We start from the raw sequence: 114,941 nt of genomic DNA, 5'->3' as shown, positions 1-114,941 counted from the left end.
GCAGCATGGATTTGAACAGAGAAACGCTCAATATGAGCAGTGGCAGCACCAGCATGCTCAGCAACAGCACACGCCCTTCCAGCCGCTTGCACATACGAAACACGCCAGCACATCCGGCCAGCGCCACCAGCATGCCTAGCAGCGGCACCGCGGTATGCATCAGGTCGAACTTGACCACGGCTAGCATACGCATCAGGTAGACACTACCCGCTACCACCCACATGTGCTGCCAGCTCAGCTGTGGAATCCAGTCGAACTTCTGCAGCATGTGTCCGTCGCTGAAAGCGAAGATCGCCACATAGAACGGCACGATGCACCCAACGATGGCGATGGTGCTCCACAGCCAGTTACGGCAAAACGCGATACGTGTTTCCGAAGATGGCGCAAGACTGCGCCAGATCAACCACAAGGAAAGATTAGATGCGATCAACCACGGCACGGCATCACCAAGCACGTCCAGTGCCGCAATCGTGCCGAACGCATAGCCCCCCCACCCCATCCTCTCGGCATCCACACGGCGCAGATCAATAGCCGCATGCTGCGGATGTTGCGCAAGCCGCAGCAAACCCCACAACGCCACCGTGATCAACAAGGTCACCAGCGTATACGAACGCGCCTCCTGCCCGTATTGCACTTGCAAAGGTGACAACGCCATCAGTAACCCGGCAACGACGCCCGCATAGCGACTGCCAATGCGGGACGCAATGACGTACACCATGCCTACTGACATCGCGCCAAACAGTGCAGAAGGAACACGCACCCAGGCATGGCCCGCGCCAAAGAAGTAAGACAGCAGCCGCAATAGCAGGAAGTAGGTAGGCATGTGCCGATTGGTAAAACTGTCGGCAAACAGCCCGCTCAAGTCCAGATGAATGCGCTGCAACGTAAAGACCTCGTCAAGCCACAGCGACTGATGATCAATGCGGAACAGACGTGCCGCCAGGCTTAGTGCCACGATGGCCAGCAACCAGAATCTGTCGGCGTTTGCGGTGGACGCAGCACGGCTATCGAGTGCATGACGGCGATATAAAGCATCCGTACGTATCGCAGAAGTAATGAGGTCGTTCATGCGGCTATCCGCGGTCGAACCTGGCAGAGGACAAGCAATGTAACGTGCACCCTATACATCGGTTGTCTCGTGTATATGACAGTTTGGTACACATTCAGCCGAAAAAGCTTGCGGGTGTGACTTGCGGCATAGATTCAACGTGAAATCGTGCAGCCCATTGCACGCCTAATTTGTCTTTACATACTCGCAACGATTCGTAAGGCTTGCGCGAAACCTACGCGATCAAATCTTCACTCTGCCGCGCAGCACTTCCCAATACATCACCCAATCGCCCATCAAGCTGTACAAGGGATGCTGAAACGTAGCCGGCTTGTTCTTCTCGAATGCGAAGTGGCCGATCCATGCAAACCCATAGCCGACTACGGGCACCAACCACAGCCAAGCCAGCCGTCCAGAACCCAAGGCATACACCACCATCAACAACACCAGCGAGCTGCCGATGAAATGCAGTCGACGGCAACGGCGATCCCGGTGCTCGTTGAGGTAGTACGGATAGAAATCACGGAAGCTGGCGAACGCGGACATGGCGGACTCCACAGCGCTTTACGGCGATCAGCGTAATCCCGGCACGCCGCACATGCACGCTGCAGGACGTCATACCGGTAGCGGAATGAACTCTTCCTCATCGCCGAATACTTTGGCAAACCGCTGGGCTGCCCAGTCCGCCTTGGCCTGCTCGATACGCTCGAGCGAACTGGAAACGAAGTTCCACCACAGATGCCGTTCGCCATCGAGCGGTGCCCCGCCAAACAGCATCAGTCGACTGGCGGTCTTTGCCTGGACCGAGGGTGCGGATGCACCTGCCTGCACAGCCATCTGGGCGGATTGCAGGGTGAGGCCACCCCAGCTGACCTCGCCGTCGACCACGTGCACACCACGTTCCAGATGCTCATCCGGCAACCGTACTTGTGCGCCAGCATCCAGCCGGGCTTCGATAAAGAACATCGGTGCAAACACTTTCACCGGCGATGCACTGCCATAAGCCGTACCGGCGATCAGCACCAGCTCCGCGCCAGATTGGCGAATGCGTGGCAGGCTTTCGGCTTCGTGATGATGAAATTCCGGCTCCACTTCTTCGTGGGCACGCGGCAAGGCCACCCATACCTGGATACCGTGCATGCGCTGTCCGCTGCGGCGCGCCTCCGGTGGCGTGCGCTCCGAATGAACAATGCCACGCCCTGCGGTCATCCAATTCACGGCGCCAGGCGTGATGTCTGCCACGCTGCCAACGCTATCGCGATGGCGGATGCTGCCTTCGAACAGCCAGGTGACGGTAGCCAGGCCGATATGCGGATGTGGGCGTACATCCAAACCTTTGCCGGGCGCGAAATCTGCCGGCCCCATGTGGTCGTAGAACACGAACGGACCAACGTGGCGTGCGGCAAGCACCGGCAGCATGCGCCGCACGACGAAGCCGTCGCCGAGATCATGCAAGCGGCTTTTGTCGATCAAGGTCGGAAGAGTCTGCACGTTAAAACTCCGGTTACCAGGCGCGTTGATATTGCTCCGGCGGCGTGATGGTTGCACCCAGTTCCTGCGCGGCGCGGCGTGGGAAATACGGATCGCGCAGGCTGGCGCGTGCGATCAGCACCAGATCTGCAGCACCGCCGGCAATGATGCCATCTGCCTGCGCAGGCTCGGTGATCAGGCCCACCGCACCGGTAGCAATGCCTGTTTCCTGCCGAATGCGTGCGGCAAACGGAACCTGATAACCGGGACCGACCGGAATCTTGACGTGCGGCACCAGGCCCCCGCTGGAGACGTCGATCAAGTCCACGCCGAGGCCAGAAAGTTGACCTGCCAGTCGCACACTCTCGTCGATGGTCCAGCCGTTGTCGGCCCAGTCGGTGGCCGAAATGCGCAACCAGAGCGGCAGATTATCCGGCCAGACTTCACGCACTGCGGTAATGACTTCACGCACGAGACGCGTACGGTTTTCGAAGCTGCCACCGTATTCGTCGTTGCGATGGTTGCTCAACGGCGACATAAATTGATGCAGCAGGTAGCCATGTGCACCATGCAGCTCGACCAGCTTGAAGCCGGCTTCTTTCGCACGCACCGCAGCCGCACGGAAATCGGCTACAACTTGGCGAATCCCATCCATATCCAGCGCCTGCGGCACGTGCCAATCCGTGTCGAACGCAATCGCCGAAGGCGCCACGGTCTGCCATGCACCCTGGTCTGCCGGCAGCGATCCGCCGCCCTCCCAAGGACGCCAGACACTCGCCTTGCGACCAGCGTGCGCCAATTGCACGCCTGGAACCGCACCGTGCTCGGCCAGGAAGGCAACGATGGGGCGCCAAGCTTCAACCTGTGCGTCGTTCCAGATACCGGTGTCATGCGCAGAAATGCGCCCCTCTGGCGAGACCGCGGTGGCCTCCGTGATCACCGCACCGGCGCCACCCACGGCGCGACTGCCCAGGTGCACCATGTGCCATGCATTCGGCACGCCATCCAGCGCCGAGTATTCGCACATCGGCGATACCACGATGCGGTTGCGCAAGGTCTGGCTTCGCTGGGTATAAGGTTCGAACAGCTTCATCGCGGCACCGTCATGGCAAACAAAGTTCGTTACATGGCGGCGATCGAAGGCTGATCAAGTGCGGGCATCGACGTCCATCCATGCCACCCATTGCGCAACGAGACTTTCGGGCACCTTCATCCAGCTGAAGTGATCCGCTCGTTGCCCTGCAAGCTGGTCGGGTTCGATGATTCCCGTGCGTTTGGATGCCTGAGGCATCTTGCCGAGCAGCCATGCCAGCGAACGCGATGGTGCAAGCCAGTCATCGCGCAACTGCAACGCCCATACCGGTATCTGCAGTGCCGCCAGTTGTTGCTCAAAATCTACGGCCATGCCATGTGCGGCATAGCGTCCGGTGCGCCCGCTGCGCGACCAATCCGCTATAACGCCACGCGCTTCGTTACCGCCAAAACCGATCTTGCGTCCCGGTAGATAACCCAACAGTTTCGACAATGGCGCAGCCAACCCAAGCGCGGCGAAAATCAAAGGTGCATACGAAAACGTGCGCCAATAAGGCGATCCGCTCGCCGCCAGCAACATGCCGGCTACATCCTGGCGATGCAGGCTGGCATAAAGGCACGCCAGCTGTCCGCCGAGGCTATGCCCGCCCATCCAAAGCTTGGCATTCGGCCAACGTGTTCTTGCTTCGCGCACGCCGGCATTGAAATCGACTTCAAGCAATTCGCGATAACCCCAATCATGGTGCCGGTTTGCCCGTCGATTGCTGGAGCCGATACCACGCCACTCATGCAAGGCGACCGCTATGCCGCGAGCAGCAAACGCTTCTGCCAACGGTAAATAATGCTTTGCCGGCACACCCATCGCCGGCAACCAATAGACCGATTGCTCCGCAGGCTCTGCAGGTAGTACGCAAATCAATTCACTGCGCGCGCCATCCGCCGCGGCAACCGGCACGGTGATGGTCGATACAGTGCGGACGGAAGTCGATTCCAGGGACGCTGGCATCGGCACAGCTTACCTGTTAGCTGGCCATGCAAAAACAAGAAGGCCGGCCCCCGGGCCGGCCCTCAAATCACGACTTCAAGAATTTACGCCTTGCTCACTTCATCCGCCTGCAATCCCTTTTGCCCCTGCACGACTTTGAACTCGACCTTTTCGCCTTCCTTGAGGCTTTTGAAGCCATCGCCTTTGATAGCGCGAAAATGCACGAAAACGTCCGGGCCATTATCACGGCTGATAAAGCCAAAACCCTTGGCATCGTTGAACCATTTCACTTTGCCTATTTCACGTTGTTCCGACATAACTCACTCCATTGCGAGCACCGACTTTTTTTAAAGACCAGACGACCCACCCGAGCCGACGGCTTACTGTGAATGCTTCAGATCGGGTGGAGGCATGCGGACCAATCGCCGCCTTGCGAACGCGCCTTACCAAGCAACCGCAGTAAATACAGGATAATCACTCCTGTGAAAGCAAGTGTGATGAGAAATTCACGCGAAAATCGCTTAAAAAACGAAAAAGCCGGGCTTTTGGCCCGGCTTTTTCACGGCTTATTAATTGCTGGTTTCAGACCGCTGAAACCTCCTCCGCCTGGAGACCTTTAGGCCCCTGCTTGACGAGGAACGTGACCTTCTGGCCTTCCTTGAGCGATCGAAAACCATTGCCCTGGATTGACTTGAAGTGCACGAACAGGTCACCGCCCTTGTCGCTGCTGATGAACCCGTATCCCTTGGCGTCGTTAAACCACTTGACTGTGCCCGTTGCACGTTCTTCCGACATGACTAACCCCATCCGTTTCTAGCGCTAACCAATGAGAACCGCAGCCCACCCGAGCGGCGGCCACTGGGCATGCCGATAACCTTTCGTGCGCCCGGTGCAAAAACCTTTTGCGAACACGCATTTGTCGGCCAGCCAGCCGCCACAGGATAGTGATTTCCGTGAATCGATATGTGATGGAAAATTCACGCGCTGAATCACATTCGATAATCGCAGTTATATCGCGGAAATAAAAAAAACCGGGCATTACGCCCGGTTTTTTTAAATCGATCTAGCTCGATTTCTTTTAGGCAATTAGGCCGGAATCACTTCGTCGGCCTGCAGGCCCTTCTGGCCCTGCACTACCTTGAAGGTGACCTTCTGGCCTTCCTGCAGGCTCTTGAAGCCATTGCCCTGGATCGCGCGAAAGTGCACGAAAACATCCGGGCCATTGTCGCGGCTGATGAAGCCGAAACCCTTGGCATCGTTGAACCATTTGACGGTACCGGTCTGACGATCAGACATGTTGCTCACTCCAAAACTCAAGTTTTCAAAAAAGACTCGACCGCCTGATTTAGTGCGGTCTACTTACTGGTGTGCAAAGGAAAACCCAAGGGGTGAGCGATGAGGCGGATCTTAAATCAGCTGCACCGGGTCACGTGACTCTGGTGACCTAAGGCAAACTCAGTGCGCGCATCATACCTGTAATTCTCGCCACAAGCTAATGCGTGTTCAGCACGCATCCGTCAGGCGAAGTTGTATGCTTGATCATTCGATATGTGATGACTTTGTGATGACGCTCCTGAAACAGCGTAGTGCGGTGGCTTTCTGCCGTCTTCTCGACATCGGCGTCCTGGTTGCGCTCGGCGTGCTGCTGAGTGGTTGCGGCCAGGGGGTACGTAAGCCACAACCCATTGTTCCTCCACAAAAAATCACACTCACCGGCATTCCCGCCTGCGATAGCTACCTGAACAGCTATCTCACCTGTCATCGCGCTGCCGGTACCTATCCTGTGGATAGCCTGCAAACCCATTACCAGACGATGCACGATACGTTGCTGCAGGAAGCCAGCGACCCTGGCGTGCGCCCCTACCTGGCCAATCGCTGCATGGGCCTTGCCCAACAGTTGCAGGAAAGCTTGCAGGGGCGATCCTGCACGGCTCCAAACACCACATCTCGCTGAACACCTACTTTTCAACGGCGCCAATGCGCACGCAGCGCCGGCGCCAATGACGCCGGCCGGCATCGCCCAAGTCGAACCTCCGGAGTGCCGTGCCACGCCGCCATAGCGGCGATTGCTTCAGCCACTTCCGCAACCATGCGATCCGTCGGCGCAATACCCTCTTCAAGAAACAGCGCCTTGATCTCGAACTGGCCTTCGGCGCGATGTGCCTTGGCATCCAGACGCCCGATCAACCTTCCGCGATGCAGGATCGGCAGCACGTAGTAACCGTAGCGCCGCTTGGCCGCCGGCACGTAACACTCGATGGTGTAGTCGAAATCGAACATGGCGCGCACGCGCGCCCGATCCCACACCAGCGGATCGAACGGCGATAGCAAGGCGGTTTGCGTGGCACGCAGGCGTCCTGCATAAGCGCTATCGAGCAAGGCTGCGTGATCACGATGCACATAGGCAGCGCTACCCCAGCCGGCCACCTGCACACTCAGCAAATCACCTGCTGCAAGCAACGGCGCAAGCTCCCGATCATCCACGGCGGGCTTGAGCCGGAAGTAATCAGCGATCCATCGCGCCTGCGTGATACCTAGCGCACGCACGCTGTCGAGAATGAAATGCTGGCGCAACTCAGTGGTGGAACGGCTCAGCAACGCGCCATCAAAAGGCGGATCAAGCTTGGCAAGCACACGTTCGGCCAGATCGTAGACGCGCTGGAAGCGCTCGCGGCGCGTCACCATCAACTCGCCCGAGGCGAACCATGCTTCAAGCCAGCGCTTCTCTGGTTTCCATTCCCACCAGCCCGACGCAGCTCGTTCGGCACGCTCGAAATCAGAAGCACGCACCGCTCCGGTTGTGCGCACGCGTTCGAGCAAGGCATGCATTTCCTGAAGATTAGCATCGCGCGCACGCGCCGCGTGCTTATCCGCCCAATGGTTGCTTTGTGCCTGCGCGCGCCATGCGCGATGCGAACCGATATCGGCCGCGGTGACGAAGCAGGCTTCGTGCGCCCAGCATTCGGCGATGCGTCCGTTTTCCAATGCCTCTTCCAGCCAAGCCTGCGGATAGTCGCCAAGGCGCGCATAGAGCACCAGATAAGGACTGCGTGCGACGACGTGGATACTGTCGATCTGCAATAACCGCATGCGCTGGATCGCAGCAATCACATCCTCGCGCCGCGCACGACGTTTAGGTGCTTGCAGCAATCCTTGTGCAGCCAACTGCAAAGCACGCGCCTGGGAAAGGGTTAGAGCTTTCCTGTCCACTAAAAGTTCGCTCAATGACGGCCTGCCTTCACTGAATGGAGACATCACTATTCTGCTGGGATTTACACCGATATTGCTAACTTGCACATCAAGCTTGGCGGGTCGGTGACACATAACGCCAACCGGCTATCAGCACCGGCTCGCGCAAGCATTGCAAGGAGCTAACTCATGAAAGCCCGTATCCCCACCTTCATCGCCATCTTCAGCACCGGCCTGCTTGTTGCAGGTATCGCATCGGCGCAAACGCAAAGCCAGCCAATGCAGCAACCCGCTACAACCTCCCCAACCCAAAGCACTAGCAACGTGAGCGTCAATAACGCAGGGACCAATGCCGGCAGCAGCGGCGCGAACAGCGCCACGTATAACACGGCTAAAGGCCAGGTCACCGTCAACTCCACGATGGGCTCGACACCCTCTACGACCTCTCCGCCGTCGTTCGAACAACTGGCCAATGGCAAAAAATACATCAGCAAAGCAGACGCCAATGCGTATCCACCGTTGGCCAATGACTTCGAATATGCGGCTCATAACGGCAACCAAGTCAGCAAGGCGCAATACGAGCGCTGGGTGAAAGATCTGAACTGACCAAACCACACGCTTTTTGTCATGTACGCCGGCCGTCGTGAGATGGCCGGCGTTTTTATTGGCATACGCATATCGCTAGACTTGTCGGAACCGCGCCCGGAGTGGCGTCTTGGGGAGCTACCATGACATCTTGGTCCGGCTTTCTGCTGATAGGCCTGAGCGCCAGCCTGACGGCACTGCCGCTACATGCGCAAAATATCGATCCCGCCGACCTCAAAGCATGCACCGGCATCGAAAGCGATGCACAACGGCTTGCCTGCTACGACCACGCGGCAGGACGCAGCCAGATGCCTGCGGCGCAAAAGCGCGTCGGGCAACCACCCACTCCCGAATCCAAAGTGTTCCACGCCGAAAACGAAGCGACTACGGTGTCTCAAAACGCCACTGCGCCGCTGTCACTGCTGGACAGCCGCTGGGAGCTTTCACCGCAAAGCAAGCTGGGTACTTTCAACCTGCGCGGCTACAAGCCGATCTACGTGCTGCCGGTGTTCGCCACCACTCATCAGAACAACCTTCCCTACAGCCCGAATCCGGTCAACGCTGTACAGACACCACTGGGCATGCAAAACGTCGAAGGCAAGTTCCAGCTAAGCCTGAAAACCAAAATCTGGCAAGGCGTGTTCGGCGATACCGGCGACTTGTGGTTGGGCTACACGCAGGATTCCTACTGGCAGGTCTACAACGCCAAACTCTCGCGCCCGTTCCGCGAAACCGACTATGAGCCGGAGGCAATGCTGGTGTTCAACACCGACTACCACGTATTCGGCTGGAACGGCCGGTTGCTGGGAATCGGTCTCGATCATCAATCCAACGGACAATCTGATCCCGAATCGCGCAGCTGGAATCGGGTGATGGGGCAAATTGGCTTCGAGCGCGTGGATTGGACCATTGTGTTCCGTCCCTGGTGGCGCATTCCGGAACCTGCCAAGGACGACAACAATCCGGATATCAGCAACTACATGGGCCGCGCCGACATGCAGATCATCCACGAATGGAATGGCCAGGAGTTCAGCCTGCTGCTGCGCGACTCGCTACGCGGCGGTAGCCAGCAACACGGTGCAGGACGCCTGACGTGGAGTTTCCCGCTGGCTGGCAATCTGCGCGGCTACGTGGAGCTGTTCAAGGGCTATGGCGAGAACATTCTCGACTACAACCACAATGCCACCTATCTGGGCGTGGGCATTTCGCTGCTCGATTGGTATTGAAGCTTGCGCGTGGTGCAACGTTCAGCGCCACCACGCCGCCTTGGTTCCAGTGAGTATCTTCAGCATCTGACCGCGTGTGAATGACCACCGGCCGAGTGGGCCGAAACCCAGATCCCGCCACGTGGCCAGCGCGTTGCGTTCCGATTGGAACCATGGCGTCAACCATCGGCTAAGGCGCTGATAGACCGATAGGTGCGCACGCCGATTTCGTGCATACGCCTGCAAGGCTTCATCCAGACCGGAACTCGCTGCGAGCGCCAGCGCCAAGGCTTCGGCATCGAGCATGGCCATGTTTACGCCCTGGCCAAGCTGTGGACTCATCGCGTGTGCCGCATCACCTATAAACACGACGCGGCCTTGCACTGGCGCGTGCATCACGACATCGCGATAGCGTGCACGATTGAGCTGTTGCGGCGAATCGATGCCCTCAAGCAGCGCCGACGCTTCAGGCCAGATCGCTGCGATGCGTTCGCGCATACGCTCGAAGCCTTGTTCGTCGAATGCTTCGACTTGATCGCCTGGCAGGCTGAAGTAGAAGGTAAGCCAGCGCCCGGAATGATCCACGCGCCGGCCCACGGGCAACAATCCAATCATCTCCCGCGTGCCCGCATAGCGCTGCCGCAATTCATTGGGATGCAGCCAGTTGTCTCCCGGCACCAGACACCACAATGCTCCCCACGGATACATGGTTTCACGCTGCACCAGGTTGGGTACGCAGCCGCGCAGACGCGAGTGGGCGCCATCAGCGATGACGATCAGATCGAACGGGCCGTAAGACTTGCCTTCGGCATCAAGCAGACCATGCTCGTCCGTGGCAATCTGCTTGATGCAGACGCCAGTTCGAACAGCGTGCGCATCCGGATACGCGTCGCGCAACACGCTGAAAAGGCTGCCGCGCGTCATGCCGACGCCAAAGCTATCCGCAGCATGATCGGCGTAGCGCATATCCATCACCGTACGGCCACGATGATTGCAGCCGTGCAGACGTTCGATGCGCTGTCCTTGTTCGAGCGCCGCTTCGTGCAACCCCAAGCGGGCAAGTACGCCCAAACCGGTCGGCTGCAGCAGGAATCCGGCGCCGACGGGTCTCAGCACCGGAGCCTGCTCAAACACCGTCAGCGCATGGCCTTGCGCATGCAGCATGATCGCTGCCGCCTGACCGGCGGTGCCGTAACCGACAATGGCAATGCGCAAGCGTCCTTGCATGGTTGGCGTCCCCCGGCGCCGAATTCCTTAAGCGTCAAACATGCGCTGCGTTAGTGATGATGCCCGCCCGCACCATGCACGTGCCCGTGCGCAAGCTCTTCTTCACTCGCCGCGCGTACGTCGGTCACCTGGATGTCGAAATGCAGGGTCTGGCCAGCAAGCGGATGGTTGCCGTCGATATGCACCGTCTCGCCGTCGACCTGCGTGACGGTGACGTGGACCACGCCCTGCGGGCCGTTAGCCTGGAACTGCATGCCGGGCTGGATATCGTCCACGCCCTGGAAAGCTTCACGCGGCACGGCCTGTACCAATTCCGCGTGATGGACGCCGTAGCCTTCGGCAGGCGCTACGTCAACTTTGAACTGATCGCCCGCCACGCGGCCGGCCATCGCCTTTTCCAGGCCCGGCACGATCTGGCCGGTGCCATGCAGGTAGGTGAGCGGCTCGCGGCCCTCGGAGCTGTCGAGCACCTGGCCGTTGTCGTCGGTGAGGGTGTAGTGGAAAGAAGCTACGGCGTTTTCGGCAATCTGCATGACGGTCTCGCTGTGATCTAAGAATGAGCGCCGACCTTCGCCGACGGGGAACGTGCAAGCGTATCACTTGGCACTAGTGGCCCGCCCTAGGCATGCCACAATGCCCGTCAGCTACCCGCGAATTCCCCATGACGACACTGCTTGAAGCCTGGCGCCATCGCCCGACGCACCGGCAGGTGTGGGCGTTGGCCACGCCGATGATCCTGTCCAATCTCACCGTGCCCCTGGTGTCATTGGTGGACAGTACCGTGGCCGGCCATCTGCCGCATACACAGGATCTGGGCGCCGTCACGGTGGGCAGCGCCGTTTATGCATTGCCGGTATGGAGCCTGGGTTTCCTGCGCATGGGTACCACCGGTTTCGCCGCCCAGGCCAAGGGTGCGGACGATGCTTCGGCATTACGCACTGTACAAGCACAGGCCTTGTTGCTTGCCGCCATGTTGGGCGTGCTGGTGGGCCTGCTGATGGTGCCGCTGTTGCCGTGGCTGGTCGCACAGATGCATTCGACGCCACTGATGACCGGCCGCGCCATGGATTACCTGCATCTGCGCCTGCTAGGCCTGCCTGCGGCGCTGCTCAACTACTCGCTCGCTGGCTGGTTTATCGGTGCACAACGCGCGCGCACCACGCTTAGCCTGTTGCTGGTGACGAACCTGGTCAATATCGCGCTCAACCTGCTGTTTGTGCCGGGATTCGGCTGGGGCGTGCCAGGCATTGCGCTCGCTTCGGTGACGGGCGAATGGTGTGGTGCCTTGTATGGCATATGGCAGGCGCGCCGTGTCTTGCGTGGGTTCGACGGACACGTGGATTGGCAAGCCATGCGCGAATGGCGGCATTGGTTGCCGCTGCTACGCGTGAATCGTGACATTTTCCTGCGGACGATCGCGCTGGAAGGCGTGTTCTTCAGCCTTTCGCTACTCGGCGCAAGGATTGGCGATGCCACCGTTGCTGCCAATGCGTTGTTGCTCAATGGCCTGATGCTGACTGCGTTTGGACTGGACGGGCTGGCTAATGCAGTCGAAGCGCTATGCGGCCACGCCATCGGTGCCCGCGACCCGCATGCACTACGCCGCGCCCTGGTGGTGGCGGGTGGATGGTCGTTAATCGGCAGCATCGGCTTTGCGCTGTTCTTCGGCAGTGCAGGGCATCTGTTCGTGAACCTGCAAACCAACCTGCCAGACGTGCGCGATGCCGCCTACCAGTGCCTGCCATGGCTGACGGCACTGCCAGTAGTGGGGGTATGGAGCTATCTGCTCGACGGCCTGTTCATCGGCGCGACACGGGCGCGGGAAATGCGAGACGGCATGTTGGTTTCCGTATTGTTTTTCATCCTGCTCGCGTGGCTCACGCGCAGCCTGGGCAATGAAGGGTTGTGGCTGACGTTTATTGCCTTCATGGCCATGCGTGCCCTGTGTCTAGGTTGGCTGGGTTTGCGCTTGCGCCGACAGCGCGCGTGGATTGCGTGAGCTATCGTGCACGCTGCCGCTTGAGCAATACTTGGCCCCATGAAACTCTCGCGATATCTGTTGCGGATCGGCGCGGCATGCATGCTGCTGGGCGCCATGGCCGGCGCACACGCCTACGCTGATTCGCCCATCGCCGCGACGACGACGCGCGAGCAACTCGCCTCCGCCATCGACGAGCAGATCGGGCAACCGCGCTTCGATGCTGCCAGCTGGGGCATTGCCGTGGTATCGCTCGATTCCGGACGCACGCTATATGCGCACGATGCGGATCGCCTGCTGCAGCCCGCTTCCGCGGCCAAGCTCTACACCGCCGCAGTGGTGTTGGACACGATAGGCACCGGCTATCGCATTCCTACGCAATTGCTCGCCACGCGCCAGGTCGTACAGGGCCGGTTGGAAGGCCCGTTGATCTTGCGCGGCATGGGCGATCCCACACTCGACACACCCGGCACCAACATGGATTGGGCCGATCAGCTCGCCGAGCAGTTGGCAGCCAGCGGCGTGCATGACGTGCAAGGTGATCTGATTGCGGATGACAGCTATTTCCAGGGGCCGCAGACAGGCTCCGGCTGGGAAGCGCGCGATCTGCAAAGCTGGTTCGCGGTACCCGCTTCCGCACTCAGTGTGCGGGAAAACGTGGCCGATCTCACCGTGGCGCCAGCGAAAGCGCCAGGCTATCCCGCTTCGCTGATGCTTGATCCGCCCGGCGCCATCACACGCATGGTGAACAACCTGGCGACCGGCGCACGCGATACACGTAGCGACGTCAATCTCTATCGCGCACCGGGCGACGCCACCTTGTATGCCTTCGGTACCATCGCCGCGCATGCGGAACCGCAAACATACAAGCTCGCCATCGCCGATCCGGCCTGGTATGCCGGCACACGCTTGCGCGAAGCGCTGGAACGGCATGGCGTGCGCATCCACGGCAACTTGCGCGTACGGCATTGGCCGGAACAGGACGCTACCGATATCAACAAGGCCGTGGTGCTCGCAGAAGTGCTGTCACCGCCGATGATGGAGATTCTCGATCGCGGCTTGAAGCGTTCGCAGAACCTCTATCTGCAGAACCTGCTGCAAATTGCTGGGGTGAAAGCACATGCCAATGCCGAACAATCAGGCGACCCGCCTTCGGGTTTTCTGAGCAGTGACGCCTGGGGCATCCGCACGCTCAAAGCACTGCTGGATCGCATCGGCATCGCGCCCGGCATGGCCCAGATCGAAGATGGCGCAGGCCTGTCGCGGCAGGATCTGTCCACGGCCAATGCAATGGTGCATCTGCTGACGTATCTCGCCAGCCAGCCCTATGGCGACCAGCTACGCAATGCCCTGCCCTCCGCGGGTGTGGATGGCACGCTCGAATGGCGCATGCGCAATACGGCAGCGGCGGACAACGTGCATGCCAAGACTGGCAGCATGAACAATGTGCGCTGCCTGGTGGGTTACGTGACGACCGAAGCGGGTGAGCATTTGGCGTTTGCGATCATGCTCAACAATTTTGTGCGCGGCGGGGATGAGCCGAGTCCGAGCCGGAATCTCGATGCGATTGTGGAGTTATTGGCGGAGTTTCGGGGCAAGAGCTAGATCTCGCCCCAAACCAGCCCCCGCTCCATCCGGGCAGAGGGGCAAAGTGCTCAACGCTTCGCCAAATCCTTCTCGATTTTCTCCGGCGCATCATTCGGCGCGTAACGTTTCACCACCTCTCCCTGCGCATCCACCAGGAATTTGGTGAAGTTCCACTTGATCGACTCGCTACCCAGCAAGCCCTTGGCTTCTTTCTTCAACCACTGATACAGCGGATGCGTGCCCTCGCCGTTCACGTCGATCTTGGCGAACATGGGAAACGTTACATCGTAGGTGGTGGAGCAGAATTGCTTGATCTCCGCCTCGTCGCCCGGCTCCTGATGGCCGAACTGGTCGCAGGGGAAGCCGAGCACGGCCACACCCTGGTCGCGGTGCTTGCGCCACAGTTCCTCCAGCCCCTTGTATTGCGGAGTAAAGCCGCACTTGGAGGCCACGTTGACGATCAGCAAGGTCTTGCCGCGCCAGTCGCCCAGCGAGCGCTCGTTGCCGTCGATGTCGCGCGCGCTGAAGTCGTATACGGTGGTCATGTCATCGCTCCGGTCATATCGATTACGTAGGTTGGGTTAGCGTAAGCGTAACCCAACAATGCCTCGCGCTTGACAAGAACTGTTGGGTTACGCTGCGCTAACCCAACCTACCCACTGCCACGGCCCAGGTGGCATAGAATGCCCGCTTTCGACCATCCACCCAGGCCCACCGTGATCCGCTTCATCGATGTCCACAAATCCTACCGTGTCGACGGCAAGGACATTCCGGCGCTGGAGCCTTTCAGTCTGGAGATTATGGACGGTGAGGTGTTCGGCATCATCGGCCATTCCGGCGCCGGCAAATCCACGCTGATCCGCTTGATCAACTTGCTGGAGCGGCCCAGCGGCGGACGCATCCTGATCGGCGACACCGAGATCACCGCGTTGCCCGACGAAGCCCTGCGCGTTGCCAGGCAGCGCATTGGCATGATCTTCCAGCACTTCAACCTGCTTTCGTCGCAGACAGTGACGGAGAATATCGCCTTCCCGATGCGCCTGGCCGGCAACAAGGACGCCAAGACCATCAGTGCGCGAGTGGATGAGTTATTGCAACGCGTCGGCCTGACTGCGCACGCGAACAAATATCCCTCACAGTTATCCGGTGGACAGAAGCAGCGCGTCGGCATTGCGCGTGCCTTGGCCAATCATCCATCGATTCTGCTGTGCGACGAAGCGACCAGCGCGCTCGATCCGCAAACGACGGCATCCGTGCTCGATCTGCTGGCCGAGATCAACCGCGAATTGAAATTGACCATCGTGCTGATCACACACGAGATGGACGTAGTACGTCGTGTGTGCGATCGCGTAGCTGTCTTGGATGCAGGGCGTATCGTGGAGCATGGCGCCGTCGCGGATGTATTCCTGCATCCGCAACACGCCACCACGCGCCGCTTCGTCAGCGAAGCTCTGCCGGAAGAAACAGCCGGTGAGCACGCCATCTACGAACACGTCCCTGGCCGCATCATGCGTCTTTCCTTCCGTGGCGAAGCGACCTGGTCGCCGACGCTCGGACGCGTCACCCGCGAAACGGGCGTGGACTTCAACATCCTGGCCGGTCGCATCGACCGCATCAAGGATCTGCCCTATGGCCAACTCACCCTCGCCATGCAGGGTGACAACGTGGATGCCGCCCTGCGCGCGCTACGCGAAGCAGGCATCCATGTGGAGGAACTTGCCCGATGATCACCAGCCAACTTCCCCTGCTGCACACGTTGTTTCCCAATATCGATGACTGGGGTGAGATGGGCCAGGCGTGTATCGACACGCTGCTGATGCTGGGCGGCTCGCTGGTGCTCACCGTGATTATCGGCCTGCCATTGGGCGTGTTGCTGTTCCTCACCGGCAAAGGACAGCTTCACGCCATGCCCAAGCTCTATGGCGTGCTCGCGCTGGTAGTGAACGTGCTGCGTTCGGTGCCTTTCATCATTTTGATGATCGTGCTGATGCCGCTCACTTACGTACTGGTGGGCACCAAGCTCGGCATTCGTGGCGCGATTCCGCCGCTGGTGATCGGCGCAGCGCCCTTCTTCGCACGCCTGGTGGAAACATCGTTGCGCGAAGTCGAGCAAGGCGTGATCGAAGCCTCGCAAGCGATGGGGGCGACCACCTGGCAGATCGTGCGCCATGTGCTGCTACCGGAGGCACGTGCCAGCCTGTGGGCAGGTGTGACGGTGACTGCCGTCGCGCTGGTCGGTTACACCGCCATGGGCGGCGCGATCGGCTCCGGTGGCCTGGGCGACTTGGCTTATCGCTACGGCTATCTCAGCTACAAGTCCGATTACATGGTGGTGACGGTGTTGCTGCTGATCGTACTGGTTCAAATACTACAGATGTTGGGCGATCGCATCGTAGCGCACTATAGCCGGCGGTAATTCCGCACTTTTTTGCATCCATCCGTATGGACGGCTATTCTGGCGCATCGCACAAGGATAGCCCCATGAAAAAACTCCTTTTCCTGGCTGCCGCCGCCCTGCTGGTTGCCGGTTGCTCATCTTCAGGCTCCGGCGGTTCCGACGGCCAAACGCTGACCGTGGCCGCCACCGCCGTGCCGCATGCGGAAATCCTCAAAGAAGTGAAACCCATTCTGGCGAAGGAAGGCGTGAACCTGGATATCAAGGTGTTTGCCGACTACGTGCAGCCCAATCTGCAAGTGGCGGAAAAAAGCATCGATGTAAACTATTTCCAGACCAAGCCCTACCTGGACGCCTTCAATCGCGAGCGCGGCACCAACCTGGTGATCATCACCGGCGTGCACATCGAACCGTTCGGCGCGTACTCGCACAAGCTCAAGTCGATCGACCAGTTGCCCGACGGCGCCACCGTGGCGATTCCGAACGACCCCAGCAACAACAGCCGTGCGTTGCTGCTGCTCGCCAAACACGGCCTGATCACGCTGAAAGATCCGAACAACGAGCTGGCCACCACCAAGGACATCACAGCCAACCCGAAGAACCTGAAGTTCAAGGAATTGGAAGCCGCGATGCTGCCGCGCACGCTGGACGAGGTGGACCTGGCGCTGATCAACACCAACTATGCGCTGGCTGCCGGCCTGAACCCGACCAAGGATGCGCTGCTGATCGAGGACAAGAATTCACCCTATGTGAATTACCTGGTTGGACGCCCCGACAACAAGGACGATCCGCGCGTGCAGAAGCTGGCGCAGGCGTTGACCAGTCCGGAAGTGAAGGCGTTTATCGAGCAGAAGTATCACGGCGCAGTATTGCCGGCGTTCTGAAGATCCGCACTTTCTTTGCAAAATCACATGGCCGCCATTCCCGCTTGGGCGGCAATGGCGGCCACAGGTTTTAGATCAAGCAGCAGATTCCGCCTCGACCAGTACCGGAATATCAAACACCTGCCGCAGATAAGCGATGTACGCCTCGTCATCGCACATATTCTTGCCCGGCGAATCGCTGAGTTTCGCCACCGGCTGCCCGTTGCAGCGAACCATCTTGATCACGATGTTGAGCGGCGTGGGCCCCACATCGTTGGTGAGGTTCGTACCTACGCCAAATGCAAGCTGGCAGCGCCCATGGAAATGCTTGAACAGCTCCATCACCTTGGGAATGCTCAAGCTGTCACTGAACACCAGGATCTTGCTGCGCGGATCGACACGATTGGCCTGATAGTGCGCCAGCACGCGCTCGCCCCAGGCGAAGGGATCGCCCGAATCGTGGCGGGTGCCGTCGAACAGCTTGCAAAAATACATATCGAAATCGCGCAGGAAGGCGGTGAGCCCGTAGACGTCCGATAGTGCGATACCGAGGTCGCCGCGGTATTCCTTGGCCCAGGCTTCCAGTGCGGCCACCTGCGAATCGCGCAAGCGCGGACCCAGCGCCTGGTGCGCCTGCAGGTACTCATGAGCCAGCGTACCGAGGGGGCGCAGGCCGAGCTGGCGAGCCAGCCACACATTGCTGGTGCCGGCCAGTTGCGAACCCAGTCCGTCGTGCAGCGTTTCCGCCACTTCCCGATGCCACTCCCGCGAGAAGCGCCGACGCGTGCCGTAGTCGGCGATGCGGCACTCTTGGTACCCTGGGGTATCACGCAACAGCGCGATCTTTTCTTTCAGGCGATGACGCCCTTCCGCCAGGTCAAGGCTAGGTTGCGTGTTGCGGAAATACACTTCGTTAACGATTGCCAGCAACGGCACTTCAAAAAGAATCGTATGCAGCCACGGACCGCAAATGTGGATCTCGATCTCACCGTTGTTCAACGGTGACGGCGTGATCTCCACGTACTTCGCATTGAGCTGGAACAGGCCAAGGAAGTCGATGAAATCACTCTTGATGAAGCGCCAGCTACGCAGGTAGTCAAGCTCTTGCTCGGTAAAGCGCAAGCTGCATAGCGCATGCAGTTCCTCGCGGATCTCATCGATGTACGGCACCAGGTTGACGCCCGGATTGCGGCACTTGAAGCGGTACTCCACCTGCGCAGCAGGATACTGATGCAGCACCACCTGCATCATGGAAAATTTATAAAGATCGGTATCGAGCAGGGAGCTGACGATCATGGAACAGCCATGTCGGGGGAAGAGAAGCAGCACGCGCGTCGCGCGGCATCCACTCATTATCCTGCCGAAGCCCTTGCCGTGAATAGTCGGCGTAGAGGCCAGTGCGATGACAGAAAAGATAAAACCCCGGCAGCCAGGGGAATAACGGCCGGGGTTTGTTAGGTCGCGTTCCGGGGGGAGGGTAAACTTGGAACCGACCCCTGGATGCTGCGATGGACTGCTGCATCCTCTTGTCGCCTCACGGCGATTCGTAGACTTAGTGTGTCCAGTGTGGATGAAGTTCAAGGCCCCAATCGGATCGGTTCAGCTTTCCGATAATTAACCGGCAGCCTGTCGATGGTTTCATCTGCACCGTTTCCCAAGTGCTTGTCACTAAATACTTATCCGCAAAAGGCCAAAGCATGAGCATGCTGTATCGCTGTCTTGCCCTGTTGATGCTGTGCTACGCCCTGCCGCTGCACGCGGCCGAACTGCACATTGATGTAAGCCCCAACGCCCATGTTTGGACGACTGAGCAATTATTGCGCAGCGCCGATGCACAGAGCGTGACGATTCAAGATGATGTCGCGTTCCATCGCACGATGACCTATCGCGCCGTGCCACTGCGCGCTTTGCTACCGAAGCTTGCGCGCGGCGATCGTTTAAAATTCGTTGCGAACGATGGCTTCTCGGTCGACATTGCAGCGGATGCCCTGCTCAACCGATCGGACGCACAGGCGTGGCTGGCCGTGGAGGACCCTCAGCACCCATGGCCGCCGTTGCCGGGCAACAAGGGCGACGCAGGGCCCTTCTACGTGGTGTGGACCAAACCTGCCGCCGCCGGGATCAGTAGCGAACAATGGCCGTACCAGCTGGCGCGCATCCAACGCGTGGAAGACACAGCCACACGCTTCCCAGCCACAGTGCCCGCAGCTTCCGTGCCCACCGATAGCCCTGTGCGGCGAGGCTACACCGTGTTCCAGCGCACCTGCTTTGCCTGCCACACGCTCAATGGCCAGGGCGATGCGCGCATGGGGCCGGATCTCAATATTCCGCACAGCCCGACCGAATACTTGAGCACGGACATGCTGCGCGCATTCATCCGCAATCCGCAGTCGCTGCGGCGCTGGCCGGAAGGCAGGATGACCGGCTTTCCCACACAGCAATCGCTATCGGATGCGGATTTGGATGCGGTGATCAGCTACTTGAAGTACATGGCGCAACACAAGGCGGAGAAGTAGCCCGCGGAGTATTTGAATCATGGAACTGTTCGACCAACCTCCCCAGCCGGTGAACGGCATTCGCGTCGGCGTCGGCGGCTGGACCTTTGCGCCGTGGCGCGACAACTTCTATCCCAAAGGCCTGGTGCAGCGGCGTGAGCTGGAGTACGCCAGCCGCAAGCTCACGGCGATCGAAATCAATGGCACCTACTACGGCACGCAGAAGCCCGCGACGTATGCCAAGTGGGCCGCGGAAACGCCGGATGGTTTCGTCTTCTCGGCCAAAGCACCGATGCGCATCATGCAGTCGCGCAATCTGGGAAAAACCGGGCCGCAGATTGAGGACTTCCTGGGCGGCATCGCCTCGCTGGGCGATCGGCTCGGCCCGATCGTTTGGCAGTTCGACGCCGGCCAGCGTTTACAGCGCGATAGCTTCGCCGAATTCCTCGACTTGTTGCCGAAGCAGGTCGAAGCACATGCGCTGCGTCACGTGCTGGACGTACGCGACCGGGAATTCGTCAATGCCGATTACCTCGCACTGGTGCGCAAGCACGGTATGGCGACGGTGTTCACTGATTCGCCCGACTATCCATCCTTTGCCGATGTGACGGCGGATTTCGTCTACGCACGGCTTATGCGTTCACGTAACCATGTGGCGACGGGCTACGGCAGCGAGGAACTCGATGATTGGGCGAAACGTGCGCATATGTGGGCGGATGGAGAACAACCGGCGGAGCTCCCTTACCTCGGCACAGAACGTGCACCAAAACGCAAGCGCGATGTCTTTGTTTTCTTCATCAGCGCCGCGAAGGAGCGCAACCCGGATGCAGCTATGGCGCTGATCGAACGACTGCAGGCGACGTCATGCTAATTTTTGCTGGTGTCCGACAAGGCTCGCAACGTCTTCTCGCGCTCAGCATCAGATTCTTTTGCGAGTTCACGGACGCGCTTGAAGAACGGTGGCCATTGTTCGCCAACCTGCTTGAACAGTACTGCAAACGCCGGCTTCCACTGATCGTACAAACCAAACGGCAGCAAGGTGGCGTTATTGATCGGCTTCGCCACCCACTTATCGTAGCGGTGATCGTTCGGCCAGTTTTTATCGCGCCATGCTGCGTAACGTGCACGGAAGGATTCAATCTCCCGCTGCTTGTTTTCCGCCATGGCCTGTTCGTCCACGCCGCTCGCATAGAGTTTTTTCAGGCGATCACGCAGATCCAGCACCAGCCCGGTGAACGCATCATCCATCACCTGGCCATGGTCGTCGCCAACGGGCTCACCGCGCGCGCGGTGCCACTCACGCAGGCCCTCATCTTCCACGAACATGGCGTAGCTTTCGTTGAAAGCCGTATCGCCTTTCAGGTAAATCTTCTGATGCGCCAGTTCGTGAAAAATCGTGCCGACCAGTTCGTCGTCATCCCAGCGCATCATGCTGCTGAGGATGGGATCGGAAAACCACCCCAGTGTCGAATAGGCCGATACACCACCGATATAGACATCGTCGCCTTTCGCACGCAAACGCTCGGCGCTCGCCCGCGCCTTCTGCTCGTCAAACCAGCCGCGATAAGCCACGCAGCCGGCGATGGGAAAACACTGCGGCACTGCCTCCACTGAAAAGCGTGGCGTCGCGAAGACATTCCAAACCACGTACGGGCGATGCAATGGCACGTAATAGGTGTAGCTGCGATTGCGTGGCAGATCGAGCTGGTCAGAGGCGAATTGCCGTGCCTGCTGGGAAAGTTTCAGCCGTGCCGCCAGTTTGGGGTCGGTGGCAGGATCGGCAATCACCTTGCTTACGGAGCGACGCTTGAGCAACAAGGCGCTCTCGCCATGCGTGACGTGCGCGTAGTAGCGAAGATCAGCACAAGCACCCAATGCGGCGACCACCATGATGCAAAGGAACCATTGCGTGGCGGATAAAAAAATGCGGGGACGAATCATCCCCGCATTCTGACAAAAGATGAGAGCTCAATGCCCGTGACCGCTCCAACCGCCACCGTGGCCACCGGACCAATGGCCACCGCCATGCCCCCCGGACCAACGGCCACCTCCATGGCCATAGTAATGGCCTCGGCCGTAATACCCGCCGCGATAGCAGCAACCGTAGTAACCCCAGCCACCGTAATACCCGTATGGGTAGCCGTAATAACCGTAGGGATAGCCATATGGGTAATCGTAGACAACGGAAGGACCGGTTCCATAGTAAGCGGCGCCTGCGTAGCCGTTACCTTGGACGTAGCTATAGCCTGGTGCCACATAGCAGCCGGAAAGCAGGCTGATCAGGCCTACCAGCACGGCACCGGCAAGCACGCGTTTGACTGAGATGTTCATGGTGGGGACTCCATGCGCTCTACGTTTGCAGCCTAGTCCTGCGGCGATAAATGCGCCCTGAGCAGAGCCAGTTGGCAATCCAAAATCGATAACAAGCCTGGTTTGCTTGCGCCATCCCGGCGCCGGGCCGGGATTCAGGTCTTGCCACCTTTGGCCTGATCGCCACGAGCGTGCGAGAGATGATGCAACGGCCCGCCGCCTGATGAGCCACCGTCATGTTGTGCATGGCCGTTGACGGAGCCTGAACTCGACTTGGACCCAGGCCAACTTGGGCCTTGTTTGACGCGTTCCTGCTTCGCCTGCAACAGCGCCTGGATATGCGCAACAGCCTCTTCGGGGCTGATATGCGGGGGCTCGGTGGCAGGTGGTGTGGCGGGTGCCGATTGTTCCACGATGGGTTTGGCGGATGCGGCCTTGCGCACGGGTTTGGTCTTTGCAGCGGGCACCTTGGCCGTCGCTGCCTTTGGCTTGGCGGGCGCAGACGATGCCGTACCTTTCTTGACCGTTTTCTTGGCAGCGGTTTTCTTGACTGCCGCTTTCGTTGCCGGCTTGGGCGCTGCCTTCTTCACCGTTTTCTTGATGGCAGGCTTTTTTACAACCTTCTTGCTGGCAGCTGCCGATTTGCCGACGGTCTTTTTCCTGGCCGGATCCTTACCCTGGCTTGCCTTACGGGCCGCGGACTTCTTCGCGGCAGACTTGCGCGTCGTTGCCATGCGTACGTACTCCAACGGTGGGCGGTGACCCCATCATCGCGAAGTGCGTGCGCTCGGCAAGTGCCAGTCGTTGGCCGATTACATGCCGGGCCGCGATAAGGCCGCCAGAAAATGGAGCAGTACCGGCGGATTCGCCAATACCGTAAACACGACGCCGTAAGCCGCTCCCCATAGATGTGCGCTGTGGTTGATGTTGTCTCGCCCGCGCTGATCCATGTAGATGGAATAGCCCACGTACAACACGGCATAGATGATGGCCGGCACGGGTACAACCAATACCCAGATACGCGTCCATGGTGCGTACAAAATGAAGCCGAACAACACAGCGGATACAGCGCCGGATGCTCCCAGGCTGTGGTAATTCGTATTGCGGCGGTTCTTCAGGTAAGTGGGCAGGATCGACACGATCAGTCCGCCCAGATAGAACAGCGCGAAGCCGAACATCCCCAAGGTGGCGTTGTAGACGGGCTCCATCTGCTTGCCGAAAAAGAACAGCGTGATCATGTTGAACAACAAGTGCATGGGGTCGGCATGCAGCAAGCCGTAGGTAACCAGCCGGTAGTACTCGCGTTTGCGCTCGATGGCGGGCGGCCACAGGATCAGATCATCCACCAGGCGCCGATTGTTGAAGGCCATGAAGGAGACGATGCAGGTGGCGGCAAGGATGATGAGTAGCGTAGTCGGCATATGACGAATTGGACGAACTTCGGAATCCGCCCATCTTGACGTTCACGCGACAACTTGTCGACGGTTAGAATGCACGGTCATTCTTGCTTCGCGTTTTTCCTAGCCGTATGAACCCCATTCGCTATATGCACCTGGACGTCTTCGCCGCCAGTCCCGGCGGCGGCAATCACCTAGGTGTGGTCACCGATGCCCGCGGATGGACTGATGCCGACATGCAGCGCTACGCACGCTGGACCGACCTGGTGGAAACCACCTTCCTGCTGCCCCCCAGCGATCCCAAGGCCAGCTACCGCGTGCGCATCTTCACGCCGGAGAAGGAGATTGCCTTTGCCGGCCATCCCAGTGTCGGCAGCGCGCACGCCGTACTCGAATGCGATCTGGCCCAGCCGCAAGACGGCGTTCTGTGGCAGGAATGCGGTGCCGGCGTGCTGCCGATTCGCGTGGAAAGCAACGGCCCGCAACGCGTGCTGATGCTGCAATCGCCTGAAGCACGCGTAGTGAAAACCGGCCTGCACGCACACCCGCTGCTGTCTGCCACGCTCGACAGCATTGGACTCGGCAAACTACCGCCTGCGCTGGTAGACGGTGGGCGTCGCTGGTGGCTGGCCGAGTGCGTAGACGAAGCCAGCCTGCGCGCGTGGACGCCCGACCACAGCGCCATCGGCGCGCTTGCTGTCGCCAGTGGCAGCATGGGCTTGTGCGCGTTTGCACGCAGCAGCCATCCGGACTACCAGTTGGTGGTGCGTGCTTTTCCGTCCGGTGTCGGCATTGTTGAAGATCCCGCTTCCGGCGCGGCCAATGGATTGATCGCCGCCTATATCGCGCACGCTGAACCGCATGGACCGTTGGCGCGTGGCTATGCCGTCAGCCAGGGGCGCGAGATGGGACACGATGCGCTGCTGATTGCGCATATCGTGGATGGCACGATCTGGATCGGCGGACGCACGAATACCGTCATCGACGGCACCTTGCATTGGAGCCCGTAGGTTGGGGTGCAAACCCCAACATGGGTGTCAACCTGCATGGCATGTGTTTGGGTTTGCACCCCAACCTACGATGTCACCGGGTAACGGTAAGTCGCGCAATCATTTCTTGCGACCATCCAGATTGGCTCGACGCTCGGCAACGCGCGCCAGCGCGGCGAGATCCATTCCCTCGGCACCGTTGGCCAACGCCTCGATCAAGCTTTCGCGCAACACACTCGCCAGCGGCATCGGCACCTTCTCCGCCTGCGCGGCATCCTGCGCCAGCATCACGTCCTTCAAGCCCAGCGGCAGCGCAAAGCCCGGTGGCGTAAAGCGCTCCTCCGCCATCGCTTTGCCATAAATCTGATACACCGGCGATGCGAACAAGGTGCTGGTCATCAGCTCGATGAAATCGGAAGCACTCACACCGTAGGCGCGCGCAAGTACCGATGCTTCGGCCAAGCTTTCAATCGCCGATACGATCATGAAATTGCCTGCCAGCTTCACGGCGTTGGCGCGCTCGGGCTGCTCACCCATCGGCCACAATCTGGCTGCCATGGTTTCAAGCAAAGGTTTCACCTTTTCGATGGCGGTGTGTGCACCGGCCACCAGCATGTTGAGCTTGCCTGCGGCAGCCACATCCGGACGGCCAAACACCGGTGCGGAAACATAGGCCAGGCCGCGCTTGGCATGTTCTTCGGCCAGTTGCCTGGCGAGCGCGACGGAAATGGTGGCGTGATTGACGTGCACCATACCGGGATCCATGGCATCCATCAGACCGCCATCCAGAAACACCTCACGCGTCGCCTGATCATTCGCCAGCATGCTGTGCAGCACTTCACCCTGCGCCGCGCGATCCGGCGTACTCACTGCTTTGGCACCTAGTAGCGACTCCAGTTTCTGCGCCGCCGCCGCCGAGCGGTTCCACACCGTCACATGATGGCCGGCCGCCACCAGGTTGCTGGCCATGGCATTGCCCATCGCACCGAGTCCGATAAAGCCGACTTTCATAAAGCATCTCCTGTCACAGGCACTTAAGTGGAGCATGGCCGATGTTCAACGAAAGCGAAGCCTCAGACAGCCTCGCCGGCTGCATGGCCCGACGCCCACGCCCATTGGAAGTTGTAGCCGCCCAGCCAGCCGGTAACGTCGACGACTTCGCCGATGAAATACAGGCCCTGCACGCGCTTGGACTGCATGGTGGTGGAAGAAAGCTCATCCGTATCCACGCCGCCCAGTGTAACTTCCGCCGTGCGATAACCCTCCGTGCCACTGGCCACGATTGGCCAATCATGCAATCGCGCGCCAGTATCGTGCAGTTCCGCATCACGGTACTGGCGCATCGGTTTGCTGCCGAGCCACAGCTCGCACAAACGTTGCGCCAACCGCCGCGGCAGCAAATCGCCTAGCACGTTGCGCAGTTCTGCCGCCGGCCGCGCTGCGCGCTGGGCAAGCAGCCAATCGCCGATGTCCTGCTCCGGCGACAGATCGATCCGCAGCTCCTCACCCGGTTCCCAGTAGGAGGAAATTTGCAGCACGGAAGGCCCGCTGATGCCGCGATGTGTGAACAACAAGCCGGCGCGAAAACTTCGCTTCCCCACCCGTATTTCGGCCACCGGCAACGCCACACCGGCAAGCTCCTGGTAATGCTCGCTATGCTTGCCGCTCAAGGTCAGCGGCACCAGGCCTGCGCGCGTCGACAGCACGTTATGGCCGAACTGTCGTGCCAACTCATAGCCGAACCCGGTCGCCCCCATGCTGGGGATCGACAGACCGCCTGTGGCGACCACCAGCGAATCGGCATGCACTCCGCCGTTCGCTGTAACAACCGCAAAACCTTCCTCCGTCTTTCGAACTCTTTCTACCGCGCAACTGGTTTCAATGCGCACGCCTGCCGCCGCGCATTCGTCCAGCAACATGCGCACGATCAGCTTGGAGGATTCATCGCAAAACAACTGCCCCAGCTCTTTCTCGTGATAGGCAATGCGATGCTTTTCCACCATCGCAACGAAATCCCATTGCGTATAGCGCGCCAGCGCTGATTTGCAGAAATGCGGATTGCCCGACAGGTATTGCGCCGGCGTCACGCCCAGATTGGTGAAGTTGCAGCGTCCGCCACCGGACATCAGGATCTTCTTGCCGGGCTTGTTGGCATGATCGAGCAGCAGCACGCGTCGCCCGCGCTGCCCTGCGGTGATCGCGCACATCAAGCCAGCGGCACCGGCGCCGATCACCAGAACATCCACTTTCACGCGATCACCGCCATGCTCATACGTTTGCCCATTATCCAATAAACTTGGCGCCTACCCCGCTAAGGACCACCATCATGCCTTCCTTCGACGTCATCTCCGAGGTCGACAAGCACGAACTGACCAATGCGGTCGACCAGGCCAATCGCGAGCTCTCCAACCGCTTCGACTTCAAAGGTACCGATGCGAAGTTCGAGCTGGACAAGTCCGTCATCACGCAAAGTGCGCCTAGCGACTTCCAATTGCAGCAGATGCTGGACATCCTGCGCGGCCGCCTGGCCGCGCGAAAGATCGATCTGCGCGCACTCGACATTGCCGATCCGGAAGTGAACCTGGCTGGTGCGAAGCAGAAAATCACCGTGAAACAAGGCATTGAGCAGCCGATCGCCAAGAAACTGATCGCCACGCTGAAGGAAGCCAAGCTGAAGGTGGAGGCGCAGATCAACGGCGACAAATTGCGCGTGAGCGGCAAGAAGAAAGACGACTTGCAGCTGGCGATGGCGGTGTTGCGCAAGGCGGATGTGGAACTGCCGTTGCAGTTCGATAATTTCCGCGATTGAGGTGTAGGTTGCCTTGAAAGGCATCATCACCTCATGGCCGTCATTCCCGCGAAAGCGGGAATCCATTTTCAAGAACGCATCAGAGCAAGTGGATTTCCGCTTTCGCGGAAATGACGGCCGTTCGAGTTACGCCAAACCAGCGGCAATATTCACGCTAATGGCAATAATGAACACATTGAAGAAAAACGCCACCACACTATGCAGCAACGCGGTGCGGCGCAGCGTATGGCTGGTGATCTGCACATCGGACACCTGAAAGCACATGCCGATCACGAAGGCGAAATACACGAAATCCCAGTAATCGGGTTGTTTCGTACCGGGAAACTCCAACCCTTCATGCGGCTTGCCGAAATCGCCGTAATACCCATGCGCGTAATGCAACGCATACATGGTGTTCATGAATAACCACGACAGCACAATGCTGAGTGCGGCCATGCCCATGGCTTGCGCGCCACCATTCTTGGCCGCATGCAGCTCGGTGGACAAGGCCACCATGACCACCACGGATAGCGTCACCGCGACCCATAACGCGGTACGCCGTCCGGTGTCCTGACATTGCGCATGCCTTGCCATGTGCTCGGCGGTTGCCCGATGAAACATGCGCGCCACCATCGATAGATAAAGCAGTGCACCGGCATCGAAGCCGAGCAGCAACGCGGAAGCCGGCTTCGCCCCGCCAACCAGCAACGCACTGCAAACCGCCACGAAGACAATGCCGGATATCGCCAGCCACGGACGTGCACGCACAAAACGTACCGGCGCCCAATGGCGAAGCATCGCGCGTCTTTCACGTGGCGCCGTATTCATGCACGCAGATCGTTGAATGCTGGATGGCGCTCCATCCACACTTGCGCATAACTGCAGGCCGGCACAACCTTCCAGCCTTCGCGACGCGCCGTTTCCAGCGCGGTCCGCACCAACTCGCCGGCAATCCCCCGTCCACCGACCTGCTCCGGCACGCCGGTGTGCGTAATGGTCATCACCGAGCCGTGCAGGTTGTATTCGAGCTCGGAGACAAAGCCATCGACTGTGGTTTCAAAGCGATGTGCTGCAGCGAGATGCTGGATTTCCAATGCCATGACGTCATTCCGCAAATGCCCAAGGCGCAAAGCATAGAACGCACACCCGCCAACGGGGAGTAGCGCTACGCCGCCACCTGCGCCGCCACCCGCTCACGACGTACGCGCACGGCTTTGGCCAGCTGGTCGAGGACCGCTACCGTGGTATCCCAGCCAATGCAGCCATCCGTGATGCTCTGTCCGTAGATGAGTTCACAACCGGGCACCAGATCCTGGCGGCCGGCCACCAAATGGCTTTCCACCATCACGCCATGAATACGCGTCTCGCCGGCTTCGAGCTGCGCCGCGATATCAGCCACTACGCGCGGCTGGTTCTCCGGCTGTTTGGCGCTGTTGGCGTGACTGGCATCGATCATCAGGCGCTCCGTGACCCCTGCCTTCGCCAATGCGCCGCAGGCGCTATCCACACTCGCTGCATCGTAATTGGGCAGCTTGCCGCCGCGCAGAATGACATGGCAATCCTCATTGCCCGCGGTGGCTGCAATGGCTGTGCGCCCATGCTTGGTCACCGCCATGAAATGATGCGGCCGTGCTGCAGCCAGCACGGCATCCACAGCAATTTTTACGTTGCCATCGGTACCGTTCTTGAAACCCACCGGACAGGACAGGCCCGACGCAAGTTCGCGGTGCGACTGGCTCTCGGTGGTGCGTGCACCGATCGCGCCCCAGGCCACCAGATCGGCAATGTATTGCGGCGTGATCAGATCGAGGAATTCGGTGCCGGCCGGCAGACCCAGCGCGTTGATGTCGCACAACAGACGCCGCGCAAGATGCAGGCCTTTGTCGATGTGATAGCTCTCGTCCAGGTCAGGATCGTTGATCAACCCTTTCCAGCCCACCGTGGTACGCGGCTTTTCGAAATACACGCGCATCACGATCTCCAGCGTGTCGGCATGCCGCGCGCGTTCGGCGGCGAGGCGCCTGGCGTATTCCAGCGCGGCAGCGGGATCGTGGATGGAGCAAGGGCCGATCACCACGGCAAGGCGGTCATCCTTACCGTGCAGGATGCGGTGCAAAGCATTGCGCGCATCGGCAACGGTGGCGAGTGCCGCGTCGCTGGGCGGGCAATCCCTCATCACGTCGGCGGGGGTGGGTACTTCCTTGATTTCGCGGATGCGAAGGTCGTCGGTACGACTGGTCATGGCAATGCACTCCTTACGGGTTTTCCCGGCGACCTAATGAAAAAGCCGCCAGGGTGGCTGGCGGCTTTTTGGAAAGTGGGTGATCTTTACTCGTTACGATCGCGCACCATGCTCCGCCGCCGGCATCGGATAGCCATACCAAAAGTAATAGCGGCTGGAGAGGGTGAGGATCATGGGTCCAAGTGATACCACATCATTGCTGCGATGCAAACTGAGGGAATGGACTATGGTCGCCCGCTGTGATGGGTTACTGTCCCGCCGCCATCATTTTCGGAGTTTTCCATGCCGCGTCCGTTCGCCTTCCTCGCCGCTGCCCTGCTCGCCTTGGGTACCCTCGGCCCGCAGCTGGCCCGAGCCGACGACGTACCGTCCCTGGTGGTGAAAGACGTGGTGGTGGGCACGGGCAGCACCGCACGCGACGACTCGGACGTGCGCATCCAGTACACCGGCTGGCTCTACAGCGCCAAGGCGCCCGATCACCATGGCACCGAGATCGACAGTTCCTACGACAGCGGCCGGCCGCTCACTTTCACGATGGGCGCGAACGAAGTCATTGAAGGCATGGAAAGCGGTGTGCGCGGCATGAAGGTCGGCGGCAAGCGCACTGTCATCATCCCTTCCCGCATGGGCTACGGCTTTCGCGGGGCCGCCCCTGACGTGCCGGCGAACAGTGCCCTGGTATTTGATATCGAACTGCTGGACGTGCATTAGGAATCTTGGACGCTAGGGATGCTCTGATCTATTCCACGCACCCGGCATGACATCCAGAAGGCCCGCAGGGTGTGCCGTGTGGCGCAGGGCAGACTGGCCGTCTGTTCAAGCCACGCGGTGCAGCCTGCGGGCCTTCTGGATGTCACCCCGTCCTTTAAATTCAACATGGTGGGGCCGCACTGTATGCGTCTCTCACGGCGTTCCGGCGTCTCGACAGACAGCCAGTCTGCCTTCACCGCCGGAACGCCGTGAGAGACGTATACAGTGCGGTGACGGGTACGTGGAATAGATCAGAGCATCCCTAGGCGTCTGCACGGAACGGCGGCATCATGAACCGGCAATCACGTCGTATGTCCCCACCTGGAGGATTGATCGATGAAGCGAATGCTGTGGTCGTTGATAGCCGTCTTTCTAACCCTGGTTCCCGCCGCTGCCTTTGCGGCGCAGGGCTACACCGTAGCCACGGTGAACCTGCTCGCGGGCCCGGACCCGCAATATCCGTTGATCTATACGTTGGACGCCGGCACGCCGGTTGACGTGCAAGGCTGCACCGACGGCTGGCAGTGGTGCGATGTCATGGCTGTCGGCAGTCGTGGCTGGGTCGCCGGTCCCTATATCGAATACCTGTACAACAACCAGCCGGTGATCGTGACCGACTATGGCGCACGCATCGGCATTCCGATCGTGACCTTTGCGATCAGCGCCTACTGGGGCCGTTACTACGTCAACCGGCCGTTCTATCGCGATCGCGTCCGTTGGTATGGACGGCCCGTTCCCATTCGGCCTTACCCCGGCCCGCGGCCACCCGTCCGGCCGATGCCAAGGCCACCTCATGGCGGTAACCGGCCGCCGGGTCCCGGCAATCGGCCACCGCCGAAACCCGGTAGCGGAGGAAATGGCGGCAATTATCCGCCACCTGGCAGCGGGGGCCATGGCGGCAACTACGCACCACCCAGTGGTGGCAACCGTCCCACTCCACCACCCTCGGGTGGACAAGGCGGTAACGTCGGCCCAAGGCCCGGTAACGGTCAGCAGGGCGGCAACAATGATCGTAGGCCGCAAGGCAACCGGCCGGCGCCGCAACCGCGAAACCCGCCGCCGCAAGGAAACAACGGCAACAACAACGGCGACTGAGCCTTTCATGGCGAGCGCACAGGCTGGGCACACCAGCCTGTGCTTAAAACCCGAGTACGGCAGGTTCGGTCAGCTCGGGGCGGTCGCCGGCAAGCGCCTGCGCCTTGCCTCGATACTTCTCCCATGCCGACATCTGGCCCAGCGCCCGGTACACGCAGGCTTCCGTCCAGGCAACGCGCCAATCCAGCTCGCTCCAGCTCGAAAGACGGCCGCTGACCGCGACAGCTTGATCCACATTGCCTGTGCTGAGCAGCACCTGTGCGTACGGTTGTCCGACGCTCACGATGAGGTCGGGCACACCAAGCTTGTCGGCCAGAGCCATGGCGAGCTTCAGCTGTTCGAACGCCTGCTCGTGCTTCCCTTCACTCCATGCCTCAGCCGCTGTGGCACGCATCACGTAAAGCTCGATCCACTCGTCGTGCGCTGCAAGCGGCGCGGCCCAAGTCTGCATGGCAGCAACCGTGCGCTTGAGATCATCTGCTCTGCCGGCACGCAACAGGATGTTGATGTTGGTCAGCCATGCCTGCGCGATATTTCGCTTGTTATCGTCCTCCTTGAGCGCCGATCCATCCATGGCCCTAGTGATCCACGCCAACGCCGGTTGGGTTTCTCCGCGTTCCAGCGACAGTTCGGCCAGCAACGCTTGCGCCCATGCACGCTGCGCCGCTTCATCCGTGGATTTGAATTGCCCAAGCAATTGTTCCAACACCGCACTCGCCTCGGACGTACGGCCGCTATCAGCGAGTGCCACGGCGCGCAGAATGACCAGTGCTCGACGCACATAGTCGTCGCAAAACTGCATGTTTTTCTGTTCGAACGGCCAATACAGTTCTGTAGCAGCCAATTCATCGGGAAACTGCAGCAGCATCTTGTGTGAATAAACCAACCCTTGCAGCGGCATGGACAACAGCTCGCGCATGCCCATGCGCTGAAAATGTTCATAGGCCTGCTGCGACAACGTCAGTTCCTGGGCGAATTGCCCGCGCTGTTCGGCGATTTCGGCCATCGAGACGTCGACCTTCGATTGGCCCACGGTATCGCCCGCCAGCGTGTAATTGACGCGGGCAAGGCCAAGATCCATGGCTGCCTCATCCAGCTTTGCCTCAAAGAACTCAAGATGCGAGCGGTCCAGATAGGCGGTAGCCAATGCCTCGATATCCTTTTTCCCTTGCAGCAGGCGAACCGCTTCATTCAACGCTTCCTCGCCCTGCGCAAATTGATGCTTGCGGTAGTAGCTGTACCAAAGGCTGGTGAGCACTTTGCCGCGCAAAACCTGTTTGTCGGCTGGCAAGTGCTTTAGCAGATCATTGAACGCCTGTTCGCAACGCTCGACCTCGCCCGCATTGCAATGGAAATCCGCTTCCGCATAGACAAACTCAGGCGTCCGGCGCAAATCGGGCGGTGCTTGATCGATCAGCGATTTCGCGAGATCGGGATGACCCGCCAGCTGTGCAGCCTCAATACGCAGCAAATACTGCTGTTGCGAATCGCCACCATGCGGCGTTGAGCCGGCACCGTAGCCAAGCTGGGCCAGCAGCAGATCGCCTGCCGCGTGCGCCGCGCCTAGCACATCGGCAGATGAAGATTCCGCCTGCCAGCCATGTCCGTCGCGACTCTTCGCATCCAGATGCACATGCCAGGTGTTGTCGACCAGCGTGACGCGTGGGCTGATGACCAAGGCGAACGACGCCAGATCGCCGCCACTTTCCTTATCCTTCTGATTCAGCAAATTGAGTACGTTCTGGCTGCTTTCGGTGGGCACCTTGGCGGTGCGCAACTGGTTCGAAATCAGATCCATCATGCCGAGTTGCAGCCACTTCCAATCATCGGGACCTTGTACTGTCGCAGGCAGCACGATGGCCGAACTGTGATCGAATGGCAGCGCGGGTGTCGCTGCCCTGGCGCCGTGAAACTGCAGTCCCCAATACACTGCCGCCACGGCAACCGTAAGCAGCAAGGCGATCAGCAATGCAGGCCGCAGCCGCGTTGCACTTTGTGATGTTCTGGCGACGTGGGCGGCATCACTCGCTTCATCCATCGCCTGGACGTGTAGAGAAACCGGCTCGGACACCTGGACAACAATCGATGTATCCAGCATCCAGCGATAACCCACGCGCGGCACCGTCTTGATGCAATGCTGATCGTTGCCGGCATCACCCAGTGAGCGCCTCAAGCGCACGATGGTTTGCGCAAGCAGATTGTCACTGACGTCGGCGCGCCCCCATACGGCAGAAATCAGCTCATCTTTACCGACCGGCCGCGCGCGGTTCTCGATCAAATACACCAGGCAATCGAATGCGCTGGCCGGCAATGCAACCGACACACCGTTGCGGGTCAATTCCCGCGCAAGAGGATCAAGGCGACAATCGTCGAAGCAATAAACTGGATTCCCCATCAAGAAATTTTATCATCCAGGTTCGTAGACCCGTTATTTCAAACACTCAGGATGCGAACTGCGTAAAGTTTTGCTTGCCTGATAAATAACGCAATGCAGGTCATCAAATATCGCAATAACGATTGCATTCGACATTTCGTCACTTGCTTTGCTTTGTCTACGAATGGTTTTCGTTGCGCACTTCCATGCCGCACATGGCATCTCCGACTGTGTTGGGGGGTTCGCACCTCAACCTACGAACTGCACGCATTCCTGCTGTCAGGTCGAGCCCCCCTCCTCCTCAAGAGACAAAGACGTGCACGCAACACCGTGATCGGGTCCGCTTTTTATGCCCGCAGCGCACATCGGCTACGCGCTGTAAAATTTAATTCACACATAGTTATTAATTTATCTGGCGTACGCACACAGCGTCCGATGTCCTGAGAGGAACCTTTTCCATGACGTACCGCCCGAACAGGCGCGACGGTAAGAACCGTCGCGTCTCGCTGATTGCACTCTCCAGTTTGACCTTGGCGATCGGTCAGGCCTTCGCCCAATCCACGCAGCCGCCTGCTGGTAGCGATGGCACCAAACCTGCCAGCACAACGACGACACTTGAAGCGGTCCAGGTCACGGGCAAGACGTTGTCCGTCGAAAAGGCCATCGTGGAAAAACGTACTCTGCCGGTGATCTCGGATGGTATTTCCGCCGATGAAATCGGCTCCGTGCCCGACTTTGGCCTGGGCGAAGCCGTGCAGCGCATTCCTGGTGTGGCCATGACCATCAACAATGGACGTGGCGAAGCGCAGTTCCTTAATTTGCGCGGTCTCAATCCCGACTACAACTCGGTGATGGTGGATGGCATTGCCCTGCCCTCCACGGAGACCACGTCACGCAACGTATCCCTGGACGTACTGCCTGCATCACTCGCGCAGCAGGTCAGTATCTATAAAACGGTAACGGCGGACATGCCGGCTGATGCGATCGGTGGCGTCGTGAATCTGCGCACGCGCAGCGCTTTCGATCATCTCGGCCTGTTCGTATCCGGCCGTGCTGACTACGCGCATTGGGACAATTCGCGCGTCGTGGCACATTCAGGTCCATCCGGGCAGATCGAGAATACGCTCAGCGATACGTTTGGCAGCCAACGTCAGTTCGGCTTCCTCTTGTCCACCAGCTATTACCGCCGCGATTCCTCGTCGCTCGATACGGCGATGGACACGGATGGCTATTACAAATACACCGGTGGCACGCAAAAGCTGTCCTCGCTGGGCCAGAACAGTGCCGGCACGGGTTCCACGTTGTCCCCGAACAACAATGTAGACGGTCTGGTTGCAGTGCCCGACCGCCACCGCTGGCTCAGCTACGACAACGTTAGGCAACGCGAAGGCGTGCTGGGCAAGTTCGAGTATGACAATCACGAAAACCTGCAAGCCCACCTCACAGGCGGTTTCTTTCAACACGAGAACAACGAGTTGCGCCGCTCGCAATTCCTCGCACGCGTGGGGCCGGCCACGTTGACCTCCGATACCACAGGCAGCTTTGCCAAAGGCGCCGCGCAGGTCGACTTCGATCATTACGATCAAGTGCGGCAGATCAAGTACGCAGAACTTGGCAGCAGTTTTGAACCGGACGAACGCAGCCAATGGGATCTTGTTGCCAACTACGCCATCGGCAACTACCGGCAAACCACTCAGGAAGATGTACTCACCAGCGCGGCATCTTCCAAGCTGGGCTTCGGCTACGACGCCTCACCGGGCGGCGTAGCGCTGTTTACGCCGGCCAATCCCAGCTACTACATGAATCCGGCCAACTATCTGCAAACCAGCTACATGAATGCGCTGGAGCGCAGCAAGTCCGGTTTGCTCACCTTGAAGCTGGACTTCAACCACAACCTGCAGGAAGACGCGACGGGCTGGGGTTACAAGGCCGGCGTGCAGTACCGCAATCTGCAGCAGCGCTACGACTTGAACCAGATTGGCTACGCGCCGACGTCGGCCGTTTCGTTGGCGGCCATCGGCACCGAGGACGTCAATTTTCAGCCTTATGACGGCAATGGCCAGAACATGCTGCTGATCGATCCGGCCAAGGTCACGCAATACGTCATCGATCACCCTGGCCTGTACGCACCGGTGTCCACCAACGCGCGGACCAGCGCCATCAGCGACTTCAATATCCGCGAGGCGACTACCAGCGGCTATGCCATGGCCGGTTACCACGACGAGCAGTTCATGAGCGTGGTCGGCTTACGCTACGAAGACACCTCGCAAGACGTGCAGAACACGCAGCCCAATCCACTCAACAGCCTCACCAACTTCGCCAAGATCGACAATCTTCATCATTACGGCAAGCTGCTGCCATCGACGATCCTGGCGTACAGCTTGCAACCTGATCTGATATTGCGCGCCGGCGCGAGCGAAACCCTTGCACGTGCCTCGTACGCCGCACTGGCGCAGAACAGCGCGCCAACGGTTAGCCTGGCCGGCAACACCATCTCGCAAACCATCGGCAATCCAAACCTGGTACCACGCAAGTCCACCAACTATGACCTGTCGCTGGAATGGTATCCGGCTAGTGACGCGATGCTTTCCCTGGCGGCATTCCAGAAACGCATCCAGCATGAAATCGTCAACCTGACTACGACCACTTCCGAGACCAATCCTGACGGATTGACCGGCACGTATCTGGTCACCACGACCGAGGCACAGAACGCCAGCACCGCCAAGGTGAAAGGGCTGGAGTTCGGCGCCACCAAACTGCACTTCGATTTCCTGCCGGGGGTGTTGAGCCACCTCGGCGCTACCTTCAATGCCACCTTGCTGGACATGGATGGCTCCGCCATCACCATGAAAGATGGCAGCCAACGGCAGCTGCCGATGTTGGTCGGCGCGGCCAAGCATTTGCTCAATGCATCGCTGCTGTACAACCAGGGACCTTTCAGCGCGCAGGTCAGCGCCAACCACACCGGCAAGATGCCGATCAGTTTTGCCACGGACAACGCCGTCAACGATATCTACTACGCACAAACGCAAACCTACGATGCGCAACTGCGTTACCTCTACAACTCGCACGTGAGTTTCCTGTTGCAGGGCAAGAACCTCACCAATGCGCGCCCCACTCGCGTGCTTGGCCCGGATCAAAGTTTGATCAAGGAAGAGCTGGACAACGGCCGCGCGTATTACCTGGGGGTTACCTATGTTTTGTAAGCGTCCTCTTTCCGCGTTGCTGCATGCTTGCCTGGCAACCGGCCTTGCCGCGGGCATCGTGCATGCGGGAGATTCCCTGCCCGCTTCCTCAAGCAGTTCGGCCACCGCGATTCCCGTCGTGGCCAGCTCCACCTGCTGGGATATGCAGCCTGGCGACGTGCTGGCGGCGTTGCGCCAATGTACGCATAAACACATGCCGTTCATGACGCTCGCCGTGCGCCAAGGTGCGGACGGCCAGCTTTATGCTGCGACCGATTACGCCACTGACGCCTGCCAACCCAGCGCTGCTTGTGTGCCCCTGAGCGAAGCGTTGCACCTGCAGCCAGCACCACATCTGCTGCTGCAGGCAGCGCCGTCCACGCTGGATGACCTGCAAGCAGCTATCCGTGATGCAGCCGCTGACACACGCGTGCTGGTGCAGCCCATGCTGCAACGGCCTACGGGCAACAGCTCGCCCATCACAATCCGTTCCGGTCTTCGCTACTGGCATCAACAGGCAACGCAGCCACGCCCGATGATGATCCACATCCTTGAAATTTCATTGGATACACGCGGACTCGCCTTCGTCGTCACGCCCGGGACGCCGAAAGACGGCAACGAATTCGTCGTGGAAAAGACCACGCATTTCGCCGCACGCGAACAACTGGACGCTGCCATCAACGCCACTTATTTCCGCCCGTTCGACGGCGGACATCTGCTGGACAAGCCCTATGTGCCGGCCTTAGGCCAGGGTGTGGTGGTGGATGGCATCTCGATGGCACATGGTCACGTGGATTCCGACTACACCAGCCCTGATACGCGTTCGAACGGTTCCCTGTGCATGCATGGGCACGACGCTTACATCACCACGGCGCGTTGCTCCACGCAGACTACCGAAGCCGTCGGTGCCGGGCCGGTACTGATGCTTCATGGCAAGCCGCTGCCGCTGGAAAACAAACGGCACGATTACTACGCCACGCCCGAGCCGCGTACGGCCATTGCACTGGACAAGGCGCGCAAGAAAATGTGGTGGGTGGTGGTGGATGGCCGCCAGTCGAACTACAGCGAAGGCATGACGCTATCGGAACTCACATCGTTGCTGCAGCAACTGGGCGCGGACTCGGCGATCAATATGGATGGCGGTGGCTCGTCCACGATGGTGTTGCGGCAGGATGGAAAATTTGCGATTGCCAACAGCCCGATCCATACCGGCATTCCAGGCCGGGAGCGGCCGGTTGGCAATCATCTGGGCATTCGCATCGACGTGTTGCCGTAAAGTAAGAAGGCTGGGTAACGCAACGACACTCGCCATCATGTCCAGATGCTGTCGTTCCCGCGAAAGCGCATTGCTGTCCGGGGAAATTTTGCGGAAAAAGTAGCGAGCATTTAAGGGGCAACACCTTTGCATGATTCGCGCAGCAAGCGACTTAAAAAAGTTTGCTCAACGCGATATCCACGAGTGAACCGGAAATGCCCCCTCCCCTGCTTGCAGGGGAGGGCTGGGGTGGGGTGAGGCGAGCGAAGCTCGCTTCCCGCTACGCGGGAATGGATAAGAAACATGATGGAATCTCTGGCGAGGTTGCTTCACCCCACCCCAACCCTCCCCTACTACACGTAGGGGAGGGGGCCGATCCGGCAAGCCAAAAACTTCCCCGGACAGCAGTGCGCGAAAGCGGGAATGACGGCCCTGAGGGAATACGTCATTTCATGGCAACCGATTTATTTCGCAACTCCCAGTGACATAATCCGCGTTTCGCCAGAACTCCAAAAAGAAGGCCTCATGTCTGCCACCATTCCGTTTGCGGGCAAGTTACATCGCAGCTTTCTGCGTGGCGATGATCCCGACGCCACGGTTTCGGCGAACGAGCGCGAACTGCTGGATCTCGTACGCAAAAGCGGCACCACCACGCGAGCCGAACTGGGACGCGCCACCGGGCTTACTGCGCAATCCGTGATGCGCCTGGTGGATGAATTGGTCGAGCGCGGCATGTTGCAATTCGGCGACGCCGTACCGCAGGAAGGCCGCGGCAAACCAGCCATGGCCGTGAGCCTGCGCGCCCATTACGCCTATGCCGCCGGCGTGTCGATCACCACCGATTCGGTCGCCTTGGCGTTGATGGATTTTGCCGGCAACCTGCTAGCTCATCACGACGAACCGATGCCCGCGCTCGGCCGGGCGGCTCTGGTGCGTCGCGTGCGTACGTTACTCGAACGCCTGCTAAGCAAGGCACGTGTCAACGAACGCCGCCTGTTTGGTGTCGGCCTCGGTATCACCGGTTTCTTCATTGGTGACGGTGCCAAGGTCAACCCGCCATCTCCACTGGACGAACTCGCGCTGGTGGATCTGGATACGCTGTTCGCGGATGCATTGAATCATCCGGTATGGCTGGACAACGACGGCAGCGTCGCGGCCATCGGCGAAAGCCTGCATGGGCTGGGGCGGCAATATCGCGACTTCGCCTATTTCTATTTTGGCCACGGCTTCGGCGGCGGCCTGGTGATGGATGGCCGTTGCATCCGTGGCGCACATGGCAACGCGGGCGAGTTCGCCGGCATGCTGCCGCGGCTAGGACTCGAACGCGCGGCGCTGGAAACGTTGCGCACACAACTCAACGAGGATGGCTTGCAACTGCCGGACATCCAGTCGCTCATCGATCAGTACGATCCAAGCTGGCCGGCCATCGAAACCTGGATCAAACGCGTAACACCTGGCTTGTCGGTCATCGCGTCGTCCGTGGTGGCAATCATCGATCCGCAGGCGATCGTACTCGGTGGCCGGATTCCGCAAGACCTCGCCAACCGCCTCATCCCCCACATCGTCATCGACAACCTGTCACGCCGCGGGCACACGCGTCCGGTGCCACACCTTCTATGCGCACAGACTCCTTACGATGCAGTCGCGACAGGGGCGGCCAGTCTTCCGTTCAAAGAGTGCTTTTTCCGCTGAAACAACTCACTACGCGTTCGTCATGAACTGCAGGAAAGCATCGAACAGCCCGCGCGATGCTTGGCCCATTCGGGACGCTTTTCTGCAAAACGCTCGCGTCCTGGCTGTTCTTCGTAAGGGTGACGCAGCACGTCGAGCAAAGTATGGATATCGTCGTAGTCGCCTTGCGTCGCGCGATCGATCGCTTCCTGGGCGAGATAATTGCGTAGCACGTAACAGGGGTTGGCAGCGTTCATGCATTGCACGCGTTGTTCCGGTGTCCACGTATCTTCGCGCACCCGTGCCGCGTAATCGTCCAGCCAGCGCAGGAAATCGGCTTCCGCGGATTCGCGCTTGGCACCGTCGTAGAACGCATGACGTAGTGGTGCCAGTTGCGGTGCGTGTGGATCAACGCGACTGAGTGCGCGGAAGAACAAAGTCATGTCCACTTCCGCCTTTTGCATCAGTTGCTGCAACGTTTCCATGCGCGTGACATCGTCGTCGCGGCACGCCGAGAACCCGAGCTTGGCGGCAATATCACGACGCGCCTGCAAGCTGTATTCGGCCACGTAGCGATCCAACCCCGCCTGCAACGGTGCGATGTCGCCAAACAACGGTGCAATGGCTGCCGCGAGACGGCTGAGATTCCACCACGCCACATTGGGTTGCTGACCGAAACGGTAGCGGCGGCGCATGGCATCGGTCGTGTTGGGTGTCCACTCTGGATCGAAATCATCAATCCAGCCATACGGACCGTAATCGATGGTGAGGCCGAGTACCGACATGTTGTCGGTATTCATCACACCATGTACGAAGCCGACGCGCATCCAATGCGCGATCATGATGGCCGTACGTGCGCAAACGTCGGCAAACCAATCGGCGTAGTGCGTTTCGACGCTGCCGCCCAGATGCAGAAAGTCGCGGCGAATGGTGAAGTCGACCAACTGGCGCAGCAGATCGATCTCACCACGTGAAGCCGGCAACTCGAAATGCCCGAAGCGAATGAACGACGGCGCCACGCGGCAGACGATCGCACCCGGCTCGTCCTGCGGGTGGCCGTCGTAGAACATGTCGCGTTCCACGACGTCGCCCGTCACCACCAGGCTCAGTGCACGCGTGGTCGGCACCCCGAGATGATGCATGGCTTCGCTGCAAAGAAATTCGCGGATCGACGAACGCAGTACCGCGCGTCCGTCTGCTCCGCGCGAATACGGCGTGCTGCCTGCACCCTTGAGCTGCAGCTCCCAGCGTTTGCCTTGCGCCGTCACCACCTCACCCAAGGAAATGGCCCGCCCATCGCCTAGCTGCCCGGCCCACACGCCGAACTGGTGCCCGCCGTAATTGGACGCCCATGGCTGCATGCCTTCGAGCACGCCATTGCCGCCGAACACGTGCGCAAAAAACGGGCTGGCGATGTCGGCATCCGTGAAGCCCAACTCCGCCGCCATTTCAGGCGACCAGGCGACAGCACGCGGCGCCGACACGGGACTCGGATCCACCCGTGAATACAGCGCGCCCGCGACTTGGCGAGCGCCGTGGCCACGATCCGGATCACCCGGCAATTCACGAACGAACGTGTTATCGAACTTGAGTGGTGTAAGTGTCATAGAAACGATATTCGGGCGATGCCAGCTTGGTGCAAGGCAACAAAAATGCGAGCCGCCTCACGATCTTCACGGTACCTATACATCTGCGGTTAAAGCTTGGTACAGTTTGCTCGCGGCTACGCAGGGGTAGTCGATGGAGTGAACAACTATGCACATGCTTCTCGCTCGTTCCGCCTTTGTACGCGGAATGCAGCTGGTAGCAGGGATGCTTTCAAACCACACGCAGGACACTCACACGCCGGCCGTCAATGACACGCTTGCGGAATTCAAGCTGGTCTCCTGGACATCCAACGCACGGTCGCGACGCGAAGACGAACTGGCCCGCAGCCAGATGCAAATCGAGCCTTGAATGACGATGCCGACGGCTCACGCAGCTGTCGGCTCAAAGAGTCGCGCGATGTCATTGGCGTAAAGCTGACGCCACTCACCCGATGGCAAGTCCTGCAGCTGCAACTGCCCAATGGCCGTGCGCTGCAAGGTTTCCACGTGATTGCCGGTGGCAGCGAACATCCGGCGCACCTGGTGATAGCGCCCTTCCGTGATCGACAGCCGCGCATGCCGCGGCCCAAGCACGTCCAGCTTTGCCGGCAACAATGGTGTGGTTTCCGATTCCAGCATCAGCGTGCCGCTGGCAAATAGCGCTTCTTCGTCGCCGCTGAGATCCTGCGCAAGCGTGGCCTCGTACACCTTGGTGATGTTCGCGCGCGGCGAGATGATCCGGTGCAGCAGCGCACCGTCATCGGTGATGAGCAGCATGCCGGATGTATCACGGTCCAGCCGGCCAACGGTGGACAGTGCCGGGCTGCGCTGTCGATAGCGCGGTGGTAGCAAGTCATACACCACGCGGCCTGGATCCTTGCGCGAACACGTCACGCCTAACGGTTTGTGCATCATCAGGATGATGCCGGCGGGCGGATCGAGCGGCTCGCCATCGATATGGATCTGCGCGTGCTCCACCTTGTCATCAGCGTACAGCACCTCACCCTCGGGACTAGTGATGCGTCCTTCGCGGAACATCCATGCAACGTCCTTGCGGCTGCCATAGCCGAGATTGGCGATCAGCTTGACCAGCCTCATGCGCGTATGCCTCTTGCTTCGATGACTTTGAAACCATCCTGCACGACCACGGTACGCACGTGTTCGAAGTGCGTCGCCAGCGTGGCTTCGTAAGGCAGGTGACGATTGGCCACCAGCCACAAACTTCCGTGCGGCAGCAGGGCGTGCGCTGCCTGCGTGATGAAGGCACGGCCCAGGTCCGGCAAATCCGCCCTGCCCTGGTGGAAAGGTGGATTGCAGACCACCGCATCGTAATGGCGTTCCACGCCCTGGGTAACGTCATGCCAGTGCAGTTCGAACGCAAGCTCACGCGCGTGTTCGTGCATAGCATGCTCGATATTGAGCCGCGCCGGCTCCAACGCACGCGCTTCGGCTTCATAGAGATCAAGCACGGTGACGCTCGGGCAACGCGCGACGATCTGCGCAGCGAGATAACCGTAGCCCGCGCCGAAGTCGGCGACGCGGCCGTGCAGATCTTCGGGCAGATGTTCTGCGAGCAAGGCGGACGCGATATCCACGCGATCCCACGCGAACAAGCCGGGCCTGCTGACGTAGCCGGCGGCGTTGGCATGCGGACGATTGAGATTGAGCCACGCTTCAAGCAATGTTTGATCGCACGCGGTATCCGATACACCCCAGAACACGCGGCACTTGTGCTTGGAAAGATGACTCACCGAACCCAGCAACGCCGCAAGATCGGCTTGCGCGGATTTCGCACCCTCCGCGTTCGGCACGCACGCCACCACCACACCACCACCCTCGGCATGACGCGCCGCCTTGGCGAACCAGGTACGCGCTTCTTCACGTTGGCGCGGCGGCAGCAGCAGTACCAGGTTGAAGCGCGACTCGGCGTCGGCTTCGTCTACCTTGTAACCGCTGCGCACCAGCGTTTCCGCAAACGGCTTGAAGCTCTGTTCGTACACCCAATGCCGCTGCGCGACTTCGCGCAGGCGAAAGCCGTCGCGGGCACGCAGGAACAACACGCTGCCTTCAGTAGGCAGGTGCAGCGAGCCATCCGTGAGAGGTAGGAAGAGTGCGTCCAGTACCGCTTCGGGCGCGGATGCGTGAAAACCGGGCGTGGTCAAACGGAAGTGTCCGGTGAAAACAGAGCGCGTATTTTATGCGTGTACTGCAGAAGGCGCTGCGGTCCCTAGATGTCCCGAGTCCATCGTCGCCCAGGCAAAAGCCGGGGCAACGAATCCGGAGGCTTCAGCTGTTGCGCCCCATCCGCGCAATCCACCGATACATCGCAAACGTCACCGCCACAAAGGCGATGCTGCCAATCCACACCGATGCATTCTCAAAGCTGTCACCCACCAGCGCGAGCGGCGCGGGCTTGCCGGAGAACACCACGATGGCCGCCACCAGCACGCCGATGATGCTTTCGCCGACGATCAGGCCGGATGCCAACAACACGCCAAGCTGCTTGGTGGCTTCCGCCTTCGGCGTGCGGTCCGCACGCTTGTCGAAATACCAACCGACGATGGCGCCCACGACGATCATCAAGGTGGTGGAAGTCGGCAGATACATGCCCAGCCCCACCGCAAGGGGTGGCAGGCGCACGGATTTGGTGGTGCCCGCGAGAATCGCATCCAACACGATCAAGCCCACACCAATGGCTGCGCCGATGCCGATCAGGCTCCAATCGATGTTGTTCTGGATCACGCCCTGCGCCAGCGCGGAGATCAAACCAGCCTGCGGTGCGGGCAGCGCATGCGCAGGGTCCACGCCCGGCGCACCGAGGAAACCGTAGGCCTTGTTGAGCAGATCCAGCACCGGCGGAATCACAATCGCACCGGCGATCACGCCGATCACCAGCGCTGCCTGCTGGCGCCATGGCGTGGCGTTCACCAATTGGCCGGTCTTCAGATCCTGCAGATTGTTGTTGGCGATCGCCGCCACAGCGAACACCACCGAGGTGATGAACAGCGCAAAGGCCACCAGCGCCTTGCCCGAATCCGCCGGCAGGTCGGACTTCACACCCGCCACCAGCAGCAGCGCGGCAATGATCACCACCAGGATGCCGATGCCGGAGAGTGGACTGTTGGACGAACCGATCAGGCCCGCCATGTAGCCGCACACCGTCGACACCAGGAAGCTGAGGATCAGCACGAACAGCACGCCGCCGATCACCAGCAGCGTGGTGTGCGAAGCCAGTCCGCTGATCACGCTGAAGTGTCCCAGCAGGTAGGCGACCGGAATCATGCAGAGCAGCACGATGATGCCGACGATGCCGATCGGCATGTCCCGCTCGGTCAGCGGCAGCGTGTCGCCCTTGCCGGACTTGCGCACGCGCGACGCAGCCATCGCCGACGTGAGACCGCTGACGACCGGCTTGACCAGCTTGAGCAGGGTCCAGATGGCCGCCACGCCGATCGTGCCTGCGCCGACAAAGCGCACGTATTTGCTCCAGATGCCCTGCGCGACATCCGCCACATCGCCGGCAGCCGGATGCAGCAGGCTGAAATGCGGCACCGCCCAGCCCCAGCTGATGATGGCGCCGACCAGCATCGCAATGCCCACCCACAGGCCCACCAGGTGCCCCACCGCAAACAGCGCGAACGAAAGCGAAAAGTCGTAGCCGCTGGTCGCGCCGCGATCGCCGACGCGGAAGTACTGCGCGAGATCCGAGGCGAACAGCTTGGTCTGCACCACCACGTAGAACAGCGCCGAGACGATCGAACCGACCACGACCGCCTTGAGTCCTGCGCTACCGCCCTCCACCGCGGCCGAGCCGGAGGCTTCCACCGCTTCGCCGGAGCCCACCTTCAGCACCTCGGCGCAGGCCACGCCTTCCGGATACGGCAAGTCGGAATCGGTGACCAGCGCGCGGCGCAGCGGGATGGTGTACATCACACCGAGAATGCCGCCCGCGGCGCAGATGCCGAACGACACCCAGAACGGAAAGCCGGTCCACCAGCCAACGATGATCAGGCCCGGCAGCACGAAGATGATCGAGGACAGCGTGCCAGCCGCCGAGGCGACGGTCTGCACGATGTTGTTCTCTTGGATCGTCGCGTTCTTCATGGCGCGCAGGATGGCCATGGAGATCACCGCCGCCGGAATCGAGGTGGCGAAGGTCAGGCCGGCCTTCAGGCCGAAGAACACGTTGGCCGCTGTGAACACCAGCGTGATCACGATGCCGATGATCAGGCCGCGTACGGTGAGTTCGGCGCGTGGCGCGCCGGGTCCGGGTACTGCATTCACGGGTGGTCTCCCCAAGATGTCCAGCTAGCAAGATTAGCGTGGATCACTCAGGGGATGTTGCCGCGCTGCAGTGTGTCCCGGTTTCGTAGGCTGGGGTGCAAACCCCAACCCCGGCACGCCCATACAGCGTGATGTTGGGGTTTGCACCCCAACCTACACGACGTCATCGACGCCCAATTTTGCGAATGTCCCCACGCATTTGCGCGGCAATATCTTCTGCGCCATCGGCCAGCAGCTTCGGCAATGCCTGGGCATAAGCCTGATCGCCCCCGCCACCGGCCACCGACGCGGATGGCTGCGTCTTGTAATCATGCTCGGCCTCAAAGCCGTGCGCCCACAGCGAGCAGTGCACGCCGAGCTCCATGGCGACGTTGCCGGGCGACTTGTCTTCATCGACGCGCAGGCTGGTGGTGAGGCCACTGCAGGTCACGACCAGGTCCTGCACGTAACTGGCAGCCAGCTGCCCACCGAGCTGCGATTGCACGGCCGTCGCCAGGTTCGGCGAAGGTTCCAGCGTGAGCTTGTGATCGAGCCCGCGCACATCGAGCTTGTCCGCACCGCCCGTAACAGTCAGCCAAGGCGCCGTGCCCGGTTTCACCAGATCGCCGATCGCTGCAGCCTCGTGCACGTTCTGTCCACCGCAGGCACTGAGCAGCGCTGCTGCGGTGGCGATCACCAAAAAGCGTTTCATAGGTAACCCCTGTCTCCCCAAAATCAGCGCCGAATTTAATGCAGCGCAGCAACCGCATCAACGCCTGGCCACTCATAACGTGATCCATGCCTTTGGGCACAATGCCGCGGGCGCGTGCTTGGCTACCCTTGTGAGATTTGATGTTCTCGAAGGAGCCCTCGTGCGCAAGACCCTGCCATTCGCCCTGCTCGCTGCACTGCTCGTCACCGCAGCACCCTTGGTTCACGCCGATGACGATGCCAAGCCCGCATCCACGCAAGATGGGGGGAGTGCCGATACTCTCCATTTGCCGCCGCTGCCAGCCGACGCGCACGTGAGCCAAACCGCTGAAATCGATGGACACACGCTGCATTACACCGTCACCGTCGGCAAACTGCCGGTGCGCGACGAGAAAGGCACGGTGACCGGCGAGGTGGTGTTTACGGCTTACACGATGCCCGGCAAGAACCGTCCGGTGACCTTTGCACTCAATGGTGGACCCGGTGCTTCGTCGGTGTACCTCAATTTCGGCGCGATTGGCCCGAAGCGGGTGAATTTCGGGGTGGAGGGCTCCAACCCTTCCGACCCGGCAGTGTTGCATGACAATCCCGGCACCTGGCTCGGCTTCACCGACCTGATCTTCATCGATCCGATCGGTACCGGCTACAGCCGTGCCTTGGTACCGCAGGACAAGGCCACCAAGCTTTTCTACAGCACCGACAATGACATCACGTACCTGTCGCGCATCGTCTACGACTGGCTGGTGAAGAACGGCCGCATGGAATCGCGCAAGTATCTGGTCGGTGAAAGCTACGGCGGCTTCCGCGGACCGCGCATTACCGAATATCTGCAGACACAGCTCGGCGTGGCAATGAACGGCGTGGTGCTGCTGTCGCCGTATCTGGATGCCGCGGCCTCCGACAACGAAAACGTCTCGCCGCTACCGTGGATGTTGACGCTGCCTTCGATTGCCGCCGCGCATCTGGAGCGCGACCACCAGCTGACGGCCGAAGCAATGGCGCCAATCATCGACTACACACGCGGTGACTACGCAGTCGCCTTGATGAAGGGACACACCGATCCGGCCGCCACCGATGCAATGATCAAGAAAGTGACCGAACTGACCGGCCTCGATCCGGTGTTCGTCAAGCGCTCCGGCGGACGCCTGGAAACACAGGCTTATCTGCGCGAGGTATATCGCAGCGAGGGCAAGCTCGGCAGCCGCTACGACTCCAACGTCACCGCGTGGGATCCCTTCCCCTATGCACCGCACCAGGTCGGCGGCGACCCGATCCTCAACGGCATCATCGCGCCGACCACCACGGCGATGGTCAACTTCGTCACGCAGACCGTGGGCTGGAAATACTACGGCCGCTACAACGCGCTGAGCTATGACGTGAACAAGGCCTGGCACGAAGACGATGACGCTAACGAGGGCTCGGCGAAACAGCTGCGCGAAGCCGTCGCCAACGATCCCAACCTGCACGTGCTGATCGCACACGGCTGGGACGATCTGTCCTGCCCGTTCATGGCCTCCGTCCTGATCGTGGATCAGATGCCGGACATGGGCGATCCGACACGCGTACAGGTGAAGGAATATCCCGGCGGTCACATGTTCTATACGCGGCCGTCCAGCCAGGCGGCTTTTCTTCAGGACGTCAAGACGATGTATGGCGCGCGCTGATCAGCGCGGTTGGAGCGTGCCCGGATCCACATCCGGATGACGCTCCCGCCACGCTGCCAGGGCTTGGCGATAGTGCTGCCGCGCCTCCTCGTACAGGTCGAAGATGCAGGGATCGCAACCGTTGCCGCAACAATCGCCGGCATCGGGCTCGACCGGTGGGCGCGGCGGCGGATCGTCGCGTAGCAGGTGTTCGTTCGGGGAAGGCGTGTCGTTCATGCGCACATGGAAATCAGACATCATCAACATGGTAGCCCGCCGCTGCGGCATCAAGCACAGCGGCGCATCATCGATTCATTGTGGGAGTGCACCGATGCATAACATTCCGTTTCGTCCAGGCCGATGGATGGCCGTACTGCTGTTGCCGTTCCTGTGTGCGGCAACCAGCATTGCTACGGCAGACGCTCCGCCGTCGCCTTACCGCATCGTCGGCTACGCCACCGGCTGGGAGCCCGGACAGACCAAGGACGTCGGCAAGATCGACACGCTGATCTTCGCGTTCGCGCAACTCAAGGATGGCCATGTGATGCTCGACAACGAACACGCTGCAGGCCTACAGAAACTGCTCGCGCTCCAGTCGGACAACCCCAAGCTCAAGGTGGACGTATCGGTAGGCGGCTGGAGCGTGGGCGGTTTCTCCGAAGCAGCCAGCACGGCCGAAGGACGCCAACTGTTCGCCGACACCGCCGCACAAATGCTCTCCACGCAGCATGCGGATGGCCTCGATGTGGATTGGGAATACCCCGGCCATCACGAGTCGGGCATCAAGTCCAGCCCCGAAGACAAGACCAACTTCACCCTGCTGCTCAAGGCAGTCCGCGCCAGCCTGGATCGTATTGGCCAGAAGGATGGCAAGCACTACACGCTGAGCGTGGCGATTGCCGATGGCCCCTTCGTCAGCGGCGTCGACATTCCGGCGATCAATCCCTTGCTGGATTGGTTCAATCTGATGACCTACGACTTCGTCAACGCCAATACACCCACGACCGGCCATCACACCGGCCTGCACGCCTCGCCGCTGATCAAGGGCGACGGCCGCACTACCGACCGTGCCGTGCAGCAGTTCCTCACCGCCGGCGTGCCGCCGCAGAAGCTACTGATTGGCGCGGCGATGTATGGACGTGAATTCGTCGATGTGAAACCCGAGCACGATGGTCTGTATCAGACCTATGGCAAGTTCCAGAGCATGCTCCCGTGGCCCGTGTTGAAGCAGCACTTCATCAACAAGCAAGGCTATGTGCGTCACTGGGATGATGCCGCACAGGCGCCGTGGCTATGGAACGCCAAGACGCACAGTTTCATTACCTATGATGATCCGCAGTCGATTACTGCCAAGGCCGCTTATGTCAAGGCGGAGCATCTGGGCGGGATCATGTATTGGGAGCAGACGACCGATCCCACGGATGAATTGCTGGATGTGATGTGGAAGAGGTTGAGTAACTAATGCGTTACGTCACTACTCCCTCCCCTGCTTGGCAGGGGAGGGCCGGGGTGGGGTTGCATGGGCTTGCCGCACAATTTGAATTCACAGCGAGATTCGCTTCACCCCACCCAAACCCTCCCCTACAGCACGTAGGGGAGGGTTTAGATCGCGCAAGAGCGAGTATCAACCCGGCTTACGGAACCGATACATAAACTGATCCGTATGCCCTTGTATCGACTTGTCGAACACCTTGATCGTGTGCGGATCATTCGGATTGCGCAGCACGTTGCTTTCGCCCGCAAACACGAAGCCCACCGACTCCACCTGCTTCTTCACGATCGCCGGATCGATGCGATGCAAGGTATCCGTATCCTCCATGCCTGATCCCGTCGGCGCCACGTGGTCGATCACGATAAACAAGCCGCCCGGCTTCAACGCGTTGTAAACCTGCTTGTCGAACGCAACCGGATCGACTTTGCCCATGAACTTATCCGGATAGTCGTGATAGTTCTGCGAGGTGAACACGATATCCACCGGCTCCGGCACGCTCAGTTGCGCCGCAGGCTGCGTGAGCACGCTCACGTTCGAATAATGCGGGTCAGCGGCCAGCTTCTGGAATGGAGGAAATTCATCGCCGTCGACCTTGACGTATTCATCGGGCCACAACGCGTAGACGTGCCCTTGGGCACCGACGATGCTGCTGAATACACGTGTGAAATAACCACTACCGGGAATCAGCTCAAGCACCTTCTGGCCAGGCTTTACCTCGCTGAAAACCATCACATCGGTAATCTTGCGGCGCGCATCGTTGCTGGTGTCCTTTCCGCGTGCTGGATCGGCGACCGCTGCGCGGACATAGGGCGGCACGTATTGTATGGCGTGCATATGATTCGCCTGCGGCGTCTGTGCCAGCACGGTTGCACAGGGCACAGCCAATGCCGCGAGCAATACAACGGATATCGAACGCATGACGATCTCCTGATGGGTTGGGAAGCATAGGGTGCTCTGACTCATTCTGCGTGGGCGTCACCGTTACTGTCTGTTCGCAGGCCGCAGGGCCGTCAGTGAAGGCAGACTGGCCGTCTGTCGAGCCGGCGGGCCGAAGGGATGCGAACAGACAGTAACGGTGACGCCCACGCAGAATGGGTCAGATCACCCTTGATTGTGCTCTCGGTCTTTTAGGCATGCCTAGTGACTTGTGGCCCATGGAACGGTTTATTCGGACAGCTTCCAACACCCCAGGACCTGATAGTTGCCCTTCCCCACCACGTTATGGATCAGCACGAACCGGTCGACCTGCCAGACGATAGGAGTCACTGGTGTCGCCTGAGGCAATTCATGCCGGCCATAGGCAAGCGTGACATGCGGCGTGAACTGACGTTCGTTGCGCAGACGCAAACCGGCTTCGACAAGCGCGGCATGCATGCCCTGCCATAGCGCCAGCAACGGCTCCGGCACTTGCGAACTGCGCAACACGCAAGGCGGCTCACGACCACGGAAGCTGGCGACATAATCCAGCGTCCAGGCAAACGGTGCCACGCGCATTTGATCGGCCACCGCCATCGCCTTTTCCACCACTTCATCCGGCACAGCGGGAAAGTCACCGAGGAAGTTCAACGTGGCATGAAAACGCTCAGGCCTGACCCAGCGTGCGCGCAACTTCGGATGCTGCTGTTGCACCGCTGCAGCGCCATGATTGATCTCATGACGCGTGGCAACATCCGGCACCAGCGCAAAGAACAACCGATGCGTTTCGGCAAACGCGCCGACGGATGAGTGAAAGAGTTCAGCCTGAGCCGTAGGTGGTGCGGTCCTGCTCATGTGCGAAGGGTAGCGCATCATGCATGACGATCAAGATGCAGTACGTGTAATCGCTTAGCCAGCATCGCGCAGAAACACGGGAAGATCGGTGGTCGGCGGCGGCACCGACATGCCGTACATCATCATCGCCACATGCCCGCGGTGATAGGTCGCGTGGTTGACGACGTGCAGCACGATGTCGCCGCGGCGCATCTCACCCTCGCCACCACCGATGAAGGTGAATCGCACGGCTTCCTCGCGAGCCTGATCGTCGAGCGTTTCGGCGTAGCGCACGTACCACTCGTCGATCTCCGCCTGGGCAGCACGCAGCACGTCGAATGTTGGGCACTCTTCCGGATTACGGGAGGTGAAACCATGCGGCACGCCTTGCAGGTGCGCCGCCCACACCTTGTCCATGCAGTAGGCATGGTTAAGCGTGCGCAGCAGGCTCCCGAACACGATCGGCTGCGCAGCGGTCAGCGATGCTTCGGGCATATTGGCCAGCGCCTGGAAAAGCAGGTGATCAGCCCAGGCGCGGTAACGGGTAAGTGTTTGGAGATGGTGAAGCTGTGGCATGAGCTGTCCTTGGTTTTCCTGATCGGCGCCGAACTTCAACAACCGCTCCTTCCTCGCCTCGGCTTGTGGCGGGATGACGAACCTTAAACGATCGGCATCGCTAAGGCTCAACTAAGCAAACAGTCACTTTTCCGTTTAACGATGATTCGGAAAGCATCAAACCCGCATTCGCACAGTGAGTTGCGCGCTTCGTAAAAGTGAAATGCCTGCCTATGCTGCTGAACCGCTGCGAACTTGTCACGCGTCGTGAAGGCAACGTGGCGATCTCTTCTGCGTTTTCTCTAGTACGGTGCAGACCCAGGAGGAAACACCATGAAAGCCATCAGCCTTACGCAGCAAGTCTCTACAAAGCGCACCTTGCTCGTGCGTGCGCTGGCAGGTCTGCTTGGTGCCGTTGCCGCGTTCGCCGCACTGCCACAGAAAGCAGATGCCGGTGTGTTCATCGGCGTCGGCGTTTCGGTTGGCGTACCGCCTCCGCCACTGCCCATCTACGATCAACCGCCGATTCCAGGCCCTGGCTATATGTGGACGCCCGGCTATTGGGCATGGGATGGCGCCGAGTATTACTGGGTGCCTGGTACCTGGGTGATCGCACCGTTCTATGGTGCGTTGTGGACGCCGGGCTATTGGGGCTGGAATGACGGCTTCTATGTCTTCCACCGCGGTTACTGGGGCTATCACGTGGGTTTCTACGGCGGCATCAATTACGGCTGCGGTTATACCGGCGTCGGTTATGGCGGCGGGTACTGGGGCCATGGCGGCTTCTATTACAACCGCACCGTCAACCACATCAACAATGTGCATATCACCAACGTCTACAACAGGACGGTGATCAACAACGTCAACGTCAACCGCGTCAGCTACAACGGCGGTCACGGCGGTGTCATGGCGCATGCAACACCGCAGGAGACCGCCTTCGCTCGCCAAGCGCGCATGGGACCGATCGCCGCGCAACAGCAGCAGATGAACCTGGCCAGTCACAATCCTGCGATGCGCGCCTCGTTCAATCATGGCGATCCGTCGGTCGCGGCCACGCAACGCCCTGGTGCTTTCACTGGCGCTGGCGTGACGCCAGCCCACGGTAGTCAATTCACGCCTGCCGCATTCAACGCACAGCGCATGAACAACAACCTGGTGCATGCACCGCAAGCGGCGCAGCCAAATAATGGCATGGCCTTGCGCTCGTCGAACTTTGCGCCGCATGCGAATACACCTGCCTCGGCAAACGTGGCACGTCCGGCCGGCAACTACAGCAATGCCTATCGGCCAGGCGGCGTTACCGGTGTCGCACCCGCAAGCCATGCTGCCCGGCCCGTCATGAATACCTACCGCGCACCTGCGACGGCTTATCACGCAGCACCGGCTTTCCATCCGGCCCCTGCGTATCACCCGCAGCCGCAGCCTCAGTACCGTGCGCCGACACCGCAATACCATGCCTATCGCGCGGCGCCCGCACCGCATCCGTCCAGTGGCGGCGCACCGCGTGGCGGTGGCGGCGGACATGAGTCACATCATGGATGATTGCAGCAACATCGACAGTCATGAAAAGGCCCGCATGTCGCGGGCCTTTTTTGTAGGCTGGAGTGCAAAACCCCAACGTTGCCACGCACATCGCTACCGGCTAATGCGCCACCTGCGCACCTGCCAGCAACGCGCGAATCATGCGCAACTTCGCCTTGAACTGCTCTTCGTTCCCAGGCCCCATCCGCACCATCAGCTTTTGGCCGTTCGACAGCGATTGCAACTGCGGATCGACGAAATGGTAGTGCGGGCCTGACCGCACCACCGCTACCGGATCACGCACGTCGGGCGCGGCCAGCATGTCGTCGATCGCTACGATGAGACGATCGTTGAAGTAGCCATGCGGATAACCCAGCTCGCGATAGGCTTCCTGGAACAGCGGGTAGTTGTGCTTGTACCAGGCAACCAGTGCGTGCGGGTCGACGTCATTCAGCACTGTCATGTAAGGCGCATAACGCCCTCCATTGTTGGCAGTGATCACGGTGGCGCCGTTGACCTGTTGCGTCAACATCGTGCCGCTGGGCGTGCGCAACGGCAGGATGTTGGTGCTGCCCATGCCTTGGCGCGGCAACGCATCGACCGTTGCAACGACACGCGAAATGATCTGGCTTTGCAGCAGCGAGCCGAAACTGCTGCCATGGGCCATGCTTTCCAACATCTCCCGCACGCTGGCATCGCTGTCGGTCAAGGCCGGTAACGATGCGGTGGATGCCGACGCCGGCCCGGCGTTCGCCTGTGCAATGGGATGCTGGATGGTCGACGACGCGCTTGCTGGTTGCTGAACCGCTTGCGTCGATGGCGGACTCGGCGAAGGCGCCGGTGATGAAGCCGGATGCATGGCGCGCTGCACCAGATAGATGCCCGCCACCACTACGGCGAGCACGACGATGATGGCTGCGATCCAGCCGCCGTACGAAGTCTGTTGGGGGGCTCTACGATTCACGATGCTGCCTGTTTCACAGTGGAGAACATCCATTGTGACAGGCATGCTGCGTATTCGTTCGAACCGCGCGTAAAGCACGCAACGTCACGCGACATCCATCAAGCCACGCGAAAACGCCCTTCCGTCGCCGCTGCCGGCGCGCGCGTATCGGCTTCGACGGCAACCTTGCTTTCGCGCTTTTTCGGCGGAACAGGAACCGGCATGCCAAAGCTGTCGTCGCGGTTGTAGGCCAGGCTGCTGGCCGCGTATAGATCTTCGTAGCTGCTTAGCTTTTCACGCAGCCATTCGCGCAACTGCGGACCAAACAGCTGTTCCACCTTGCTATCCGCTTGCTGCGGCAAACCGGTGAGCGCGGCCTGTTTCCAAGGTTCTGCCTTGGGATCGGCAATATGTTGATGGCAGGTCTGGTCCAGTTCGAGATCGGTCGGCAGTTCCAGGAACTTGCAAAGGCGTTGCCATTCCACCGCCGGCTGCCGCACCAGATCTTCCAGAAAGACGAAGTAGTGATTGCGCACGCCGATGCATGTGCGGTGTATGTCCATCGCGCGATTCCAGCGGCGTGCCCACATAAGCAGGCCGCCGCTGAAAGACTGGTTGTTGTAGCGCAGATACGCATCCATGATCGATGCCAGCACATCCATGCCGGGACGGATCACATGGATGAAACGTGCATCCGGAAGATGATGCTCAATCTCAGGCAGATAGAGCAGATGATGCGGCGTTTTCTCGATCCACGTCGCACGCCCTGCACGTTCGGCAAGCTGGTCCAGCGTGGCGAAGAAGCGCTTTACACAGGTATCCACCAGCCACGGCGCGCGCGCAGTTGCCCGATCCTCGCCAAGCAGCGAACGCTGCAACGCGGTGTATTGACGCCGGCCATAGCGGCGCGTCAAACCAAGGCGACGAGCAAGATTGCGCCGACGCGGCTTGGCTCCGTCATCGCCAAAACGATGATCGAGACCGCCAAGCAGCCGAGGGAAAAAATCCGTTTCGGGAAGAGTAAAAACTTGCGGATGACGCGCCAGCATGGCCTGCACAAGGGTGGTGCCCGAACGCGGACACCCAACAACAAACGTTCTTTGCATGAGCAGCTGGCGCCCCCTGCTTACTTATTATTGGCTACTAAACCTGCGTCGCAGCCGGCTCGTGAAAACAAGCTAACGCGTCAGGTTGCCGTAAGTTGACACAACTTACACACCCGTCATCGTTCTGTCTACAAAAAATGCTTGTGTTGCAAAATGTTAAGTCGAGTCCGCTCGCTTGCTGGCAACGACCGGCCACGGCGTTTCGTATAGTTTGATTTCCCCTGCAGACTGCGACGCAAACCCTAGTGCGCAAGACGTCACAGGCGCGTGTTCGTTGGCTTCTCAGCGGTTGCAGAAAGCCACCGGCACTTACGTGCCGGTGGCCGCCTTCGCCTCGCCGCGCTGGCCAGGCATGCCTCCCGGCCAGCGCGGATTCCCCTGTCCCTGTCATTACTTGCCGATGTCCTTGAGGATTTCGTTGGTGTAGCCCAACTGGCCCACGCTCGGGTACGAGTTGCAGGTGGGCGATGACGAACCCGCTGCGCACGGCGTATCGCGATCCAGCGACCAGAAGTGTACGCCGGCCAGGCCATTCGCCGTGGCGTAGTTGGTGATGGTGTCGATATCCGCCAGCGTAGTAATTTCACCTGACGTATCGTTCTGACCGATCATCGGCGTCAGTTCGATGTGGCTCGCTGGAACGTTGTAGTACTGCTCCAGGTTCTTCACCGCCTGCACCGCGGATTGGCCCATTTCGCATACGCCATTCACCACCACGCAATTGGAGCTGCCGGCGCTGCCGTAGTCCATCACCATCAGGTTGATGGTGTAGTGATTGATCGCCGGACTCGATGCCTGAATCGCCTGCACCACCCACTGGCCCAGTTCGTTGACCGTACCCGTGCCGCTGTCTGGCCCGCCCAGCGAAGCAACGGTGAAAGAGAACCGCAGGTTTGGATACTCCGATTGCGCTGCTGCCACGTCTGCCACCAGCTGCTGGATTTCCGCTTGCGATTGTCCACCTTCAATATCGAAATCCACGCCGATCATCTGCGCGGTGTAGTACTTGGCGATGAAGCTCTCGAACGCGGATGCCGATCCGCACGTGAACACACCATCCGCGCCGCCGGTGGAAACGATGTAGTTCAAACCTGCACTGGCGAGCGAGTTCGCAGCGCCTGGCGTGATGTTGGCGGAGATGAATTCCGATGGCGTCACGCCTGCCCAGCTCTCGCTGCCGCATTCACCAGTGGCGAACGCCAGGGAAATCGCCGGCAGCTGCGGCACATAGTTGGAATACAGGCTGCCGCTACCAACGACCGGAATCAGTGAACCGGTCACCTCCGTCGACATGGCGTAGGTATTCCAATTCATGTTGATGCTCATGTCCTTGTAGGGACTGAACACGAAGCCGCTGGGTGTCGGAGTGGGCGTCGGTGTTGGAGTGGGTGTCGGCGTTGGGGTAGGTGTCGGAGTCGGCGTTGGGGTGGGTGTCGGCGTGGGTGTCGGCGTGGGAGTTGGCGTAGGCGTGGGTGTCGGCGCACCGCTGCAAGCGCCTAGCGACGTCCACGGCGCACCGCTGCCGGCCGCGCCATTGTTGGTGGCTGGATTATTTCCTTGCGTCCAGAAATTTGCCTTGTAATTGACGCTGTTCTCGCTGACCTCCGCACCGCCGTTGTAAGCCGTGGAAGCATTCCAGGCCGGATCGCAGCCCGACGGCGTCGGTGTGGGCGTCGGCGTTGGCGCGCCGCTACATGAGCCTTGCGACGTCCATGGTTGACCGCTCCCTGCACCACCATTGTTGGTGGCCGGATCGTTGCCTTGCGTCCAGAAGTTCGCGACGTAGTTGACGCCGTTCTCGCTGGCTTCGTTGCCGGCGACATAAACATCGGTTGAAACCCACGGCGCGGCACAGGTGGATTGCGCGTGCACGGTTTGCACAGGTGCAACTGTCAGCACAGTGGTGGAAAGCGCCGCGCATATGGCGGTGCCCAACGAACTCATTGTCAGGGTGGACCACTTCGTTGATCTCTTCACTTGCATGGGACTGTCTCCACAGTTGGATGAACCGTTACAGGTGAGAAATAGCGGCGTGGTGATGGCCGCATTCCGGACGGCCATGCGGGAGCGGACGCCGTCACGCATCCATGCACCGGTGTTGCGTTGCAATGGTTTTGCGATGACTCACATCGATGCGCGGCGCGCCTCGCCAATCCGCCTTCCGCGCTGTTGCATCCGCAGCGGTCCGGTACGCACGCCGGACCGCTGCGGGATTCCCCCTGAATGTCCCTGCTTGTTATTTGCCGAGATCCTTCAGGATCTCATTGGTGTATCCCAACGCCCCCACACTGGGATACGAGTTGCACGTGGCCGAGGCCGAGCCCGCTGCGCACGGCGTGTCGCGATCCAGCGACCAGAAATGCACACCGGCCAAGCCGTTTGCCGTGGCGTAGTTGGTGATGGCGTCGATATCCGCCAGCGTAGTGATTTCACCTTGCGAATCGTTCTGGCCGATCATCGGCGTCAGTTCGATATGGCTGGCCGGGATGCCATAGGTGTGCTCCACGTTGGTCGCCGCCTGGATCGCGGATTGCCCCATTTCGCACGCACCATTCACCACCACGCAGTTGGCTGCACTGGTACCGCCGTAGTCCATCGTCATCAGGTTGACGGTGTAGTGGTTGATGGCCGGGCTGGACGCCTGGATTGCCTGGATCACCCACTGCCCCAGCTGGTTGACGCTGCCATAACTGCCATCCGAGGCACCCAGGGTCGCCACCGTGAAGGAGAAGCGCAGATTCGGATACTGCGATTGCGCAGCTGCCGCGTCAGCTACCAATTGCTGGATATCCGCCTGCGACTGGCCACCTTCGATGTCGAAGTCCACACCGACCATGTGCGACGTGTAATAAGTCGCGATAAAACTCTCGAATGCCGAAGGCGACGAACAGGTAAACGTGCCTGCTTGGCCACCCGTCGACACGATGTAGTTCAGGCCGGCGCTGTTGAGCGCATTGATGTTGCCGGAGACGAAACCGGATGCCGATACGCCGCCCCAGTTTTCACTGCCGCACGTGCCGGTAGCGAACGCCAGCGTAATCGCCGGGAGATTCGGCTCATAGTTGGAATACAAGCTGCCGCTGCCAACCACCGGGATCGTGGAACCCGTCACCGCCGTCTGCATGACGTTGGTGTTCCAGTTGAGATTGATGGTGATGTCTTTGTACGGACTGAACACGAAGCCGCTCGGTGCAGGCGTCGGTGTTGGAGTGGGCGTAGGCGTCGGGGTAGGCGTGGGCGTGGGTGTTGGAGTCGGCGTGGGGGTCGGGGTCGGCGTCGGCGTCGATGTACATGCGCCCTGCGATGTCCACGGCTGCCCGCTGCCCGGGCCGCCATTGTTGGTGGCCGGGTCATTCCCCTGCGTCCACCAGTTCGCTTTGTAGTTGATGCCGTTCTCGCTGGCCGTATTGCCAGCCGTGTAAATCGCGCTTGCGCTCCATGGTGCTGCGCAGGTGCTTTGTGCATGTACGACTTGAACTGGCGCCACCGTCAGCACGGTGGTGGAAATCGCCGCACCGATCGCGGTGCTCAACGAACTCAAGGCCAGGGTGGACCACTTCGTCGACTTCTTCTTCTCAAGCATGTGACTGTCTCCAGACGGATGAACGGACAAGTGAAAAGAACATCGGCGATTCACAACCGCACTCCGGACGGCCATGGGGGACAGTCGCCAGCCGCTTCCTGCGTGGCACCGCTTGTTGTCATGAAGCTGCAAAAGCGGCGCGAGTATCGGCCTCTCATGACAACGTTGTCCAGTGCGATTGGCCGATTTGCCCACGCCAGAACGTGATTCCCATCGCAAAGGAAAAAATGTCATGTCGCTCGCGTCATGCATTCACATTGCATGCACGCCGATAACCCGCAACACCTTGGAAAAGCAGGTTTTACCGCCGCATTGCAGCACTGGCCACGTAGACGCGCTGCGATGCCCCGGGACAATCTTTCATGCGTAAATCCGATATCGACCGGAAACGCTGCCGCAGGATAGATACACGAGAGCCGGTTGCGCAGTACACAAATGGCCAGACATAAGTGACAACGATAGCCAGCACGTCGTATCACGTGTGGCCTTTCATGTGATCCAAAACGTCAACGTTGCTGTCGATTTCAAGCGACGATGCTCGTCGCATTGATAGAGCCCTTCCCCATTGGAGAAACAGCCATGAGCGATCGCTTCCAACGCATCTCCCCATTCCTTTGGTTCAACGAAGAAGCGGAAGAAGCCGCCAGCTATTACGTGTCGGTGTTCGACAACTCCCGCATCCTGGCCAGCACCCGCTACGACAGCGAAAGCGCCAAGGCAGCCCATCGGCCGGCAGGGTCCGTGATGACCGTGGCTTTTGAGCTGGATGGCCAGCACTTCACCGCGCTCAACGGCGGGCCAGTGTTCGCATTCACCCCCGCTATATCGCTGGTGGTGAACTGCCGCACGCAGGAGGACATCGATCGTTACTGGGACGCACTGTCGAAAGGCGGTGCTCCTGCCGCACAGCAATGCGGTTGGCTGGCGGACCGCTTCGGGGTTTCCTGGCAGATAGTGCCGTTGCAGCTGATCGAGCTGCTCACCTCCGGCGACACCGCCAAAGCCCAGCGCGTGATGAAAGCGGTGTTAGCCATGAAGAAGCTGGATCTGAATAAGTTGGAGGCAGCAGCGGCCTGATGGAGACCCCATGACGGATTGGGCAAGCTTCGTACCGATCCATGCATGACGCACCGCACCATGACAGGCTTATAATGTCGCCGCCATCCGGCTTCTCCTGCCCTTTCCATCATGGCCGACGCCTCTCATTCTCCAGCGACCCTGGAAGGTCGCCAGTCCGGCGTGCTGCTGGCGATCCTCAGCACCGTCGCGTTCACCTTCATGGCCTATCTCACCATTGGTCTTTCGCTGGCCGTGCTGCCCGGGTTCGTCAATACGAACCTCGGCCTCGGCGCGATGCTCGCGGGCCTGGCGATCAGCATGCAGTACGTGGCCACCTTGCTCAGCCGCCCGCACGCCGGGCGCATGGCCGATACGAAAGGGCCCAAGCGCACGGTGATGACCGGGCTCACGATGTGTGCAGCCAGCGGCGCGCTTTTGTTGCTGGCCGCACTGGCTCCGCATACACCGTGGCTTAGCTTGAGCCTGATCTTCCTCGCGCGATTGGCGCTGGGGTGTGCAGAAAGCTGTGTCGGTACCGGCGCTATCGCTTGGGGCATGGGCCAGGTGGGACATCGTCATACCGCGCGCGTCATTTCGTGGAACGGCGTAGCGACCTACGGTGCGCTGGCGGCGGGTGCACCGCTCGGCGTACTGCTCGATCATCAGTTCAGTTTTGCCGCCATCGGGGCGGTCAGTTTATTGCTGCCGCTGGCCGCCTTGCCGTTTGCGCAACGTAAGCGCGCCACCATGAGCGCAGCCGGCGAACGGGCATCGTTCCGCACCGTGGCAGCACGCGTGGTGCCGTACGGCATCGGGCTGGCGCTCGGCTCGATCGGCTTTGGTTGCATAGCCACCTTCATCACGTTGTTCTACGCCGCACACGGTTGGTCGAACGCGGCGTTGGCGCTCACCGTGTTCGGCGTGGTGTTCGTGGGTGTGCGCTTCATCTTTGCGCGCACCATTCCAAGGGTGGGTGGCTATCGCGTCGCGATGGTGTCGCTCTCGATTGAAGCCGTCGGCCTGATCGTCCTGTGCCTGGCCTCCACCGCCATGCTGGCTGGTATTGGTGCGGCCATCGCCGGTCTCGGCTTCTCGCTGGTATTCCCTGCACTCGGCGTGGAAGCCGTGCATCGCGTACCCGCGCATAGCAGCGGCTCGGCGCTCGGCGTGTATTCGGTTTTCATGGATGTCGCCATGGCCATCACCGGCCCGCTCGGTGGCTGGGTGGCCGGCGGCATGGGCTACAACGCCATCTATGGTTTTGCCGCGTTGGCGGCGGTGGCTTCGGTGGTGCTTGCGCTGGTGTTGCAGGTGCAGGCCATGAAGGAGCCGGCGCTGGCGCATCCCGGACCGAAAAACGGCTAGCGCGGTATCAAGACCGCAACGCTTCTGTCAAACCTTTGAAACATAATACTTTTTAGGATTTTCCCAGCTCAAGTCGAAGCCGTTTCTGCCGAACAGAAAGCATCCCCTTCCCCAGGTGCCCCATGCTTCGACTTCCCTCCGGCTTATCCCGTCTCACGCTTCGCCGGCTGCTGTTGCTTCGCCTCGCCGGCATCCTGCTTCTGCTGATCGCGATCGGTGCGTCGTGTACCGTGCTGCTGATGAAAGCGGACCAGCGCATTCAATCCGTCGTCGGCGGTACGCTGGCGCCGATTTCCGATGTCGGCCGCATCCAGAGTGATTTCAACAACGACTTCCAGGCACTTTCGCACGCAGTACTGATGCGCCTCCCCTCCGCTGCCGACGATGCCGCCACCGCGCTCAAAAGCAATCGCGTGGATATCGATCGCTACTGGAAACCGCTGCTGCAAAGCGGGCTCGGCATGCAACAGAAAGCGCTGCTCACCGTGGCGGCGGAGCATCGCAAGGATGCCGAACAAGCCATGGATGACACGCTCACCCTATTGCAAGCCGGGCAATTCGATATCGCACAACTGAAGCTGGCCACCGACGTGCAACCTGCGCTGGTGCCGCTGCAGAGCGATTTCACCAATCTGTTCGAAAACGCCCTCGCCGCAGGCAAAAGCACGGCGGAAAGTCAGCATGTCGCCAATCGCCAGGGTCTGCTCGTGGTGCTGGCGGTATTCGCCGGCGCCTTGCTGCTGGCTTCGGTCAGTGACGGCGTCCTCATTCGCTTGCTCGGTGCACGCCTGCGCCTCGCTGCCGGTGTCGCCCAGCGCATTGCGCGCGGTGAACTAGGTGAGCCGGTAGCCGTCGGCCGCGAGGATGAAATCGGCGAACTGCTGCGTGCACTCGCAGCCATGGACAACCAGCTTGCCGACGTGGTGCGCAAAGTTCGCCTGAGCGCCGCCAGCGTGCGTGACGACGCGCAGCGGCTGGAACAGGACACGCAAGCGTTGAGCCAGCGCACGCAATCGCAAGCTGCCAGCTTGGAAGAAAGTTCTGCCTCCATGGAGCAGATGGCGGCCAACGTAGCCGAAGCTGCTGCGATGGCCGAACAAGCGAATCATGTCGCGACCGCTTCACGCGAACTGGCCGAGCAAGGGCAACACATCGTCGGCGAGACGGTCACGGCCATGAACGCCATCGACCGCTCGGGCCAGCGCATCGCCGAGTTCGTCGGCCTGATCAACGACGTCGCCTTCCAGACCAACCTGCTCGCACTCAATGCCGCGGTGGAAGCGGCACGCGCCGGTGAGCATGGCCGTGGTTTCGCGGTGGTGGCGGCAGAGGTGCGGCAACTCGCACAACGCTGCTCAGTGGCTGCGCGCGAAGTGAAACAATCCATCGAAGAAAGCGCCGATGCCGTGCACGACGGCCGCTGTCATGCCCAACGTTCCGGCGAGGCACTGGCCAACATCGTAGCGAGCGCAGTGCAGGTTTCCGAGAAAGTGGCGGGCATGGCATGGTCCGGCCGCGAACAGAAAGCGGGCATCGAACAGGTCAATCACGCCATCGCCAACATGGACAGCGCCACGCAACAAAACGCGGCACTCGTCGAGCACACAGCCAGCATGAGCCTGGCGATGCGCAGCGGTGCCGAAGCTTTGCTGCACCAAATGGATTTCTTCCGCATCGAGGAACACGGCGCGAAACCGAGGCTGACACACAACGGCCATGCCGTGCCCAGCGAACCGTATGCCGAACCCCTCTGGGATGAGGCCGCCTGACAGTCCCTATGGTCTTCCTGCGCGACAACGCCCGCTTCGCTTCGCTGCTGGACCGCGCACAAAGCGGCCTGGTAGCCATGTTCCAGCCGCTGATCCGGCTGGACACCATGGACGTGGTTGCGCATGAAGGCTTGGCTCGCTCCACCGAGCAGTTGGGCAATATCAGCACGCCGGAGTTGTTGAATCTGGCGCGTGCCGAAGGTCGCCTGGGCGAATTCGAACTGACTGCCGCGCGGACGGTATGCCGCGCGTTTGGCGTACAAAAGACGCACGGCCGCCTGCTGGTCAATATGAGCGCCCAGGCGTTCATGCAGGAAGCCATCAAGCCCGACGATCTGCTCGCTGCACTCAGCAGCGGCGGCACGGATCTGAGCCGCATCACCATCGAACTCACCGAGCGCGACATCGTCGAAGAACCTGCGCGTCTTGCGCATGCCTTGGGCTACTTGCGTGCCCACGGCGTGCGCTTCGCGCTGGACGATTTCGGCAACGGGCATTCCAATTTCGAGATGTGGAACGAGATTCATCCAGAGGTGGTGAAGATCGACCGTTATCTCATTCACGGGTTATCCAAGAGCGCTGAACGCCTGGCCATCGTGCGCGCGCTGTGCCAGGTGGCGGAAACGCTCGGTGCCGATCTGGTCGGCGAGGGCGTGGAAGACATCGACGATCTGCGCATGCTGCGCGAGCTGGGCATTCCCTATGCGCAAGGGTTTCTGCTCGGCCACCCTGCCACGCAGACCATCGACGCCGTCTGCGATAGCGTGCGCGATGCGCTGGACGCCAACACGCTGTCCGTGCTGCCGCGTCCGCGCGGACCGGTGACGCAACGGCCGATGCATCTGGGCTACCTGGTGATCGAAGCGCCGGCACTGACCGCGCTCCATACCAACCACGACGTGATCACCATCTTCTCGCAGCAACCCGAACTGCACGCCCTGGCCGTGGTGGAAGATGATCGTCCGATCGGATTGATCAACCGCCGCGTGTTCAGCGAACGCATGGCGCAACCCTTTACGCGCGAACTCTACGGCCGCAAAAGCTGCACCGCCTTCATGCACGAAGCGCCACTGCTGTGCGACGTGCGCCAGTCGTTGGAAAGCATGGCCGATATCCTGCGCGGGCAAGACCAGCGCTATCTCAGCGATGGTTTCGTGATCACCCGCGAGGGGCAATATCTGGGCTTGGGCACCGGCGAGTCGCTGGTAAGGCGCGTGACTGAATTGCGCATCGAAGCCGCACGCTATGCCAATCCGCTCACCTTTCTGCCAGGCAATATCCCGGTCACCGAACATGTCGCCCGGCTGTTGCGTGCCGAGCTGCCCTTCACGGTGGCTTACGTCGATCTCAATCACTTCAAGCCGTTCAACGATCAATACGGCTATTTCCGCGGCGATGAAATGATCCGGCTGTTGGCCGGCATCCTCACGGCACACGTCAATCCGCGCTGCGATTTCGTCGGCCATATCGGCGGCGATGATTTTCTGCTGGTGCTGCAAAGCGAGGATTGGGAAGCGCGCTGCCGCCACATGGTGGCGTTGTTCAACCAACGGGCACGCAGTCTGTTCGCCGATGAGGATGTCGCCCGGCATGGCATCGTGGGTGAAGATCGTCATGGCAATACGCAGTTCTTTCCGCTGACCACGGTGGCGATCGGCGCCGTGCGTGTATTGCCGCCCTTCCCTGGGCATCCGGAAACGCTGGCAACCTTGGCAGCGCGGGCAAAACGGCATGCCAAGCGAGCACAGGTAGGATTTTATCTGTTGGCGGGAGAAGCCTCATTGCTGGCGTAGGTTGGCGTGCAAACCCCAGCATCGTCGTGTCGATGTCGATGGCAAGGTTGGGGTTTGCACCCCAACCTACGACAGGTGCAACCAATGCACGTACACCCCGTTCTGCTTGTCCTCTTCCCGAAACCCTTCGCGCCCTTCCGCCACCACACCCCACGCAGTACGCATGCTGCCGGCCGAGATACGATCCACGCGCACATGCTCACCCTGAGGTATCTGAAACGTCGTTTCCAGCACCATCACGCGATCGGTTTCCCATACCAGCACTGCCTTGCGCACGGCGCTGGCGCCCCAGCCGAGATGGATTTGCACATCCTGGGAGGGAAAGGCGCCGCGATTATCGAGTTTCCATTCCTCGGTCTTGCGTAGTAGCGCTTCCAGGCGCGGATCGCTCCAGTCCACCTGATTGTTCGACACCTTCGGCATGGATTTGATCTGGCTCATACAGCTTTTTGTTCCTGCGAACAGCAAGCCAGCAGCTTCCCGTTGCCGCATGCGGCAAGTCGAGTAGACGCTTTGGACGGCTGGCGTGCTTCAGCCGGTTATCGGCCCGTGACGGGGTTTCTTTAGGATGCGTCGTGGGTCTTGTTCAGCACCTGCAGCCAATACACGTGGATGCCTTTGCGGCGATCCTCGTCGCGATGCCCTTCGCGCCCTTCTATCACCACACCCCACAGTGTGCGGATGCGATGGCCCAGGTGCTTGTCCACACGTACTTGCTCGCCTTGCGGGAGAGTGAACGTGGTCTCTACCACCACGGCACTATCGCGCTCCCACACCAGGGTGGCCGAGCGGCCTACCGAACCGCTCCAGCCGAGGTAGACCTGGACATGCTGGGGCGTAAAGCCGCCACGGTTGTCGATGCTCCAGCTCTCGCTACGACTGAGCAGCGATACCAGCTGCGGATCGTCCCAGTTGACGGTGGCGTTGCTGCCCCAGGTATCTGTCTTGCTCATAAGCCATGCTTCCCCATCGAGGCGGATTGACGAGGCGGCGATGCCGCGTGTCCGGTGTGGCATGCGAGATGTGAAAAGGCCGTGGAAATCCGGTCGTTGGCCATTGACGCGTGTCAGAGCATACCCCTGCGGCAAAGCATGGAGAAAACGTGAAAAGCGTGGCGACAGCTGGCCTTCATGTCGTCCATGGCCCACGTTGGCATGAAAAATATCGCTGCGCCGCACAAAAGCGTGCCGTAAAAACGCGCTACGCCGCGACAGAACAGCGCTGCGTCTGAATGCCGCGCTGCACGCTGATCTCAACCATGGTCCGCGCTAAGGTCAACTCGCGGTTCAGCAGCAGCGTTCACAGCTCGGGGGAGTTGATGGCGAAGCACGGAACACATCGCATTGAACGGTTCGCTCGGGTGCATTGGCCCGCGGGCGCCTTGTTCGGCACGAGCGTCTACTTGGGCCTGCATTATGGGAACGGTCCCCATAGTGCCAGCTACATGACCTTGTTATGGATGGCTCTGATCGCCTGCTGGTTCGCCGCCTTCGCGACCTGTGTCGGCTATCGCAAGCGCATGCATCGCCTGATCGTGCGTGACAAGCTGTCCGACCTGAGCCAGATGCACTGGCGCGTTTTCGAGGAACGCGTCGCGCAGGCTTTCCGCTTTCGCGGTTATGTAGTGGAGCGTGCAGGTCGTGCCGATGCGGATGACGGCCTGGATCTCATCCTGCACAAGCACAGCATGACGACGCTGGTGCAGTGCCGCCATTGGAAACATCGCAACGTCGCGGTGAGAGACGTGCGCGAGATGCATAACCTGATGAAATACCACCACGCTTCCGCCGTGAAGATCGTTGCTTGCGGCGACTACACCGAGGATGCGTGGAAGTTCGTCACCGGCAAGCCGTTCGAGCTGATTTATGGTGAGACGCTACTGGCCATGCTGAGCGATGCACAGCTGCCAATCGATGCGAGCGTGGTGCCGTTCCGGGCACCTTCTTCACCGCCGCCGATGCATCATCGGGCGCGCACGGCGATGCATACATGATCCATGGAAAACCGCGCGATGCGCGGTTTTCTTTTGATCACGTCGCATCATGAAAAATAATCCCTAACGTATGCCGGTGCCCGGAGCGGATCCGGCTCACGCCATGCCGCATCATCACCCGGTACGTCCCGCGCGTGCCTTGCATGGGGCGGTGATGCACGGCAAACACCACCGCGTCGCCCTGCTCTAGCGGCACCACCTCCGCACGCGATTGCATGCGCGGCCGCTGCTCGGTGAGCACGAACTCGCCGCCGGTGAAATCCTTGCCGGGTTGGGAAAGCAGGATCGCCATCTGCAACGGGAAGACATGCTCACCGTAAAGATCCTGATGCAGGCAGTTGTAGTCGCCGGCACCGTACTGCAACAGCAGAGGCGTGGGGCGACGTTGTCCGGCCGCGTGGCAATGCTTGATGTATTGCTCGTGGGTCGCCGGATAATGCACGGCGATGTCCATCGCCTGGTTCCAGCGATTGGCGATTTCGGCCAAGGGTGGATAAAAGGCAGTGCGAAGTTCCTGGATCCGCGCCGGCAACGGATAAGCGAAATACTTGTATTCGCCGCTACCGAAGCTGTGCCGCGCCATCACCACCCGGCTTCTGAAATGGCGATCATCGCCATACAACGCAGCCAGTGAATCGCATGCGTCCGCTTGCAGCAGTCCGGGAATGATGGCGGCACCGTAACAATCAAGGTCTGCAGCCATGCGAAGCCAATCGAGCTTGTCCTGATCGACGCTCTGCGTCTGTGCGGCTAATCCGGCGTGACGGCTCTTCATCGAAAGCTCCTTATAAACCTTCAAACTATCGCGCACCTTGAGGCATCACACTCCGATTATTGCCGGGATGGGCAGGTCATTTTCACGCGACGCAGTCCCCTGGCATCCATCGCATGCACATCGCTGCCAGGCGTTTTACGCGCGATTCATTTGCCGATTGCGCAAGCCATACAAGTGCTTGCATGTGAATGCCGTGTCCAGCGTCATCGCTCTGCTTAATTGAACTGGAACAGCCCTCACTCCTGCTCAGTTCTCCGTCGCATGGCATGCGCTAGTTTGTCTCCCACAAACCACGCCAGAAGAGGACCATCCATGAAACACCACGCATTGATGCGGAAAGCTGCAACACGTTGCAGCGCGCTGGCGCTCGGCGCTTGCGTGCTATCGGCAGCAGCATTCGCGTTCGTGACAACGCCGGTGCAGGCGCAAGTGTCCATTGGCGTTTCCGTCACCGTGGGCTCGCCGCCGCCGCCCTTGCCGGTTTACGACCAGCCACCGATTCCCGACGATGGCTACATGTGGGTGCCGGGTTATTGGGCCTGGGACGGCGCCGAGTATTACTGGGTGCCGGGCACTTGGGTGCTTGCACCATTTACCGGCGCCTTGTGGACGCCGGCCTATTGGGGCTGGAGCGATGGCGTGTACGTCTTCCATGAAGGCTACTGGGGCCGCGAAGTGGGCTACTACGGCGGCATCGACTATGGCTACGGTTATGGCGGCCACGGCTATGAAGGCGGCCACTGGGGACAGCACGGCTTCTATTACAACCGCACGGTCAACAACATCACCAACGTGCACGTGACCAACGTGTACAACCAGACCGTGATCAACAACGTCACCGTCAATCGTGTGAGCTACAACGGTGGCAATGGCGGTGTGCGTGCAGAGCCTACAGCGCAGCAAGTCGCCTACCAGCGTGCGCAACACACGCCGCCAGTAGCGGCACAACAGCAGCAGATGACGATGGCCCGCCAGAATCCGGCGTTGCGCGCCTCGGTCAACCATGGTGCTCCGCCGATCGCAGCCACGGCGCGGGCAGCCGCTTTTACGGGCGCTGGCATTGTCGCAGCGCATGGTGCATCGGCTGGCGCTCCGCATCCAGGTCCGGAAGCACGTCCGCAATCTGCGCAAAATCCCGAGCTGCGCTCAGCGCACTTCGCACCCCATCCTGGGCAGTACCCTAGTGCAGCGCCATCACGTGCACCGGTAGAACCTAATCGTCCGGCCGAACGACCTGAAAACTTCGCACCACGCACGCCGCCGCATCCGGAGGCAGCGCCAGCACCACGCGACATGGCGCCGGAACGGCCGCGTCCTGAAGCTCAACCGGCACCGGCCTACCACCCTGCACCTCGGCCGGAACCCGCTTATCGCCCTGCCCCGCAGCCGGCACCGGCGTATCACCCGGAACCTCGCCCAGCGCAGGCGCCCCACCCCGCCGCACCGCCGCGTCAGGCTCCGCCGCCCCATGAGAACAAACACGAGGAACAGCACCCTCAGGGCGGATAAGCCTCACTCGACAACAAAGCCCTGGCAGCTCGCGCTGACCAGGGCTTCTTTTTTTGCCATCAAAAAAGCAAACCGCTACGTCGCTTCGCGCGGTTTGACCAACAAGGCAAGCAAGGTCAGCGCAGCCGCCACAGAAAGGTAATACCCCACGTACGCCAAACCGTAGGTCTTGGCCAGCCACGTGGCGATATAGGGCGCCAGCGACGCACCAAAAATGCCCGCCAGATTGAACGCCAGCGACGCGCCGGTATAGCGCACGGCAGTAGGAAACATCTGCGCCAGCACCGTGCCCAGCGGCCCGTAGGTGATGCCGACCACGCACATGCCCACCACCATGAACAGCATGCCGCTCTGCGCGAACAGCGGAGCATAGGCGATGCCGAACACAAAGATCAGCGCCGTGGCCAGCAGCATCACGAAATGCCCGCCGCGCTTGTCCGCCAGCCATGCCGAGAACGGAATCAACAGGGCAAAAAACAGCACGCCCACCATCTGCACGATCAGGAAAGCTTCGCGTGAATAGCCAAGCTTGGAAGTAGCCCAGCTCAGCGCGAACACCGTCATCAGATAGAAGATGACGAACGTCGCCAACGCTGCGAATGTGCCCGAGATGAGCGCACGCGGGTGCTGCGCGAACACATTGAGCATGGGTACTTTCACGCGCTCATGCATCGCCATCGAACGCGCGAACTCGGGGGTTTCAGTCAGGCGCAAACGCATCCACAAACCCATCAGCACCAGCACCGAGCTAGCCAGGAATGGTACGCGCCATCCCCATGCGAAAAAGGCGGCGTCGCCCATCTTCTCCGTGATCCAGAGAAACAAGCCCGTCGCGGCAAGAAAGCCGAGTGGTGCGCCAAGCTGTGGAAACATGCCGTACCAGGCGCGCTTGCCCGGCGGCGCATTCTCGATCGCCAGCAGCACCGCACCGCCCCACTCGCCACCCAGCCCAAGCCCTTGCCCCAAACGGCACAGAGCGAGCAACGCGGGCGCCATCAGGCCGATATGGTCGTACGTGGGCAGCACGCCGATCGCTACCGTGGAGATGCCCATGGTGAGCAAGGCAGCCACCAACGTCGCCTTGCGGCCGATGCGATCGCCGAAATGGCCGAACAAGGCCGAACCGATCGGGCGCGCCACGAATGCCAGCGCGAACGTGGCGAAGGATTGCAAGGTCGCCGTCGCCGCATCGCCCGCCGGGAAGAACAACTTCGGAAATACCAGCACCGCCGCCGTGGCGTAGATGTAGAAATCGAAGAACTCGATGGTGGTGCCAATCAGGCTGGCAAACAGAACTCGGCCTGGTGAATTGGCCGGAGTGGTTACGGCATCACGCATGTGCTTGGCTTCCCGATAAGCAGAAGGCCGATTCTGCCAGACAAGCGCTTTTGTAGGTTGGGGTGCAAACCCCAACATCCTGATCCTGACCAACATGGCGATGGTGGGGTTTACACCCCAAGCTACGCAACGGATGGGGGTGTTTGCGAAAGGATTGCCTCTTGCTTCCGTTGCAAAAACCGCCGCACCGCTGGATCGCATGCCAGACCAATCGCCATCTCGTAGGCATGCAAGGCTTCACGTTCGTCGCCTGCACGTGCAAACAAGGCCGCACGTGCCGCCCAATACGGCTGATACTCGGCCAGTCGCTTGTCTTCGGACAAAGTGCGGATGATCGCGACAGCCGCATCAGGCCCATTCAATTCCGCAACCGCCAACGCACGATTCAGCGCAACGACGGGGGAACGAGTGAGCGCGTACAACGCATCGTAAAGCTGCACTTCCGGCGACCAGTCACTGCGTCCGGAACGCCGGCGCTCGATATGCGCCGATTGCAACGCGGCTTCGAGTTGATAGCGGCCGATCCGGCCGAATGCGCTCGCACGCCGCAACAAGTCCTCGGCGTCATCGATCATGCCGGCATCCCACAGGCGCGTGTCCTGTTCGGCGAAGGGCACGTACTCGCCTTCCACGTTGCGTCGCGCACGCCGGCGGGCTTCGGTGTACAGCATGCCTGCAAGCAAGCCCAGCGTTTCCGGTTCTTGCGGCAACAGCTCGGCCAACAAGCGGGCAAGAAAGAGCGCTTCTTCGACCAGATCACGGCGAGTCAGATCGGCATCGTCCGGCTCGCTCCAGCCTTCGGCGTATGAGGCATAGATCGCCGCCAGCACCGCTTCCAGCCGTTCGTTCCATGCATCGCGCTCGGGAATCACAAAGGGAATACCGGCCTCGCGGATTTTTTGCTTCGCGCGGCCCAGCCGTTTGCTCATCGCTTCGGGCGATACCAGGAACGCGCAGGCAATGGTTTTTGCTTCGAGCCCCAGCACGGTCTGCAGCATCAACGGCGCACGAATGCTCACGTCGATCGCTGGATGCGCGCAAGCGAACAGCAAGGCAAGGCGGCGATCGGGAAATACCTCCTCCTCGCTCGTGCCCGTACATTCGGCGTGCATATCCGCGATCGCCTGCAACTGTGCCGAGACGGCCTCACCGCTACGTCGCCGCCGGACGCCATCGATGCCTTTGCGCCGCGCTACCGTCATCAGCCAGGACTCCGGGCTGTCCGGGCAACCGTGCACCGGCCAATCCGCCAGTGCGGCGGCGAAGGCTTCCGATAACGCATCTTCGGCCGCCGACACGTCACGCATGTCGGCGGCGAGATAGGCGAGCAGTTTGCCGTAGCTGTGGCGAGCTACGGCATTGGCGGCTGCCCGCGCGTCGTCGCTCACGGCGAACTGGCCCCTGGCGTGGGCCATACCGGCCGTACTTCGATCGTGCCGTGGCTTGCGCCGGGGCAGCGCGCGGCCCAGCCCAGTGCGGCATCCAGGTCGGGGGCGTCGATCAGGAAATAGCCGCCGAGCTGTTCCTTGGTATCGGCATACGTGCCGTCCAGCACCTGCGATTTGCCATCGACCAGGCGCACGGTAGTGGCCGTATTCGTGTCCTGCAGCCGGTTGGAACCCACATACACGCCGGCTTCTTTCAACGTCTCCGTATAGGCGCGGTAAGCCGCCACACCGCGCGTCTGTTCTTCGCTGGACATGCGATGCCAGCCCGTTTCGTCGGCAAACAACAACAGTAGATATTGCATGGATAGTCTCCGTCGGTTCGAGGCGGGCAACATGCGCCGCCACTCCGATGACGCACGAGCCATCGCCCATCGGACATCCCGCGCAGCATAGCCAGTCCATCTTTAGCCGGCATGGCATAGAAGAGCAACCAAACAGTTGCATTAATCGCGAGCGTGGATCTAATATGCAACCAGGAGGTTGCCCATGAACACATCGACAGATCGCATTGAACGACAGATCCATATCAAGGCAGCACGCTCGAAAGTGTGGCGTGCGTTGGCGAACGCCGAATCCTTCGGCGAATGGTTTGGCGTCGCGCTGAAGGGAAAGCATTTCGTCGCCGGCGAACCCTGCGAGGGAAACATCACCTATCCCGGCTACGAGCATCTGACCTGGAAGGTGACGGTGGAGCGCGTCGAACCGGAACGCCTGCTTTCCTTCCGCTGGCATCCGTACGCGGTCGATCCCAATGTGGATTACTCCCAGGAACCCGCCACGCTGGTGAGCTTTGAACTGGAAGAAACCGCCGAAGGCACACTGCTGCGCCTGGTGGAATCCGGTTTCGACCAGATCCCGGCTCACCGGCGATTGGAAGCCTTCCGCATGAACAGCAGCGGCTGGGACGAGCAGATGACCAATATCGACGCCTATGTCGCCACGCACTAACGCGGGCGGAAAATTTCCGCTGCTGCGCAAAGCCGTGCCGGTATTCGCAGCGTTGGGCGACGAAACGCGCCTGCGCCTGATCGCGCTGCTCTGCGCCGGCAGCGCGCTATCCATCGCACAGCTTACGGCCGGCACCGACATCACGCGGCAAGCCGTCACCAAGCATTTGCAGGTGCTCTCCGATGCAGGGCTGGTGCGTGACATCCGGCAAGGGCGCGAACGCTTGTGGGAGTTGCAAGCGTCGCGCCTGGACGAGGCACGGCGCTCGCTCGACGTGATCACGGAACAGTGGGACCAAGCGTTGCTTCGGTTGAAAACGACGCTCGAGTCCTAAGGGTTTACTCAAACATCTGCGGCTGCTTGCGCGGCCGGTGCGCAGGCCTGGCCCTTGCGCATCGGCCAAGCGTTTCTTCCACCCTCGCCTGGAACGTCGCCGAACCCAGCGCGCGCTGCTGTTGGATGTATGTGCGAATGTCCCGCAAGACCTCCGGCTGGATATCCCATTCAAACAACTGGCGATACGCGCGCATGCGCTGCTCACTGTAAAGGCCCAGCGCCACGTACTCCGCGTGCGGAACAACCACCGGCTCGACAGCACCCAGCGCGTTGCAGGCATAACTTGACCAAGGATAGGACGACGGCTCACCCACCAATCCGCTGCGCACCGGGTTGAGCTCGATATAGCGCTGGCAGATCAGCAGATAATCCACGCCGATCAAGCAGGATTTATAACGCCCTTCCCATAGCGTACCGGACCGATGGTAGGTGGCGTTGAAGTAACTCACGTAGTTGCGGCCGATAGATTGCATCATGTGCGCCAGCGCCCCTACGTGCGACGGCGTTACCAGCAGATGCACATGGTTTGGCATCAACACGTAGGCATGCACGGCGCATTCCCAGCGGAAGCTGGCATGCAGCAATTGCACGAGGTAACACCGGTAATCGGCCGGACTGTAAAAGCATGCGCAGCCGTCATGACCGCGCTGGATGATGTGCTGGGGCACGTAAGCAAGATCGAACCGTGGCGATCGTGGCATCGTGTAGCCTCCATGCGGCGATGCGTGTGCGGTCGTCTTTATTAAAGATGTCGCCCTGTTGCTTCGAGACCGTGGCACGCTGAAACGTCGCGTTCTTCTGCGAATCTGCGTGGGTGAATCGAATAGCGACCTGCTCTACGGCGCAACGCAAGCAGGCTTATACAGAAGCTGCGGCATAAGCCTATCGCGTGGCGATGAAAAAACCGTGACGGGAAACGCGTTGCATGGTGCAGCGCATAACGGGGACAGGTCGAATAACGGGGACAGGTTGTTAGGATGGTTACCGGCCAGCTCGGTAATATGCTGCCCAGCTTGGAGATTCCCCGGGGCATTGCATGCAGAAGACCATGACAACGATGCGACCCTTTGCCGCCTGGCTGACCGTGGCACTCTTCCTGCTGTTCGGCTCGGCATGGGTAGGCAACGTAAGCAGCCCTCTGGCAGCCCTGCTGCTGTTTGCCTGGCTGTTCCTGGTCATCGTGTGGGTCGCCTTCGGCGTCGTGCATGAGGCCGAAGAGCTGGCGGACATGTTGGGCGAACCGCTCGGCACCTTGGTGCTGACGCTCTCCATCGTGATCATCGAAGTGGTGCTGATCTCGGCCGTGATGCTCGGCTCAAGCGGCAGTTCCACCCTAGCACGCGACACCATGTATGCGGTGCTGATGATCGTGCTCAACGGCGTCGTGGGCCTGGGCTTGCTGCTGGGCGGCTTTCGCCATTACGAACAGTCGTACAACCTCAAAGGTGCGTCGGCGTATCTGTCGGTGATCATTCCACTGACCATCATTGCGCTGGTGCTGCCGGACTTCACCACGTCCACATCCGATGGTTCGCTGGCTCCTCCGCAGGCATTTGCCTTCTCGCTGCTTACCATCGCTTTGTATGGTGTTTTCCTGTGGCTGCAAACGGGACGGCATCGCGGCTACTTCGTGACGACCGATGAGCAGCCGATGGATGCCGAGGACATGGCGCATCAGCAGTCAGCCACGATCGACAAGAAAAAACGGTTGCTGCACTTTGGCCTGTTGCTGTTGAACATCCTACCCATCGTCATTCTGTCCAAGAGTCTGGCGAAAATTCTCGACTACGGTATTGCCGTCACCGGCGCGCCCAAGGCCTTGGGCGGCATCATCATCGCCATCCTGGTGTTCGCGCCGGAAGGCATTTCCGCCTTGATTGCAGCACGCGCAGACCGGTTGACCCGCGCCATCAATCTTTGCCTGGGGTCGGTGGCCTCCACACTGGGGCTCACCGTACCCGCCGTGCTCGCCATCAGCCTGTACACCGGCCAGTCCGTGCTGCTCGGCGTGCCGCCGTCCAGCATCGTGATGCTGATGGCAACGCTGATCCTCAGCGCCATGACGTTTTCCAACACCCGCACCACCATGCTGGAGGGTGCGGTACACCTTTCGCTATTTGCGGTGTTTATCGTGCTGGTGTTCAGCCCATGAATACTCAGCCACGGAAGAACAAATAAACCGCACTGTACGACACACGCGTTTCCGTACCCACATGCGCGGCATCGCAACCCGTAGCAGGCGCCACGCCACCCTCCGTGCGGGTGCGCACAATGTATTGCACGCTCGCCATCTCGCCCTGTCCCGTATGCGACTTGGCATGCATCACGATCCACGCGACGGCACCGGCATCGGGCGAAGGCGATACGCTGATCGGCTCGCCCACCACCACGCTACCGTCCTCGGCTTGCCAGCTAGGGCCGGCGAAATGCTTGCCGATGGCATGCCCCTTGGCGTCGCTCAAGGTTGCGTCCGGCGCCTTCAAGGCCCACGCATAATTGCCGTTGGCGGCTTTGCAGCTATAGATCTGCGCGCCTTTGGCGAACGCTTCGATGGCATGAGGCTTGGCAGCCTGCTCTTGCGCGTGGATGCCACCTGCGAAAGCGGCCAGCGCGAAAACCCAGTACGCCCGAAATCTTTGCATGCTGTTCTCCTGGTCAGATCCCATAAACCGGGCAAAGGATAAGTGCCCGTTATTTTGTTTGTGCGTCACAACCCACGGCCGCTACATGAACCGTTCCCAGCGTCACTTGCGGCCTGCCATCAACCTGCACGGCGTTTGTCATACACTCCGGCCACGGTTGACCGCTGCGACGCGCCAAGCTCATCGGTTGCAGCGGCATCTTTGCGATATCCATCTTCGCACGCATTCGAGGCTGGCCTGATGTGTGCGACAAACGTTGCATAACGTTGCATAGTGAGGAGGGTAAGTTGATGACTCGCACCCCGCTATACCGACAGCTTGCTGCGATTGCCATCGCCGTGGCGGTCGTTGCACCTTCCATGCCGGTCCAGGCCCAACATCGCGGTCCGGACCGCGGCTGGCATCGCCCGCCACCACCACCGCCACCGCGCTGGGATAATCGCCATCGCGATCGTGGCGGCAACAACGCAGGTGTGGCCATCGCCGCCGGCCTGCTCGGCGTGGTGGCCGGCGCCGTCATCGCCAACTCCGCCGCCTCCGCGTCACAGCCGCCGCCGGGCGTGGTTTATCAGTCATCGGCACCGCCTCCTCCTCCTCCGCCCGGTGTGGTCTATTACGACAATGGCTATCCGCCACAGCAAGGATATTGAGCCAGGGATATTGATTGTCCCTGCGCATCCAGCCACGTCATGCCCTGGTTGGTCCGCTCCTGGACCGTACTCATGAATCGGAGCTTCCCATCATGAAAAACCTCTTTAGCAAGGCCGCCTTACCCATCGCGCTATCCCTGGTCCTGCTTGGCGGCACCGCCATGGCGCAGAGCACGGCACCGGCTTCAGCCGCATCGTCCGCGACCGCGCCGACTGCCAAGAAATCCCATATGCAGAAGCGCATGGATGAGGTGGAACAGCAGATCAGCGATTTGCACGAAGAGCTTGGTATCACTGACGCGGAATCCAGTCAGTGGGATGCCTATGCCCAGGTCATGCGCGACAACGCGCAAAACACGGGCAAAGCACTGCACGAACGTCATCAGCAGATGGAAAGCATGAACGCAGACGACTCCATGAAGTCCTATGCGAAGATCGCCCAGCTCAATGCGGACAACATGCAGAAACTGTCGTCAGCCTTCAGCTCTCTGTATGCCGTGCTTTCGCCGGAACAAAAGCAAACAGCCGATGAGCTGTTCAAGAATCGTCCGCCGAAGGAGCGGGGGGGACACGGGGCAAAGGGGAGCAAGGAAAGCAAGCCGGCCAGCACCTCGTCGACAGCCGGCGGCTGACCCGCAGTTTTGCATCTCGCACGCAAAGGCCGGAGGCATCACAGCCTTCGGCCTTTTTGTTTATCTCTGCCGTACCGTGACCACCACTATCCCACCGACCAACGCTGCGCTACGCTGGCCTCGCCCGGTTCCCCAACCATCTGCCGGGTGCACATCGACATCAACACGTTCGCTCAGGAGGAAGTATGGCTTTCTCTGTTCGTGCATCTAACGACGTCATGGCCCAGATCAATGTGACACCGCTGGTCGACGTCATGCTGGTGCTGTTGATCATCTTCATGATCAGCGCGCCGATCATTACGCATAAAACGAAACTGGATTTACCTCAGGGCTCCACCACACTTACAGAAGCGCCCACCTCCATCCACCTGGCTATTCAAGCGGATGGCGCAATGTACTGGAACGACACGGCTGTCAACCTGGATCAGTTGAGAACACAGTTGAGCGTTGCCGCGATGCAATCCAAGCAACCGACGCTGGAAATCGATGCGGCGGATGGCGTGGCTTACGACGCCGTAGCAAGGGTGCTGGCCGACGCAAAGGCGCAAGGATTGGCCAGGATAGACATGTTTGGCGTGCGGTGAATCCGTGCGAGATGTCACTGCCACCTCCCTTGATTTCAGGGGAGGTGGCACTGGGCACGTAGCACGTAGGTTGGGGTGCAAACCCCAACATCGCCAGGCTTGGACACACGTCATGTTGGGGTTTGCACCCCAACCTACATATTGCGAACAGGCAGGAACGGCAGGCGCCGGCTGTACAATTCCTCCATGCAAAAGCGCATCGATTCACCTATCCCAACGCTATTCGACGCCATGGAGCACGACGGCTTCGCCTTCGTCACCGCAGATGTCATGCAACCGCTGCTGCAAGCGTCAGGCGAACTGTCGGATTGGAACGCCTTCACCGCAAGCTGGAGTCAGCTCGGCCCCGATCCCTACCTTGCCGCCACCGGGCGGCAACGGCGTCGGCGCCATGCCACCTATGCCGCTACCGCACACGGCAAGGTCGAGCTTGCGCCACATCAACCGCATTACCAGTCACTGCAATACAACCGCCTGCAAGGCGATATCGAGCGCTGGTTCGAACCGGTCGAGCCGGACGTTGCAAACGGTGCGAGCCTGCGCACCATCCTTGCGTTCTGCAATGGTTTTTTCAGCTCGCTGGCGCCCGGCATCGCCACTTGGCACGTGGAAGTGCACCAGTTCCGCATCGAAGCAAGTTCCACTGAAGCGGGCGAACCCACGCCCGAAGGCAGTCACCGCGATGGCGTGGATTTCGTGCTGGTGCTGCTGATCGATCGCCACAACATCGCCAGCGGCACCACCACCATCCACGCGCCGGATGGCAAGCCACTGGGCGATTTCACCCTTACCCATCCGTTCGACTCGGCGTTGATCCATGATCCGCGCGTCTTCCATGGCGTAACGCCGGTGACACCACTGGTAGCCGGCGAGCCTGCGCATCGTGATGTGCTGGTGGTGACCTTTCACGCCAAGCCGTGACGCAAACCGTAGGTTGGGGTGCAAACCCCAACATGACGTGTGTCCAAGCATGGTGATGTTGGGGTTTGCACCCCAACCTACATCACTGCTTGCGATGCGCCTTCCACGCATCCACCCGCTGTTTGATATACCGGTCGTAGTCGTCAGACGTTTCCAGCTTCGCAATACCTGGCTGCGCGCCAGGTGCAGGGTCAGGCATCGGCAAATGCGCGGCCAGTTCCGCATACACCTGCTGCAGATGCGAAGGCTTGTTCGCCGAAGGATTCGTGCCCTTCGACTGCGGCACGGCCACGCCGGATAGCGGATCGTCGGTGCGTGCCGCCGTAAGGCTGAGCACCGCACTCACATCCGGCGCCGCAGCATCGCGCGCCGTCAGCGCAGGCACGTTCCAGCGCAACTCTACGGTTTTCAGAATCGACGTGTGATCGAACGGTATCGCGCTCGATGTACGAAATACCGTTCCGGCCGGAATCAGTGGCGAGATCAACAACGTGGGCACACGCGGTCCGAAACGCTTGAAATCGAATCCGTATTCGCCTGCCGAACTGTCCGGCGGCACGGCATTGGTGGGCGGAGAGACGTGGTCATAGCAGCCGCCGTGCTCGTCATAGGTGATGATCAACAACGTCTGACTCCACGATGGACTGTTGCGTAGCGCGTAATACACGTCGTGGATGAACTGCTCACCGAGCGCAACGTCGTAGTTGGGATGCTGGCTGTTGCCGCTGGAACCCCAGCTCGGCTCGAGGAAGACGTACGACGGCAGCGAGCCGTTCGCCGCATCCGATTGGAAATCCGTGAACTGCCCGAAATAGGTGTCAGCCAGATTGGTGATGTCGGTAAAAGTTTGCCGGGTCAGCGGCTCGGCGTTGTAGCCGTAGATTTTCCAGCTGATGTTCTGCTTGCTGAGTGCGCCGAAGATACTGGGCGCCGTGAAGGTTTTGGTCTTGTCGTCCATGTGGCCTTGCGACGTGGCCGCATGGGCGAACGCGCGATTGGGCAAGGTTTCCGTCGGCACCGAGCCGTACCAGTGATCACATACCGCAAAACCACGCGCCAGCGCGGAGAGCACCGGCAAGGTCTGCGGCGTGTGCATGCCCATGATGTCGTTGGCGGTCGTGCCGGGCAGAATGGAATAGCCTTTGCTCTTCGACTCCCAGCTCAAGGTGTAAGCGAAATTGGTGACGAAGCCTTGACCGGTTGCCACCGGGGGTGTCGGCGCCGTATTGCTGCCGAACAGCTGCGAATTCGTCGCGGTATAGCCTTCGCCAGGATCGGCGCCCGGCATGAAATACGTGCTGCTGGTGCCACCTTGGATCTTGAACACACTTACCGCCGTGCCACTGGCATCCGGATTCGATTCGTTGCCGGTGAGCCCTTCATACGCTTGCCCTGCCGGCGAAACATTGCCGGCATCGGTATAGAGAAAACCGAGCATATGATCGAAAGAGCGATTCTCCAGCATCAAGACAACGATGTGGTTGATCGCAGACAGCGAGTTGCTGGAAGTCGCCATGACGTGCAGCCTCGTGTGTGAAGGGAATGTCATTGCGCTCGCGCGCGTCTATCTCATTGAGCAGCGCTACCTTAGTGAATCACGATGACAGTTTTCCGCGAACGCGGTTCGCGATTCAGACACGATCCAGATATGGCGCAAGGGTATTCGCCAGCCAATCCATGAACACCTGCACGCGTACCGAAAGGTTGCGCCGGTGCGCATACAGCAGCGATACCGGCATCGGTTCGGCTTCGTATTGCGGCAACACTTCAACCAGACGCCCGGAACGCAACCAATGTGCAACGCCCTCTCTGGGCGTCTGCGTGATACCCAAACCAGCCAGGCATCCGCTGGCATACGCTTCGACACCGTTGACCGTCAGCACGCCTTGCATCGGCATGTAGTGGCAACGCGAACCTTCCATGTATTCGAAACCGGGCGGTCGTTGTCCCAGCACGGAGACGTAATGGATCAGCTTGTGATGCGCCAAATCCTCCAGCGTCTGCGGCACACCGTGTTCCTCCAGATAAGCGGAGCTCGCGCAGTTGACGATGCGGTACTGCCCCAGTGGCCTGGCGATCAAATTGGAATCGGTGAGCGTGCCCACACGCACCACGCAATCAAAACCCTCTGCCACCACATCCACACGGCGGTCGGTGCAACTCAACTCCACCTGGATGCCCGGGTGTTCACGTAGAAATTGCGGCAGATGCTCGATGACGCGCCTGGCGACACCGCTGTTCGTGTCCACGCGCAAGCGTCCGCTCAACGCTTGCGGCGCCTGCTGGAACATCGTGCTCAACTCGTCCAGATCCGCCAGCACGTCCTTGCAGCGCTCGTAGTAACGCTGGCCGTCTTGCGTCAATTGCACGCGGCGCGTCGTCCGGTGCAAGAGTTGCGTGCCGAGCTGCGCCTCCAGGTGCTGTACGGCGGTGGAGGCACTGGCCTTGGGCAGGCCCAGGCTATCGGCTGCCTTGGTGAAACTGGCCAGTTCCGCCACCCGCACGAAGATGTGCATGGCCTCGATCCGGTTCATCGCTCGCCTCGCCCGATTGTTCGCCATTTACGAACACAGCACTCATGATCGGACGATTTATACGCGGAGTACAGATCAATATCCTGCTCGCCGTTGGTTCCCTCCCTTAGGTTCGAAGGAGACACTCATGAGCACGAATTCGCCTATCCATAACGCCCCCATCGCCCTGATCACCGGCGGCAGCCGCGGCCTTGGCAAGAGCATGGCGCTGAAGCTGGCCGAACACGGTACCGATGTGGTGCTGACCTATCGCTCCAACCAGGCCGAGGCGAATGCCGTGGTCGAGCGTATCCACAAGCTTGGCCGCCGCGCGGTCGCCCTGCCGCTGGACGTGGGCAAGGCTTCCAGCTTCACCTCCTTCGCCGAACAGTTGCGCGTGGTGCTGAAGGAGTCATGGCAACGCAATCGCTTCGACTATCTGGTCAACAACGCGGGCATCGGCATCCATGCCGGCTTCGCGGAGACCACCGAAGCGCAGTTCGACGAATTGGTGAACATTCATTTCAAGGGCACGTTCTTCCTGACTCAGACGCTGCTGCCGTTGATCGAAGATGGCGGACGCATCCTCAACGTCTCCAGCGGCCTGGCACGCTTTGCTTTGCCCGGCTACTCGGCCTATGCGTCGATGAAGGGCGCGATCGAAGTGCTGACGCGCTATCTCGCCAAGGAACTGGGCCCACGCCGCATCGCCGTCAACACACTCGCTCCCGGCGCCATCGAGACCGACTTCGGCGGCGGCACGGTGCGTGACAACGCGGACGTGAATGCCTACGTCGCTTCGCAGACGGCGCTGGGGCGCGTGGGTTTGCCGGACGATATCGGCGGCGTGGTGGCCATGTTGCTGTCGAAGGACAGCGGATGGATCAATGCACAGCGGATCGAAGCATCAGGCGGTATGTTCGTCTGAGCTTCGTAGGTTGGGGTGCGAACCCCAACATCGCCATGCCTGTTATCGCGACAGGTTGGGGTTTGCACCCCAACCTACGTTTGCCATTCGCAGGCATGACGATAGGGGCGTTACCAGCCTTCCAGGAATTTCTGTAATTCCTTCGCCGACAAAGCGCATGTAACCCAATCGGTGTACCTTCTTCCTCCTGACACCAAGAGGGATTAGGTCGTGGTCAGCTACAGCCCAGCGCATATCACTCCCAGCCGCGAGCAAGCGCTGCATGCGCTCTACGAAGCGGCCGAACTCGAACACTGTCTGATGTGCACCTACCTCTACGCGGCGTTCTCGCTGAAGTCGTCGGTAGACGAAGGCGTGACGGCAGAGCAGCTCGAAGCGATCACGCGCTGGAGGCACAACATCCTGCAGGTGGCCATCGAAGAAATGGGCCATCTGATGTCGGTGTGGAATATCACCATCGCGCTGGGTGGGGCGCCACGTGTGGGACGCTCCAATTTCCCCCTCGATCCCGGCTACCTGCCGGCCGGCGTGGTGGTGAAGCTGGCACCGTTCAATATGGCGACGCTGCAGCACTTCATCTACCTGGAGCGCCCGGCAGGATCCACCGAACCCGATGGCGCAGGCTTCGAGCCCGAACGCCATTTCGTACGCGGCGCAGACGGTCCGCGCCTTACGCCGATGGGCCTCAATTACGACACCGTTGGCGAGTTCTATCAGACCTTGGGCACGGGTTTGCGCCGGCTGGTGGAAGCACATGGTGAAGCGGGCGCGATGTGCGGCAATCCTGCCTTGCAACTGTCCAGCGCCGAGGTATCGCTGCCCGGCGCGAAGAAGGTGATTTGCCTGAAAACCGCCTTGGCCGCGTTCGAGTCCATCATCACGCAGGGCGAGGGCGCGCTGGAGAATACGGAGAATTCGCATTACCAGCGTTTCGCAGCAATCCGCACGGAATACCAGGCGCTGCTCACCGCCGATCCTTCCTTCAAGCCGGCGTTCCCGGCGGCGACCAATCCAGTATTCCGCCGGCCGCCACGGCCCGAAGGCCGCGTATGGCTGGAAGATGCCGATGCGATCGCTACCGTCGATGTCGCCAATAGCGCCTACGGACTGATGCAGCGGCTGCTCGCTTATACCTATTCCATACCGCAACCGGACCCGGACAAGAACCTTTCGCTCGAACTCGGCATCGGCTTGATGCGTGCCTTGGTGCCCTTGGCCGAACGTGCGGCGCGGCTGCCGGCTGGCCCTTCAAATCCGGATTGCCATGCAGGGGTGACGTTCATCACCCTGCGCGATACCGCGCCGCTGCCACCTGGCCCAAGCGCGGGGCGTTTCTTCCGCGAGCGCTTCCAGCAGCTGACAGAAGCGGCCGAACGCTTGAGCGCGTCGGGCGATGCACGCACCATCACGGCGGCACGAGTACTTGCTGGCCTTTCCAGGCAGGCCGAAGAAGGTTTCGACCTTTCCCGTCCTGCACCGTCAGCCGTTGTTACCGAGCAAACAGCAGCGACGCCCGCCTCAGCTGCACCAAGCACCACGAACGACGGCATCGAGCAAGTCGAAGGCGACAAGCTGACGCTGATGTTCGAAGCCAAGCGATGCATCCACGCGCGCTTCTGCGTGACCGGTGCACCCAAGGTTTTCCTGGCCAATGTGAAAGGCCCGTGGCTCCATCCCGATGCGATGGATGTGGAGCGCCTGGCGGACATTGCGCATGCGTGCCCGTCCGGCGCCATTCAATACAAAAGGCGCGATGGGCGTCCGGACGAATCCGCGCCACCCGTGAATCTGGCAGCGACACGCGAAGCAGGACCGTATGCGTTTCGCGGTGATCTGCGCCTGAGCGGCAAACCTGCGGGATTCCGCGCCACGCTATGCCGCTGCGGCGCGTCGAAGAACAAGCCCTTCTGCGACGGCTCGCATCACGACATCGGTTTCACCGCCAGCGGCGAACCGCCAACCGGCAACGCTACCGATGATTTGGCCGCGCGTGACGGCCCGTTGCGGATCGATCCGCAATTGAACGGTCCGTTGTGCGTGCGCGGCAATCTGGAAATCATCAGCGGCACGGGCCGCATGGTGGCGCGCGTTACCAGCACGTACCTGTGCCGCTGCGGGCATAGCCAGAACAAACCGTTCTGCGACGGCAGTCACGCCAAGGTGGGATTCACCGCCGACGGCGCGTGATCAGTCTTCTTCCTTGCAGCGCTGGTTGTCTTCGCCGGTGTCGTTCAAGGCATCGCCGCTGGCGTTGGTATCTTCCAGGCGCTGCGGTGGACCACGGCGTTTGCGCGGATCGTAGGGTTCGCCGGCTTCGCGGCGTTCGTCATGTTGATTGGGAGCAGGCATGGCTGGCTCCTCTTGTGCTTGCGATGGGAGATAACTATCCAACCGGCATGCGGAAGGCTTGGTACTAGTTGCGCAAAGAATCTGTGCAGAGCGCACTATTTCCCTCCGGGGACCTGATTAGTACCGTGCCTCAGCGGGCTCTCACGGTGACTTCCCTCTGCGGCAACGCGTAGGTTGGGGTGCAAACCCCAACATGGCTGTGCGTGCAGAGAGGATGCCGTTGGGGTTTTCACCCCAACCTACGAACTCACTTCCCCCGGGAGGAAGCGGGCCCCAAAACACCCTCCCTGCGGAAGCGCATGGTCCCTCTCCCCCTTTAGAATGGCGCCCTTGTCTCCATCCGGTGAGGGTTATTCGTGGTCATCCATCCCAAGGTTCGCGGCTTTATCTGTGTCACGGCGCATCCGGTCGGCTGCGAGAAGAACGTGGTCGAACAGATCGGCATCACCAAGGCCAAAGGCGCTGCCGCCTCCGGTCCTAAACGCGTACTGGTGATCGGCGCATCCACGGGATACGGCCTGGCCACGCGTGTCACGGCAGCCTTTGGCTACGGCGCCGCCACTCTGGGCGTGTTCTTCGAAAAGCCTTCCAGCGACAGCAAGCCCGGTACCGCGGGCTGGTACAACTCCGCGGCGTTCGACAAGCTGGCCAAGCAGGCGGGGCTGTACTCCCGCTCCATCAACGGCGATGCGTTCTCCCACGAAACCCGCACTCGCGCGATCGAGCTGATCAAGAACGAAATGGGTGGCCCGATCGACCTGGTGATCTATTCGCTGGCCTCGCCCGTGCGCAAGCTGCCCGACAGCGGCGAAATGGTGCGTTCCACGCTGAAGACCATCGGCAAGCCATTCACCGCGTCCTCGGTGGATACCAACAAGGATGCCGTGGTGCAGGTCACCGTGGAGCCGGCCAACGAGCAGGAAATCAAGGACACCGTTACCGTGATGGGTGGCGAAGACTGGGCCCTGTGGATCGACGCACTCAGCAAGGCCGGCGTGCTGGCCGACAACGCCTCCACCGTCGCCTACAGCTACGTCGGCACCGAAATCACCTGGCCCATCTACTGGCACGGCACCATCGGCCAGGCCAAGCAGCACCTGGACAACACCGCGCACGAACTCAGCCAGCGCTACGCGGCACAACATCTGCACGCCTACGTGGGCGTGATGAAGTCGGTGGTGACGCAGGCCAGCTCGGCCATTCCGGTGATTCCGCTGTACGTCTCCATGGTGTTCCGCATCATGAAAGACAAAGGCATCCACGAAGGCACCATCGAACAGGCCAATCGCCTGTTCCACGATTTCCTGTATCGCGAAGATGGCAAGGCGCCACCCACCGATGAGGAAGGCCGCCTGCGCCTGGACGATTGGGAATTGCGCGACGACGTGCAGCAAACCTGCAAAGCGCTATGGCCGCAGGTCAGCACGGAGAATCTGTGGGAAGCGACCGACTATGCCGGCTACAAGAATGAGTTTCTGCGTTTGTTCGGCTTCGATCGCAAGGATGTGGATTACAACGCGGATGTGAATCCGGATGTAAGTTTTGATGTGATCCAGCTCTAGCCTCACACCTTCGTGGTGCATGGCAGATCGTAGGTTGGGGTGCAAACCCCAACATTGCCATCTGGATGTGTACCGATACGTTGGGGTTTGCACCCCAACCTACAAAAAGGCCGGCTTTCGCCGGCCTTTTTGCATCACCGCATGATGCCCGTATGCCCCAGCGAATACCGCCCAGGCTGTGGCCATACCGCCAGGCCATGCGGCTCCATGCCCACCTTGATGATCTTCACCTTGCCGGTGGTGGTATCGAACGCATACACCACGTCATCAAAACGGCCCGACAACCACAACCACTTGCCGTCCGCCGTGACATTGCCCATATCAGGGCTGCCGCCGCCCGGAATCGGCCAGTTGGCCACCACCTTGCGCGTGGCGAAATCGATCACCGACACGCTGCCCGGACCATGCGGCGGACCGTGCACCTTGTTTGAACCGCGGTTGGCGACATACAGCTTGGTGCCGTCGCGGCTCGGATACATGCCATGCGTGCCGATGCCGGTCTTGATAAAGCCGATCTGCTTGAAGCTGTCGCCGTCAATCAGATACACGCCGTTGGCCATCATGTCGGCAACGTAGAACACCTTGCCATCGGGCGACACACGGATGTCTTGCGGCATGCCGTGCTTGCTGAGCTGCAGGTAGCCGAGCACCTTCTGGTTGACCATGTCGATCTTCACCAGCTTGCCGCCGAATTCGCAGGTAAAGATGGCGTACTTGCCGTCGATCGAGAAATCCGCGTGATTGATGCCCTTGCATTCCGGTGCGGACAAGCGGGAAATCAGCGCCATGGTGTGCGGGTTGCGGAAGTCGAGGCGCGCGAAGGCTTCGGCCACCACGATGGCTTCTTTGCCATCCGGCGTGAAGTACATGTTGTACGGATCATCCACCGGATCGGCCTTGCCCGGCTTGCCGGTCTTGGGATCGATCGGCGTCAGGCTGCCATCGTTATGGCCTTCGGCGTTGTTGGTTACCCACAGTGTTCTCAGATCCCACGATGGCACCACATGCTGTGGGCTGCGGCCGACCGGAAACTTATCCACCACCGTGAACGTGCTCGGATCGATCACATACACATCGTTCGAACGCAGGTTGGGTACGTAGATGCGCGGCAGATCGCCCTTCACCACCGGGCTGAACATGTTGAAGCCCGCATTGCTGTACATGTTGTTCGGGTTGGTCACCGGCGGCATGCCGGGAACGGTTTGCACCGTTTGCGCCGCAGCCACGGCGGTGACACACAAACCGGCCAGCACGGCGCCGGCACGCAAGGCAAAACGCCCAAAGCAATCAAATCTCACGGCAGATTCCCGTATTTGAAGAGGACAACGATTTATTTCCCAAAGCTCGCATCAACGCCCTGCCGTTTCCTGGCGAATGGCATCGACCGTGCGCGAAACTATAGCATCCACGCCCAATTGGCCGAGTTCCGCGGTGGAACGCCGCGGATCGCCGCCGTACACACCATCGGCCGCGCCGGGCTTCGGCGCATTGCGCATCTCACTCATCCGCACCATTTGCGGCGCGACGGCAAGCTGCAGCGAGGTATCCGCCAGCCCTGCATGCGTGCCGATTTCATCGTCGCGAAAACCACGTTGGCGTAGCAATTGGGCATAGCCATCCGACGATGTTTCGTAATACGCCGCCGGCAGGATTGCCCGCGCATTCGTTCCTGCCCATGCTTTGTTGAGGTGAGCCACTACCTGTTTCAGGTCTTTCTGATAACCGCCGTGGTCACCGAGAAAAACAATGTTGCGAAAACCATGCACGGCGAAACTGTTGGCCGCCGACTCGAGCATTTTTTCGAAGACGTCATCCGGAATAGTGATGGTGCCCGGAAAGCGCATATGCGACGTAGGTGGCGCATAGCCGCCTTCCGGTACGTAAGCCACTACCGGCGCCACCAAGGCGTTGCCGAGTTTTTGCGCGATCTTGTCGGCGAGATAGGCCGCACGCACGTTGTGCTTGCCCACCGCGACGTAAGGACCGCTTTGCTCGGTGCCGCCGATGGGAATGATGATCGTCGTCTTGCCAGCGTGAACCTGGTCGCGCAGCTCGGTCCAGGTGAGGTTCTGCAACTGTACGGTGGAAGGTGCTTGTGCGAACGCAGCTTGCGCGGTGACAAGGAAAAAGACAGACGCAATGATGCGTCGGAATGCATGGCGCTGAGTCATGGGGCAGGCGCAAAGGGGATGTGAAGAACAACGGTGCATATGGTTGCACGCCGTTGACGTCTTCGCATCCCTTTGACGCTCATTGCCTCGGTTTTGCCCTATTTCTTATTCACTCGCTCTCCTGTGGAATAGCCCGGCGGAAGATCTCCTCCCAATAGGCCATGCGTTCGGAATAGGCTTCGCGCACCGACTCAGGCTGGTCGTTCTGCAGGCTGCGCACGTGAGTGATCGGCAACGTCGCCGAAGCCATCTGCCGCCACGCATCCGCGGCGGCTTTCAAGTGGGAGTGGGACGCCAGCAGCGCAGCGATCACCTGCTGGTCCACCATTTGTTGCGCGCTGAGTGCCATCAATCCTTCCAGCGCAATATCAGTGCGCTCGGAGAGGAACGCGACAGCCTCGCCCCAGTTATTGAAACTAACTTCCATGGGCGACTCCTCGGTTCTGGGAGACGGCTACAGCCTAGGGAGTGGTCGATCAATTCTGTGTAGGCGCGCCGTATGTGAATGAGCTTGTTCACAGGGACTAACCGCCATGGTCAGCCGCTGTTACGTAGGCTATGGGGTTTCATGTCGAGACAACGAAAAAATCCCCTCCCCTGCTTGCGGGGGAAGGGACCGGTGCCAACCAGACTGCAATAAGGCAGGGAGTCGTCCCTGGCAATCGCGTTATGCCACCTCCACGTGCCGCAGCGGCTCCCACGCATGCTCCGGGTAATACTGCCGCATCAGCTTGTTCACATACGCCACCAAATGGGGCCTGCCTGCCACCGCATCCCTCAGCGGCGTATCGAAGAACGGGGTAAGAATGGAGGCAAGCACGCCAAATGCCGTCGCATCCACGGCCGTCAACCTGTCCCCCATGATGTAAGGCTTGTCACCCAGTAGCGCGGCGATCGCATCGATCGATCGCACACCCAGCGCAGCAATTTCACCGGCCGAATGACGGCCGATGCCATGGCTTCGCATGTCGCCATCCTTGCGCGCCTGCATGTCGCGACGCAGTTGTTCACGCTCTTCCTCCGGTGCGCCATTGGCGAAATTCGCCGGGCCCTTGGCGAAGTTCTCCGGAACGATCCAGCGGAACCACACCATGGCGAAGTAGAGGTGATCCTCCAGCATCCGCTCTATCGCCCAGGATTCGGCACGCTGGCGCGTATCCAGGCCCTCGTCCAGGTCTACGCCATATTTGCGTTCGATATGCGCGCGGATGAAAGTGGAGTCGCAGACCACTTCGCCATCGTCCACCATGTAAGGCACCTTGCCCTTGGGCGCCTGCGGAGGTGTGGTGGAGTTCCTCACATAATCCAGACCCGCCATCTTCAACTGCACTTCGGTTTTAATCACGAAAGGGCTGGTTTCCGGCATGCCGAAGCCAGGGCGGGTTGCGTACAAAGTGATGCTCGGTGTGGTCATGTCCTTGAGGTCCACGCAGGAAGGAGCGCATAGCGTGGCCCCTTGCTGCTGACAACCTACTGTCAGCAGTTCGCAGGTTGGGGTGCAAACCCCAACATGGCGCGACGACAGGCATGGCGATGTTGGGGTTTGCACCCCAACCTACATACCGCAAGCGGATGCATACCAGGCCAGCACCTTGGCGGGAAGCAACTCATCCAACGCCATGCCAACCGCACGGCAAGCATCGAGGTTGTCGATCAGCGCCCTGGCATAACGCGTATCGCGCGCTTGCGCCGATACGTTCGCGTCCTGCCACTCGATCATCTCCAGCAGACGCTGCGACCACTCATAGAGTTGGTCCGCCCGCTCCGAAAAGCGCGCATGCAACCAGCCGCTCAACGGCGCATGCAAGACGTAGTCATACCGGTCTACCATCCGCCGCACCAAAGCATCCACTTCCTCGCCGATACCTCGAAACCACTCGGTATGCCCGCCAGCCGCCTCCGCGATCAGCAAGGGGGCTGCGGCGCGATGTTCCGGCCATCGCTCAATCAACAGCCGCTCCAGCCGCCGCGCATCCCGCAGTCGCCCGGTCTCGACCAGCAGCCCCTTCTGCAGATCGAACAGCGCAAAGAAGCGGGGATGAAAGCTGCGGAACCGCTGAACCGGATCTTGCGTGAAGCCTACTTTGGTCAGGTCCTCGCCCAGGGAAGGCAGCACGTAAACGAACGTTCGCCCGCGTCGTGCAGGATCAGGCAAACCCCAATCACCCAGTGTTTCGCGCTCGCTCAAGCCGGCTCCTGTCCTGAGAGATGACGGGCGCTCGACGATCGCCCCTCGCCACGCAATACTGCTACGCAAAGCAGTAGGGGAAATACCGTTTTGAACAACACACCTGCCAAGGGCAGCCTGGCCTGCGTGGGCATAGGCATGACGCTGGGCTCCCACCTGAGCGCACGCACGCGCAGCTACATCGAACAAGCGGATGTAGCCTTCGTCCTGGTGTCAGACGGCATCATCGAGCTGTGGCTGCAAGACATGAACAAGGACGTGCGCAGCCTGCAGCCGTATTACCAGGAAGGCAAGTCGCGGATGAAGACTTACCGCCAGATGGTGGAGGCCATGCTGACCGAGGTGCGTGCCGGCAAGCGCGTCTGCGGTGTGTTCTATGGTCACCCCGGCGTGTTCGCCTGGGTCCCGCACAAGGCCATCGAGACTGCGCGCAGCGAAGGCTTCTCCGCCCATATGGAACCCGGCATCTCCTCCGAGGATTGCCTGTACGCCGACCTCGGCATCGACCCCGGCGCACGCGGCTGCCAGCACTACGAAGCCAGCCAGTTCATGCTTTATCGTCGTTGTATCGATCCAAGTGCGTGGTTGATCCTGTGGCAGATCGGTATCGCCGGCGATCGAACACTCAAGCGTTTCTCTACCGGCGAGGCCCATCGGCAAGTTCTGGTCGATGTGCTCGCCCGGCATTACCCCTTGGATCACGAGGTGGTTGTCTATCGCGCTGCTACCTTGCCCTTCCAATCCCCGCGTATCGAGTGCCTCGCGCTTGAAAGGCTGCCGCTCGCAGAAGTAGGCATGGCCGATACTCTGGCCATTCCGCCGGCCCGCCCGCTGGAGGCCGACGACGAGATCCGCAGCCGTCTGGCAGCGTTGGTCTGATCGCAGTCTTTCCGACATATAAATCGAGGCAAATACACGTACGACAGTACGTTAGTTTCGGCATCGACGGCGCGTTTGCTCGGCGCGCGATATGATGAGGCCCCTGTCGTGCCCAGGACCGAGTACGGTGGCCGATAAGGGGGAACTACAGCAAGCAATACAGGGGTAATTAGATGTCGAATGTCATTCAATTCTTGGAAAAAGTAGGTAACGCAGCCCAATGGGACGACGTTACCGAAGGCAAGTTGGAACTGGCTCTGGCAGAAGCTGATATCGAAGGTCCGTTCCGCTCAGCCATCTTGAATAAGGATGTTGCGCAGTTGCAGGTGCTTCTGCAGCAGAAGGAACCTGTCTGCTTTGTAATTCCAGGTGAGGAAGAAGAGGAAGAAGAAGGCGAAGAGGAGCCCGGCGAGAAAGGGCAACTCAAAGACGCACGCTGTTTGCCACGCGTTCGATTTGCCTCTCGGTCTTAAATGCACTGGGCCGGCAACAACCGCCGGAAACACTGCACAGGAATCTTCCTGCTGCTTATCGTGTTTGCAGGTGTGGCCATAGCTGCCGCACCTGCACCTAGTGATGTTTCACAACTTCTGACGCGCGCAGAAAACATAAAAACCTCAGACTACGCAAATTTTTTGAAGCTGCTTCAGGAGCTCGAAAGCCGCACAAGTGAATTATCAGAACCGCAGAAATGGCAGTTGCGCTTTATGGAGGGCTGGCAGGCTACCTATAGCGGCCAAGACGAGAAAGCCAAGCTATTACTGGAAGCTGTTGCGAAGCAAGCACCTGATAGCAGTCTAAGAACGCGTGCAACTGCCACGCTGATAAATGTCCTTGGTGTCGGTCACCACTACGAAGAAGCCTTCGAGTATCTGGATCGCGCTCTAGATAACCTCCCCCAGGTCACCGACAAACAGGCGCGTTTCCCTCTTTTGGGCGAGGCGTCGCAGCTATTGGTCGAAGCCGGTCAATATGACCTTGCCACCGGCTACGCCAATCAGATAGTTACTGAATTTCCGACTGGAAGATATGGTTGCATCGGTCGCATGCTCAAATTGCATGCCGAACTTCGTGGCGGGCAAACAAATATATCCAATGACGTATTTCAGGACGCCATAAATCGCTGCCTTGAAGTCAAAGAAAAGTTAGCCGCCGATACGATTCGACGTGACATGGCAATTCTTGCCATGCAGCAAAACAAGCTGGATGACGCACTTTCACTTCTGCAAGTAAATTATCAAGAGGTAAAAGGTCTCGACTATCCCGACTTGACCTCGGAATACAACGTTCTTTTGGCGCAGACCTATTGGAAAAAAGACAATATTGCTCTGGCGCAAAAATATGCCATGACCACAGTCGACATTGCCTCCAAGAGCGACCTCATAGAACCCCTTATAACTGCTTACCAATTGCTGTATCAGATTGAAAGGCAATACGGCAATCTACGCGACGCACTCGCTTATCACGAAAAGTATGTAGCAGCCGATAAAGAACACCTAGATGACATCCGGGAAAAAGCCCTCGCCTACCAAATCGTCAAGCAAGAAGTCGAAGCCAAGAAGATCGAACTTGGCACGCTAAACAAGCAAAATCAGATCCTGCAATTACAGCAAGCACTCGACCGCAAGGCCGTAGTTACCAGCCGCCTTTACATCGCCTTGCTGCTTACGGTACTCGCCTCCATCGCCTTCTGGCTCTACCGCCTCAAGCGCTCACAACTACGCTTCATGCGCCTGGCACGCCGCGATGGCCTCACCGGCATCTTCAACCGCCAGCACTTCGTCGAAGAAGCCGAACAGATACTGCGCTATGTGGCAAAGTCCCTACGCGGCGCCTGCCTGATCCTGATCGACCTCGATCATTTCAAAGACATCAACGACACCCACGGCCACGTCGTGGGCGACGCGGTGCTGAAGCGCGCCGTGGCGGTTTGCCAATGCCACTTGAATTCCTGCGATGTATTCGGCCGCCTTGGCGGCGAGGAATTCGGCATTCTTCTGCCGGAATGCACGGTCATCCAGGCACTGGAGCGGGCGGAACGCATCCGCCTGTCCATCCAGCAAGTGGATGACAGCGAGGATGTTCCGCTGACCGCAAGTTTCGGCATCGCTGCCACCGCGCACTACGGATACGATCTGCGCCGCTTGCTGGTCGCCGCGGATAGTGCGCTCTATCGTGCCAAGAACGACGGCCGCAACCGCGTAGTCGTCAGCATGGACGACCATGCACCGCGTACTGCCCCGAGCACCGGCAACAGCAAGCATGCCGATACATCCCCCTATGCCAACTCCACGGAATAACGCGTCGCTTCCCATCCAGCACGCAAGCGCATGACGGCAGCAACATCCAGCAGCATAGGTTGTGCTTTGATCAGGGCGGAATACTGCTTCTGACATTCCATCGGCTGACAGGACGAACCGGCCAACAGGCCGGTTCGTTTTCTTGCACCTTCCATGGACTTGCTGCACGCAACATCAATCGCTCATAGGTGAGACGCCACGTTGCCGACAATCAAGCTGCCGAAGCCGGTGGTGTAATCCCAGCCTGCCGCTGCGCTTTCACCGTTGTTGTTACCCGACGTCACATCATGGAAGTCGGTCGAATAGTTGGACGCGGCATCCTGGTAGATCAGCGGCGCGGCAAAGCCGGGATTGCTGCCCTTCGCCTGGATGATGAGCGCCCACGACCCAACGAACAGCGGTGACGCCAAGCTGGTGCCGCCGATCTGCTGGGATTGCCCATCCACGATCACCTGCGAACCGGTATCCGGGCTGGCATTGAACGCAATGTCCGGCACGCCGCGGAACTGCGAGCTGCCATTCTGTCCCACACCTTGCTGCCAGCTTGGAATCGACTCGATCGTGCTGGGGCTGCCGCCTGTGGCACCTTCGTTTTCGCTGAGGTTGTTCCAGACCGTTTCATCCGCCCAGGTCGTAGTGTTGTTGGTGTAGAGCTCGGTGCCACCCACCGCGACCACATACGGCGAGCTGGCCGGATAGCTCGGTGTGATGCCGCCAGTGCCACACTCATCAGCACCCGAGTCGCCGGACGATACCGAGAAGGTCTGTCCTTGCGATTCCGCCTGCTCGAAAATCTGATCATCCGTTGACGTCGGTGCATTGGTTTCGCACTCGCCCAGAGACACGTTGATCACCGGCACAGCGTTGGCAGAGACCACGGCGTTGTAGTCGGTAGTGAGGTCCGAATCGTTGAGCGACGCCGCGTCATACAGCACCAGCTGCTGCACGCCACCGGTCATGCCGACGATATCCTGCGAATCCAGATCCCATTCGCCATCACCACTGGTATCGCTGCTGCCGCTGCCGACCACCTGCACGTTGACGGTCGCAAGACCATTGTTGCTGGTGAACTGCTGCAGATCGCTCTCCACATTGGTCATGCTGCCTTCGGTGATGATGCCCACGGAAACCGAGGTGGCCGCGGCAAGGCTGCTTGCACCATAGATGGCGTTGTAGTCCGTGGGATTGTGCGCCACGGCCGAGCCGTTGGCGTCCGTATGCACGGCATGCGGATTCACGCGATGCGCAAAGGTGTGCGCAATATGCACGGTCTGCGTGCCCAACACTTCCAGCACCGTATCCTGCAACGCGGCAGGAATCTTCACGTCGCTGGCGTTGGCGTACGCATCACGGCCATCGTGCGTATGCACGTGCACGAACGTGGTGTTGAAAGCTGCCTGCGCGGTATCGGCATGGCCATAGCCTTCCACCAGCATACGGTTGGGCGCGATCGTGACCTTGCTGAAACCGGCCTTGGTCAAATAATCGGCCACTGCCTTGGCCTGGCTTGCCGTCGGCGCGTATTGCGCCTTGAACTGCTCCGGCGTCAGCGGCTTGTGGCCGGGCTTGGCCAGATAGGCATCCAACTGCGCCTTGTTGCGCAACTTCAGCGACACCACGATGTGCATCGGCCGCGAGAAGGCCAGTGGACCAACCACCGTATCTCCCTTATGCAAGACCGTTGCATGCTTGACGCTCACCATCGCATCCACATTGCTCTGCGCAGCGGCAAATACCGACGTGGCGCTCGCCACAGTCAAAGCAACCACCAGCGACTTGATACGAAGACTTGCCATGTTTACCTCCCACAAGAATTGAGGACGAACGAACCCGATGGAGCCATGCAAGGCCCCATGACTTATCGCAATCGCAATTAAAAAATCACGCGACTCCCCGAGTCTCGGTGAACTGCTGCTCCTCCCTGCGCTCCCCATGCGAGCAGTACCGACGGAACACTCAAGCGGCGCACAGGCATTTCAGTGCCGCTACGGAAATCATTCGCTCACTCCCTGTGGCGAACGGCCGAGACATTAGGTGTGCAAATCGATGCGCGTCAATTGCTGCCGCGCGGGTTGGCCGTTGCAAATTAACCAGGGTTCATCAGTGTGTACACGCGAAACGATTCGGGGTCACGCATGTTTGGGAGGATCAGGCTTCACAGCTCTGTCACGCATCACGCTGCAGCAGCAAGCTCAACGACAGCCAGTGCCTGAGTCACGCACACCTTGCGTTTGTTTGAAACATTTTCGAATCGTGAAGGAATGACCTCGCGCGAGGTTTTTCAACAGCGCGATGATCATCGCAAACCATACGCACATCTTCGCCGCAAGCTTTCTGCAAGCATCGTCTTCACACATGCACACACGCCGAAATGTGCCTCAACGCACATCGGCGCGTGTGTCACCTTGTTAGATCACAGCACTATTTGCCAGCGTCCTGGCCCTTGCTCAAATCAATCATCGGAATGGAACCCGCACCCACCACCTGCGGAAGAATCCCGTTCCAATGCTGCAGACCGTAGAAACGGGTGTATTCCGGATCATTCTTCAGCGCCTGCCCCACCGTTTCGATGGCCTTTGCCTGGGCTTGTGCCTGCAGCACGGTAGCCTGCGCCTCACCGTTGGCACGCTCCACCGCGGCGGTTGCTTCGGCCTGGGCAGTGACGGTTTTCTGTTCGCCTTCGTAGCGTTTCTGCGCCACCGTGTTTTCGGCCTGCACCGCCAGATTCTTGGCGCGCACGGCCTCCTCGATGGATTGATCGAAAACCGGCGAGTAGTGAATGCCGACCAGTTGCACATCGATCACCTCGACATCGAACAGGCGCTGCAAGGCTTCACTGATGTCCTTGCGCATTTGCGTCGTGATCTGCGCGCGCTGGTCGGAAATGGTCAGCGTGTTGTAGCGCGCGAATGCGGCCAATGCCCGATCACGCACTACCGGCAGGATGGTGGCTTCAATATCCACCGATCCGGCCCGCCCGACGTGATAGAGCAGGTTCATCACCGCGGAGGTCGGTATCTGGTAGATCAAGCTGACGTCGATGGTGACCTTCTGGTTGTCATTGGTATAGACGTCCAATCCGTTCAAGGTATAAACCGAACGGCTCGTTTGCAGGCGATCCACCGTTTCAAAGAACGGCACCTTGAAGTGCACGCCCGTCGTGAGGGGCGCGGAAGTCATCGGCGTACCGCCCATCCAGCGCGTGCCGACTTCCTCACTGGGTGACACCACGAAAACACTGTTCAACAGCAAAATGATGACGACAAGCACGACCAGCAGCCCGCCGAAGCGAAAGCGGGCGAAGAACGCGCGAGGGTCCTTGGGCGGCAAGCTGAGCATGAACGATCCCCTTCCTGATATTGGCGGCATCTTGCCGCAATGCCGCTGCATTGACGAGTGACCAGGCCCTGCCGCCGCCCGCTTTGCGAAGAATTTACGCAGCCAGGTGCCATCGCATATAGCGCTTTTACCTGGGCAGGCGCGACCATGCGCCATCCGCAAAACATGCGATGCAGGTGCGTTACCGTGACCATCATGATCGTGCAAGGCCCCCAGGCTCAGGCGTCCTCCCTAAGCCGCGAACTATTGGGGCAGCTGAAGCAATTGGCATTGGCGGCGGGGCGGACGGTTGAAGTGTGTACCTGCACGGGCTTGCGCGAGTTCGTCGCCCGGGTACGCACCGCTCGTCCACACCATACGGAATTCATGGTGCTCGCACCCGGCATGCTTGCCCAGCAATCGCAGTTGCATCCGGAAGCCGGCCTTGGCGATGCGCTCGATGCGCTGAACATGCCTTACGTCGAGGTGCAGGACGGCGAGGATTCGCTGGAAGCCGGCAGCGCTTCGCACCACGGACCACTGGCCACCGTGGTCGTCAACGGCGATGCGTGCACCAGCTATAGCATTGCGCTAGGCATTGCACTGAAACGACTCGCCGCCTGATCACGCCACCACCCGGAGCATGCGAGACTGATGCGCATGCTGATCCGGCCGGCGCAACCCGAAGATACGTTGAGCGTAGCGCGCGTGCACGTGCGCGCATGGCAAGTGGGCTATCGCCATCTGCTGCCCGACGACTACCTTACCCAACTGCATCCGGAAGAACGCGCTCGACGCTACGACTTCGCCAACCAGGACATGCAACGCCCCAAGACCTTGGTCGTGGAAGAAGACGGCGCCATTCGTGGCTTTGCCACCACGTCACCGGCACGCGATGCGGATATGCCCGGATGCGGCGAGCTGTGCGCACTTTACGTGGATCCCGATTGGTGGGGCCATGGCCTCGGCACCGCATTGCTATCCGCTGCACGGCACCGCCTCGTCGAACAGGGATACCGCCATGCCACACTCTGGCTGCTGGCCGGCAATCTACGCGCTAGCAGCCTGTATCGCGCAGACGGCTGGGCTCCCGACGGACAGGCCCGCACGGAGAACATCTGGGGCGTGACCGTGCACGAAATCCGTTATCGCCGCTCATTGGTCTAGGCGACACACTGCGCCCTACCCATTGCGTCAGGTGACGCAGGAAGTCACAGGAGCACCGCGGGTCAACGCCCCGCAGCTGGTATTGCGGACATCCGCAGGTAACTCGCTGATTTAGGCAAAACAAGCACTTCCACGCACTATCACCGCGCGCTCTAAAACCGGCTGAGCACTCTTTAAGCAACCCGGCCACGCTCCACCCTTGGCGCACTTCCTGCTTGACGAAATCAAGACCGCACCTGCGAGTCACTGAAGCATTCAAGAAAAAGCAGACGCTCGGGAGGGGGCGGTGTCAAGGCGCAAAGACGGCGGCATCGAGATGGTTTCCAAACTGCCCTGGCAGGCCGGCCTCGTCCTCGGCGCAGCGGGCTATGTCGCCATGCGCTATGGACTGGCCTGGTGCATGACCACGTTTGGCGGCCCCACCGGCCAGGCGCTGGGCAGCTCGCTCGACGATGGTGCCTACGCTCCCGCTGCCTGGTTGCTGCTGATCGCCTGCTGGCTTGCCGCACTGATTTCCTATCTCGACAGCCGGCGCCGGCACCGGCTGCTTGCCTCGCAAACCGGCCTGCGCAGCTTGAGTGCGATGGATTGGCGCGAATTCGAAATGCTGGTCGGCGAAGCCTTTCGGCGACAAGGTTACAAGGTGCGTGAAATCGGGCTTGGCGGTGCAGACGGCGGCATCGATCTGATCCTGCACAAAGACAGCGCGACCATCCTCGTGCAGTGCAAGCAATGGCGCACCAAGCTGGTCGACGTACGCGTGGTGCGCGAAATGTACGGCCTGCTCATGCATCACCGCGCCGACGCGGTAAAAATCGTCGCCATCGGCCATTACACCGATGATGCGCAACGCTTCGTGCACGGCAAGCCGATCGAGCTGATTTCGGGCGAGGCTTTGCTGGCGATGGTGCGGGAATGCCAGGCTGCAACGCGGCAGCCCAAGCACGCTTGAGCCTTACCGTTACGTCCTGAACAAGGCCGCCTGCCCGCGCAACACACCCGCCTGGTCGACCAACTGCCAGACAGTCCCGTCGTTGATCCAAAAAGTGCGCGCCGATTTGCTGATACGCAATCCGCGATAGCCGGTTGCAAACCCTTGCTTGCTGACCTGCTCCAGAAACTGTCTTCTGTCTTCCACTTGCTGCGGCGGCGCGGACAATCGGGACGGAAGCTCCATCAGTTCCTCCCAGGAATATTCAAAGCAGCGTTGCGCAGCAACGTTGCCGTAGATGAACCGGGGATCGGCACGCGTGTCATGGGCCAGCAGTCCGAACGGCGCCTCCTCATAGAGCCAGCGAATCGCCTGCTCATCCGTGAGGGTGGGATCGACCAGCGGCTGGCCAAGCCAGCGGGCATAACTATCTGCAAGCAAGCGATAAAGCGTCGAAGCTGCGCCGGGAAGATTCATAAGAGTCCATGCAAGCAATGATGCTGGGGAAATCAAGCAAAGGACGGAGCATGCGCCACGCTTTATAAATTCTTCAACCGCGGATTGGGGCCAACGATCTGGCGGCTGTCGACAGGCACCTCGACAAGCATGGAAGGGCGATCGCGCCGATAGGCTTCCTGCATGATGTCGGCAAGATTGCTCAAGTCAGGCGAAACCCGAACGCTCGACCATCCACATGCGCGTGCCATCGCCCCGAAATCGATGCGCTCCAACTCACCGTGATATCGACGCGCCGGTGTATCGGGCAGAACTTTCGAAAGCCCCTGCTCCACGATCCCGTAGTTGGCGTTATCGAGCACGAACAAGCTGATGCCAAGTTGCCGGGCTTCTACCAGGCAACCGCCGTAGAGCCGAAAGCAACCGTCACCGGAAAACACGAAAACGTGCTTGTCCGGCGCGGCGATTTTTGCGCCCAAACCAAGACCGTAGGCACCACCCATGGCGGAACCGCGGTACAAGGAATACATCCTCGCATGCGGGTGAGGGCGCTGGGTTACATATTGGCGATCCTTGTAGGCCAGGCAAACATCGTCGAAACCTACGCTGTCCGGCTGCCACAAACCATCCAGCTTTTCATAGAAAGCCACGATGTCGACGGCACTACCATGCACGCCGCCACGCATACCCATGTTGAGATTCGTATAAAGCGGCAAGTCCTCATTGCAAACCTGAGGATGCGCCTGACACCAAAGAATCGTCTCGCGCAGGATCGCCTCGACGTCGCCGGCCGTCTGCTGGAACTCCCCCGTCACCTGGTGTCGAAAACTTCCATGCAAACTCCCATACAAGTGCGCGTTGCCCGTGATGTTCCACACCAGGCCGGCCTTGGCAGGAGAAAAATTGGCAGTGTATTCATCGCCGCAAAAGCCGATCGTGATGAGCATGTCATGCTCATTCAAGCCATCCCAAAGCTCCGTGGCGCAGTCGTTCCCACCAAAACCCAGATAACCGCAGGCGTAAGGATTGTCTCTGGCTATCGCGTTTGCGCCATTGATGCTCCATACGATCGGCGCCTTCAGCACCTCGCACAGCCGTGACGTAAGGTAAGGCAGATTCCGGCAGCGCGATGCCTCGTCACCGGCCATGACCACGATTCGGCCCTTTCGCCGCGGCGAAAGATGGCGCTGAAGAAACGCGTCCAAACTTTCATGACTCACCGCATTCTGCCGATGGAACGCCAAACCGCCACCCGGCGCGCGAGACGTCATCTCCGACAACGCATCGGGCGGCATGACCAGCACCACGGGTTTCGACTGATTCAACTGATCCCGCGCAGCCGCGAGTTGCTCATCTAGCATCTCGATGTCATCCAGCACGAACGTGCCTTGCGGCAGCTCCGCCATCAGCTGGCCGATCATGTTGCTGCCGGATTCAGTGGTGTCTTGCAGAGGCGATTGATACGCCATGCTCGATGGCGTGGCGGCGATCAGATAGACGGCCGGGATATTGTGAAACTTGGCGTCGCTCAGGCCGCACAACAGAAGCTTGCTTGCCGCGCCCGTGGTGGCCGCTGCGGCAGCGATTTCGCCGGTTGCAAGATAGTGGCCCAGCGGGACGAAGCCTGCCGCATATTCGCCGACGGTAAAGAACTCCATCTGGCCGCTGCGCGCGCGATGCGGCAGGTAAGGGTCCATATGCTTCAACAAATGGACCAGCCCGCCACCCGTGACACCGGCGCAAACCTTGATGCCCCACTCCGCCATGGCATCGAGCACATGCTCGTAGCCGATGCGTGGTTCGACGACAACCATGAGAACCCCCTGTGACATGTCCATGGCAATGAGAAAAAGCTGCCCGCTCGAGCATCAAACGGAGCCCGAGGATGGTGACGATGACGCGCGGCAAACCTGCCGTTATCCGGTTTGCGCAAACAAATCGAAAAGCCATGCCGCTTGCATGCCGTTGCGGGGACGCATGCTCCTTACTTCGTCAAGCGGATTTCGTGATCGATGCTATGGCCGGTTAAGTACGATAAGTAGGAACTGCCGCACAAAAGGTGTGCGATTTCCGTTTTTGCGTATAACTTTCCGCAAATGGTTTGCTTTGACGGAATGCTCACGGTATTGCTTCATCAAATCTGCCGATGAAAAGCGAATGTCGAAGATATTGTGTCCTTCAGAGGACGCATTTGGACCAACGCCGTGAACTTAAGGTCCGCGTCAATGCTGTTTCAGAGTACGGCGTCATTCCGGCGAAGGCCGGCACGCGGGGAGAGCACATGGATGTGCTCGGCTTTGAGGAGCGAGGAATCCATGCTTCGTACTTGCGATGGATTCCGGCCTTCGCCGGAATGACGACAAGGAGAGTCATAGATATCGTGAACAGCGGCCGCTCTAGTCGATCGCAACGCCAGCTTGTTCCAGCAACTTACGCAACTCGCCGAGCTGCGCCTCATACCTCTTCCAACGCCCAACCGCATCGCGATACACCGGCGCCCGCACCTGCCACGCATTGGGTGTATTGACCGGCGCCACATTACGCTCGGATTGCAGACACGCATCATCCCAAGGCAGCCCGCAGAATGCGAGCAACTCCCGCACGGTCGCTTCCTGCTCCGCCACCAGATCTTCGTAGCGAACCTCGAAAATCCTGCCCGGAAACACGCGACGCCAGTGCGCCATCAGGCGATCGAAGCCAACGTAATAGCGCCCTGTATCGAGCAGATCGAAGGAGTAGTCGTAGTAGGACGTCTCCTGCTCGAACAGATGCCGGAAGTTGCCCAGGCAGGTATCCAGCGGATGGCGGCGCAGGCAGATGATCTTCGCATCCGGCAACGCACTGGCGATAAAGCCGGCGTAGAGAAAATTGTGCGGCAGCTTGTCGATGAAATGTTTTGCGTGCTCGGCATGCGGACGCGTGGCCGCCAGATAATCCGCGCCCAGCTGCCGCCAATCGATATGTTGCGCACGTGCAGGCAATGACGGATCAAGCAGCAATGGTACGTTGCCGCCGTATTGCCGCTGCAACGTTGCGGGGAAATCCTGCAGCTCGCCCGCTGAATAGACATCCGGATGGCTGGAAAGGATGCGATCGAGCAAGGTGGTGCCGGTGCGCGGCATGCCGATGACGAAGATCGGTCCATCCCCGGCTTCACCCTGCCCTGCCGGCGCAGATGAAAAACTTGCTTGCAAGCGTTGAAAAATCGCCTCGTCACGCTGCACCGATTGAACACGCCGCTCTCGCCCCACGGATTTGCCACGACGGTAGTGCTCAAAGGCGGACGCATAATCGCCGAGGTCGTCGAATTCCTTGGCCAGCGCCATATTCAGATAAAGCTGCGCAGCCGGCTGATTCGGATAACGCGGCAACAACGCGCGCAGCCGTTCGACGTGATTGCGCTCCGCCGTCTGCCTGCGAAGTTGCGCAAGATTGAGATGTGCGATCCCGTAGCCAGGATCGATGCGGACACAATGCTCCAGTTCCTGCTCAGCCGCTGCTTCATCACCCATCGCCGTCAACGCATAGGCAAGATTGAAGCGCGCCTGCGGATGGTTGGGCACCATCGTCACCAACCGGCGAAAAGCCGATACGGACTGTTCGTGCGCATGCGCCTGGCTGTAAACCACACCCAGCGTGTCCAACGTCATCGGATCTCCCGGCCCCAATGTCATCGCACGATCCGCCACCAGTCGTGCCTCCTGCAGCCGCCGGGTAAGCGCCAGGGCTTTGGCATATTGCGCGGCGAAATCGGCGCGGTTGGGTTCGAGCGTCGTCGCGACCTGCAATAGGTCTACCGATTTCTGCGGTTGCTGCAGTTGCATGTACGCCACGCCCGCCATGAATGGCGCCATCGCGTCCCGTGGCGCCAGCGGCTGTAGCTCCCCGGCAAGCTGCAGCACGCGTGGCCATTCGTTGCGGTTGAAGGCGTGGATGAGGCGGGCCTGGAGGTCGGGCAAGGCGGTCATGGTGGATTCGGGCGATGCATCAAGAGGAATGCTATCGGCCAATGTAACGGGTCTTGTCCGCGATCGGTACATGCCTGCTGCGTAGGTTGGGGTGCAAACCCCAACATTGCCATGTATGGCATCGCGCCATATTGGGGTTTGCACCCTGATATATCCCCACGATTTGCTGAGGAAACGGACGCGCACGTGGAGGTGGACCATTGCCTGCGGCGCTTTCGGACCCTAAAGGGCCCGAGTCACTTTTCTTTGCTGGCCCAAAGAAAAGTAACCCAAAGAAATGGCCTGAAGAACTCATGGCACTACGCAGGTTACAAGCCTGAACGTTTAAGGCCCTGCGATGATGGTTGACTCGCCCGCTTCCACCACGTTGCGATACCGCGAGGCGCCAAAGCACTGAGGACTTAAAGCAAGCCCGCCAAACGCCGAGGTCTGCTTTAAGCCCTCAGCGTCACGGCGCCTCGCGACATAGCGGGGACGTGTAACCTTGGGCGGCCAACTTTCCGTATAGATGTGAACGTTCAGGCTTTTACCCCTCCCATGCCGCGAGCCTTTTAGGCCATTTCTTTGGGTTACTTTTCTTTGGGCCAACAAAGAAAAGTGACTCGGTCGCCTACGGCGATCGAAAGCGCCGCAGGCAATGGTTCGCCTCCACGCGCGACTCGCTTCCTTCGCAGTATCGCCTTCTCAAACCGCAAAAAACGCGAGGATACGCCAGGGTGTAAACCCCAACCGACGAACCCCGACTCTCCAGATGGCATACGATAAGGATTCCCCATCTCCCGCAGGCAACCCCATGTTTCAACCCCATAACCTGCTACAAGCTTTCGATCGCGTCACCGATTACTGGTCGCCCAAAGTCATTGGCCGCGTCAACGATCAATTACTCAAGGTAGCGAAGCTGAAAGGCCATCTGGTGTGGCACGCACACGATGACGAGGATGAACTGTTCTACGTCGTGAAAGGCCAGATGCGCATCGAGCTGGAACAGCAAATCATCCACCTGGGCGAAGGTGACTTCTTCACCGTGCCACGTGGCATTCGCCACAATCCCGTCGCGGAAGAAGAGTGCTGGATCATGCTGATCGAACCCGCGTCGACCAAGCACACCGGCGATGAGATCACTCCGCAGACGCGCAGCCTGGACGAACAGCTCTCGTAATGTACTTGGCACTCACACAATCACATGCGGCACAAACCGCGACGTATCCCGTGTAATCAGCGTTGCATCCTCACGAATCCCCATCCCCGCCGGTGTATCGCCAACCACCCAGCTGCCGATCAACGGAAAACCACCTTCGAAGCGCGGCAGTGGATGGAAGGCCTGCCGAATCACCGGGCACCGCGTGTATCGTCCCGGCGAGCTGACACCTTCGCCATTGGGCAAGGTGATCTCGACATTCGCCCCTTCGCGCGAAAACAGCGGCTTTCTTACCCATCCTCGCGGCAAGAGCTGAGCAGGTTGTTCGTCGAAGTAAGCCGGCAGCAGATTGGGGTGGCCGGGATGGCGTTGCCATAGCAGCGGCATGATGCCCTTGTTGCTCAACACAGCCTTCCAGGGTGGCTCGATCAGCTGCAGGCCGGAATCCGGTAGATGGGAACCATATGCGTCGGCAAAGAGATGTTCCAGCGGATAGAGCTTGAACAGCGAGCCGATGATCTTGTTGTTCAAATCCGTAAACCGGCCCTGGCGCGTTATCCCGATATCTTCGATGGCGATCATGTCGCCATAGACACCGGCCTGCATGGCGCAATCGCGCAGGTATTCAATGGTGCCCTGGTCTTCCAGGCTGCTGCGTACGGCCGTGAAGTAGAACGGCCGCGGCAACGACTTGCCGATCGTGGCAAACGCCAGAATCAGCAACTCCTGCAGTTGATTGTATTGATCCGTGTTCGGTGCAAGCTTGCCGCGTTGCTGTTGTTCTTCCAACCAGATCCACTGAAAGAATGCCGCTTCGTAGACGGAGGTAGGCGTGTCGTAGTTGAGCTCGTAGAGCTTGACCGGGCCGTGGCCGTCGTAGACCAGATCCATGCGGCCATACAGATGTGACTGTCGTTGGCGCCAGGATGCAGCGATCCAATCCCAATACTGCGCGGGAATGGCAAGCTTGGTCATCAAAGAATCACTAGCGACGACCTCCTCTACCAACGCCATGGCCATCTGATGCAGCTCACCGGTAGGCGCCTCGATATCACGCTCGATCTGCTGCAGCGTGAACGCGTAATACGCGGATTCGTCCCAATAAGCTTCGCCGTTGATGGAATGAAACTGAAAGCCGTATCGCTCGGCAGTCGTCCGCCAATCCGGGCGTGGATCAATGGCAATACGCTTCACGCACCTGCACCTTAGCTGCCGTGACCACCTTCGCCACCCTCACCACCAAAGCCGCCGCGCCCGGTGGTGTCGCCCTCGCCCACGGCTTCACTGGATGGGGTGGAGCGCCATCCACCTGCGCTGCCGGTATATCCGCCACCACTGCCGCCACCGGAATAAATGTGTCCGTAGTGCGGCGAATAATCCGTATTGTCGCGCTTGCGAAACACCGGGCCGGCTGGGTAGTAGGTGGTCTGGCTGCTGCGAATGATGCGGCCGATCAGGAATCCGCTCATCACCGGGGCCCAGGCCGTGCCCAATGCGGCAGCACTTTCACGACAGGTGTCCAGGCTGTAATCCTGCGCGCACTGTTCTCGCGTTGCATAGCGAGGCCCTTCGTCGGTCGCATCCGCCACGGCTTCGACGTACGCCGCTTCGCAGCTGGCTTCCGGCACACCTGCGGCGGTGCAACTGCTCAATGACGTGAAGGTCTGCTGGCTTTTTTGCCCGTTATCACAAGCTGTGATGACGAGCGGCGTCAGTCCCATGACAACCAGCGACACCGTCCTGGATCGTTTCATGCCATCCCCTGATAGGCATTTTGATGGGACGATGGTAAATCAAAACGCCATCAGCCCGCCTGCACCGCACAGCCCCCGTTGCGCTTGGCCATATACATCCGCTCATCGGCGCGAATGCACAACCCGTGTGGTGTCTGCGCATCATCCGGAAATATCGCCAGGCCAATACTTGCCCCAATCTGCAAGGTATGGCCCTCGATTGACAGTGGTGTGTCCAGTAATTGCTGGAGTGCACAGGCAACGTCGGTAGCCTCCTTGCGTGTAATCGGCCCTTCCAGTACGACCGAGAATTCATCGCCACCCGTGCGCGCCAGCGTGTCGATGCGCCGCAACCGTCCGTTGAACAGGCGCGCCACCTGCTGCAAAACCGCATCGCCCACGTGATGCCCGAGGGTATCGTTCACCTGCTTGAAGCCATCCAGATCGATGGCCAGCATGGCCATGCGCGCATGGCGCTGACGCCCGCGCTCGATCGCGCCGCTGATGCGATCCTGGAACAGGCGCCGGTTCGGCAAGCCCGTCAAGGCATCGTGCTGCGCCAGATGCTGGTTGCGCTTCACCTGCCCCTCCAGCAGCAGCAGGATCATGCCCACGGCCACCAGATACTTGGGCAGGTTCCACACCTCGGCGCCCACCTGGACCTTCGGCCAGAACAGGTCAAACAGCATGCCGACGGGAAACACCAGCGACCATGCCAGCAAGCCAAGCGCCGTGACCACGAATCCACCGGTCCTACGCTGCTTGGAAAAAACAAATTGCAGGCAGCAGATGAAATAAACGACGAATAGCGGCAGCACACCCATCAGATCGGCGCCGTGCGCGGAGAACTGCCAGCGCAACAAGGCGATCGCCAGTGCGGTATTGAGCCCCACGGTAATCCATCGGGTCGCAGGCCGTTCGGCATGCGGTGTCATCGCGACGATAGCCAGCGGCACCAGCGCGAACAGGCTGGCAGCCACCACCATCAGGCCATGCGGCACCGACGATAGCGACGTCAACGCCAGATAAAACGTATAGACGGCCGACATGGCCCAGAACAGCAAGCGGCTTTCCCTTTGATGGAGTCGCGCGTCCACGGACCAGCAGAACAATGCCGCGCACCACACCAGTGCGGAGGTACCGACGATATCCGCAAGCACGCCGCCCCATCCGGGCAGGTCGAGGAACGAATAAGCGGCGAAATGCAGCTCGACGCAAATCCAGCCCGCCAGCCAAAGCCGCGTCATCATATTGCCGGCGGGACGCGACACCGTCACGAACGCATAGATCAGCAATCCAACCGCTAGCAGATCAGGAAATTCTCTCCAGGACATTCACTCGCCCCACGCCGGTGGGAAACCTCATATGTAATCGGCCGTACTGCTATATGGGTTATGCGACGTCCTTATCCCCTAAAACACCAAACTGCAGGGTCAAATCCCATGCATGACTCGTGCCGTCAATGTCGTCTTGGAGAAACCCGGGCATGTGCCTGCCACCCAAGATGCCCATGGCAGGTACCAGCATCACGGGATGAACAGAAACTCCCTTGCGCGAGACCTGCCATAAAATCGGCAGTGAGAGGCATTTCTTTAGCAACCGGCGAAGCCGGCATGCTCGCCGTGAAGGTCACGCCGTGCTTGCGCGAAGTGTGTTGAACGCCTCGCATCTGCGAGCCCCTGCCCCTGTCGTTACGCGCTATTAATCAGTGCTTTTGTCCTGCGAGGCAACAGATAAAAAGCTTGCAGTAGTTGAATCGATCCAAATTTCACCATGGCTTCGCAGGATGACGAAAAAAGCCGAGGGGTCTCCCCCTCGGCTTTGCTTTCGAACGCACCGCTTGCCGCTTAGTTCGACTCAGTGAACTGGATATACGGCGAAGAACCACCCACTGCACTGCAGCTGCCCAGGTTCAGGTTGTTGCTCTCGCCCGTGCTGCCATCATTGGCAACGCAAGTCGGCGCCGTGGTGGAACCATAGGTGCCGGCCACCCTCACCGTGATCGACGAGCCGCTGTTGAAGTCGGCTTCCGAACCGCCCGCGTTGCCCACCACGTTGAACTCCGACTGGTGCCATACCTTGGCCAGATACACCACGCTGTCCTTGCCGCTCGCGCTGTAAGCCTTGCCCGAGTAGGTCACCGTGATCGTGTCATTGCCACCCGACGCCGCCGAGCCCGTAACGCTCAAGCTGGCGAGCGACGTAGCCGGCACGTCCGGCAGGCTGACGTAGGAGCTGTTGCGATAGCAATCGCCGCCACCATCGCTGCCCCAGCCACTCGGGCAGCTGGTGCCGCCGTAGCCGATCAACCAATACTGCATGAAGCCGGCGGCTTCACCCTGGGTCTCATAATCCGGCGCGTACACGAACTGCTGCCACACGGTGCAACCGGAGTGGCTCTTGCATGCCGACGTGGTAGAGGTGAACTGCGAGTTGACCTGCAGCGAGTATTCGTTCGCACCGAGAATGCCGCCATCGCCATAAGCTGGAACGCCCACGCCCTGCTCTGAGGTCACGCCCGTTACCGTCGGGAAGCTGCCAACGGTCTTGCTGATCAGGTCCGAACCCGGCGCCTGCATCACATAGTCATTGCCATTGCCGGCGGTTTCCGGCTGCAAATGCTGTTGCTTCACTTTGGCCGGCAGGGTATGCACGCGCGGCGTCAACTGTTTGCACGCCACCTGTTCCCAGATGATGCTTGGATAATTTGCTTCGAAGCAGCCTTCCGACGGCGTGGCGATCTGCCCCATGTTTTCACGCCAGGCTTGACGTGCGACCGCTTCGATCGGGCCCACTTGCTGATCCGTCTGCCCCAGAACATCCGTAGGCTGCGCCGCAAACGCCGCGGGAACACAGGCAGCACTGATAAGACCAGCCAAAAGCGCGTACTTGAACTTTGCTTGCATTTTTGATTCTCCCCAGAAACAAAAGTGGCAATCAATTCGACTCCGGACCATCCGAGAGCCGCGGTACAACAACAGCGACTGCATCCATGCAACACAACAACAAGCCTCTTGATCAAAGAGGCCCCATGACAAACTCATCGACGTAGAGCGCAGTCGCTTCGCCAAATCATCCCTACACTCTGAAGACGTACATGGCGGTAGTTCCCCTACCTGCCGCGGCGCGTGTTTTTCGCGCTCAACTATTTCTCGGACACAGCAAACTCCAGCAGCCACGTTGCGATCAACGCAGCCAAAAATCAGTGCAGAAATGGTTTCCCCTCAGACCCTAAAGGCGCATTCGCATTGCGTCTCCCACATCACGTTCAAGCCTCGCAACCTCGCCAGGAATTCGACTTTGCTCGGTTGGCTCTTGGAGGATGCAGAGCGATATGTGTAGGAAACGTGATACGCGCCCTACGCAAAAGCTTGCGCCAAATTGGCAAGTAACTCTAATTTCGAGACATGTTTTTTTGCCTTGAGACAACACAGAAATCTGGCCCGTAGAGATAAGCAATACGGCCCGCAATGACTGCAGAACAGATCACAGTTTTTTGTAGGTGACGTCGAAGCCTGCGTTGGCGATGTTAAAGCTCATACCTGGTGACCCTCTCAGCTTGGTTACTCCCGGATCAGGTTTGGAATAACCAGGCCCACGCACTAAAGAGCCCTTATTTTCGGCCGTTAAATAAAGCAACGGCATGGGCAACCAAGGCTGCGCATTAGCAGTCTCCCTACCCGGCTGCCAAGCAATGACGCATTCAGCGCGCTACGCTGGAAGCGTCGTACGACCAGGGGGGAGGACGACATGTTTGAAGCATTCCGGCAAGGCACGCCAGTAGAGCTCTGGCAAGCACTGATGCAGGAGGCATACGGACAAACCGGGCGGCGGCTCGACGAGTCGAGCGAGAGCTACCTGGTATTCGTGTTGTTGCGATATCAAGCCGACCACCAACTGCTGTCGCATACGCAAGGTGTGGAATGGCTGCAGGCGCTGGAACTGGTGGGCCGCGCACGCACCGATGCACTCCGCGATGTCGGCGATCGTTGCCTGCTGGTAGCCGGCCTGTTCCCCGGCCTGGCTGAGCGACGGCGAGTAAGTGTGGATTACTTCATCACCATCGGGCGCAGTGCTTATCAAGGTGTTGCCGACGCCACGCGGCAAGCCTATGCGGGGCTATACGAACAACTTGCGCGCAGCTATCACGAATTGGTGCGTACCTTGGATGCGATGCGGACGCTATCGAAGGTACCTAGCGTACCGGTGGTTACACACTGATCCATTCCTGGCGCGCAAGTTGAGGGCGCTACCTTGTGGGCACCTGCGTCCAGGCACGAAATATGCTCGCCAGCCCCTGTGTGTCCAAACAAGTGTCCGGACACACAGGGCAACCGTCCGCGGACATTTGAATGCATTCTCGGGTGAAGCAAAAACAGCTTAAAAATGGCCGTTTTTGAGAACACATACCTTGGCATGGCCTATGCAGTACCTACCACGCAAGCCCACCGATCCGCCAAGGAGAACAGCCATGAAATTCGAAACGATGATGCTCAACAGCCTGTTCGTCGCATGCATGGTTATCTGTGTGACGGCGCTGGGCTCAATGCTTGCCTGAGCAGGCAGGTTGCATTGCAAATCCCAACATTGCCATCTGCACACCGCGCAATGTTGGGGTTTTCATCTCAACCCATACGGCTACCGATCAGATCTTCGAGTGGTCTTTGATCCGGGTATCGTCGGCAATCCAGTTTGTTTCCCAGGTCTTGCCGTCATCGGCAGAAAATGCCTGCTCGAAATGGATGGCGTCGGCACTGCGCGGCGTAATCACAAAACGTACCGTGATGGGTTTGCCGTCCAAGGTTTCCTTGTCGTAGAACACACCGCGTCCATTCGTGAAGCCACCCACGTTGGGAACGCCAAACGTACCGCTTCGTCGATTGGTTACATACAGATTCCACTGGCGACTGGCAGGGTCGTAGAGCCGGAACGACGCAAGCTGTAGATGGCTGGAAGCATTCTTCATATCCAGCTCCACCAGGTTTGCCAGGCCATTCCATACTTTATGCACGACGGTAATGCCGTCGTAGTCGACCCAATTTTTTGAACCCGTCAACGGCTGCTTCAGCAGCGACACATGCGTCTTCCATGTGCCGAACTCAAAATCGAAATCATGCTGACCGTCATGCGCTGTCATCGCCGTTGTAGCTGCGCTGGTGTCTGACTGTGCCCTGTCAGGCAACAGGCCAGCGGCTATCACCAAGCAACCTGCCAGCCATGGGATAAAAAATTTCTTCATTGCAGTCATGGCACGCCACCTTTATGCCCAATGCGATTCGACGCATGTCACTCAACCTTGCGTGCCCGTGCCCGACGGTTGCGGAGCAAGTGGCAAGCAAACGCACCTGGTTCCAGGACTTGTTGATCAGCACCATGTGCTTTTGCGGAAACGTTCGGGATAGAAGCTAGAGCGATAAGTGGCTTGTAAAAATAGCCACTTCGATGTAAGCAGACATGGCCACTTTGAAAAACGTCACCGCTGGCCCACTGCTTTGTCCGGGGAAATATCGCCCGCACTCACCGCTATGCTTGGTAGTTCGTCGTCCCGGCGAAAGCCGGGACCTAGCGACTTGAAGAGCGTCAAAGTCACTGGACCCCGGCTTTCGCCGGGGCGACGAATCGGAAGCGTTGAATTTGCCGGCAAAAGTCGCTGCGCCTCTTAAAAAAATTCAGCCCACCAACGCCAAAGCATCAGCCCCAGCCACCACACGAATCGGACACGCTGGATCATTCGCCGCACGCCACACGGCTTCCGCGACATCCACCGACCGCGTGACAGCCGTTGCCGTTTCCCATCCGGCGAAAACGCTTTGCACCAAGCCAGCATAGGGCTCGGGGAAGCCTGCCTGCATTCGCGAGCGTGCGTTTTCGCCAAAGCGCGTCTCCGGCGCGCGTCCTGGCAACACCAAGTTCACTCGCACATGGAAGGCCTTCAATTCCAACGCCAGCGACTCGGTAAACGCATTCACCGCCGCCTTGCTCGCGGTATACACGGAAAGCAACGGCAGCGACCGCAACGTCACACTCGACGTGACATTCACGATCACACCGGCGTTTCGTTGCCGAAACTGCGGCAGCACTGCCTGCGTCATGGCGATCGTACCGAGCGTGTTCGTCTCGAAGAGTTCGCGTGCGATCGTCATCGGCGTACCTTCAAGCGCGTTCAGCATGCCAATACCTGCATTGTTGACCAGCACATCGATCGGCCCTGCCGCATCCACCACCTGGCGAATGCTTTCCGAATCGGTAACGTCCAGAGCAAGCACGCGCAGATGCTCGGAATGCGGCAGAACGTCTTCGCGCGGCGTACGCATCGTGGCGATGACCTTCCAGTCGCGATCGAGGAAGTACCGGGCGATTTCAAGGCCGAATCCAGATGAGCATCCAGTGATCAGAACAGTTTTCATGAGGGTTCCTGTGGTGGGCTTCATGCCGAAACGATAGGCCCAGGCGGCAGGACTTACTACAATCAAGAGTCCAGCTTTCTTTTGCAGGAGTCCGAAAATGGCCGATCCGCTAGCCGAGGTGGTCACGCTGCTCCAGCCGGGCGCCCGGTACTCGAAAGTCGTCAGTGGCGCCAGCCGCTGGCGCATTCGCCGGACCGAGTTCGGGCAACCCTATTACTGCGCGATCCTCGAAGGATCCTGCTGCCTCTCGGTCGACGGACATGAGCCACTCACCCTCGAGGCAACTGACTTTGTCCTGGTGCCCGCCGCGCACAACTTCACGATGACAAGCCTCGAGCCACCGGTATCGACGGACATCGATACACCACCCACCGCACTGCCCAATGGCGAATTCAGACTCGGCACACAAGACGTGCCACCTGATATTCGATTGCTGGTAGGCCACTGCGTCTTCGATTCGCCGGACGCAGCCTTGCTGGTTTCTCTTTTACCGCAGCTTGTGCACGTTCGCGGCGAGAAGCGGCTGGCTACTCTCGTGCAGTTGGTAGGGGACGAATCGCGCGCGCAGCGGCCCGCACGTGACGTCATCCTGGCACGTCTGCTGGAAGTACTTTTTATCGAAGCCTTGCGATCCACGGCGGGCACATCGGCATCACCGGGCCTGCTGCGCGGGCTTGCCGATACACGCCTCGCGGTCGCGATCCGGCGGATGCACGAAAGCCCGACCCGCGCTTGGACAGTCGTGCAGCTGGCGAAAGAAGCCGCGCTCTCCCGCTCTGCGTTCTTCGAGCGATTCAACCGCGCGGTCGGCGTCGCCCCCATGGAATACCTGCTCACCTGGCGCATGGCATTGGCGAAGAACCTGTTGCGACGGAAGGAGGTTGGCGTCGCTGAAGTTGCCGAACGTGTCGGTTACAGCTCCGCCAGCACATTCAGCGTTGCGTTCACCCGCCACGTCGGCGTGTCACCAACGCGCTATGCACAGGAGCAAGTGGCATAGCGCTTTCGCGCGCCATTCCCGCTGCCCTTCTTTGCGGTTGAGTGCTGCTTGGATCGGCATCCCAACCTGGTCGGCGATTCCTTATTCTTCGCGATAAGCGTCACACAGACGCCATGCGGGAATCCCATGTCTTGAGCTTCAAAAGCTCATTGCCAAGCCATGCTCGCATGGCGGGATCACGCACCTCGAACAAGTCGAACATGCCCAATGCGCGCAGTACCGGCAATTGCGCCACCAGTGCGGGCTCCACCCGCTTGCGTACCGACTCTGGCGTAGCGGGATCCAGTAATTGATGTGCACAAGCCACAAAAGTTTCCAGTGGCGACGAATGAAATTCGGTATTCGACGTGGGCAGTTCGATCGCGGACATACAGACATCCTCTTTGCATCAACATGCCAGTGGTCTGGCTGAAGAACAGACACTCAAAGTCGAACAAAAAATCCCTGACCGATGTGCATGTCTTCGAACGTGCGTGTTTGACGAAGCGTTGACAAACGTCGTTGCGAAAACGACGTTCGGCAGCGTGGCGCAGCCTTTATGGGAATAGGCCAGATAAACGCGACATAATTTTCGATCCAGGAAACGGCCGCGGCGAACCCATTTTCGCCTCCGCACCTTCTTACTCTGTGTACGTGCACACACGGACTTCATCGGTCCCTATTGAGATGGAGAAAGCGTGTTGATGCATCCCCCCTTTTTCCGTCATTCCGGCAATCGTCAAAGTTCGCGTCAATGCTGTTTGAGAGCGAGTCGTCATTCCGGCGAAAGCCGGCACGCGGGGAGAGCACATGGATGTGCTCGGCTTTGAGGAGCGAGGAATCCATGCTCCGTGCTTGCCATGGATTCCGGCCTTCGCCCATTGCTGTCCGGGGAAGATTTTGCTGAAGCTCATAAAACTGCCGC

General features: G+C 60.0%; 110 protein-coding genes (1 of these 110 only partly in view). 46 read left to right on the top strand and 64 right to left on the bottom strand.

What is annotated here, in order from left to right; translation table 11 throughout:
- The 8 genes from IEX75_RS19335 to IEX75_RS19300 all read right to left on the bottom strand — a co-directional run.
- Nucleotides 1-1,069: the 5' portion of a glycosyltransferase family 39 protein gene (locus tag IEX75_RS19335; RefSeq protein WP_188796833.1), read on the bottom strand. It extends 509 nt beyond the left edge of the window; 1,069 of the gene's 1,578 nt are visible here — the first part of the coding sequence; it begins with the start codon at nt 1,067-1,069; its stop codon lies off the left edge, out of view.
- 222 nt (nt 1,070-1,291) lie between these two features.
- Entirely contained in the window at nt 1,292-1,594 is a 303-nt protein-coding gene (locus IEX75_RS19330) for an Mpo1-like protein (RefSeq protein WP_188796831.1), read from the bottom strand.
- A 69-nt stretch (nt 1,595-1,663) separates the two neighbouring features.
- A complete protein-coding gene (locus IEX75_RS19325; RefSeq protein WP_188796829.1) occupies nt 1,664-2,539 on the bottom strand; it encodes a pirin family protein in 876 nt (291 codons plus the stop codon).
- A 13-nt stretch (nt 2,540-2,552) separates the two neighbouring features.
- Nucleotides 2,553-3,611, bottom strand: coding sequence for an NADH:flavin oxidoreductase/NADH oxidase (locus IEX75_RS19320; RefSeq protein ID WP_188796827.1), 1,059 nt, complete (start codon nt 3,609-3,611; stop codon nt 2,553-2,555).
- 54 nt (nt 3,612-3,665) lie between these two features.
- Nucleotides 3,666-4,556 (bottom strand): alpha/beta hydrolase family protein, encoded by an 891-nt coding sequence (locus IEX75_RS19315; RefSeq protein ID WP_188796825.1) that lies wholly within the window; start codon nt 4,554-4,556, stop codon nt 3,666-3,668.
- Nucleotides 4,557-4,639: 83 nt separating this feature from the next.
- Complete coding sequence (locus tag IEX75_RS19310) at nt 4,640-4,852, bottom strand: cold-shock protein (protein ID WP_188796822.1); 213 nt, start codon at nt 4,850-4,852, stop codon at nt 4,640-4,642.
- Nucleotides 4,853-5,117: 265 nt separating this feature from the next.
- Entirely contained in the window at nt 5,118-5,330 is a 213-nt protein-coding gene (locus IEX75_RS19305; RefSeq protein WP_188796820.1) for a cold-shock protein, read from the bottom strand.
- 291 nt (nt 5,331-5,621) lie between these two features.
- The gene (locus IEX75_RS19300) at nt 5,622-5,831 is read right to left on the bottom strand and encodes a cold-shock protein (RefSeq protein WP_188796818.1); all 210 of its coding nucleotides are present in this window, start codon (nt 5,829-5,831) and stop codon (nt 5,622-5,624) included.
- 268 nt (nt 5,832-6,099) lie between these two features.
- Between IEX75_RS19300 and IEX75_RS19295 the strand changes: the two genes are divergently transcribed.
- Nucleotides 6,100-6,489: a hypothetical protein gene (locus IEX75_RS19295; protein ID WP_188796816.1), complete on the top strand. Its 390-nt coding sequence runs from the start codon at nt 6,100-6,102 to the stop codon at nt 6,487-6,489.
- Between the two features lie 11 nt (nt 6,490-6,500).
- Here the strand turns inward: IEX75_RS19295 and IEX75_RS19290 are convergent, their stop codons facing one another.
- On the bottom strand, nt 6,501-7,760 hold the full coding sequence (locus IEX75_RS19290; protein ID WP_229720972.1) for a winged helix-turn-helix domain-containing protein: 1,260 nt from the start codon (nt 7,758-7,760) through the stop codon (nt 6,501-6,503).
- A 153-nt stretch (nt 7,761-7,913) separates the two neighbouring features.
- Between IEX75_RS19290 and IEX75_RS19285 the strand changes: the two genes are divergently transcribed.
- Both IEX75_RS19285 and IEX75_RS19280 read left to right on the top strand, forming a co-directional pair.
- Nucleotides 7,914-8,330, top strand: coding sequence for a hypothetical protein (locus IEX75_RS19285; RefSeq protein WP_188796812.1), 417 nt, complete (start codon nt 7,914-7,916; stop codon nt 8,328-8,330).
- Between the two features lie 122 nt (nt 8,331-8,452).
- The gene (locus IEX75_RS19280) at nt 8,453-9,535 is read left to right on the top strand and encodes a phospholipase A (protein WP_188796810.1); all 1,083 of its coding nucleotides are present in this window, start codon (nt 8,453-8,455) and stop codon (nt 9,533-9,535) included.
- Between the two features lie 21 nt (nt 9,536-9,556).
- Here IEX75_RS19280 and IEX75_RS19275 read toward each other — a convergent pair whose 3' ends face one another.
- Nucleotides 9,557-10,741, bottom strand: coding sequence for an FAD-dependent oxidoreductase (locus IEX75_RS19275; protein WP_188796808.1), 1,185 nt, complete (start codon nt 10,739-10,741; stop codon nt 9,557-9,559).
- Nucleotides 10,742-10,791: 50 nt separating this feature from the next.
- Nucleotides 10,792-11,274, bottom strand: a complete 483-nt coding sequence (locus tag IEX75_RS19270) for an FKBP-type peptidyl-prolyl cis-trans isomerase (protein WP_188796806.1) — start codon at nt 11,272-11,274, stop codon at nt 10,792-10,794.
- Between the two features lie 128 nt (nt 11,275-11,402).
- On the opposite strand from IEX75_RS19270, the gene IEX75_RS19265 reads away from it, so the two are divergent.
- Both IEX75_RS19265 and dacB read left to right on the top strand, forming a co-directional pair.
- Nucleotides 11,403-12,740 (top strand): MATE family efflux transporter, encoded by a 1,338-nt coding sequence (locus tag IEX75_RS19265; RefSeq protein ID WP_188796805.1) that lies wholly within the window; start codon nt 11,403-11,405, stop codon nt 12,738-12,740.
- A 39-nt stretch (nt 12,741-12,779) separates the two neighbouring features.
- Nucleotides 12,780-14,324 (top strand): D-alanyl-D-alanine carboxypeptidase/D-alanyl-D-alanine endopeptidase, encoded by a 1,545-nt coding sequence (dacB, locus tag IEX75_RS19260; RefSeq protein WP_188796803.1) that lies wholly within the window; start codon nt 12,780-12,782, stop codon nt 14,322-14,324.
- 50 nt (nt 14,325-14,374) lie between these two features.
- Here dacB and IEX75_RS19255 read toward each other — a convergent pair whose 3' ends face one another.
- Nucleotides 14,375-14,851, bottom strand: coding sequence for a glutathione peroxidase (locus IEX75_RS19255; protein WP_188796801.1), 477 nt, complete (start codon nt 14,849-14,851; stop codon nt 14,375-14,377).
- Nucleotides 14,852-15,022: 171 nt separating this feature from the next.
- On the opposite strand from IEX75_RS19255, the gene IEX75_RS19250 reads away from it, so the two are divergent.
- The 3 genes from IEX75_RS19250 (at nt 15,023) to IEX75_RS19240 (ending at nt 17,585) form a co-directional block, all read left to right on the top strand.
- Nucleotides 15,023-16,033: a methionine ABC transporter ATP-binding protein gene (locus IEX75_RS19250; protein ID WP_188797165.1), complete on the top strand. Its 1,011-nt coding sequence runs from the start codon at nt 15,023-15,025 to the stop codon at nt 16,031-16,033.
- A complete protein-coding gene (locus IEX75_RS19245; protein WP_188796799.1) occupies nt 16,030-16,722 on the top strand; it encodes a methionine ABC transporter permease in 693 nt (230 codons plus the stop codon). Before IEX75_RS19250 ends, IEX75_RS19245 begins: the two co-directional genes overlap by 4 nt.
- Before the next feature lie 65 nt (nt 16,723-16,787).
- A complete protein-coding gene (locus IEX75_RS19240; protein ID WP_188796797.1) occupies nt 16,788-17,585 on the top strand; it encodes a MetQ/NlpA family ABC transporter substrate-binding protein in 798 nt (265 codons plus the stop codon).
- Between the two features lie 75 nt (nt 17,586-17,660).
- Here IEX75_RS19240 and pncB read toward each other — a convergent pair whose 3' ends face one another.
- A complete protein-coding gene (pncB, locus tag IEX75_RS19235; protein ID WP_188796795.1) occupies nt 17,661-18,860 on the bottom strand; it encodes a nicotinate phosphoribosyltransferase in 1,200 nt (399 codons plus the stop codon).
- A gap of 401 nt (nt 18,861-19,261) precedes the next feature.
- Here pncB and IEX75_RS19230 point away from each other — a divergent pair, with 401 nt between their 5' ends.
- Both IEX75_RS19230 and IEX75_RS19225 read left to right on the top strand, forming a co-directional pair.
- The gene (locus IEX75_RS19230; protein WP_229720971.1) at nt 19,262-20,080 is read left to right on the top strand and encodes a cytochrome c; all 819 of its coding nucleotides are present in this window, start codon (nt 19,262-19,264) and stop codon (nt 20,078-20,080) included.
- Nucleotides 20,081-20,096: 16 nt separating this feature from the next.
- A complete protein-coding gene (locus IEX75_RS19225) occupies nt 20,097-20,930 on the top strand; it encodes a DUF72 domain-containing protein (RefSeq protein WP_423373295.1) in 834 nt (277 codons plus the stop codon).
- On the opposite strand, the gene IEX75_RS19220 is transcribed toward IEX75_RS19225, so the two are convergent.
- From IEX75_RS19220 to IEX75_RS19205, 4 genes are all read right to left on the bottom strand, one after another.
- The gene (locus IEX75_RS19220; protein ID WP_229720970.1) at nt 20,927-22,000 is read right to left on the bottom strand and encodes an aminopeptidase; all 1,074 of its coding nucleotides are present in this window, start codon (nt 21,998-22,000) and stop codon (nt 20,927-20,929) included. The two genes, IEX75_RS19225 and IEX75_RS19220, sit on opposite strands and share 4 nt — an antisense overlap.
- A gap of 27 nt (nt 22,001-22,027) precedes the next feature.
- Nucleotides 22,028-22,390: a hypothetical protein gene (locus IEX75_RS19215; protein ID WP_188796790.1), complete on the bottom strand. Its 363-nt coding sequence runs from the start codon at nt 22,388-22,390 to the stop codon at nt 22,028-22,030.
- Between the two features lie 134 nt (nt 22,391-22,524).
- Nucleotides 22,525-23,103, bottom strand: coding sequence for a histone H1-like repetitive region-containing protein (locus IEX75_RS19210; RefSeq protein WP_188796788.1), 579 nt, complete (start codon nt 23,101-23,103; stop codon nt 22,525-22,527).
- Between the two features lie 78 nt (nt 23,104-23,181).
- Nucleotides 23,182-23,790: a rhomboid family intramembrane serine protease gene (locus tag IEX75_RS19205; RefSeq protein WP_188796785.1), complete on the bottom strand. Its 609-nt coding sequence runs from the start codon at nt 23,788-23,790 to the stop codon at nt 23,182-23,184.
- 107 nt (nt 23,791-23,897) lie between these two features.
- Here IEX75_RS19205 and IEX75_RS19200 point away from each other — a divergent pair, with 107 nt between their 5' ends.
- Complete coding sequence (locus tag IEX75_RS19200) at nt 23,898-24,776, top strand: PhzF family phenazine biosynthesis protein (RefSeq protein ID WP_188796783.1); 879 nt, start codon at nt 23,898-23,900, stop codon at nt 24,774-24,776.
- A gap of 99 nt (nt 24,777-24,875) precedes the next feature.
- Here the strand turns inward: IEX75_RS19200 and IEX75_RS19195 are convergent, their stop codons facing one another.
- Nucleotides 24,876-25,766: an NAD(P)-dependent oxidoreductase gene (locus tag IEX75_RS19195; protein ID WP_188796781.1), complete on the bottom strand. Its 891-nt coding sequence runs from the start codon at nt 25,764-25,766 to the stop codon at nt 24,876-24,878.
- A 62-nt stretch (nt 25,767-25,828) separates the two neighbouring features.
- Nucleotides 25,829-27,007 (bottom strand): BaiN/RdsA family NAD(P)/FAD-dependent oxidoreductase, encoded by a 1,179-nt coding sequence (locus tag IEX75_RS19190; protein WP_188796779.1) that lies wholly within the window; start codon nt 27,005-27,007, stop codon nt 25,829-25,831.
- A gap of 74 nt (nt 27,008-27,081) precedes the next feature.
- On the opposite strand from IEX75_RS19190, the gene IEX75_RS19185 reads away from it, so the two are divergent.
- Nucleotides 27,082-27,564, top strand: a complete 483-nt coding sequence (locus tag IEX75_RS19185) for a YajQ family cyclic di-GMP-binding protein (RefSeq protein ID WP_188796777.1) — start codon at nt 27,082-27,084, stop codon at nt 27,562-27,564.
- 126 nt (nt 27,565-27,690) lie between these two features.
- Here the strand turns inward: IEX75_RS19185 and IEX75_RS19180 are convergent, their stop codons facing one another.
- The 3 genes from IEX75_RS19180 to IEX75_RS19170 all read right to left on the bottom strand — a co-directional run bounded on the left by IEX75_RS19180 (nt 27,691) and on the right by IEX75_RS19170 (nt 29,785).
- Nucleotides 27,691-28,371 carry a DUF1345 domain-containing protein gene (locus tag IEX75_RS19180; protein WP_188796775.1) on the bottom strand — a complete coding sequence of 227 codons (681 nt, stop codon included), beginning with the start codon at nt 28,369-28,371 and terminating at the stop codon, nt 27,691-27,693.
- Nucleotides 28,368-28,643 (bottom strand): GNAT family N-acetyltransferase, encoded by a 276-nt coding sequence (locus IEX75_RS19175; protein ID WP_188796773.1) that lies wholly within the window; start codon nt 28,641-28,643, stop codon nt 28,368-28,370. Before IEX75_RS19175 ends, IEX75_RS19180 begins: the two co-directional genes overlap by 4 nt.
- A 65-nt stretch (nt 28,644-28,708) precedes the next feature.
- Nucleotides 28,709-29,785: a 3-deoxy-7-phosphoheptulonate synthase gene (locus IEX75_RS19170; protein WP_188796770.1), complete on the bottom strand. Its 1,077-nt coding sequence runs from the start codon at nt 29,783-29,785 to the stop codon at nt 28,709-28,711.
- A gap of 282 nt (nt 29,786-30,067) precedes the next feature.
- On the opposite strand from IEX75_RS19170, the gene IEX75_RS19165 reads away from it, so the two are divergent.
- Entirely contained in the window at nt 30,068-30,496 is a 429-nt protein-coding gene (locus IEX75_RS19165) for an FKBP-type peptidyl-prolyl cis-trans isomerase (protein WP_188796768.1), read from the top strand.
- A gap of 375 nt (nt 30,497-30,871) precedes the next feature.
- Nucleotides 30,872-31,630: an SH3 domain-containing protein gene (locus IEX75_RS19160; RefSeq protein WP_188796765.1), complete on the top strand. Its 759-nt coding sequence runs from the start codon at nt 30,872-30,874 to the stop codon at nt 31,628-31,630.
- A 43-nt stretch (nt 31,631-31,673) separates the two neighbouring features.
- On the opposite strand, the gene IEX75_RS19155 is transcribed toward IEX75_RS19160, so the two are convergent.
- Nucleotides 31,674-34,025 carry a winged helix-turn-helix domain-containing protein gene (locus IEX75_RS19155; protein ID WP_188796763.1) on the bottom strand — a complete coding sequence of 784 codons (2,352 nt, stop codon included), beginning with the start codon at nt 34,023-34,025 and terminating at the stop codon, nt 31,674-31,676.
- 437 nt (nt 34,026-34,462) lie between these two features.
- On the opposite strand from IEX75_RS19155, the gene IEX75_RS19150 reads away from it, so the two are divergent.
- From IEX75_RS19150 to IEX75_RS19140, 3 genes are all read left to right on the top strand, one after another.
- Nucleotides 34,463-37,210 (top strand): TonB-dependent receptor, encoded by a 2,748-nt coding sequence (locus tag IEX75_RS19150; RefSeq protein ID WP_188796761.1) that lies wholly within the window; start codon nt 34,463-34,465, stop codon nt 37,208-37,210.
- A complete protein-coding gene (locus tag IEX75_RS19145; protein ID WP_188796759.1) occupies nt 37,200-38,465 on the top strand; it encodes a phosphodiester glycosidase family protein in 1,266 nt (421 codons plus the stop codon). The genes IEX75_RS19150 and IEX75_RS19145 overlap by 11 nt, the downstream gene beginning before the upstream one ends.
- Before the next feature lie 504 nt (nt 38,466-38,969).
- A complete protein-coding gene (locus IEX75_RS19140) occupies nt 38,970-40,136 on the top strand; it encodes an ROK family transcriptional regulator (RefSeq protein WP_188796757.1) in 1,167 nt (388 codons plus the stop codon).
- 20 nt (nt 40,137-40,156) lie between these two features.
- On the opposite strand, the gene IEX75_RS19135 is transcribed toward IEX75_RS19140, so the two are convergent.
- Nucleotides 40,157-41,722, bottom strand: coding sequence for a protein adenylyltransferase SelO (locus IEX75_RS19135; RefSeq protein ID WP_188796755.1), 1,566 nt, complete (start codon nt 41,720-41,722; stop codon nt 40,157-40,159).
- A 205-nt stretch (nt 41,723-41,927) separates the two neighbouring features.
- On the opposite strand from IEX75_RS19135, the gene IEX75_RS19130 reads away from it, so the two are divergent.
- Nucleotides 41,928-42,071 carry a hypothetical protein gene (locus IEX75_RS19130; RefSeq protein ID WP_188796753.1) on the top strand — a complete coding sequence of 48 codons (144 nt, stop codon included), beginning with the start codon at nt 41,928-41,930 and terminating at the stop codon, nt 42,069-42,071.
- A gap of 17 nt (nt 42,072-42,088) precedes the next feature.
- On the opposite strand, the gene IEX75_RS19125 is transcribed toward IEX75_RS19130, so the two are convergent.
- From IEX75_RS19125 to IEX75_RS19110, 4 genes are all read right to left on the bottom strand, one after another.
- Complete coding sequence (locus IEX75_RS19125; protein ID WP_188796751.1) at nt 42,089-42,799, bottom strand: pseudouridine synthase; 711 nt, start codon at nt 42,797-42,799, stop codon at nt 42,089-42,091.
- Nucleotides 42,796-43,863, bottom strand: coding sequence for a class I SAM-dependent methyltransferase (locus IEX75_RS19120; RefSeq protein ID WP_188796749.1), 1,068 nt, complete (start codon nt 43,861-43,863; stop codon nt 42,796-42,798). Before IEX75_RS19120 ends, IEX75_RS19125 begins: the two co-directional genes overlap by 4 nt.
- A gap of 124 nt (nt 43,864-43,987) precedes the next feature.
- The gene (locus IEX75_RS19115) at nt 43,988-45,985 is read right to left on the bottom strand and encodes an OPT family oligopeptide transporter (protein WP_188796747.1); all 1,998 of its coding nucleotides are present in this window, start codon (nt 45,983-45,985) and stop codon (nt 43,988-43,990) included.
- A gap of 163 nt (nt 45,986-46,148) precedes the next feature.
- Entirely contained in the window at nt 46,149-46,676 is a 528-nt protein-coding gene (locus IEX75_RS19110; RefSeq protein ID WP_188796745.1) for a hypothetical protein, read from the bottom strand.
- A gap of 160 nt (nt 46,677-46,836) precedes the next feature.
- Here IEX75_RS19110 and IEX75_RS19105 point away from each other — a divergent pair, with 160 nt between their 5' ends.
- Entirely contained in the window at nt 46,837-48,339 is a 1,503-nt protein-coding gene (locus IEX75_RS19105; protein WP_188796743.1) for a S10 family peptidase, read from the top strand.
- On the opposite strand, the gene IEX75_RS19100 is transcribed toward IEX75_RS19105, so the two are convergent.
- Nucleotides 48,340-48,585, bottom strand: a complete 246-nt coding sequence (locus tag IEX75_RS19100; RefSeq protein ID WP_423373013.1) for an oxidoreductase-like domain-containing protein — start codon at nt 48,583-48,585, stop codon at nt 48,340-48,342.
- Nucleotides 48,586-48,649: 64 nt separating this feature from the next.
- Between IEX75_RS19100 and IEX75_RS19095 the strand changes: the two genes are divergently transcribed.
- Entirely contained in the window at nt 48,650-49,780 is a 1,131-nt protein-coding gene (locus tag IEX75_RS19095) for a glycoside hydrolase family 18 protein (protein WP_229720969.1), read from the top strand.
- A 162-nt stretch (nt 49,781-49,942) separates the two neighbouring features.
- Here IEX75_RS19095 and IEX75_RS19090 read toward each other — a convergent pair whose 3' ends face one another.
- The 3 genes from IEX75_RS19090 to IEX75_RS19080 all read right to left on the bottom strand — a co-directional run bounded on the left by IEX75_RS19090 (nt 49,943) and on the right by IEX75_RS19080 (nt 52,135).
- A complete protein-coding gene (locus tag IEX75_RS19090) occupies nt 49,943-50,728 on the bottom strand; it encodes a class I SAM-dependent methyltransferase (protein WP_188796737.1) in 786 nt (261 codons plus the stop codon).
- A 246-nt stretch (nt 50,729-50,974) separates the two neighbouring features.
- Nucleotides 50,975-51,580 carry an RNA 2',3'-cyclic phosphodiesterase gene (gene thpR, locus IEX75_RS19085; RefSeq protein WP_188796735.1) on the bottom strand — a complete coding sequence of 202 codons (606 nt, stop codon included), beginning with the start codon at nt 51,578-51,580 and terminating at the stop codon, nt 50,975-50,977.
- A gap of 54 nt (nt 51,581-51,634) precedes the next feature.
- Nucleotides 51,635-52,135, bottom strand: coding sequence for a DinB family protein (locus IEX75_RS19080; RefSeq protein WP_188796733.1), 501 nt, complete (start codon nt 52,133-52,135; stop codon nt 51,635-51,637).
- Nucleotides 52,136-52,447: 312 nt separating this feature from the next.
- Between IEX75_RS19080 and IEX75_RS19075 the strand changes: the two genes are divergently transcribed.
- Nucleotides 52,448-53,656 (top strand): YXWGXW repeat-containing protein, encoded by a 1,209-nt coding sequence (locus IEX75_RS19075; RefSeq protein ID WP_188796731.1) that lies wholly within the window; start codon nt 52,448-52,450, stop codon nt 53,654-53,656.
- 100 nt (nt 53,657-53,756) lie between these two features.
- Here the strand turns inward: IEX75_RS19075 and IEX75_RS19070 are convergent, their stop codons facing one another.
- The 4 genes from IEX75_RS19070 to IEX75_RS19055 all read right to left on the bottom strand — a co-directional run bounded on the left by IEX75_RS19070 (nt 53,757) and on the right by IEX75_RS19055 (nt 59,267).
- Nucleotides 53,757-54,599: a DUF3014 domain-containing protein gene (locus tag IEX75_RS19070; protein WP_229720968.1), complete on the bottom strand. Its 843-nt coding sequence runs from the start codon at nt 54,597-54,599 to the stop codon at nt 53,757-53,759.
- Nucleotides 54,600-54,697: 98 nt separating this feature from the next.
- Nucleotides 54,698-55,684: a sulfotransferase family protein gene (locus IEX75_RS19065; protein WP_188796730.1), complete on the bottom strand. Its 987-nt coding sequence runs from the start codon at nt 55,682-55,684 to the stop codon at nt 54,698-54,700.
- 390 nt (nt 55,685-56,074) lie between these two features.
- A complete protein-coding gene (locus tag IEX75_RS19060) occupies nt 56,075-57,667 on the bottom strand; it encodes a carbohydrate-binding protein (RefSeq protein WP_188796728.1) in 1,593 nt (530 codons plus the stop codon).
- A 253-nt stretch (nt 57,668-57,920) separates the two neighbouring features.
- Nucleotides 57,921-59,267: a carbohydrate-binding protein gene (locus tag IEX75_RS19055; protein WP_188796726.1), complete on the bottom strand. Its 1,347-nt coding sequence runs from the start codon at nt 59,265-59,267 to the stop codon at nt 57,921-57,923.
- Nucleotides 59,268-59,846: 579 nt separating this feature from the next.
- Here IEX75_RS19055 and IEX75_RS19050 point away from each other — a divergent pair.
- From IEX75_RS19050 to IEX75_RS19035, 4 genes are all read left to right on the top strand, one after another.
- Nucleotides 59,847-60,344, top strand: coding sequence for a VOC family protein (locus IEX75_RS19050; RefSeq protein WP_188796725.1), 498 nt, complete (start codon nt 59,847-59,849; stop codon nt 60,342-60,344).
- A gap of 111 nt (nt 60,345-60,455) precedes the next feature.
- On the top strand, nt 60,456-61,691 hold the full coding sequence (locus IEX75_RS19045) for an MFS transporter (protein ID WP_188796723.1): 1,236 nt from the start codon (nt 60,456-60,458) through the stop codon (nt 61,689-61,691).
- Nucleotides 61,692-61,813: 122 nt separating this feature from the next.
- Entirely contained in the window at nt 61,814-63,460 is a 1,647-nt protein-coding gene (locus IEX75_RS19040; RefSeq protein ID WP_188796721.1) for a methyl-accepting chemotaxis protein, read from the top strand.
- Nucleotides 63,461-63,468: 8 nt separating this feature from the next.
- Nucleotides 63,469-65,253 carry a GGDEF domain-containing protein gene (locus IEX75_RS19035; protein ID WP_188796719.1) on the top strand — a complete coding sequence of 595 codons (1,785 nt, stop codon included), beginning with the start codon at nt 63,469-63,471 and terminating at the stop codon, nt 65,251-65,253.
- A 66-nt stretch (nt 65,254-65,319) separates the two neighbouring features.
- Here IEX75_RS19035 and IEX75_RS19030 read toward each other — a convergent pair whose 3' ends face one another.
- Nucleotides 65,320-65,694 carry a hypothetical protein gene (locus IEX75_RS19030; RefSeq protein ID WP_188796718.1) on the bottom strand — a complete coding sequence of 125 codons (375 nt, stop codon included), beginning with the start codon at nt 65,692-65,694 and terminating at the stop codon, nt 65,320-65,322.
- A gap of 122 nt (nt 65,695-65,816) precedes the next feature.
- Complete coding sequence (locus IEX75_RS19025) at nt 65,817-66,206, bottom strand: hypothetical protein (RefSeq protein WP_188796716.1); 390 nt, start codon at nt 66,204-66,206, stop codon at nt 65,817-65,819.
- Between the two features lie 491 nt (nt 66,207-66,697).
- On the opposite strand from IEX75_RS19025, the gene IEX75_RS19020 reads away from it, so the two are divergent.
- The gene (locus tag IEX75_RS19020) at nt 66,698-67,246 is read left to right on the top strand and encodes a restriction endonuclease (protein WP_188796714.1); all 549 of its coding nucleotides are present in this window, start codon (nt 66,698-66,700) and stop codon (nt 67,244-67,246) included.
- Nucleotides 67,247-67,283: 37 nt separating this feature from the next.
- On the opposite strand, the gene IEX75_RS19015 is transcribed toward IEX75_RS19020, so the two are convergent.
- Nucleotides 67,284-68,021: a 2OG-Fe(II) oxygenase gene (locus tag IEX75_RS19015; RefSeq protein WP_188796712.1), complete on the bottom strand. Its 738-nt coding sequence runs from the start codon at nt 68,019-68,021 to the stop codon at nt 67,284-67,286.
- A gap of 312 nt (nt 68,022-68,333) precedes the next feature.
- Between IEX75_RS19015 and IEX75_RS24250 the strand changes: the two genes are divergently transcribed.
- Nucleotides 68,334-69,530: a YXWGXW repeat-containing protein gene (locus IEX75_RS24250; protein WP_229720967.1), complete on the top strand. Its 1,197-nt coding sequence runs from the start codon at nt 68,334-68,336 to the stop codon at nt 69,528-69,530.
- Nucleotides 69,531-69,605: 75 nt separating this feature from the next.
- Here the strand turns inward: IEX75_RS24250 and IEX75_RS19005 are convergent, their stop codons facing one another.
- The 3 genes from IEX75_RS19005 to IEX75_RS18995 all read right to left on the bottom strand — a co-directional run bounded on the left by IEX75_RS19005 (nt 69,606) and on the right by IEX75_RS18995 (nt 72,618).
- Nucleotides 69,606-70,868 carry an MFS transporter gene (locus tag IEX75_RS19005; protein WP_188796710.1) on the bottom strand — a complete coding sequence of 421 codons (1,263 nt, stop codon included), beginning with the start codon at nt 70,866-70,868 and terminating at the stop codon, nt 69,606-69,608.
- A 122-nt stretch (nt 70,869-70,990) separates the two neighbouring features.
- Nucleotides 70,991-72,283, bottom strand: a complete 1,293-nt coding sequence (locus IEX75_RS19000; protein WP_188796708.1) for an RNA polymerase sigma factor — start codon at nt 72,281-72,283, stop codon at nt 70,991-70,993.
- Nucleotides 72,253-72,618 carry a YciI family protein gene (locus IEX75_RS18995; RefSeq protein WP_188796706.1) on the bottom strand — a complete coding sequence of 122 codons (366 nt, stop codon included), beginning with the start codon at nt 72,616-72,618 and terminating at the stop codon, nt 72,253-72,255. Before IEX75_RS18995 ends, IEX75_RS19000 begins: the two co-directional genes overlap by 31 nt.
- A gap of 184 nt (nt 72,619-72,802) precedes the next feature.
- Between IEX75_RS18995 and IEX75_RS18990 the strand changes: the two genes are divergently transcribed.
- Nucleotides 72,803-73,264 (top strand): SRPBCC family protein, encoded by a 462-nt coding sequence (locus IEX75_RS18990; protein WP_188796704.1) that lies wholly within the window; start codon nt 72,803-72,805, stop codon nt 73,262-73,264.
- The gene (locus tag IEX75_RS18985) at nt 73,248-73,598 is read left to right on the top strand and encodes an ArsR/SmtB family transcription factor (protein WP_188796702.1); all 351 of its coding nucleotides are present in this window, start codon (nt 73,248-73,250) and stop codon (nt 73,596-73,598) included. Before IEX75_RS18990 ends, IEX75_RS18985 begins: the two co-directional genes overlap by 17 nt.
- A 4-nt stretch (nt 73,599-73,602) precedes the next feature.
- On the opposite strand, the gene IEX75_RS18980 is transcribed toward IEX75_RS18985, so the two are convergent.
- Nucleotides 73,603-74,301 (bottom strand): transposase, encoded by a 699-nt coding sequence (locus IEX75_RS18980; protein ID WP_188796700.1) that lies wholly within the window; start codon nt 74,299-74,301, stop codon nt 73,603-73,605.
- Nucleotides 74,302-74,648: 347 nt separating this feature from the next.
- Here IEX75_RS18980 and IEX75_RS18975 point away from each other — a divergent pair, with 347 nt between their 5' ends.
- Nucleotides 74,649-75,752 (top strand): calcium:cation antiporter, encoded by a 1,104-nt coding sequence (locus IEX75_RS18975; protein ID WP_188796699.1) that lies wholly within the window; start codon nt 74,649-74,651, stop codon nt 75,750-75,752.
- A gap of 4 nt (nt 75,753-75,756) precedes the next feature.
- Here the strand turns inward: IEX75_RS18975 and IEX75_RS18970 are convergent, their stop codons facing one another.
- A complete protein-coding gene (locus tag IEX75_RS18970) occupies nt 75,757-76,242 on the bottom strand; it encodes a DUF3455 domain-containing protein (protein ID WP_188796698.1) in 486 nt (161 codons plus the stop codon).
- 290 nt (nt 76,243-76,532) lie between these two features.
- Here IEX75_RS18970 and IEX75_RS18965 point away from each other — a divergent pair, with 290 nt between their 5' ends.
- From IEX75_RS18965 to IEX75_RS18950, 4 genes are all read left to right on the top strand, one after another.
- On the top strand, nt 76,533-76,892 hold the full coding sequence (locus IEX75_RS18965; RefSeq protein WP_188796697.1) for a hypothetical protein: 360 nt from the start codon (nt 76,533-76,535) through the stop codon (nt 76,890-76,892).
- A 92-nt stretch (nt 76,893-76,984) separates the two neighbouring features.
- Complete coding sequence (locus tag IEX75_RS18960; RefSeq protein ID WP_188796696.1) at nt 76,985-77,524, top strand: Spy/CpxP family protein refolding chaperone; 540 nt, start codon at nt 76,985-76,987, stop codon at nt 77,522-77,524.
- A 185-nt stretch (nt 77,525-77,709) separates the two neighbouring features.
- Entirely contained in the window at nt 77,710-78,108 is a 399-nt protein-coding gene (locus tag IEX75_RS18955; protein WP_188796694.1) for an ExbD/TolR family protein, read from the top strand.
- A 186-nt stretch (nt 78,109-78,294) separates the two neighbouring features.
- Nucleotides 78,295-79,029, top strand: coding sequence for a 2OG-Fe dioxygenase family protein (locus tag IEX75_RS18950; RefSeq protein ID WP_188796692.1), 735 nt, complete (start codon nt 78,295-78,297; stop codon nt 79,027-79,029).
- Nucleotides 79,030-79,111: 82 nt separating this feature from the next.
- On the opposite strand, the gene IEX75_RS18945 is transcribed toward IEX75_RS18950, so the two are convergent.
- Nucleotides 79,112-80,545 (bottom strand): alkaline phosphatase family protein, encoded by a 1,434-nt coding sequence (locus IEX75_RS18945; RefSeq protein ID WP_188796690.1) that lies wholly within the window; start codon nt 80,543-80,545, stop codon nt 79,112-79,114.
- Nucleotides 80,546-80,660: 115 nt separating this feature from the next.
- Nucleotides 80,661-81,563 carry a LysR family transcriptional regulator gene (locus tag IEX75_RS18940; protein ID WP_188796688.1) on the bottom strand — a complete coding sequence of 301 codons (903 nt, stop codon included), beginning with the start codon at nt 81,561-81,563 and terminating at the stop codon, nt 80,661-80,663.
- A 127-nt stretch (nt 81,564-81,690) separates the two neighbouring features.
- Between IEX75_RS18940 and IEX75_RS18935 the strand changes: the two genes are divergently transcribed.
- Nucleotides 81,691-82,470: an SDR family NAD(P)-dependent oxidoreductase gene (locus IEX75_RS18935; protein WP_188796686.1), complete on the top strand. Its 780-nt coding sequence runs from the start codon at nt 81,691-81,693 to the stop codon at nt 82,468-82,470.
- Between the two features lie 210 nt (nt 82,471-82,680).
- Nucleotides 82,681-84,657 carry a ferritin-like domain-containing protein gene (locus IEX75_RS18930; protein WP_188796684.1) on the top strand — a complete coding sequence of 659 codons (1,977 nt, stop codon included), beginning with the start codon at nt 82,681-82,683 and terminating at the stop codon, nt 84,655-84,657.
- Here the strand turns inward: IEX75_RS18930 and IEX75_RS18925 are convergent, their stop codons facing one another.
- Nucleotides 84,658-84,819, bottom strand: a complete 162-nt coding sequence (locus IEX75_RS18925) for a hypothetical protein (protein WP_188796682.1) — start codon at nt 84,817-84,819, stop codon at nt 84,658-84,660.
- Between the two features lie 356 nt (nt 84,820-85,175).
- Here IEX75_RS18925 and fabV point away from each other — a divergent pair, with 356 nt between their 5' ends.
- On the top strand, nt 85,176-86,381 hold the full coding sequence (fabV, locus tag IEX75_RS18920) for an enoyl-ACP reductase FabV (RefSeq protein ID WP_188796680.1): 1,206 nt from the start codon (nt 85,176-85,178) through the stop codon (nt 86,379-86,381).
- A gap of 134 nt (nt 86,382-86,515) precedes the next feature.
- Here fabV and IEX75_RS18915 read toward each other — a convergent pair whose 3' ends face one another.
- From IEX75_RS18915 to IEX75_RS18895, 5 genes are all read right to left on the bottom strand, one after another.
- Nucleotides 86,516-87,679, bottom strand: coding sequence for a YncE family protein (locus tag IEX75_RS18915; protein WP_229720966.1), 1,164 nt, complete (start codon nt 87,677-87,679; stop codon nt 86,516-86,518).
- Nucleotides 87,680-87,730: 51 nt separating this feature from the next.
- Nucleotides 87,731-88,552 (bottom strand): creatininase family protein, encoded by an 822-nt coding sequence (locus IEX75_RS18910; protein WP_188796678.1) that lies wholly within the window; start codon nt 88,550-88,552, stop codon nt 87,731-87,733.
- A 109-nt stretch (nt 88,553-88,661) separates the two neighbouring features.
- On the bottom strand, nt 88,662-88,979 hold the full coding sequence (locus tag IEX75_RS18905) for a hypothetical protein (RefSeq protein WP_188796676.1): 318 nt from the start codon (nt 88,977-88,979) through the stop codon (nt 88,662-88,664).
- Between the two features lie 240 nt (nt 88,980-89,219).
- Nucleotides 89,220-89,966, bottom strand: a complete 747-nt coding sequence (locus IEX75_RS18900) for a glutathione S-transferase family protein (protein WP_188796672.1) — start codon at nt 89,964-89,966, stop codon at nt 89,220-89,222.
- A 141-nt stretch (nt 89,967-90,107) separates the two neighbouring features.
- Nucleotides 90,108-90,740 (bottom strand): GIY-YIG nuclease family protein, encoded by a 633-nt coding sequence (locus IEX75_RS18895; protein ID WP_188796670.1) that lies wholly within the window; start codon nt 90,738-90,740, stop codon nt 90,108-90,110.
- Between the two features lie 90 nt (nt 90,741-90,830).
- Between IEX75_RS18895 and IEX75_RS18890 the strand changes: the two genes are divergently transcribed.
- The 3 genes from IEX75_RS18890 (at nt 90,831) to IEX75_RS18880 (ending at nt 93,919) form a co-directional block, all read left to right on the top strand.
- Nucleotides 90,831-91,619: an SAM-dependent methyltransferase gene (locus IEX75_RS18890; RefSeq protein ID WP_268236496.1), complete on the top strand. Its 789-nt coding sequence runs from the start codon at nt 90,831-90,833 to the stop codon at nt 91,617-91,619.
- Between the two features lie 173 nt (nt 91,620-91,792).
- On the top strand, nt 91,793-92,092 hold the full coding sequence (locus IEX75_RS18885; protein ID WP_188796668.1) for a hypothetical protein: 300 nt from the start codon (nt 91,793-91,795) through the stop codon (nt 92,090-92,092).
- A complete protein-coding gene (locus IEX75_RS18880; RefSeq protein WP_188796666.1) occupies nt 92,093-93,919 on the top strand; it encodes a tetratricopeptide repeat-containing diguanylate cyclase in 1,827 nt (608 codons plus the stop codon).
- A 182-nt stretch (nt 93,920-94,101) separates the two neighbouring features.
- Here the strand turns inward: IEX75_RS18880 and IEX75_RS18875 are convergent, their stop codons facing one another.
- Complete coding sequence (locus tag IEX75_RS18875; protein ID WP_188796664.1) at nt 94,102-95,715, bottom strand: S53 family peptidase; 1,614 nt, start codon at nt 95,713-95,715, stop codon at nt 94,102-94,104.
- A gap of 625 nt (nt 95,716-96,340) precedes the next feature.
- Complete coding sequence (locus IEX75_RS18870; protein WP_188796662.1) at nt 96,341-97,258, bottom strand: SPFH domain-containing protein; 918 nt, start codon at nt 97,256-97,258, stop codon at nt 96,341-96,343.
- A 186-nt stretch (nt 97,259-97,444) separates the two neighbouring features.
- Between IEX75_RS18870 and IEX75_RS18865 the strand changes: the two genes are divergently transcribed.
- The 3 genes from IEX75_RS18865 (at nt 97,445) to IEX75_RS18855 (ending at nt 99,356) form a co-directional block, all read left to right on the top strand.
- Nucleotides 97,445-97,861, top strand: coding sequence for a hypothetical protein (locus tag IEX75_RS18865; protein ID WP_188796660.1), 417 nt, complete (start codon nt 97,445-97,447; stop codon nt 97,859-97,861).
- A 30-nt stretch (nt 97,862-97,891) separates the two neighbouring features.
- Nucleotides 97,892-98,404 carry a GNAT family N-acetyltransferase gene (locus IEX75_RS18860; protein ID WP_229720965.1) on the top strand — a complete coding sequence of 171 codons (513 nt, stop codon included), beginning with the start codon at nt 97,892-97,894 and terminating at the stop codon, nt 98,402-98,404.
- Nucleotides 98,405-98,690: 286 nt separating this feature from the next.
- Nucleotides 98,691-99,356, top strand: coding sequence for a restriction endonuclease (locus tag IEX75_RS18855; RefSeq protein WP_229720964.1), 666 nt, complete (start codon nt 98,691-98,693; stop codon nt 99,354-99,356).
- A gap of 9 nt (nt 99,357-99,365) precedes the next feature.
- Here IEX75_RS18855 and IEX75_RS18850 read toward each other — a convergent pair whose 3' ends face one another.
- The 3 genes from IEX75_RS18850 to IEX75_RS18840 all read right to left on the bottom strand — a co-directional run bounded on the left by IEX75_RS18850 (nt 99,366) and on the right by IEX75_RS18840 (nt 103,759).
- On the bottom strand, nt 99,366-99,812 hold the full coding sequence (locus tag IEX75_RS18850) for an MEKHLA domain-containing protein (RefSeq protein ID WP_188796658.1): 447 nt from the start codon (nt 99,810-99,812) through the stop codon (nt 99,366-99,368).
- A gap of 62 nt (nt 99,813-99,874) precedes the next feature.
- Entirely contained in the window at nt 99,875-101,605 is a 1,731-nt protein-coding gene (locus IEX75_RS18845) for a thiamine pyrophosphate-dependent enzyme (RefSeq protein WP_229720963.1), read from the bottom strand.
- A gap of 582 nt (nt 101,606-102,187) precedes the next feature.
- Nucleotides 102,188-103,759: a tetratricopeptide repeat-containing sulfotransferase family protein gene (locus IEX75_RS18840; protein ID WP_188796654.1), complete on the bottom strand. Its 1,572-nt coding sequence runs from the start codon at nt 103,757-103,759 to the stop codon at nt 102,188-102,190.
- A 793-nt stretch (nt 103,760-104,552) separates the two neighbouring features.
- On the opposite strand from IEX75_RS18840, the gene IEX75_RS18835 reads away from it, so the two are divergent.
- Nucleotides 104,553-104,918, top strand: a complete 366-nt coding sequence (locus tag IEX75_RS18835; protein ID WP_188796652.1) for a cupin domain-containing protein — start codon at nt 104,553-104,555, stop codon at nt 104,916-104,918.
- A gap of 12 nt (nt 104,919-104,930) precedes the next feature.
- Here the strand turns inward: IEX75_RS18835 and IEX75_RS18830 are convergent, their stop codons facing one another.
- From IEX75_RS18830 to IEX75_RS18815, 4 genes are all read right to left on the bottom strand, one after another.
- On the bottom strand, nt 104,931-106,091 hold the full coding sequence (locus IEX75_RS18830) for a glutathionylspermidine synthase family protein (RefSeq protein ID WP_188796650.1): 1,161 nt from the start codon (nt 106,089-106,091) through the stop codon (nt 104,931-104,933).
- Between the two features lie 11 nt (nt 106,092-106,102).
- Nucleotides 106,103-106,651 carry a DUF1190 domain-containing protein gene (locus IEX75_RS18825; RefSeq protein WP_188796648.1) on the bottom strand — a complete coding sequence of 183 codons (549 nt, stop codon included), beginning with the start codon at nt 106,649-106,651 and terminating at the stop codon, nt 106,103-106,105.
- A 50-nt stretch (nt 106,652-106,701) separates the two neighbouring features.
- Complete coding sequence (locus IEX75_RS18820) at nt 106,702-107,964, bottom strand: sensor domain-containing diguanylate cyclase (protein ID WP_188796646.1); 1,263 nt, start codon at nt 107,962-107,964, stop codon at nt 106,702-106,704.
- Between the two features lie 513 nt (nt 107,965-108,477).
- Nucleotides 108,478-109,536, bottom strand: a complete 1,059-nt coding sequence (locus IEX75_RS18815; protein ID WP_188796644.1) for a hypothetical protein — start codon at nt 109,534-109,536, stop codon at nt 108,478-108,480.
- An 844-nt stretch (nt 109,537-110,380) separates the two neighbouring features.
- On the opposite strand from IEX75_RS18815, the gene IEX75_RS18810 reads away from it, so the two are divergent.
- Nucleotides 110,381-110,851 carry a hypothetical protein gene (locus IEX75_RS18810; RefSeq protein WP_188796641.1) on the top strand — a complete coding sequence of 157 codons (471 nt, stop codon included), beginning with the start codon at nt 110,381-110,383 and terminating at the stop codon, nt 110,849-110,851.
- Nucleotides 110,852-111,275: 424 nt separating this feature from the next.
- Here IEX75_RS18810 and IEX75_RS18805 read toward each other — a convergent pair whose 3' ends face one another.
- Both IEX75_RS18805 and IEX75_RS18800 read right to left on the bottom strand, forming a co-directional pair.
- Entirely contained in the window at nt 111,276-111,878 is a 603-nt protein-coding gene (locus IEX75_RS18805) for a hypothetical protein (RefSeq protein ID WP_188796640.1), read from the bottom strand.
- A gap of 421 nt (nt 111,879-112,299) precedes the next feature.
- Entirely contained in the window at nt 112,300-113,037 is a 738-nt protein-coding gene (locus IEX75_RS18800) for an SDR family oxidoreductase (protein ID WP_188796638.1), read from the bottom strand.
- Nucleotides 113,038-113,134: 97 nt separating this feature from the next.
- On the opposite strand from IEX75_RS18800, the gene IEX75_RS18795 reads away from it, so the two are divergent.
- Entirely contained in the window at nt 113,135-114,037 is a 903-nt protein-coding gene (locus IEX75_RS18795) for an AraC family transcriptional regulator (protein ID WP_188796636.1), read from the top strand.
- Nucleotides 114,038-114,137: 100 nt separating this feature from the next.
- On the opposite strand, the gene IEX75_RS18790 is transcribed toward IEX75_RS18795, so the two are convergent.
- Nucleotides 114,138-114,407 (bottom strand): hypothetical protein, encoded by a 270-nt coding sequence (locus tag IEX75_RS18790; protein ID WP_188796632.1) that lies wholly within the window; start codon nt 114,405-114,407, stop codon nt 114,138-114,140.
- Nucleotides 114,408-114,941 lie beyond the last annotated feature (534 nt).

Origin of the sequence: Dyella nitratireducens (genome assembly GCF_014642835.1) — a bacterium.
GTDB lineage: Bacteria > Pseudomonadota > Gammaproteobacteria > Xanthomonadales > Rhodanobacteraceae > Dyella_B > Dyella_B nitratireducens.
Note: the sequence above shows the minus strand (reverse complement) of the source record. Positions and strands in the feature narration are given on the sequence as shown.

Coding starts and splice junctions, on each gene's coding strand:
- IEX75_RS19330 (WP_188796831.1), bottom strand. CDS start 1,594: ATGTCCGCGTTCGCCAGCTTCCGTGATTTCTATCCGTACTACCTCAAC.
- IEX75_RS19320 (WP_188796827.1), bottom strand. CDS start 3,611: ATGAAGCTGTTCGAACCTTATACCCAGCGAAGCCAGACCTTGCGCAAC.
- IEX75_RS19315 (WP_188796825.1), bottom strand. CDS start 4,556: ATGCCAGCGTCCCTGGAATCGACTTCCGTCCGCACTGTATCGACCATC.
- IEX75_RS19310 (WP_188796822.1), bottom strand. CDS start 4,852: ATGTCGGAACAACGTGAAATAGGCAAAGTGAAATGGTTCAACGATGCC.
- IEX75_RS19305 (WP_188796820.1), bottom strand. CDS start 5,330: ATGTCGGAAGAACGTGCAACGGGCACAGTCAAGTGGTTTAACGACGCC.
- IEX75_RS19300 (WP_188796818.1), bottom strand. CDS start 5,831: ATGTCTGATCGTCAGACCGGTACCGTCAAATGGTTCAACGATGCCAAG.
- IEX75_RS19295 (WP_188796816.1), top strand. CDS start 6,100: ATGACGCTCCTGAAACAGCGTAGTGCGGTGGCTTTCTGCCGTCTTCTC.
- IEX75_RS19285 (WP_188796812.1), top strand. CDS start 7,914: ATGAAAGCCCGTATCCCCACCTTCATCGCCATCTTCAGCACCGGCCTG.
- IEX75_RS19280 (WP_188796810.1), top strand. CDS start 8,453: ATGACATCTTGGTCCGGCTTTCTGCTGATAGGCCTGAGCGCCAGCCTG.
- IEX75_RS19275 (WP_188796808.1), bottom strand. CDS start 10,741: ATGCAAGGACGCTTGCGCATTGCCATTGTCGGTTACGGCACCGCCGGT.
- IEX75_RS19270 (WP_188796806.1), bottom strand. CDS start 11,274: ATGCAGATTGCCGAAAACGCCGTAGCTTCTTTCCACTACACCCTCACC.
- IEX75_RS19265 (WP_188796805.1), top strand. CDS start 11,403: ATGACGACACTGCTTGAAGCCTGGCGCCATCGCCCGACGCACCGGCAG.
- dacB (WP_188796803.1), top strand. CDS start 12,780: ATGAAACTCTCGCGATATCTGTTGCGGATCGGCGCGGCATGCATGCTG.
- IEX75_RS19255 (WP_188796801.1), bottom strand. CDS start 14,851: ATGACCACCGTATACGACTTCAGCGCGCGCGACATCGACGGCAACGAG.
- IEX75_RS19245 (WP_188796799.1), top strand. CDS start 16,030: ATGATCACCAGCCAACTTCCCCTGCTGCACACGTTGTTTCCCAATATC.
- IEX75_RS19240 (WP_188796797.1), top strand. CDS start 16,788: ATGAAAAAACTCCTTTTCCTGGCTGCCGCCGCCCTGCTGGTTGCCGGT.
- pncB (WP_188796795.1), bottom strand. CDS start 18,860: ATGATCGTCAGCTCCCTGCTCGATACCGATCTTTATAAATTTTCCATG.
- IEX75_RS19230 (WP_229720971.1), top strand. CDS start 19,262: ATGAGCATGCTGTATCGCTGTCTTGCCCTGTTGATGCTGTGCTACGCC.
- IEX75_RS19220 (WP_229720970.1), bottom strand. CDS start 22,000: ATGATTCGTCCCCGCATTTTTTTATCCGCCACGCAATGGTTCCTTTGC.
- IEX75_RS19215 (WP_188796790.1), bottom strand. CDS start 22,390: ATGAACATCTCAGTCAAACGCGTGCTTGCCGGTGCCGTGCTGGTAGGC.
- IEX75_RS19210 (WP_188796788.1), bottom strand. CDS start 23,103: ATGGCAACGACGCGCAAGTCTGCCGCGAAGAAGTCCGCGGCCCGTAAG.
- IEX75_RS19205 (WP_188796785.1), bottom strand. CDS start 23,790: ATGCCGACTACGCTACTCATCATCCTTGCCGCCACCTGCATCGTCTCC.
- IEX75_RS19200 (WP_188796783.1), top strand. CDS start 23,898: ATGAACCCCATTCGCTATATGCACCTGGACGTCTTCGCCGCCAGTCCC.
- IEX75_RS19195 (WP_188796781.1), bottom strand. CDS start 25,766: ATGAAAGTCGGCTTTATCGGACTCGGTGCGATGGGCAATGCCATGGCC.
- IEX75_RS19185 (WP_188796777.1), top strand. CDS start 27,082: ATGCCTTCCTTCGACGTCATCTCCGAGGTCGACAAGCACGAACTGACC.
- IEX75_RS19180 (WP_188796775.1), bottom strand. CDS start 28,371: ATGAATACGGCGCCACGTGAAAGACGCGCGATGCTTCGCCATTGGGCG.
- IEX75_RS19175 (WP_188796773.1), bottom strand. CDS start 28,643: ATGGCATTGGAAATCCAGCATCTCGCTGCAGCACATCGCTTTGAAACC.
- IEX75_RS19170 (WP_188796770.1), bottom strand. CDS start 29,785: ATGACCAGTCGTACCGACGACCTTCGCATCCGCGAAATCAAGGAAGTA.
- IEX75_RS19165 (WP_188796768.1), top strand. CDS start 30,068: ATGCCGCGTCCGTTCGCCTTCCTCGCCGCTGCCCTGCTCGCCTTGGGT.
- IEX75_RS19160 (WP_188796765.1), top strand. CDS start 30,872: ATGAAGCGAATGCTGTGGTCGTTGATAGCCGTCTTTCTAACCCTGGTT.
- IEX75_RS19155 (WP_188796763.1), bottom strand. CDS start 34,025: ATGGGGAATCCAGTTTATTGCTTCGACGATTGTCGCCTTGATCCTCTT.
- IEX75_RS19150 (WP_188796761.1), top strand. CDS start 34,463: ATGACGTACCGCCCGAACAGGCGCGACGGTAAGAACCGTCGCGTCTCG.
- IEX75_RS19145 (WP_188796759.1), top strand. CDS start 37,200: ATGTTTTGTAAGCGTCCTCTTTCCGCGTTGCTGCATGCTTGCCTGGCA.
- IEX75_RS19140 (WP_188796757.1), top strand. CDS start 38,970: ATGTCTGCCACCATTCCGTTTGCGGGCAAGTTACATCGCAGCTTTCTG.
- IEX75_RS19135 (WP_188796755.1), bottom strand. CDS start 41,722: ATGACACTTACACCACTCAAGTTCGATAACACGTTCGTTCGTGAATTG.
- IEX75_RS19130 (WP_188796753.1), top strand. CDS start 41,928: ATGCTTTCAAACCACACGCAGGACACTCACACGCCGGCCGTCAATGAC.
- IEX75_RS19125 (WP_188796751.1), bottom strand. CDS start 42,799: ATGAGGCTGGTCAAGCTGATCGCCAATCTCGGCTATGGCAGCCGCAAG.
- IEX75_RS19110 (WP_188796745.1), bottom strand. CDS start 46,676: ATGAAACGCTTTTTGGTGATCGCCACCGCAGCAGCGCTGCTCAGTGCC.
- IEX75_RS19100 (WP_423373013.1), bottom strand. CDS start 48,585: ATGTTGATGATGTCTGATTTCCATGTGCGCATGAACGACACGCCTTCC.
- IEX75_RS19095 (WP_229720969.1), top strand. CDS start 48,650: ATGCATAACATTCCGTTTCGTCCAGGCCGATGGATGGCCGTACTGCTG.
- IEX75_RS19090 (WP_188796737.1), bottom strand. CDS start 50,728: ATGCGTTCGATATCCGTTGTATTGCTCGCGGCATTGGCTGTGCCCTGT.
- thpR (WP_188796735.1), bottom strand. CDS start 51,580: ATGAGCAGGACCGCACCACCTACGGCTCAGGCTGAACTCTTTCACTCA.
- IEX75_RS19080 (WP_188796733.1), bottom strand. CDS start 52,135: ATGCCACAGCTTCACCATCTCCAAACACTTACCCGTTACCGCGCCTGG.
- IEX75_RS19075 (WP_188796731.1), top strand. CDS start 52,448: ATGAAAGCCATCAGCCTTACGCAGCAAGTCTCTACAAAGCGCACCTTG.
- IEX75_RS19065 (WP_188796730.1), bottom strand. CDS start 55,684: ATGCAAAGAACGTTTGTTGTTGGGTGTCCGCGTTCGGGCACCACCCTT.
- IEX75_RS19060 (WP_188796728.1), bottom strand. CDS start 57,667: ATGCAAGTGAAGAGATCAACGAAGTGGTCCACCCTGACAATGAGTTCG.
- IEX75_RS19055 (WP_188796726.1), bottom strand. CDS start 59,267: ATGCTTGAGAAGAAGAAGTCGACGAAGTGGTCCACCCTGGCCTTGAGT.
- IEX75_RS19050 (WP_188796725.1), top strand. CDS start 59,847: ATGAGCGATCGCTTCCAACGCATCTCCCCATTCCTTTGGTTCAACGAA.
- IEX75_RS19045 (WP_188796723.1), top strand. CDS start 60,456: ATGGCCGACGCCTCTCATTCTCCAGCGACCCTGGAAGGTCGCCAGTCC.
- IEX75_RS19040 (WP_188796721.1), top strand. CDS start 61,814: ATGCTTCGACTTCCCTCCGGCTTATCCCGTCTCACGCTTCGCCGGCTG.
- IEX75_RS19035 (WP_188796719.1), top strand. CDS start 63,469: ATGGTCTTCCTGCGCGACAACGCCCGCTTCGCTTCGCTGCTGGACCGC.
- IEX75_RS19030 (WP_188796718.1), bottom strand. CDS start 65,694: ATGAGCCAGATCAAATCCATGCCGAAGGTGTCGAACAATCAGGTGGAC.
- IEX75_RS19025 (WP_188796716.1), bottom strand. CDS start 66,206: ATGAGCAAGACAGATACCTGGGGCAGCAACGCCACCGTCAACTGGGAC.
- IEX75_RS19020 (WP_188796714.1), top strand. CDS start 66,698: ATGACCTTGTTATGGATGGCTCTGATCGCCTGCTGGTTCGCCGCCTTC.
- IEX75_RS19015 (WP_188796712.1), bottom strand. CDS start 68,021: ATGAAGAGCCGTCACGCCGGATTAGCCGCACAGACGCAGAGCGTCGAT.
- IEX75_RS24250 (WP_229720967.1), top strand. CDS start 68,334: ATGAAACACCACGCATTGATGCGGAAAGCTGCAACACGTTGCAGCGCG.
- IEX75_RS19005 (WP_188796710.1), bottom strand. CDS start 70,868: ATGCGTGATGCCGTAACCACTCCGGCCAATTCACCAGGCCGAGTTCTG.
- IEX75_RS19000 (WP_188796708.1), bottom strand. CDS start 72,283: ATGGCCCACGCCAGGGGCCAGTTCGCCGTGAGCGACGACGCGCGGGCA.
- IEX75_RS18995 (WP_188796706.1), bottom strand. CDS start 72,618: ATGCAATATCTACTGTTGTTGTTTGCCGACGAAACGGGCTGGCATCGC.
- IEX75_RS18990 (WP_188796704.1), top strand. CDS start 72,803: ATGAACACATCGACAGATCGCATTGAACGACAGATCCATATCAAGGCA.
- IEX75_RS18985 (WP_188796702.1), top strand. CDS start 73,248: ATGTCGCCACGCACTAACGCGGGCGGAAAATTTCCGCTGCTGCGCAAA.
- IEX75_RS18980 (WP_188796700.1), bottom strand. CDS start 74,301: ATGCCACGATCGCCACGGTTCGATCTTGCTTACGTGCCCCAGCACATC.
- IEX75_RS18975 (WP_188796699.1), top strand. CDS start 74,649: ATGACAACGATGCGACCCTTTGCCGCCTGGCTGACCGTGGCACTCTTC.
- IEX75_RS18970 (WP_188796698.1), bottom strand. CDS start 76,242: ATGCAAAGATTTCGGGCGTACTGGGTTTTCGCGCTGGCCGCTTTCGCA.
- IEX75_RS18965 (WP_188796697.1), top strand. CDS start 76,533: ATGACTCGCACCCCGCTATACCGACAGCTTGCTGCGATTGCCATCGCC.
- IEX75_RS18960 (WP_188796696.1), top strand. CDS start 76,985: ATGAAAAACCTCTTTAGCAAGGCCGCCTTACCCATCGCGCTATCCCTG.
- IEX75_RS18955 (WP_188796694.1), top strand. CDS start 77,710: ATGGCTTTCTCTGTTCGTGCATCTAACGACGTCATGGCCCAGATCAAT.
- IEX75_RS18950 (WP_188796692.1), top strand. CDS start 78,295: ATGCAAAAGCGCATCGATTCACCTATCCCAACGCTATTCGACGCCATG.
- IEX75_RS18945 (WP_188796690.1), bottom strand. CDS start 80,545: ATGGCGACTTCCAGCAACTCGCTGTCTGCGATCAACCACATCGTTGTC.
- IEX75_RS18940 (WP_188796688.1), bottom strand. CDS start 81,563: ATGAACCGGATCGAGGCCATGCACATCTTCGTGCGGGTGGCGGAACTG.
- IEX75_RS18935 (WP_188796686.1), top strand. CDS start 81,691: ATGAGCACGAATTCGCCTATCCATAACGCCCCCATCGCCCTGATCACC.
- IEX75_RS18925 (WP_188796682.1), bottom strand. CDS start 84,819: ATGCCTGCTCCCAATCAACATGACGAACGCCGCGAAGCCGGCGAACCC.
- IEX75_RS18910 (WP_188796678.1), bottom strand. CDS start 88,552: ATGACTCAGCGCCATGCATTCCGACGCATCATTGCGTCTGTCTTTTTC.
- IEX75_RS18905 (WP_188796676.1), bottom strand. CDS start 88,979: ATGGAAGTTAGTTTCAATAACTGGGGCGAGGCTGTCGCGTTCCTCTCC.
- IEX75_RS18900 (WP_188796672.1), bottom strand. CDS start 89,966: ATGACCACACCGAGCATCACTTTGTACGCAACCCGCCCTGGCTTCGGC.
- IEX75_RS18885 (WP_188796668.1), top strand. CDS start 91,793: ATGTCGAATGTCATTCAATTCTTGGAAAAAGTAGGTAACGCAGCCCAA.
- IEX75_RS18880 (WP_188796666.1), top strand. CDS start 92,093: ATGCACTGGGCCGGCAACAACCGCCGGAAACACTGCACAGGAATCTTC.
- IEX75_RS18875 (WP_188796664.1), bottom strand. CDS start 95,715: ATGGCAAGTCTTCGTATCAAGTCGCTGGTGGTTGCTTTGACTGTGGCG.
- IEX75_RS18870 (WP_188796662.1), bottom strand. CDS start 97,258: ATGCTCAGCTTGCCGCCCAAGGACCCTCGCGCGTTCTTCGCCCGCTTT.
- IEX75_RS18860 (WP_229720965.1), top strand. CDS start 97,892: ATGCGCATGCTGATCCGGCCGGCGCAACCCGAAGATACGTTGAGCGTA.
- IEX75_RS18850 (WP_188796658.1), bottom strand. CDS start 99,812: ATGAATCTTCCCGGCGCAGCTTCGACGCTTTATCGCTTGCTTGCAGAT.
- IEX75_RS18845 (WP_229720963.1), bottom strand. CDS start 101,605: ATGGTTGTCGTCGAACCACGCATCGGCTACGAGCATGTGCTCGATGCC.
- IEX75_RS18840 (WP_188796654.1), bottom strand. CDS start 103,759: ATGACCGCCTTGCCCGACCTCCAGGCCCGCCTCATCCACGCCTTCAAC.
- IEX75_RS18835 (WP_188796652.1), top strand. CDS start 104,553: ATGTTTCAACCCCATAACCTGCTACAAGCTTTCGATCGCGTCACCGAT.
- IEX75_RS18825 (WP_188796648.1), bottom strand. CDS start 106,651: ATGAAACGATCCAGGACGGTGTCGCTGGTTGTCATGGGACTGACGCCG.
- IEX75_RS18820 (WP_188796646.1), bottom strand. CDS start 107,964: ATGTCCTGGAGAGAATTTCCTGATCTGCTAGCGGTTGGATTGCTGATC.
- IEX75_RS18815 (WP_188796644.1), bottom strand. CDS start 109,536: ATGCAAGCAAAGTTCAAGTACGCGCTTTTGGCTGGTCTTATCAGTGCT.
- IEX75_RS18810 (WP_188796641.1), top strand. CDS start 110,381: ATGTTTGAAGCATTCCGGCAAGGCACGCCAGTAGAGCTCTGGCAAGCA.
- IEX75_RS18805 (WP_188796640.1), bottom strand. CDS start 111,878: ATGACTGCAATGAAGAAATTTTTTATCCCATGGCTGGCAGGTTGCTTG.
- IEX75_RS18800 (WP_188796638.1), bottom strand. CDS start 113,037: ATGAAAACTGTTCTGATCACTGGATGCTCATCTGGATTCGGCCTTGAA.
- IEX75_RS18795 (WP_188796636.1), top strand. CDS start 113,135: ATGGCCGATCCGCTAGCCGAGGTGGTCACGCTGCTCCAGCCGGGCGCC.
- IEX75_RS18790 (WP_188796632.1), bottom strand. CDS start 114,407: ATGTCCGCGATCGAACTGCCCACGTCGAATACCGAATTTCATTCGTCG.